The following is a 110,531-nucleotide window of genomic DNA, read 5'->3' on the forward strand; positions in this document are numbered from 1 at the left end:
CCAATCTTTAAAGTTTTTTATATAGACAAAAGCAGGAAAATAAAAAAACAGATAGAAATCTCTTTAATATTAAAAGCGTTATAACAAAAGTCTTTTATAGGATGAAACAGTTGCGCTTTTGCTAATTTTGCGTTTGTTTTTTATAACGGGTACAGATCTTATATTTTGTTTGGGGGAATGAAAAGTGGATAAATACATAGCTTTTGATGTTGGTGGCACCAATGTAAAACATGCCTTATTATTTGAAGACAGCAACATAATAAACAATGGAAAATATAAAACAGACTGTACGGATTTAGATGCATTTTTAGATGCAATGGTTTATACCATTCTAACGTATAAAAAACAGCACGATATTAAAGGAATCGCTATTAGTTTGCCAGGTTATATTAATCCAAAAACAGGTTATTCAGAAAGTGCCGGATCCATTGTGGCATTACATAATAAAAATATTAAAAAAATGCTAGAAGAGAAACTGGCTATTCCTGTGTCTGTAGAAAATGATGGGAATTGTGCAGCAATGGCGGAAAAGTGGAATGGAAATGCCGTTGAATGCAATAGTTTTATCTGTATGACTATTGGTACAGGAATTGGCGGTGGCATTATGATAAATGATTCTTTATTGCATGGTGCAAGCTTTAAAGGTGGAGAATTTGGGCATATGTATATTCAGACAAAGGACGGTTTAAAGGGAAATCTTCATAAAAGTGCTTCAACAAGTGCCTTAATTGCAGCATATAGGAAAGTAAAGCAATTAGATTTATCGACAAAAGTAGAGGGTGAAAAAATTTTTAAAGAGGCAGAAAGCAACAAAGAAGTTCAAAATATTATTCAGCAATGGTACAAAAATATTAGTTATGGTGTTTTTAATTTAGCGGTCACCTTTAATCCGGAAAAAATCCTGATTGGCGGTGGCATAAGTGAAAGAGAAGATTTGTCTTACCATATAAATAATCATTTACAAACAATTCCTTATTGGGAAGAATTAAAAGTGCCTATTGAGATTTGCAAACATAAAAATAATGCAGGCATAATTGGAGCACTCCATCACTTTTTGAAAGTTAATGAAACGATGATACGTTGATTTGCTTTGTCTAATGTAACTATTAATGATTAAGTTTTTTCAAACAGTAATGGGATAAGACCTCTTATAATATGATGGAAATATAGGAGGTAAGGCTATGGCGGTAGTAAGAGCATCGGAAGCAGATATTAATTTGTTGGCAAGACTTCTTCGAGCGGAAGCAGAAGGAGAAGGGTTGCAAGGGATGTTAATGGTTGGAAATGTAGGAATTAACCGAGTGAGAGCAAATTGTTCCGATTTTAAGGGACTAAGAACGGTTCCGGATATGGTTTATCAGCCCCATGCTTTTGAAGCAACAACAAAAGGTTATTTTTATCAGCGAGCACGAGAAAGCGAAAAAAGATTGGCAAGGCGCGCGATAAATGGGGAAAGAATATGGCCTTCTAAGTATAGTTTATGGTATTTTCGACCACCAGGCGACTGTCCGCCAACATGGTATAACCAGCCACATGTAGGAAGATTTAAGCTCCACTGTTTTTATGAACCAACTGCACAAGAATGTGAAAATGTGTATAATACTTTTTGAAGGCAGGGGAAAAAAGACGGATTATGTGATCTGTCTTTTTTTGTTTTGGCTATGTTAAAGTTAATGGCTGATTTTTGTACGTTGCTTATTGGAGTGTAAGGCGCTTGTCCACGGAAAGCAGACGCTATTCGCTGCAATCAAAAGCTAAAGTTTAACAGAGTCTATGTTTAAAGAGGAAAACTACTGTTTGAGATAAAGCGGTGCAAATGGTATATTGTTAAAAAAGTAAAAATATTTAGAGGAGTTAAATAGTATGGCAATCGAACAAGTAAAAACATATTTGGAAAAATGGAATAAAAAAATGAATGTTCAAGAATTTGAACAGTCTAGTGCAACCGTTTTAGAAGCTGCCAGTGCATTAGGAGTAAAACCGGAAAGGATTGCAAAAACACTTTCTTTTCGCAAAGGGGAGGATGCAGTTTTATTAGTAGCTGCGGGCGACGGAAAGGTGGATAATAAAAAATTTCGGGCAGTTTTTGGAGAAAAGCCACGTATGCTTACAGCAGAAGAAGTATTGGATAAAACTGGACATGCCGTTGGCGGAGTCTGTCCTTTCGGTTTAAAAGAAGATTTAGATGTATACTTAGATGAATCACTTAAGCGGTTTTCTACTGTTTTTCCTGCATGTGGAAGCAGCAATTCAGCGATTGAATTAACAAATGAAGAACTATATTTGCTTGGAAATGCTAAAGGCTGGGTGGATGTTTGTAAGGGCTGGGAAATGGAATGAAAATAGAGATGAAAAATCAGCTGGAAACAATAGAAAAAGAGCATAAAATAAAAATTCTTTATGCTTGTGAAGCGGGCAGTCATACATATGGTTTATCTTCATCTGATAGTGACTTTGATGTTCGGTTTCTTTATATGCATCCTAAAGAATGGTATTTATCACTAGATAAAAACAAGGATGTGATAGAATTGCCAATCACAGGAAATTTAGATATGAGTGGTTGGGAGCTAACAAAAGCATTAAGGCTTATCCGTAAATCTAATCCATCTTTATTAGAGTGGCTGCAAGCAGAAACTGTCTATTATCAAAATGATTACTTTTTCACTAAAATAAAAGAAATAAAAGAAAAAGCATTTAATCCTCGTGCTTGCTATTATCATTACATGCATATGGCAAAAAAAAATGAACAAAAAAGCCAAGGGATAAAGGAACGAAAAATAAAAGTCATTTTTCACATAATGCGCCCCCTTTTAGCTTGTCAATGGATTGAGCAGAAACAGACGTTTCCACCAAATCACTTTTTTTCATTAGTAAATGAGCTAGTAGATGATGTGGCATTAAAAAAAGAGATAACGGACTTAATAACAGCTAAAATCAATGGCAGCAGCATCTATCAGAAAGAGAACATACAAAGAATCAATGGTTTTATTCAACAGCGACTAGCAGGGATAGAACAAGCTGCAAGTTTCATTTCAAGCGGTTTAGAAGATGAAAAAGAACTAACTTTATCACTTGATAATTTATTTCGTGATATGCTGCATACAAATTGGACGAATTGAATTTTTATTCATTTCGTCCAATTGTTTATTTTTAGGAAATAAAACGGTTGTTTTAGTAAGTTTAAAGAGAATGATTGTTATTAAGTGTGATTTCAGAATAGATGTAAGTTCTTTTTTAATAACGGCATTCTTTTTTCACTTACACTAATTTTTTCATCTGCTCATATAATTGAATGATTAACAGGTTCTCCTATAGTTATGCAGTAACTGGAAGGCTAGTGTTTTTTTGAAAAAATTGTCTCTTCATCTGTAAGAATTTCTAATGAATCATTATGGTGTATTGCTAGTGTCTTCCTTGCTTCTTTTGGTCTGAAAATTCGTCCAAGTTCTAAAAATCCCCGTATTATGCATTATTTTCTTTTCTTTCTTTTTCCAAATAAAGCCTTTTTTAAAATTTATAGAAAGTGCATGTGATGGAAGTTTAACAGCAATAAAAGCAGTATTATAATAGTGAATATTTAAAGAAAAGGATATTGATAATACCTGTACATTCCTTTAGGAAGAAAAATGGATAGAGAGACCAATTCAAAAGACTAGTTAAGTAAGCCTTAAGGGATATCTTCTGAAATGTGAGTTGATGCCAATAAAAAACGACCAAAAATTGGCCGTTTAGATAGTAAATATTATTTTGCTGACATGTTAGTTTCAAAAAGAAGTCAGGAATAAGAAGTAGCTCTACATAGCCAATCATTGAGACTGGCTTCATGAAAAACATCACTGAATATGGCGATATACTCCTATTACTTTTCCTAGAATCGTTACATTCCGCAAAATAATGGGCTCCATGGTGCTGTTTTCAGGCTGTAAGCGAATAGAATCCTTTTCTTTGAAAAAACGTTTTACAGTTGCTTCATCTTCTTCTGTCATTGCGACGACAATATCGCCGTTGTTAGCTGAGTTTTGCTGGCGTACAATGACATAGTCTCCATCTAAAATTCCTGCTTCAATCATACTTTCTCCCATAATTTCAAGCATAAATACATGCTCATCCTTTGGAGCAAGCCTTTCTGGCAGCGGAAAGTATTCCTCAACGTTTTCAATAGCGGTAATAGGCATACCCGCTGTCACCTTTCCTACTACTGGAACATTAATAATATTATATTTTGGTATAGTGTTTTCTTCTAAGTCTAGTATTTCAATAGCACGAGGTTTGGTCGGATCTCTTCTGATTAGCCCTTTGCTTTCCAATCTTGCTAAATGGCCATGTACAGTGGAACTCGATGCAAGACCAACTGCTTCAGCGATTTCCCTAACAGAGGGTGGATATCCTTTTTGACGCACTTCATCTTTTATATAATCTAATATATCTAGCTGCCTTTTAGAAAGTTTTTGCATTATATGCACCTCTAGTCATTTTTCTTATGCCAATTATAGCATGTGTTGTTAATTGATACAAACATAAGTTCTGATTTTTTTGTTGACACAAAACATTTGTTCGTATTAAGATAGATATATAAACGAACGTATATTCTATAGAGGTGATTTGTTATGTGGCAAAAAATTTGGACCAATTATTCTTATTCGATTATTTTATTTATTTTCAGTGTATTAACATGTGCTATGATTGTGCTATATAATAATGCTACTCATGATAAACAATATGTAATGGTTAAGGTAGAACAAGGGGATTCATTATGGAGTATTTCTGAAAAATATAATGGGAAATATAGTATGTCGCAAAAACAATTTATTAAATGGGTGGAAACGAAAAATAGCTTGCCCGCTCACCAGCTTACAGCAGGAGAAGAAGTTATTATTCCAGTAAAAGCAGAAGAAGAAAATATACAATTAGCTTCCGATTAAAAAGAATAGAAAAGAATCAAGATACATATCTATTTGAAGAAATGACACGTAAACTTCTTGGGGGAAAACAGAAAAATAGAGATAGCGGTGATGCTTTAAATGAATGCAATTATTTATTGTCGAGTAAGTACGGATAAAAAAGAGCAAGAGACTTCACTTAAAAGGCAGGAAGAAGAACTGCTGCTACTTGCAAAAGAGCATAAATTCCATGTGGCGGATATAATAAAGGAACAAGCAAGTGGATTTGAATTAGACCGTGACGGCATTTTAGATTTGTTGACAAGAATTAAGGACAAAGATATTGGAGCTATCTTAATACAAGATGAAACAAGGCTTGGAAGAGGGAATGCAAAGATTGCCATTTTGCACTGTATTTTAAGAGAAAATGTAAAGCTTTATAGCATATCCTCCTCTGGAGAACTTGTACTTTCCGATGCTGACTCAATGGTACTGCAAATTGTTAGTTTAGTAGAAGAATATCAGCGTAAAATCCATAATATAAAAATTAAAAGAGGGATGAAAAGAGCAGTAGAAAATGGCTATAATCCAGCAGAAAATTTAAAAAATCAAGGCGATAATGCTGGCAGACTGCGCAAGGATGTTCCAATCGAAGAAATTGCCAAATTAAAAGAAAATGGCTTAACCTTTGCGGAAATTGCTGTAACCCTAAGAGGGTTTGGTTTTTCCGTCTCCAAAGCCACCGTACATAGAAGATACCAAGAATTCAAAGAGCAAGAACATAATGAGAGTTAATAACATGCTTAAAATTTTTTCCTATGGTATAATAATGTTTTAGCAAATAACGAAACATTCCTTCCATAAATGGTGTGGGGCTATAGGCAACTGTTTGATTAAGTTTAAAAAAAGAGTTTGCTTTTTCTGTTTGATTTTGAGGCTGCTCGTTTTTGGAGGAATAAATACTATAGGTTTTAAAGGAGTTTTGTATGATTTCCGATACTAAGTTAGCACGCATAAATGAACTAGCAAAGAAAAAAAAGGAAGTAGGATTAACAGAAGCTGAAGCAAAAGAGCAAACAGCGCTTAGAGCAGAATATTTAAAAGGCTTCCGTTCGACTATGTTAAATACTTTGGAAGGTGTTACAATTTATGATCCAAATGGTGACGATGTAACGCCACAAAAATTAAAAGATATGCAAAACAAAAAGAAATTGCATTAATGCAATTTCTTTTTGTTTTGCTAAAAAAAGGGGTAGAGATTAATTTTTGCTAAATAAATTCCGAAAAAATATTTTTTTATCTATAAAAAAATATAAAAATTTTTTTCTGCTCCAATTCCTTCATGTTAAGGGGTTTTTGCCACTTTTTTTTAAAAAAATAGAATAAATATAAAAATATTTTTAATATTTATTTATTCTATTAGTTGTTTTATGGGACAATCGCATTTAATATAATAGTGTAATGAATATTGTATGAGAGGATGTTTTACATGACAGCAAATATTGATAATTTATCGATTAATTCGATAAGAACTTTATCAATTGATAGTATCGAGAAAGCAAATTCTGGTCATCCTGGTATGCCAATGGGAGCAGCTCCAATGGCTTACACGTTATGGACTTCCTTTATGAACCATAATCCAAAAAATCCTAAATGGTTTAACCGTGATCGTTTTGTATTATCTGCAGGTCATGGATCTGCATTATTATATAGCTTGCTGCATTTATCAGGTTATGATTTATCTATTGAAGATTTAAAACAATTCCGCCAATGGGGAAGCAAAACTCCAGGACATCCAGAGTTTGGCCACACAGCTGGGATAGATGCAACTACTGGCCCACTTGGACAAGGGGTTGCGATGGCAGTTGGTATGGCATTAGCAGAACGCCATTTAGCAGAGACTTATAATAGAGATGCATATAATGTGGTAGACCATTATACATATAGCATTTGTGGAGATGGGGATTTAATGGAAGGGGTTTCAGCTGAAGCCGCTTCATTAGCTGGTCACTTAAAGCTTGGAAGACTAGTTGTTATGTACGATTCTAATGATATTTCATTAGATGGCGACTTAGATAAATCATTCTCTGAAAGCGTGGAACAAAGATTTAAATCGTATGGATGGCAATATATCCGTGTAGAAGACGGCAATGATATTGCTGCATTAACAAGTGCGTTAGAAGAAGCAAAACAAGATGAAAATCGTCCAACAATTATTGAAGTAAAAACAGTTATTGGTTATGGCTCACCAAATAAAGCTGGAAAATCAGCTTCACACGGTTCTCCACTTGGTGCAGATGAAATGAAATTAACAAAAGATGCTTATAAATGGACATTTGAAGAAGATTTTTATGTTCCAGAAGAAGTATATGCACATTTTAAAGAAAAAATTGCAGATGCAGGGGCAACAAAAGAACAACAATGGGAAGAAATGCTTGCTAAATATGCAGCAGAATTTCCTGAATTAGCAAAACAATTTAAAGTGGCAACTTCTGAAACACTTCCTGAAGGATGGGATCAAGATATTCCAGTTTATGAAGAAGGTTCAAGTCTAGCTAGCCGTGCTTCATCTGGAGAGGTTCTAAATGCTATTGCGAAAAACTTGCCATCTTTTATTGGTGGATCTGCTGACTTAGCTGGAAGCAACAATACAATGATTAAAGGAGATAAAGATTTAACTCCTGAACATTATGATGGCCGCAATATTTGGTTTGGTGTTCGTGAATTTGCAATGGGTGCTGCATTAAATGGTGCTGCATTACATGGCGGAGTGAAAATTTTTGGCGGAACGTTTTTTGTATTCTCTGATTATTTAAAACCTGCCATCCGTCTTGCAGCAATTATGGGACTGCCTGTAACATATGTGTTTACACATGACAGCATTGCCGTTGGAGAAGATGGTCCAACGCATGAGCCTATTGAACAATTAGCAGGATTGCGCGCCTTGCCAAATCTTTCTGTTATTCGTCCAGCTGATGGAAATGAAACTGCTGCTGCATGGAAAGTAGCTGTTGAATCAACAAATCAGCCGACTGCTCTTGTTTTAACAAGACAAAACTTGCCAACTATTAAAGATACTGATAAAAATGCATATGAAGGTGTATCAAAAGGAGCATATGTTATTTCTCCATCAGTACAAGAAACACCTGATGCTTTATTAGTTGCAGCAGGGTCTGAAGTTGGGTTAGCTGTTCAAGCACAAAAAGCATTAGAAGCTGAAGGCATTCATACTTCGGTTGTAAGCATGCCTTCATGGGATCGTTTTGAAAAGCAATCACAAGAATATAAAAACTCTGTACTGCCTAAAACAGTGAAAAAACGTCTTGCACTTGAGATGGGAAGTTCTCTAGGCTGGCATCGATATGCTGGAGATGAAGGCGATGTATTGGCTATTGATACATTTGGAGCATCTGCACCTGGAAATAAAATTTTAGAAGAGTATGGATTCACTGTAAATAATGTTGTAGCACGCGTAAAAGTATTATTAGATAAATAATTTTAGTAATAGATGTGAAAAAAGAGCGGCAGTATGCTGCTCTTTTTGTCTGGAGATAGTACATAATGGGTATTTCCTCTTTGGTGAAAAATCGAGAAAATAAGAAAAAATTCTCTATTCGACAAAACTAGTCTGTTTTTTTAACAGTTAAAGACACACCTTGTACTCGTTCCTTTTTATAATAATAAAAAGACGTTAAGGCAGGTGGAGAGTGAGTATGAGAAAATATGAATTGTATTTAATAGAAGAAAATGTGGCTCTACATTATAATGGAAAAGAAAAAATGATTTACAATCTATTTTTTGAGCATACTAATACAAAGGATTCTACTTTAAAAGCAATTCTAAAAAAACAGATTGACTACATAACTCGACCTATCCCAGAATGGAAAATACAGCAAGTCTTATTAATGGAATTACAGAAAAAGAGCTGGTTTCAGCATAATGTTGAAGGGTATTATATTAAAAACGATAATTTAAGCAGTGCAATGCTATCTATATTAAATAATTGTTTGCAAATTAAGGCGAATGGATATTATGATGCGGAGCTTGTGTTTTTTGAATTGCTTCATAAATATGAACCTAATTTTTTGGCAATTGATATAGAAAATGGCCGTTATGGCTGGCTAAAACCAATAAAACAAAGAAATTTTGTCTGAAAAAGAGAAAATGCCGAGCAGATATTGTATAATAATATCTGGTCTAGTACACTAAGTAGTAGACAACATGAAGGAGGAAAGAAGTATGTGGATTACGATTGTAGGCATCGTTGCATTACTTGCAGGGATTGCTATCGGATTTTTCATCGCCCGTAAATATATGATGAATTACCTTAAGAAAAATCCGCCAATTAACGAGCAAATGCTTAAAATGATGATGATGCAAATGGGAATGAAACCATCCCAAAAGAAAATCAATCAAATGATGTCAGCAATGAACAAACAACAAGGAAAATAAGGTTGTTTAACTTATTGCTGGGCTATCAAGGGTGATAGCTTAAATGGGCAACGTTTGTGACAGTAAATGATTCGCATGTATAGGACAAGTTAAAACTTCGTTTTCTTATAAACTGAAGTTTTCATTATAAAATTGTTTTACTTGCGCTTTATCTTTCATCAAAAAAATCCGAAACCACTTTTCTATTGGAAACTAAACCAATTAGAAGGGTGGTTTTTTATGTTATTTGAAGATGTTTTAGAAGAGTATATGTATCATTGTCGAGCTAGAGGATTTACTGATAAGACGATCAAGAACAAAAATCAAGAGTATAAGCAATTAAAACAGTTTCTAAAAGAAAAAAGAGCCATTACTGAATTAGAAAGTATCACGGTTCATGATTTAAAAGCTTATGTAAGAGTGAAGCAAAAGGATGGTTTACAGGCTCAATCAATAGTATCCATGTTTAAAATGATTAAAGCTTTCTTTTCCTGGTGCGAAAGAGAAGGCTACATAAAAGAGAATATTGCTAAAAAAGTAGAAACTCCAAAGCTGCCAAAAAAGGTATTAAAAGGATTCACTGTAGATGATGTTCAAGCAATGATTGACGCATTTAGCTATAAGAATTATTTGGAGGCAAGGAATAAGGCTATTATAGCTATGTTAAGTGATTGTGGTCTAAGGGCTATGGAAATCAGAGGGCTTTTGTCTGTAAATGTAAAAGAGACTAATATTCTTATAAATGGAAAAGGAAATAAGGAGAGAATAGGATTCATTTCTCCAGCATTAAAACGAATCTTAATTAAATACGAGCGTTTAAAAAAGCAATACTTTCAAGATAAGTTGACAACTGATCATTACTTTCTATCCTATACAGGAAACGACATATCGCATGTAGCATTGGATAATGTCATAAAAGAAGCTGGCAAAAGAGCAAATATTACAGGGAAACGAGTTTCTCCACACACATTTAGACATTTCTTTAGTGTTCAATGCATTCTAAATGGAATAGATATTTTTTCTCTCAGCAAACTGCTCGGACACTCAGAATTATCCACTACGCAGCGCTATTTACAATCATTAGAGGATTTTGAATTGATAGAGAAAGCTATGCCATCAAGTCCTTTAATGAATATGAGGAAATAAGGGATGATTTTAGATGAAGAATGGATATTGTTAATTAAAGAAGCTAAAACGATAGGATTATACGTTTAATCAAAGTGGTTATTATCGATTATTAATTAGGAAGAGCAGCGATGTTGAAATATTAGATACTGAGATTAGCACTATAAAAAATCTTTTTCATTCTTAAAAAAAGAGAATAGAAATATCGAAAAAAATACCGCATCCAATAACTTTGATTTATCAAAACTAACTTGGGAATTAGGAAAAATTGAACCAAATGGTTCAGATAGCGTTTCAACAATTAGACTTAGAACCAACTTAAATGATTTAATCTACTTAGAAATAAATGATGTCATTAAAATAGATAATGATTATCAAATTATTCCTATTAGATACAACAAAAATAGCACTTTTAACAGTTATCCTTTAGGATCTTCTTGGTTAAAGAAAAAACTTATCATTAATCAAAATGGTTTTTACAGGTTTTTAGTGAAAAAATACAATGATACAGATTTTTTGACTCAAGATATTGAACTGGCTAAATCTAAAATTAAACTCATTCGTAATAATCTTTCTTCGATTTTAACCAGTGAAAATTCAAGGCAGTTAAAGGTAACATTAGAAAATGCGCTAAAAACTTCTGCTATTATAAGTGATTGGCGGAATGAGAAAATGTCACATGGTAGTATGATTTTACCCGATGAGTATTCAAATGACGGAACTTTTTGGGCTACGTATATAGCTAATGATAACAGTACAGTGGAAGCTCCATGGGAAATGCAAGCATATATACCTTTGGTGAAGTTTAATATTGTTGACCCCAATGATATAAAAAAATGGAAAGTGCTAGAAGTTGGTAGCACATTTGGGGGATTTACTCAATCAGGTAGACCTCCTTACGAACCTAATTTAGTTGTCTTAGAAGATAAAGTCTTGATCATTTTTAATTCAAATGAACAGTCTGATGCTACTGATATAAAGTTGGCAACCATTGAATTTGATAAAAACACGGAAACCTTTGGCAATTATAATGTTTCGAAATTAACTTATACTTCTGGTGGTTCACAAAAGACAATTGATATGACAGCTACAAATGTTTCTACCGCATACAGAGAACTAGGTTATATATTGAGTTCTGATTTAATTGATGCGCTGGTAGTTAATCGAATAATTAAATACAACAATTATTATTATGGAGCTATCGCCAGTTTTAATACTGCCAATGGATTAGGGTTTAAAGGGATGGTTATTCGCTCATTAGATGTATGAATTGGGAATTTGTAACTATCCCTAACACTCTTAGCGGAGATGCTCTAGAGGTATTCATTGAGATTATTAACAATAAACTGTATTATGTGGCTAGAGGTAGTAATTCAATTGGTTGTTATGATTTGGTCAGTGGTACTTGGAGTTCTTTTGTGAGTATTCCTGAAATCATGACATCGAAACCTTCTTTAGTTGTGTACAATAGCAAGTTATACTTGTTACACAATACTAATAATAGTTTAACAACTAGTTGGGGAACGTTAGGAAGAAGTGCTACTGCTATTAGAGAAGTTAATTTAACCGATTTAAGTTTTAGTAATGTGGTTGAATTACAAAGTAGCACAGGTCTACATTATACCTGTCCAGTTGAGTATAAAGGTGATTTGTACATGTCTTTTTCAGAAGACAGAAGGAAACTTAATAAAGATCAATTGAGATCTAATATAGGTTTTTTTCCTATTGTTTTTAGTCAATAGGATACTACTGTGCAACAACTAAATATCAAATCAAGAGTCCTCCTAGGGGACTCTTTTATTTTTAACTTTTTTGACATTTCCTTCTTAATAGCTTTTGATGAAACTATCATTGGATGAGGAGGAAAAATTAATGTGTGAGAAACACCATCATACTGTTAGCATAATTGATTTTAATAGTATTAATTCTAAAAGTTTATTTGTGAAAGTTATTGGTTTTGATGCTGACTTAGGAAAAGAGTTTGAAGGGGAAGTGAAATTTGTAAATGGTATGCCATTCGGAGATTTAATACATCCCCAGAGATCAATTTTATCTCCTACATGTAGGTCTACTGTTCGAAGTTATTTGTTAAATAAGTATAATGAGGGAGAATTTATTTGATATTCAGAAGATATGAGCATAGCTAAGAGTCCTTTTTAGGGCTCTTTTTTACTGTCTATTTTAAGGAGGTGATTCCCTTGGAACATCGTGTTTCAAAGCTAGAAGATGAAATGAAGGATGTAAAAACTCGATTGGCAGTAGCCGAGTCTAATATCAAGGATATCAAAGAAGACATTTCTTCGATAAAAAGTAATACAACATGGCTATTAAGGATTGTAGTTGCAGCGATAATTGCAGCCATATTTGGATTGATTTTAAAAGGAGGGGTTTAGATGGATAAAGCCAGTGTTACACGTTTTGCATTGTTAATTGTAGCAGTAATAAACTCCGTATTAAATATGCTGGGTTATGAAACTATCCCTGAAGATTTAGTTAACGATTTAATTGCTGTTGGATCAGGTTTATACATATTGTACGCAGGATGAAAAAACAATTACTTAAGCAAAAAGGGATTAAAACAGAAAGAAGTACTTAAAGAAAATGATTTAGCAAAGTAAGAGTGATAACTAATCGTTATTGCTCTTTTTTATTTGTAAAAAATAATTAGGAGGAATTTAATATGTCATTCACACCTAAATACAATGAAAGAAATTTAAAAAACTTAGCTCAACTTGGTGACAATACAAAGAAGAAAGCTATCCAATGGTATGAATATTTAGTTGAAAATGAAATTGAAGTATTGATTTATGAAACTATTCGCTCTGTAGAAACACAAAGAGAAAACGTGGCAAAAGGCGCTTCTCAAACCATGAAATCCTATCATATTGTAGGTCAAGCATTAGACTTCGTAATGATTGATTCTAAAGGGAATGCGCTATGGAATGGATATGGTTCTGCTGATGCTAAAAAGGTTATTGCTAAAGCTAAAGCAGCAGGCTTTGAATGGGGTGGTGACTGGTCTGGATTTGTAGATAAGCCACACCTTGAATATCATCATAAAGGATACGGAACAGATATATTTAAGACTAAAGGTGACGCTATTGCTTTATCCGAAGTTAAAGAAGTGACTAAAACTACAACTAAAACAACTACATCAGTTAAGAACACTGAAACTAAAAAAGAAACTATTTCTCTTCCAACAGGTACATACAAAAAAGGTTCTAAAGGTAATGCTGTAAAACAAATCCAAGAAGCATTAAATAAATTATACTTCAAATGCGGAAATGCTGACGGTGTATTTGGTGCTAAAACAGTAGATGCCTTAGAAAGATTCCAAAGTGTTTATTGTAATCCTGTCGATGGTATTTATGGTAAGAATACGAGAGCAGTTATGTTGAAACAGTTAAATAAGTAATATAAAAAAAGGACAGTTACTTTAACTGTCCGTCCTTTCTTCGTTTAAAATGTGGCTTTCATGAGGTAAGAAAATAACCAACTCAATGAGTTGGTTATGCTATTTCTTCAACTTCTGACTTATCAAAAATAGGAAGCGAATATTTACTTATATCCATTTTTAATGCGTATCCACGCCCCGTTTCCTTTAAGAGTATACCTTCTTCCCCGAAGTAAATACTATTTGTATTTATTACTTTAAAATGTCTTTGCTGCATAATTAAATACTCCTTTATGTAATTTATTTAGTTTGTATTCAGTATGAACTAATGAGTGTGATAAAATACTTCATTCATTTTAAATAATATTTATTAATTTATCTTTATAACAGCCAGCACAATCTTTTTTTCTTTTATTGGTTAATCTTAAATAGATCATCTGTGTATATTTGAATAAAAATAAATAACTTAGGCAAATATATTGAAAAACTCTAAGGAATGAATTTGATGAAAAAGAGATATGTATTATTTGCTTTTCTTTGTTTATTTTTAATAATGTCAGCTATAACAAATCCTTCTGATAAAGATGAATATGCTGATTGGGTAGGAAATCAAATTAAGCAAGAAAAAGGTCCTTTATTAGGAATGCTTGGTGGATCTCTTATTAAATTAGGAACATCCAAAAAGGATTTTGTCTTGTTTACTATATATGAGACAAAATTTGATAAAAATGAGAAAAAGCCATTGATAGCATTAGGAATTTTTAATAATTTTATTTGGTTAGAAGAAGGGGAGTAGTTTGGAGCTACTCTTTATTTTTTTATCCATATTTTCCTAATATCTAAATCTAACTCTTCAGATATTCTATATACAACTTTAAAGGAAGGAAATGAATTATTATTTACAATGGAACTCAAAGCCCCTGTGCTAATTCCAATCACCTTTGCAAAATCTCCATGTTTTATTTCTCTCTCAGCTAAAATAACTTTCAATCTACATTTATAATCCATCATGAACACCTCAAGTTATTACATTCTACATTATTTTCTTTACTCCTTTTAAAAATATTTCAGTGGACAAGATATATTGGACAAACCAGACTTCATACCATTTACTATACCAAATGAATTACCACCCTAGTAGCTTGATCGAGCATATGCCAGATCTCTTTATATCAGTAGCTGAAGCTGTCTTTTTTGAATGCTAGATTGATGGGATAGATACTATGTATCTATAAAGAGTGGCGTAGGAAAGGAGGAATATCAATTGTTTTTTGAAGCAATCTCAACAGTAGTTATGGGAGGTTTAGCTTTACAAGCTCATCTCTCGAAAAATGGAAATGGGAACGACTCGAAAAAATTGAACAAAATATTTGCTCTGACAGGATTAAACGTAAAGGACGGAACACAAACACTTACTACTCAATTAGTAAAGAAACGTAATTATGAATGGGGGACGGAATATCGTTATCGAATACCTTTAGGAAGAAGTTTCGAGGATTATGTATCTAAGCAAAAATCGATTGAAGCAGGGATAAATACACGTACAGTTAAACTTCAATTAGGAGACCTAAAACAGATGAAATTAGATCGTAATATTATCCAGAGTATTAGAGGTCTCTATAAGAGAAAACTTACTGAGAGGAAGGAAATAGAACTTTCCTATGATGGAATGTTAATTATTCGAGTTTACGATGAACCGATGCCCACTTTGGTTGAAATGTTTGAAGGAAAAGGATGGTCTGTTCCAATTGGCATCATGAGAGAAAAAAACACAACTATATTTCATGATTTTGAAAGAATACCACACTTTGTATTAGGTGGAGCCACACGATATGGGAAATCAAATTTAATTAATGGCATTATCGCTTCTCTAATTAAACAGAAGCCAAACCATGTAAAATTACATCTTGTAGACTTAAAAGGAGGAGTGGAACTATGTGACTATGAAAATATTAAGCAGACTGTTTCTATCGCATATGAGCCAGAAGAAGCCAGGGAAGTACTAGAGAATGCTTATAACGAAATGAGAAAGATGCAGCAAAGGGTTAGGAATCTGGGGAAAAAGAATGTCCGAGAAGCTGGGATACCGGAACGGCATTTTATTATTATTGATGAAGTTGGAGAACTAAATCCTGAAGAAGCAGTAGATAAGAAGGATATAAAAAAGGATGGTATCGTCATTCAAAAAAGTGAAAAGACAATAAAAGAAGAATGTCAAAAGTACATGAGTCAGATATCTCGATTAGGTGCAGGTTTAGGTTTTCGCCTAATTCTAGCTACCCAATATGGAACAGGAGATATCATTCCTAGACAATGTAAACAAAACAGCGATGCAAAATTATGCTTCCGTGTACAGTCTTCCACAGCATCAAGAGTTGTGTTAGATGGGGAAGGAGCAGAAAAACTGCCAGAAATAAAAGGTCGTGCCATTTACCAAACAGCCGATAAAAAAATCATAGTCCAAACTCCACTAATAACTTCAGAAATTATCCATTCCATTATTGATCCACACATAAAAGAGGTGAAACCAGTTGAAACAACTAAACAAGCGCCAAGAAGCAATGCTATTATCATTAAAAAAACTGGACTTTCTTAATCGTGACCAACTACAAACTATCCACAAATTAGGAAAGGTTAGAAATGCCAATAGAATACTCAAGGAGCTATCACCTTACTTAGAATCCTATAGAGAAGAATATTCCACGATTTATTACTTAAATGCTGAAGGAAGAGCATATGTGAATTCTGAAAAGGTAAGAAGAAAGAATCCATTTGTAAATCACACAATTATGAGAAACTATTTTTACATTTTTGCAAAGTGTCCTGTTGAATGGAACAACGAAATAAGTGTCAATGATGGGATAACCACTTTAGTTACAGATACATGGTTCAAAGTAAATGGAAAGTATCACTTTCTAGAAGTGGATTCTTTACAAAAGATGAAAGAAAATCGAGCAAAAGTAAAGAATTATTTAGCGCTGTTTAATGCAGGACATCTAGCAAAACATTTTGGCTATTTCCCACCTTTAATATGGTTAACTACTACTGAATTGAGAAGAAAGCAATTAAAAGAGCTGTGTAAGGAATTGCCATGTGTTGTTTATACGATTGATGAAATCAGATAGAATTTTATCCTACGTGATATTACTGGATATTTTTCGATAGTCAACTATCTTTGTAGATATTTATTGATAAACATTTATAAGGGAGAGATTAATATGCAAACAATAGCATTTAATGAATTTATGAGTGGGAGTTATAAAGTAAAGGAGAAAGACTTTACACCAAAATTGGCGAAAAGTAATATAGGTAAACTGGCGAGAAGAGTCGGAACTTCAATTGCTATTCCACTAATATTAGCAAAACCTGTATTTGCAGCTAGTCCAATAAATGTAGTTCCAGTCGATGCAAAAGAGTGGATGGGAGAACAAACACTATCTATGATTGCCCATGCATTAGATCCATTAGTTGATGTATTAGTTGCTTTATCTTTTCCAGTGGCTTCAGTGATTATAGTTGGAGCATGTTTCTTCTTTATGTTTGATAAGTCGGATAAAGCATGGGGAATGATAACTAATGCTGGGTTAGGTTATGTGTTGATACAAATATCTCCATTGATATTGAATGTGTTGAAGCAAATAGGGAGTGCTGTTTGACTCCACGGTGTTGTTAGTTTGTCAAAGAGAAAAGAGAAGTTTATCGAACAATATCGTAAACTAAGCAGCAAGATATTGTTCGATAAACTTTTTATTGAATTCAAAGTAGTAGGATGTTTTCCACTAGGCTCATTTTCCAGTGTTGCATTCACAATGCCCTGAACTACATTTATAATACCGACAAATTGGACAATCTAAATGAGTCTTATAACTTAAAGGTTGACCACATTTATAACAATTGGTATCTCTATCTGGAATAATTTCATGTGCTAGATAATGATTACTAAATTCTTGTGCTCCAATTTTTTTAGTACATTCTATTATATCAAATTTATGATCAATAGGGCTTGGAGCTACAGCTTTTATTTCCCATCCAGTTTCCTGTAAAGTCTTAACATAAACTGTTGTTCCTTCAGTAAAATATTTAAGTGGACTTTTCTTATATAAAGTTATATCTTTTTCAATTACTTTAATATATTTTATTTCTTCATTTATATCTTGGTCACAATTTAATATTAATATCTCATTCCTGCTTATTACTTTAAAAATCCGAAATAAATGGTTTATATCTCCCTTATAATTAACATAATCCCCTTGTTTAAAATATACTACATTTGGTTTATTCAAAATGCTATCTTTTAACCGTATAGTAATCGCCATTTTAGTACCTCCAGATATCGATTTACATCAATATTATAGAGGATTATTTTGGGTAAGTGTACAAATATTTACAAAAGAAATATATTTAAAGAATTTTAGCAGGTATATGGTATGAATTATACGAAAGAGAGTTTTGTTTGAAATAGTATTATTTGTTTTGGTTGTCTTTCTCACTATCAAATATGTCATCAATTAGTTGATCTATTTTTTCCTTATTCTTAGCTTCTCTTGCACTATCTCTTATTTCATCTAACAATTCATCTTTATCTTCTTTATTCAAATAACTTTCTTTCAATTATTATCACTCCTTTGTTCATTGTATGAAGCATGTATGTGAATTATTGAGAATTAAAGGATATATATTCCAATATATAGAAGTAGTACTCATTAAGACTTCTGAGACGGATAGACACAAAATAAATTATTGAAAAAGGAGGTAATTGAATGAAATTGCCTAATAAAGAAGGGGTTAAATTATATAAGCAAATAGAAACTGAATACGGAATGCTATATATCTATATTAATTACAATGTAACAAAAGAAGAATCTGATATGAGATTAAAGAGGTATCTTATGACTAAGTATAAAGCAGAAGGAAAACTGTAATGTAATATTTAATTGATATATGTTCAAAAGAATATCAACAATCAAGATATGTATGTGAAAGAAAAGGGGTGAATGGAATGATTTATGAAGTTAAAGATAGGAATAAACCCGATTATAAATTAATTGCGGAGGCTTTAATTGAATTAGATATTAGATTAAAAGCAACAGAAATTATAGAGGAAAAAGAGCTTCCTTCTAATAATCAAGATAAAGGGAGGCTGTAAAATGGAAGTCGGAGTTAAATATGATGAGCCTGGAGTGGAGTTGTATAAAGAAATAAAGACAAAACATGGCATGGTATATATTTACATAGATCATAATGTACCTATAGAAGATACCAAGGAAAGAATAAAAAACTATTTAGTTCAAAGGTATGGAAGAGAAGGTAGAAATATTGAGTAATAAAGATAGAGAAAATAAAAAGAGAAATAAAAGTGAAATTTATGAAGTAACTAGTGTGAATGAGCCAGATTACAAATTGATTGTAGAAGCCTTGATTAATTTGGATCTTAGGTTGAGTAACAAAGAAAATAAAACTGATAGTTAAAAGAAACAGGTATGGAATAATTTCTATACCTGTTTTTATTATCCTAGTTTCTTCATTATTATATAGGATGAAAAATAAACTAGATAAATTAAAAGATTATAATATATTTGTGGACAGTCTATATTTATCATGATATATTTTTCTTAATAGAAAATTAGTTTCGGATTAGTCACAAACGTTGATGTATTAAGGGGCGCTTATTGGCAATCTTTAACCATCCCAAAAGAAAATCAATCAAATGATGTCAGCAATGAACAAACAACAAGGAAAATAAGGTTGTTTAACTTATTGCTGGGCTATCAAGGGTGATAGCTTAAATGGGAGTGCATATATAAGACAAGTTTACTTTAAACATTATTTTTTATGAAATAAATGTTTTATCATATATTTGGTTTATTTATGCGTTATTTTTCATTAAAAATGCAAAACCACTTATTCTATGGGGAAATTAGCCAGTTGAATAAGTGGTTTTTTATCATGCATTAACGGGTTTTGATGCCCATCTAAGGAATGATAAGAGAAAACAAGAAATCTAGTTAGGCAGAAACTTACTGAGTAAAAGTCTAAATATAAAAGTGAACAGACTAAGAAGCCACGTCCTTAGTCTGTGTGGCCTATATCTATAGGCCTCTACAATCAATGGGGGCGTGGAACCCCCTCACTGATTGTTAATTTCACTTTATATGAATAGTGAAGCTGGAATAGTATTTTTTAACGGGGAGATTGGGTAAAAGGATAGGGTAAATTAGCTGGTTTATTGTTTAGTAGCTGATTGTTTATTTTTAATTATCTTATATTTAGTGTTTATTAGTATATCTAAAAATTCAAAAAACAAAATAGGTATTTTTTGGAACAGAAGTTTAAAAAGAAGTTGATTAAAAGAATAATGGCATTAATTAGGAAGAAGACATACGTTTTTATTTTTTTTCGTGTGTGTTATATTTATTTAATAATTGATCTAATTCTTGGCTGCAAGCAATGGTTGCATGTGCAGAAAAACCATATTTTTTTGCAATATTTATTAATTCTTCTCTTTTAGATTCAATTAGATACAGTAAGTGTCCTTTTGACATCGCTGTTTGTCCTTTCCATTTTATAATAGGATGGGTTTGCATAAAAAGCATGGAAGTAATTAAATTGCTGCCACTGCTTACAAACAACTTGGAAAGTAGCAGAGTGGAAGTGTATCTGCTATTTGGAGCAATAGTTTAATGTGTATATATTTTAAATTTTCTGCTTATTTGTAAAAAAATGAAAAACCTTTATTAAGATAATTATAACGATACTTGGAATTAAATGCAAAAAAATTGATATCGACATATATTTTGACAGAGGACATATAAGTAAATAGAAAGGCAGGAAAAAAGGAGGGTCATTTTTGACGGATATTAATTTATTTTTAGCTTTAGGAGCGGGATTTTTAAGTTTTATATCTCCTTGTTGTTTGCCCCTTTATCCAGCATTTTTATCCTACATAACAGGAATGTCACTTGAAGAAATGAAACAAGAAAGTGTGTTGTTGCATAGAAAAAGTTTTCTGCATACCATCTTATTTCTTTTTGGGTTTTCTTTTATTTTTATTGCTATGGCTTATGGAACATCGTTTATCGGCAATTTTTTTTATATGTATCAAGATGAAATAAGAAGAGTAGGGGCCATCATTATTTTTATATTTGGTCTATTTATTTTAGGGGTGATAAGGCCATCCTTTTTAATAAAGGAACATCGTTATTCATTTAAAAATCGACCTTCTGGTTTTTTTGGCACTTTTCTTATTGGGATGAGCTTTGCTGCTGGCTGGACTCCTTGCAATGGACCTATTTTAGGTGCTGTCCTTACTCTTGCAGGGACAAACCCTGAATCTAGTTTTGTTTATATGGGGAGCTATATACTAGGATTCTCTATTCCTTTTTTGCTGCTTACCTTTTTTATTGGGAGTACAAAGAAGTTAAGAAAATATAATCACTTATGGATGAATATAGGTGGAGCGATGATGCTTGTGATGGGAGTAGTGCTATACTTTAATGGCATGGTATGGATTAATGGTATTTTAAGTCCTCTGTTTGGAGAGTTTACTGGTTTTTAAAAAATATGTGATTCATGTTCTCTTATTTGGATAAATAGGGGAGTTGTTTATAGAACAACTATATTTTTCACTTATTTGATAATGGGAGCTGAAATCTGTTCTTTAACAATCGAATCGATAAATATTTATATTGAAAAGAATGGGAATTTTAGATATAGTGAATATTGTACCATTGTAAATGGTACAATGGTATTAATTTTGAACTTCTGTTGCGTGTTAAGGAGGAAACAATATTGGCAAGAATATTAATTGTGGATGATGCAAAGTTTATGAGAATGACTCTTACTAATATTCTCACAAAAGCAAATCATGTGGTGGTTGGTGAAGGGGAGAATGGGAAAGAAGCTATTCGCTTGTTTCGCGAGTTGGATCCTGATATTGTCACAATGGATATTACGATGCCTGAAATGAGCGGATTAGATGCAGTCAAGGAAATACGAAATGAATTTTCTGATGCAAAAATTATTATGTGTTCTGCAATGGGACAGCAGAAGATGGTAGTAGAGGCGATTGAGGCAGGTGCAAAAGATTTTATTGTGAAACCTTTTGATGAAAATAGAGTAATAGATGCCATAAATAGAGTCCTCGGTTAATAAAAAGCATGTAAATTGGCAGAAATATTATGGCGTTAAAAAGTAAAAAAGAACTTTTGGCAATAAAAACTACATAGAAATTTTTGCATGGAAAGGATATGATAAAGTGGATCATATCCATTTTACTATGTTGGAATACATGGTATACTAAGTTTTTAGATTTAGTATAATAATAGGAAAACAATTATTAGATTAAAAAGGGGATATAATAAATGACATCGGTCATTATTTCATCTGTTATTGCTGTTTTTATGGGAATAGCTGTTACTTTTGCTCGTATGAAGGCGGCAAAAAAACCAGTTTCTGCAAAAAAAATTATTCTTCCTCCACTCTTTATGAGTACAGGTGCACTTATGTTTGTATCTCCGATTTTTGCTGTTACAGGAAAGGAAATAGTGGAAGCAGCAATCATTGGTATGTTATTTTCTATTCTTTTGATTAAAACATCTAAATTTGAAGTTCGTGAAAACGATATCTATTTAAAGCGTTCACGAGCATTTGTTTTTATATTATTTGGTTTATTAGCCATTCGAATTATTGCCAAGCTGATACTAAGCAGTACTATTGATGTAGGCCAATTAAGCGGCATGTTCTGGATATTGGCATTTAGCATGATTGTTCCATGGAGAATTGCCATGCTTTATTCTTACAGAAGACTAGCGAAACAATTAGATGCATCATTCAAATGATATATTTGCTCTATATAGAGAGGAAATGAGAGTAAGATGATGATGAGGCGATTATCAATTATGATTATTTTCCTACTATATAAGTGTGATGGTTTTTATCACGCATTAACAGGCTTTTGCTCCCCACCTAAGGGATGATAAGAGAAAACGAGACATTTTAGGTGGGGAGAAATCTGATTGAAGTTACACTTTATTGGAAATTAAAATATGTATGAGAAATGACATAAATAGGACGGAAAAATGAAAAAAAACCATGAGCTTAAATAAAGTGTACCCTTTGTAAAGGACATTTTAAAAAAGGCTAGGCGGATTTAAGAAGATGATTTCTGTATTGAACAGGGGTCATCTTTTTTAAATTCCATTGATATCTGTAGTGATTGTAATAAATCATATATTGCTTAATTTCATGTTTTAGTTCGTCTAGAGTTGTACATGATTTAATAGTGGATTTGTCTTTAAAATGACCAAAGAAGGATTCTTGAGGAGTGTTATCCCAACAGTTTCCAGATGGACGTAATCCAAGTTTCTTCACTAGTTTTTGGAAGTCAGGGTGTGTATAGTGGGTCCCTTGATCAGAGTGTACCAATGCATCTTCTGCTTTTCTAAAATTTCGATTCTTCTTTAACTTTAGAAAGGTGTCTGTAGCTAAATCCATCGTGATAGGGTCTGATACATGATAGGCCAAAATTTCATTGGTTGAACTATCTTAAATTGTCGACAAATAGGCTTTCTGACCCTTCCCATAAAACAAATAGGTGATATCGGTTAGGAGTACTTTCCCAGGGATATCTTGCTTAAATTGTCGGTTCAATAGGTTTGGTACAACTCTGTGTTCTTGTGTGGCTTTCATCATTCGTCTATAAGGATTTGCCTTTCGGATGGGGCAAATAATACCGTATTTCTTCCAATCCTTTTCAAATTGTAGACAACACTAAATTGACCCGCCAAAGTCATTTTAATTGGACGTGCCCCTTTTTTACAGCCCCTAAAACGGAATGCCTTTAATAGGTTTTCTTTTACTTCTTCATCCTCTTTATCCTTTTGTTTTCTTCGATCCTGTGACTCCAAAGAAAAGTAATGATAGTATCCACTTCTTGAAACCTCAGCTATCTCACAAAGGTAACTTACCCTGTTTGTTAATTGGTATTTTTCTATCACAGAACGAATAAGAATATATTTTCGGCTTGGAGGCCGTACTACTTTTTCATCCCCCTTTCCGCAAAACGAATCTTTTTTAAGAGCTCATTTTCTGCTTTCAATAGGTTGATTTGTGCTTCTAAGCGTAGATTCTTTTCCTCGAGGGAAAGCTCTCTTTCTAAAGAACGTCCAGAATTTCCAGCTCTAGTGTCGCTTAATCCGGTTACACCGTTCTTTTTGTATGCTGCTTGCCATCTTTTACTTGCTGCATTGATTCTTACCATTCCAATGATTTCTGTATCAAATCCACATTCTTCAAAGATATGTCTAGAAAATTTCCCTTTTTCCTTCTCCGCAATAAATATCCTCTTAAACTCATCGGTGTAGGTAATCCTTTTAGTGCTTACCGATTTTGTATAAGGGTTAGCTGATAATAGGTTGATCTCTTTATCTGTAAATGTCTTTTTACTCATAATTTCCCCCAGTCTCTACTATGTTGTCTATTTATAATTATACAAAAAAATACCCTATAGATAGACTTTTTTAATTGTCTATTCTATAGGGTACATTTTAAAATGCAACTCATGGTTTTTTTTCATTTTTTTGTTTAAAAGGATTTTGTTTATTCCACATTTGATGGCCTAGAACGGACACACCTGTTGCTAAAATACCGTTAGTTATCGCTTGAAAAGTAAACCCGTAAGCAAATATTGCAAGGAGGACAGATGAGGCAAGCAAAATCCAAATAATAAGCCAGTCTACAATTTTTGGTGTCTGTTTTAATGCATACCCTAGCACCCATAAAACAGGTATTAATATATAATAGTTTTCATTTAAATACTCTTTTAATAACTCCATTGTATTTTCCCCCATAAGTTCAGTTGCAATATAGTATGAAAAGGTGAGGATGTTCGTTTATTCAAATAACTAAATTTCCCTAAAAATAGAGAAAAGAAATAATCACCCTGTCTTTTTTTTTTGTATTTTTCTATATAAAGGGTGAAGGGAGGTGAGAAAATGGCACAAGCAAAATTTATGGAAACAGTGGTGAAAATGAATTTTCGAACAGGTATGAAGGAAAACGGTGAATCTATTTATAGCAGTAAATCATTACGAAATATTAAAGATGCCGCTACAGCAGAAGAAATTATGCAAGTGACACAGGCTTTGGCTTCGTTAGTAAGCTATCCCCTTGAATCGGTTGTGAAAAATGACAGTTTTGATTTATCTAAATAATGATAGTTTAGTAGATTAGGGGATTTCTGGTTCATTCATTGCAAAAGGATATTTTTATGAATGAACGAGAAATCAGTATAGTGCTTATTTTATATAAAATATAAAGGGAGGAAAAGGAAATGGCGAAAATGCTGGAATTAACATTTGGAAATGAAAATGGAAAAACGACAAAAATATCATTAGATGGTCCAATTGAGCCTGTTGATACACAAAAAATTTTAGCGGCTATGCAAAGCATTATTCAAGCGAATATTTTTGTGACAACAAATGGAGCGTTTGTTTCTGCACAAGGGATACGTCTTATTGAACGCAATGTTACTGATTATGAAGTTTAATTAAAAGGTTATTCTCTTAAAGTTTTATTATTTTTAACCGGAAAAGTGGAAGAAGTAGGTTTAAGTAGATGGAATACACGTAGACTCCTGAGGGAATGCGAGATAGGCGAGGGGCAGAGCGAAGTGCGCTTGAGTTTAAAAGCAATAATCTATACGAAAACAGCCAATTAAAAAGAAAAGTTGGGAACATGGAAATCCAATTATCCATGGTCTCAACTAGCAAAGGAGTGAAGATGACACATTGAATGAGATTATTTCTTTTATCAGCCAAGTTGGATTTCCGATTGTTGTAAGCTTCTACTTATTAAATCGGATTGAAGCAAAGTTAGATATTATGATTCAGTCTATTCAAAACTTATCTCGCTATAATATTGAGTAAGGAATAGAGTAGTAGAATACAAATAAATGAAGGATTTGCTTCTAAGAAATTAGTATTTTATGAGTAATTTTCTGAAAAATGAAAGGGTTTTCTATTGACGGAAATAGTTAAAGATGTTAAATTTACATTAACCGTTATGAAACGTATTTGGTATTTACGATTCAAATGATCGAATAATAATTGTTTGAGAGATTGAAAGTAGAAATGCTTTATGCGCTTTTTAAAATGGTAAATTTTACACAAAGCTTTTGTAAGCTTATAGGAGGATTTTTTCATATGAAAAACGGTAAAGTAAAATGGTTCAATGCAGAAAAAGGTTTTGGATTTATTGAAGCAGAAGACGGAAATGATGTATTCGTACATTATTCAGCAATCCAAGTAGAAGGATTCAAAGCATTAGAAGAAGGTCAAGAGGTTTCTTTTGAAGTGGTTGAAGGAGCTCGTGGACCACAAGCTGCTAATGTAACAAAAATATAATAATAAATTTAATAAATGAAAAGCTGTCATTCTTTTAGAATGACAGCTTTTTTGCATGTGTTTTACTTGCAGCTAAAGCTACCTTCTTTATCAATAGGGGGAATGGAATAGATTCACACCTTCTTGCTGGAGATTATTTGTTATAATAGGGAAAGTAGTTTAATAGATGGCAAAAGAAATGAAAAAAGAATAGGAGGACATTTGTGAAATTTATTCATACAGCTGACTGGCATTTAGGCAAACTTGTACATGGCCTATATATGACAGAAGATCAAAGGCATATATTAAATCAGTTTGTGGACCTTGTGAAAGAAGAGAAACCTGATGCAGTTGTTATAGCAGGAGATTTATATGATCGTTCAATTCCTCCCCTCGATGCAATCAATTTATTGGACGAGGTTTTGTATACAATTAATGTGGAGTTAAACACACCGATTATTGCGATATCCGGCAACCATGATAGTGCAGAGCGTTTATCATTTGGAAGCTCTTGGTATCAGCAAAATAAGTTTTATTTAAATGGGAAAATTGAAAATAGTGTTAAACCTGTTTCTCTTAAAGGGGTTCATTTTTATTTAGTTCCATATTGTGAGCCAGCAATTGTTCGACAGTATTTAGCAGATGAAAAAATTGTTTCCCATCATGATGCAATGGAAGCCATTGTGAATAAAATAGCTGAACAAATGGATTCATCTGTACCTAACATATTAGTGGGGCATAGTTTTGTACTTGGAGGGAAAACCACTGATTCAGAACGGGTTCTTTCTGTTGGCGGTACTGGCTGTGTTGGTGCAGAACTATTTTCCCCGTTTACATATACGGCATTAGGCCACTTGCACAGTCCAGATGCTTTGAACCATCCTTGTGTAAAATATTCTGGTTCGTTAATGAAATATTCCTTTTCAGAGGCAAAACAAAATAAATCTGTTTCTATTATCGAAATAACAGAGGATGGAAAGTTTACAGAAACCTATCATTCCTTTACCCCTAAAAGGGATATGCGGGAATTAGAAGGGTATTTAGAGGAATTATTGGATCCCAAATTTTTTGAAAAACAAAAGCTAGATGACTACTTAAAAATAACTCTTTTAGATGATGGAGCAATATTAGATCCAATTAATAAACTGCGCCAAGTGTATCCAAATGTGCTTCATTTAGAAAGAAAAAGGGATAATCTCGATCAAAAGCAAAAACAGTCGTTTGCGACAAAAAAAGAAAAACAAAAAACAGAACTAGATTTATTTGCTTCCTTTTATAAAGAAATGACAACTTCTCCTTTTACGGAAGATAAGCGTTTAATAATGGAAAAAGTAATAGATGAGTGTAGGGGAGAGGAGAAAAGAACGTGAGACCCTTAAAGTTAACGATGCAGGCCTTTGGTCCCTATGCTAATAAAGAAGTGATTGATTTCAATGTTCTTGGCAACCGGACAATGTTTGTGATCTCAGGGAAAACCGGATCTGGAAAAACAACGATATTTGATGGAATTAGCTATGCTATCTATGGAAAGGCAAGTGGCGAAGATCGAAATGGTCCAGAATTAAGAAGTCAGTTTGCAAAGGATTCTCTTCTGACAGAAGTGAAGCTTGAATTTAAACTTCGCAATAAACAATATTTAATTATTCGAACTCCCCAGCAAGAAAAAAAGAAAGAACGTGGAGATGGATATCGTACGATTGGTGCCACCGCAGAGTTGTATGCATTTGATGAGAATGGGGAAAAAAAACTTGTTGCCTCTTCTATTCGGGATGTAGATGAAAAGATAAAAGAAATCATACAAATTGACAGCAATCAATTTCGGCAAATTCTTATGATTCCTCAAGGGGAGTTTCGGAAGCTATTAACGTCAGATAGTAAGGATAAAGAAGCCATCTTACAAAAACTTTTTCATACAGAAATGTATAAACGAGTGGAAGAAAAATTAAAAGAACAGGCAACTGGGTTAAAAAAATCAGTAGAACAGCAGCTGGTTAAGCGTACAAATAGGCTTAGCCATATAAAAAGTGTCTATCATGAAGCCTTGCAGGAGGCCTTAAAAGAAAACCCGGAAAATGATATTATGTTGCTTCCATTATTAGAGAAAGAAATAGAGATCATGGAAAGTAAGCTGCAAAAAATGAAAGAAACGTTAAAAGAAAAAAGCAGCGATCGAGATAAATTAAAACAACAGCTTTTTGATGGGGAAAATATATTAAAGCAAATGGAACTTCGGGATGCACTTGGCCTAAAAAAAGAAGAATTAGTTGCCAAACAAGAGGAGTACAAAGAAAAAGAAAAAACAGTCCAGTTAGCGCAAAAAGCCAACTTGCTGACAAAGCAGGAAGAAATATGCCATCATTTAAAAAGGCAAATTGATAAAAATGAAGCAAGTCTTGCGGGCAGCAAACAAAAGTTAGCAGATGTGAAACGGGGCTGGGAGCTTTCTGAACAGAAATTTAAAGAAGAAGAACAAAAAGAGCCAGCAAGGAAACAATTAATCGAGCATCTCTCCTATTTAAAATCGATTCAGCAACATGTTCAGCTATTTGCAGAAAAAGAAAAAAATCTGTTTCTGCTATCCCAGGATTTAAAAGAAAGGGAAACAAAAAAATCTGCCCTTTTGGTGGAACAAAAAAAATTAGAAGACATGCTAGGGCTGTTCAAAAAAGAGAAACAGCAGCTAGATAAGGATCAACTAACATTTTTAGCCAATAAAGAACGCTTAATAAATGTACAATATCTAGTCGAAAAGATAGAGAAATACAAACTAGTGGCGCAAAAAATAGATAGCTTAGTTTTGATGTTAGATAAAAGGGAAAAAGAAAGGACAAATGTCCAGCTTCGTTATGAAGATAGTTTGAAACTTTTAGAGAAATTACAAAGAGATTCCCATGCTGCACAAGCCTATTTTTTGGCAGAATCATTGGAGAATGATGCTCCTTGCCCAGTTTGTGGAAGTACCACCCATCCTCAATTAGCGAGCAAAAATGCTGGAATTTTTGTAGGAGAAGAAGATATAAAGGCAGCAAAAGCAGATACACAGAAATTAGAACAAGAAAAGTTTAATGCAGAAAATGCTTTTATAAAGCTTTTAACAGAAAAAACATTTTTGGAAGAAGAAAAAAAGGGTTGGATAAAGGAAATACAACACAGTATAGATTATTTTTCAAGTGAAACAGCAGCTGAATGTTACGAACAAATAACAAAAGATGCTGCAAGAATGAAAAAAGAGCAACAACTATTAGAAGAATCGATTAAAAAATCGCAAAAGGCAGAGGAATCGTTAAGAAATATTGAAGGGCAGATTCAAAACGTAACACTAGACCAGGAAAAGACGAATGAAACGGTGCAAAAATTATCGATCTTGTTTGCGGAACAACAGGCAGAAATAGCAAATATTAAAAAAACAATCCCGGAAGAGCTTCGAGATGTCAATCGCTATCAAAAGGCCATCCACCGAGAGCAGCAGGAGTTAGCTAGACTAGAAAATGCTTTAAAAGAGGCGCAAAAGGCATTAGAAAAAGCGAAAGAATTATGGCAAATAGAAACAACGAAACAAGAAGAACTAAATATTCGCCTACTAGAATTAAAAGAACAGTTAAAACAAGAGCGGACTATTTTTCTTGAGAATATGAAACAACAAGGCTTTGAGACATATAGTTTATTTATGGCAGCGAAATTGCCGGAAGTGGAAATAGAAGGACTATTGAAAAAGATTCAAGCATACCGAGAAGAATATCGATCGGTCAGTGATAGATATCAAGATTTATATGAAATGCTCAAACATACAGAAAAACCGGATATAGAAGCAGTAAAGACAGAATTAGACAAGTTGGATGCATGCTTGCAAAACTTGCAGCAAGAGCAAACTAACTTGCTTATCAACATAAAAGAGAATAAACAGATAAACGACGAAGTGACAGAGCTTAATGAGGAAATCAAAGAGCTGGAAGAGCAATATAAACTAGTAGGGCATTTATATGATATTACAAGGGGGCAAAATACATATCGCATTACATTTGAACGATTTGTATTGGCAGCATTTTTAGATGATATTTTACAAGAAGCCAACAGCAGGCTTTTAAAAATGACAAGCGGCCGCTATCAGCTAGTAAGAAAGGCAGACCGCTCAAAAGGCAATGTGCAAAGCGGATTAGAACTGCTCGTATTTGACCAATACACAGGACAAGAAAGACATGTGAAAACATTATCTGGTGGAGAAAGTTTTAAAGCAGCACTATCATTGGCCCTTGGCTTAGCAGATGTTGTGCAAAACTATGCTGGGGGTGTTTCATTAGAAACGATGTTTATTGATGAAGGGTTTGGAACATTAGATCCTGAGTCGTTAGACCAAGCAATTGAAACATTAATGGACATTCAAAGTACTGGAAGATTAGTAGGAATCATTTCCCATGTACCAGAGATAAAAGAAAGAATGGAAGTCCGTCTAGAAGTGATCGCAGGACAAACAGGAAGCACAACAGAATTTCGTTTTCTTACCTAATGGCTACCTGTTAAAACGGGGTCTCCCTTTGACCATAAGCCTTAAACTAATAATAAAAGAGCAATCCAATAAGTTGATTTTATCATCTATTGGGCTGCTCTTTTTTGTTCATCCTCTAGTGGGGAGGAAAGGAGAAAGGGGAAAAAAGAGGCAACGGAGAATAAAAGAGAAGTTTGTTGATTGTTCTTTATAAAATGGTCAAATTATTTGTTGTAGGAATACGATTCAATCATTCAATAAAAGGTCCATGTTGTCATTACTTTTGGAAATAGATAATGATTATTAGCGGACTGCCCAATAAGGCAATTTTTCGGGAATTTAAGGAAATAGAAATATTGCTGTAATTATTGTCCTAATTTTGTTGAAAAAGGGCGAAGAAATGTATAGTTTAATAGGCACTTATACATATTTTTTACTAGTTTTTTATTCTTTTAATCCCTATAAATGTAAAAATATAATATTTTTACCATCTTACCCATTTTTTATAGATAGGAATGTAAACTTTTACTACTTAGAATAAATGATAGATAGACAGTCAGTAATTTATCGTGCATAAACGGGCAGTAAGATTCCCGCCTAAGGATTATAGGAGAGATTAGAAAAATCTAGTTGGGGGATAAACTTGCCCGTAAAAGCCCGATTGGTTCCACTCACATTCAGTGGGGAAATAGAAAACGCTCTCTACTGATGAAAGATTCACTTTACCAACAAAGGAGTTTATAGGAATGAAAAAGCAACTACTAACAATAGCGACCGCAACAGGATTATTATTTACTGCGTTTCAAGGAAATGCCAGTGCACATGAAAAGAACTATAAGGTAAAATCAGGAGATTCACTATCGAAAATCTCAAAAACTTATAATCTAACAGTAGCTAAAATAAAAGAATATAATGGACTGACAACAGATTTTATTAAAGTGGGCCAAAATTTATCGCTGTTGCCTATACATACTCATTATACTGTACGATCTGGAGATTCTTTATCCAAAATAGCAAAAGCAAAAAATACAACGGTGGCAAAACTAAAAGAGATCAATAACTTAAAGAGTGATGCTATTAAAATAGGGCAGTCTCTTATGATTCCAAGCACAAAAACTACTAGCAGTACAGGAAATACTACTAGCTCTGCCAGTTCCAATACAGCAAATACTCATTATACCGTACAATCTGGAGATTCTTTATCCAAAATAGCAAAAGCAAAAAATACAACGGTGGCAAAACTAAAAGAGATCAATAACTTAAAGAGTGATGTTATTAAAATAGGGCAGTCTCTTATAATTCCAAGTACAAAAACTACTAGCAGTACAGGGAGTATTTCTAGTTCTACTGGCTCTACTAGTTCCAGTACAGCAAAAGCAAGTGCTGTAGTGGCAGAAGCGAAAAAATATATCGGCGTTCCATATGTATGGGGAGGCAGTACACCATCTGGCTTTGATTGCAGCGGTTATGTAAATTATGTGTTTAATAAAGTCGGTATTTCCATTCCTAGAACGGTTGCAACCATATGGAATGCAACGAAAACGGTTTCTTCACCAAAGGTTGGCGATTTTGTATTTTATGAAACAGGTACAGGACCATCTCATTTAGGCATTTATATCGGCAATAATCAATTTATTCATTCAGGAAGTTCAACAGGTGTAACAATTACCAGCATGAGCAATAGTTATTGGAGCAGTCGCTATTTAGGTGCAAAAACAGCATTTTAAAAGCAAGTGAGAACTTCTTTCTATAGGTAGCAGTTATAATAGAAGAAAAGAGAATTTGTTATTAGAGAAAGAAGTTTTCTTTCATATATATCTTATAGGGGAAAACATTTGGTTAGAAGACCAAATGTTTTTTTATATAAAAAGATTTAATAATAGGAAGAAGATAATCAAAAAAATGAAAATGAAATATGTGTAGAAAGAATTTTTTTGTCGTTTTTTGTCACTTTAAGTAGAGTGTGTTTTATATTAATAACTATGTCTATTCACTTTAGCATAAGAAAACAGAAAAAGGGGGAAATCGTGTGAAAAAATATGGTTTAGCTATTCAAATATTAATCGCACTAGTTCTAGGCGTTGCGGTTGGAGCAATATTTCATGGAAGTGAATTGCTAATTAGCATATTAACTCCAATTGGAGATATTTTTCTACACTTAATAAAAATGATTGTTGTGCCAATTGTTGTGGCAGCATTAATCGTTTCTATTGCAGGAGTTGGAGATATTAAAAAGTTAGGAAGATTAGGCGGAAAGACTATTCTTTACTTTGAAATAATTACAACAATTGCCATTCTTTTTGGTATGCTTGTAGGGAATGTGTTCCAACCAGGTCTTGGAGTGAACCAAGAGGGATTGGAAAAGTCAGATATTTCTCAATATCAGCAATCTTCTGAAGCGACAAAAGACAGCCATGGGATTGGGGATATCATAACACACATTGTGCCAACAAATGTTATCTCAAGTATGGCAAATGCTGATTTATTGCCAATTATTTTCTTCTGTGTGCTATTTGGTTTAGGAGTAGCTGCAATTGGAGAAAAAGGAAAACCGGTTTTATCTGTCACCGAAGGGGTGCTAGACGCCATGTTCTGGGTGACAAACCAAGTGATGAAGTTTGCTCCATTTGGTGTATTTGCAATAATTGGTGTGACTATATCTAAATTTGGTGTCGGCACATTAATACCACTAGCAAAATTAGTTATACTAGTTTATATAACAATGATTTTCTTTGTTATAGTTGTGTTAGGAATTGTTGCAAAAATCGCGAAAGTAAATATTTTTACACTATTAAAAGTATTAAAAGATGAATTGATATTAGCTTATAGTACGGCAAGTTCTGAAGCTGTACTGCCGAGATTAATGGATAAAATGGAGAAATTTGGTTGCCCAAAATCGATTGCTTCTTTTGTTATTCCAACAGGATATACATTTAACTTAGATGGATCTACCATTTATCAAAGTATTGCTTGTTTATTTATCGCACAGATGGCAGGAATTGAACTTTCTATTGCTCAACAAATTATGCTTGTATTAGTATTAATGCTTACTTCTAAAGGTATTGCAGGCATTCCTGGTGCATCATTTGTTGTTATTGTTTCTACATTAAGTTCGATGAATATACCGGTAGAAGGCATTGCTGTAATACTAGGTGTCGACCGTATTATGGATATGCTTCGTACCGTTGTTAACGTAGTAGGAAATGCATTAGCAACCATTGTGATGAGCAAATGGGAAGGCGAGTTTGATGAAGAAAAATCAAAAAAGTATATTGCTGAAGTGAAAAAATCTGCCGAAGAAGCGAAAGCGGCATAAAAAAGGGTGATTACCATCACTCTTTTTTTCTTTTTTCTTTCTTAGATTAACTGTTCGTTCATGCTGTCACTATTTGGGGCATTGAATTGTATGCTGACAATAGATATACTAGTGGCAACAAAAGTGTGGGGGACCCAATGAAATTACATAAATTGCTTCAATCCAATACGATAATTATTATATTGATGGTTATTATGGTGCCGATTGCTGGAGAATTTAAATTTTTTCCTTTAAATGATCAGTTTCGGGTCAGCTTCGGACCAACTATTTTCTTTTTTTTATTGTTGTTTTTAAATCAAAACAAAATCCTTATTGCAGGAATAATGACAAGTCTTTCTATCGTTCTTTTTCGATTAATTCTAGATTGGTTCCAATGGAATCCCTATATTTTTACAGACTCTTTTTACGTCCGTTTACCGGCATGTTTTTATTATTTCACTTATGCATTGTTTTTTTATCTATTAAAGGTAAAAAAATTTCAGCATCAGGTTTTAATGATAGGATTATTCGGGATATGTTTGGAGCTGATAAGCCAAGTAGCAGAGCTGACTGTACAATATTATATTGTAGGAGCAAAAATAGAGGGAGGCTCTATTTTCCAAATTAGCATTATCGCAGTTTTTCGCAGTTTTTTTGTTGTCTCTTTTTATAGTATGTTTGTAATCTACGAAGCAAAAATTAGGGAAGAAGAAATAAAACGCAAAAATGATCATCTTTTATTATTGTTATCGAATTTATATGAAGAAAGTATTCATGTAAAAAAAACATTAAAGAATGTTGAAGTTATTACACAAGAATCATATGAATTGTATCGTTCCTTAAAAAAGGGAATGTTATCAGATCAAGAGGCGAAAAAATTAAGTTACACAGCTTTAAAAATTGCAGGAGATATTCACGATATAAAAAAAGATAATCAACGAATTTATGCAGGGATTTCCAAGTTAATTACAAGTGAAAAATTTTCTGAATATATGCATCTAAAAGATTTATTACATATAATCATCAAATCAAATGATAGGTATGCAGAGTCCTTAGGCAAACAAATAAATTTTTCTCTTGAACTAGATGTTTCTGATGACCTTTATGAAGCCTACTTTTTATTGTCAATTTTAAATAATTTAGTGGCTAATAGTATAGAAGCAATCGAACATACAGGAGAAATTACCATATCTGCATATGAAAAATCGGAAGAAAAGGAATGGATCCGTTTAGAAGTAATGGATACAGGCATGGGAATTGAAGATAAATACAATGAATTGATTTATAAACCTGGATTTTCTCTTAAATTTAATGGGGAAGGTATTTCATCTACTGGGATAGGATTATCCTACAGTAAAGAAATGATTGTAGGTTATGGAGGGAAAATAGCACATGCTGTGATTCCGAATGAAGGAACAAAATTTATGATAGAATTACCGAAAGAATGTTTAATAAAGGAGTAACTATTTATGAAGTTTTTTTTAGTGGATGATGACGAAGTAATTCGTTCTTTGTTGCGGCATATTATTGAAGATGAAGATTTAGGCGAAGTCGTCGGGGAAGCTGATAATGGAGAAGCTGTTACTAGTCAAGTGTTGAACTTTAAAAATGTTGATATTGTTATCATCGATTTATTAATGCCGGTGCGTGATGGTATTGAAACTATCCGTTCCTGGAATGGAGCATTTAAAGGAAAAACAATTATGCTTTCACAAGTGGAATCAAAAGAGCTGATTGGAGAAGCATACACACTTGGCATTGAATATTATGTTACCAAACCTATTAATAAAACGGAATTTTTAACGATAGCAAAAAAGGTGAGTCAAATTATATCTTTAGAAAAAACAGTGGAAACTATTAGACGCTCACTAAATGGTGTTTTCGAAAAATCTATTGGAGAAAGAGCCGTAGAATCTCTTAGCAAACAGTACAGTATAATAGAAGCGGTAGAATTTTTATTGTCAGAGTTAGGGATTATTGGAGAAAACGGCAGCAAGGATTTAATCGATATTATTCAACACCTATATAATCATGAAGCAAATGATACGTTTGAAATGAATTTTCCTTCTATGAAAGAAATTTTTGAAGGCATTTCCAAATACCGAGTGGGCGAAACTGCTTCCCCTATTGAAGTTCTTCGAGAAACAAAAGCGAGTGAGCAGAGGGTAAGAAGAGCGATTAATCAATCGATTACCCACTTGGCAAGCATTGGGCTAACAGATTTTACAAACCCTAAATTCGAAAATTACGCCTTGAAATTTTTTGATTTTTCGATTGTCCGAAATAAAATGACGGAATTAAAAAACGAGAAATCCAATCATAATAAACAAGTGAAAATTCATACGAAAAAGTTTATTCAAGTATTATATTTTGAAGCGAAAAAGCTTGTTCATACAAGCAGGCATGATCAGAATTAGGAAATAAAGAAAAACGAACAATCAGTCGAGCGTTTAAGGGCACGTCTCCCTAAATGGCTCCTTTTTTCTGTTAAGACTCTACTACCTATTCATGCAGGATAAAAAAATTCAAGGAAAAATAAAATAGTGACCGCACTTTTATAGATTTACAAAAAGTGCGGCTTTTTGTTTGCAACAAAGGGAAATATCTCTTACGATTAATAAATATTTAAATGCTTTTTAAAAAACATATTAAGCTTTTCTGAAAAAAAGGAGTTTTATTGTTGAAAAAGAAAAGAAAACGTCATGGATCAACAAGGATGATGCTTATTATAATTGGTGTTTTGCTTGTAGTATTTTGGAAACAGCATAAGGAAAAAGAGCTCAGTAAAACACCTCTTCCGACATCGCTTCATGAAATAATTGTCGGAAAAAGAGATTTGTTGGTGAGTCAAGCTTTAGATAAAGGGATTCAGGTGGTCATTATAGAGGGATTTCGCAGTGTAGAAGAACAAGATGCTCTCTACAATAAAGGCCGGACCGAAGAAGGAGCCATCGTTACACATGCAAAAGGTGGCGAATCTTATCATAACTACGGTTTGGCGATTGATTTTGCCCTTTTAAACAATAGTGGCACAACTATTTGGGATATGGAATATGATGGAAATGAGAATGGCAGAAGCGACTGGATGGAAGTGGTGGACATAGCCAAATCGTTAGGATTTGAATGGGGAGGAGATTGGGCTAATTTTAAAGACTATCCTCATTTGCAAATGGATTTTGGTTTATCGATTGCCGAGCTGCAAAAGGGAAAAAGACCTTAAAAGAGATCGAAGGATATAGCAATCTTTGAAAGGTAAAGGGATATCCAATAGCGCTAAAAATGGGCTTAATGGCAATCCCTTAATCAGAAGTTTTCTTTTACATATCAGATAATAGATAATGATAAATAAGTTTGGCAGTTGCTTCAATGGAAGAAACATGTGTGCGTTCATAAGCATGGGATGAATCAATGCCAGGGCCGATTAAACCATGGACAATGTCAAAGCCAGCACGAATGGCGCTAGAGGCATCAGAACCGTAATATGGATAAATGTCCAATTGGTAGTCTATTTTGTTTGCTTGGGCTAATTGCACTAATTTTTTGCGCAAGCCGTAATGATAGGGACCGCTTGCGTCTTTTACACAAATAGACACAGTATATTCGTCTGTTGATTGCCCATCTCCCATTGCGCCCATATCAACTGCTAAATACTCGACTGTTTCTTTGGGGATATTGGAGTTTCCGCCATAGCCAATTTCTTCATTGTTAGAAATTAAAAAATTTGTCGTATATGGCAAGTTGATATTTTGTTTTTTCATTTGTTTTAAAAGCAATAAAAGGATAGCAACGCTTGCTTTGTCATCAAGATGGCGAGATTTGACGAACCCGGATTTTGTAATCTCTAGTCTTGGATAAAAAGAGACAAAATCCCCGACATTAATTCCTAATTTTTTTACATCCTCTCGATTTTTAACTACTTCATCGATGCGAACTTCCATATTTGTTTGGCTGCGTTCCATTTTGCCAGCATCTTTATAAACATGAACGCTCGCCTGATGGAGAAGAATGGTACCTGTATAAACTTTACCAGAGGCCGTTTCAATCGTACAATTTTCTCCTTCGATGCTGTTGTATGTAAATCCGCCGATTAAATCAAGACGAAGGCGCCCATTTTCCTTTATTTCCTTTACCATGGCTCCAAGTGTATCTACATGGGCAGTAAGCATTCGCTGTTTTTCTTTTTCAGTACCTTCAATGGTAGCAATTAATCCTCCTTTATTATTTTTTATTGTGGGAATAGATTGTTCTTTTAAAAAACTATCAATAAAACGGATGACTTTTTCTGTATTGCCAGATGGACTATTTATTGATACTAATTTTTCTAAAATATCGATATATTCTTCCTGATTCCAATTAATCAAAAGGAAAACCTCCTGTTTTTATTGAAAATATGCATTTAGTGAAACATATTTTCAGTATAAGCCTATCTTTAGACAATTGCCTGTTTTTTAACCCTTGTTTAATTGCCTGAATATTAATATTAATGCTATTAATAGGTTTTTACTAGATATTTATAATAAATTAATGTAAGATGATTTTAATTTGGTTTATATGAAGAAATGGTAAAGGAGCAAAAAACAACAGAACAAATGAACAGTCTCCTCTAAAAAAGTGGAATGTATTGGTATGGGATAAAATTGGAAAAAAAGGGTTAATTTTATGTTTTTCTTTTTTTATGCATATGATATAATGTTCTACGTTGATTTGTAAAAAACATGTAAATAAAAAATGAAGAGAAAACACACAAAAAAATGATTTTTTCAAAAAAAAGAAACAACGCATAAACGCATGATAGAAGATTCTTTTTTGCTATTAATTGAACTGAGGTGAAAATGATTGAAAGGTACAGTAAAATTATGGAAGAAATTCATTGCACAACATTCTTCTTTCTTTTTAATCGCCATTATTTTATTTTGGATTAAAACATATGCAGCTTATAAAATTGAATTTAGTCTAGGGGTAGAAGGAGCATTTCAACAGTTTCTTTTATTTATTAACCCAATAAGCTCCGCATTGTTTTTTATCGGACTTGCATTATTTATAAAAGGCAAAGCACAGCCTGTAATGATTACTGTTATTACTGGTATCATGTCCTTTTTGCTTTATGCAAACATTGTGTATTACCGTTTCTTTACAGACTTCATTACCGTTCCAGTTTTGATGCAAGTAAAAGTAAATGGCGGCCAGCTAAGCGACAGTATTTTGTCATTGGTGACACCATTTGATATTTTATACTTTTTAGATGTTATTGTACTTGTAGTATTGCTCGCTACAAAGGTTTATAAACCTGTTATACAAACAAATAGAAGAAAAGCAAAATCCGTTTTTGCTCTTGCTATTTTAACATTTATTATTAATCTTGGCCTTGCTGAGATAGATCGTCCAGAATTATTAAGCCGTTCATTTGACCGCAATTATTTAGTAAAATATTTAGGGGCATATAACTTTACGGTTTATGATCTTGTGCAAAATGCCCGTTCTGAGTCCCAAAGAGCTCTTGCAGACAGCAGTGATATAACAGAGGTGCAAAACTATATCAATGCTAATTTTTCTGATCCAAATGCAGTATATTTTGGAAAAGCAGAAGGCAAAAACGTTATTTATATTTCTTTAGAGTCACTTCAATCTTTTATTATCAACTATAAGTTGGAGGGTAAAGAAGTAACACCGTTTTTAAATAAGTTGACGCAGGATAAAAATACGTTCTATTTTGAGAATTTTTTCCATCAAACAGGCCAAGGGAAAACATCTGATGCAGAATTTATGATGGATAATTCCCTGTATGGCATGTCGCAAGGTTCTGTATTTGTGAATAAAGCGCAAAATACATTCCAATCAGCTCCTGCCATTTTAAAAGGAAAAGGCTATACAACAGCTGCATTCCATGGAAACTATAAAACATTCTGGAACAGAAATGAAATGTATAAATCTTTAGGCTATGATTATTTCTTTGATGCAGAGTATTACGATATGTCAGAAGAAAATACAAAAAACTACGGAATGAAAGATATTCCATTTTTTCAAGAAAGTATGCCGATGCTTGAAAGTCTAGAAAAACCATTTTATACAAAATTTATTACCTTATCTAACCACCATCCATTTGCAATGGATGAGGGGGATACTGATTTTCCAGCAGGGACAACAGAGGATAGTGTAGTAAATAATTATTTCCAATCAGCGCATTATTTAGATGAATCTATTAAACAATTCTTCCAGTATTTAAAAGATGCAGGACTTTATGATAATACGATGATTGTTATGTACGGAGACCATTATGGTATTTCTGAGAATCATAATAAAGCAATGGCACAAGTACTGAATGTTGATGAAATTACACCATTAATGAATGCACAATTACAGCGTGTACCATTGTTTATTCACGCGCCTGGAGTGGAAGGTAAAGTTGTAACTGAATATGGCGGCGATGTGGATGTAATGCCAACTGTTCTCCATCTACTTGGAGTGAATACAAAAGATTACTTGCAAGTAGGATCTGACTTGTTATCGAATAAACATCGTGAAACGATTCCTTTCCGAAATGGTGATTTTGTGTCTCCAACTTTAACGAAACTAGGGGATAATTGTTATAACACTAACACAGGTGAATTGGTTGCAGGAGAAGATTGTAAAAAGCAAGCGGAAAGTACAGCTGCTGAATTAAAAGCTTCAGACAGCATTGTCAGCAAAGATTTGCTTCGTTTTTACACACCGGAAGGTTTTACACCAATTAATCGTGAAGACTATAATTATATAAAAGATACTGCAACAAACGAAATAAAAGATACAAAAACAAAAGAGGAAAACACCAATCAATAATAAAAAAATCCTATTCCATTTTATGGAGTGGGATTTTTTTATCCCCATTTAACAGGCAATAAGACCTCGTTGAATGAAGCTGAAAGTGTGAGGCTCCTGCGCCAAAAGCGAGAGAGGAGAGACCTTGCATGTGTAAAGCAACGAAGAAACGGTAGGGTGCTTGCTTTATGGAAAGCGAATGCTCTTAGCTAGAATCAACAGCTGATTTTAACAGAGCCTTTTATATGGATCCGCTTTTTTGCAGTCGCCAATTTCTATTGGGCAAGTAATCAGCTATAAATGGTGGGCGAAAATGGCTGATAAACATTCCCATGCAAAAATGCTTATTCTAGTCTCCATTAGCATGGCGAGTGCGCCGTTCATGACAAACCTGTCTACTAATCTATGCTATATTGTTATTATTAATTTATTTGCAGAATTATCTGTTTCTGGAACGGTTTTATTATTATTTAATACTTTATTAAAAAGTACAGAAGAAAACATTAGAAGCCTATGTATATATCCAACTATAATATTTTATTGCTTTTATAGCTCCACAGTTTGGTGTATATTTATTAGAAAAAACGTCCATAGCAGCTGCAATGAATATATCTTCTATAATTAGATTGGCAAGTGGAGTATTTTTCTACTTTTTCTACGTATACTTAAAAAGAAGATATACACTTATTGTTGGAAAAAAGCAGCAAAAGCATAAAAGGATATGTTTTTCATTTCCTTGTTGTCTGTATGTGAACTAAAAGTTTGGTCTTGTAGTGGGGAGGTTTTAGGGACAAAAAAATCCCATACTCTTTTAAAAGAGTATGGGATTTAATCGCTTTATTTTAAGTGAATATGTTATAATTATAAGGATATTATAGTATTAATCTAAAAAAGTGTCTTAATATCTATAATAATATTATCATAAATGCATTTGCTTGTCAAATTGCAAGTTAGAAGGAGTGCAGAAAATGACAGAAAATAAAAGTGATGAAGTATTGCAAGAACAAAAGCGAATTAATCATGTCATTAGCGAAATTGGCGAAAAAATAAATAAAATCAAAAAGAATAGTCAATTGATTAGCGGAGATGTGGGTCAATTGCGAAAAACATTTTGGGAAGATGTTACCGTCAACTTTGATGAAGCTGATGATGTTTTAGAAACTTTTACAAGCATTAAGCAGCAAGCAGAACTTTTAGGGGAAAGAGAAAGAAGTTATGGGCAAATACATAAACAATTAAATACTTTAAATAAGTTAAAATACTCTCCTTATTTTGGCCGCATTGATTTTAAAGAAAATGGAGAAGAAACAGAAGCAATTTATATAGGAATAGCGTCATTTATGGACAAAGAAGAACAAAATTTTTATATTTATGATTGGCGTGCCCCCATTTCGAGCATTTATTATGACTATTCGAAAGGACCTGCCAAATATGAAATCCCAGAAGGAGCAGTGGAGGGAGAGCTTGTTTTAAAAAGGCAATTCATCATTCGAAACGGCAAAGTCATTAGTTTATTTGATACAGGGGTAACAATTGGAGATGAATTATTATTAGAAGTGCTTGGCAATCAAGCAAGTACAATGATGAAAAGTATTGTTGCAACGATTCAAAAGGAACAAAATAAAATAATCCGCAATGATTCTAAAAAAATTTTAGTCGTTCAAGGGGTAGCAGGAAGTGGGAAAACATCGGCTGCCTTGCAGCGAGTTGCTTATTTATTGTATCGGCATAGAAAAACATTAACAGCAGATAATATTATGCTATTCTCGCCAAATCCACTTTTTAATAGTTATGTTTCAACCGTATTGCCAGAGCTTGGGGAAGAGAATATGCAGCAATCTACTTTTTTAGAGTATTTAGTTAATCGAGTTGGCAAAGGATTAGAAGTAGAGGATCCTTTTTCTCAATTAGAAATTTTGTTAGATGCCGAGCAGCAAGAGAAAGCATCCTTCCGGCTAAAAAGTATTGAATATAAAAGCAGTTTAGCATTTAAAGAAAAAATAGAGGAAGAAATTCATAGATTTTCAACAAATGGAATTATTTTTAAGACAATTGCTTTTGGCGGCAAAGTGTTTTTTTCTAAAGAGGAATTAGCGAGGAAGTTTTATGAGTTCGATGCCACAAGCTCTATTCCTAATCGTATGGAACTGTTAAAAGAATGGATCCAAAAGGAAATGAAAAAACATGCGAAACAAGAAAGAAAGCAAGTTTGGGTAGACGAAGAAATGGATTTATTAGATAAAGAAGATTATCTAAAAGCTTATAAATTAACACAAAAAAAATCAAATAAAAAAATCGGCGAATTCGCGCAATATGAGGAAGAAGAAAAAATATTGCGGAGATTTATTGTAAATAGACGTTTTAAAGGCATTTATAAATTTATTAAAAATTTGGAATTTATTAATTATATTGCCATGTATAAAGGCATTTTTATGGAAGAACGTCCAAAAGAACTACCAATTGATGCATGGGAAACAATCTGTGTAAAAACAATGGAGCATCTTAAGCATAAAAAAATATGGAATGAAGATGCAACACCTTTTGCCTATTTTAAAGATAGACTGGAAGGCAAAAAATCAAATACAGGCATTAAACAGGTTTTTATTGATGAAGCACAAGATTATTCTCCTTTTCAAATGGCCTATATTAAGGAATTATATCCATATAGCAGAATGACTTTATTAGGGGATGTGAATCAAGCGATCTATGCCCATGCTAACAATGAATTAAAAGAAGAGGACCATAAAGAGATAGAACGGATTGTACTAACGAAAAGTTATCGTTCTACACAAGAAATTGTCGAGTTTACGAAAGAAATTGCGGCGAATGGAGATATTATTGAACCATTTAACCGGCATGGAGAAAAGCCGGTTATTGTAGAAGTAGAAGATCTTAATCTTCTTCCAGGAGTTGCGTTGAACAGAATTTGTACATTAAAAAAGAAGAAGTATCAAACAATCGCCCTTATTTGTAAAACAAAAAAAGAAAGTGAGCAAGTTTATCAATATTTAAAAAAACATATCGAAGTGCGTTTGATTGAAAAAGGAACGATTTCCTATGAAAAAGGAATTTCGGTCATTCCTGCTTATTTGGCGAAAGGAATTGAATTTGATGCGGTTATTTTGTATAACAGTTCTATTTATAATACAGAATTAGAAAGAGAACTGTTTTACACGGCATGTACGCGAGCCATGCATGAGCTGATTCTTTTAACGAAAAAAAATCAATTAAACATGTTTATTAAAGGCATAAATCCACAAACTTACATGCTGCAAATAGAAGAAGTAAAAATTGAAAAGTAATAGATGGAGGGAAAAGGATTGTTTCTTATGGAAACGGTCTTTTTAGGGATAACAAAAAATATTGTATCCTTTAACATTATAGTGTAATATTACACTATAATGTTAAAGGAGGAAATTACATAAATGGTAAAAAATAGAAATTTATATAAATCTATCTTTCTCCATGAACTAAAGGAGCTGCAAATAAATGGCTATATAACCAATGCGGAATATAACCATATTTTCTCTAGCTATGAAAAGTATAGAACAGACAGTTTTGTAAAAGAAAAAACTATTTCGAAAGCAACAAAAAAAGAGAAAACAAAAGAAATAACAGAAGCAAATATCTCCCCAAAAAAACATCGGACACCAGAGCAGCTGAAAGAGCGGAATATGGGTCTAATATTATATATTGGCGTTATGCTATTGTTAATTGGCGGTCTATTTGTAGCAACAAGCAATTGGCATAGCATGAATGATTGGATGAAAGCAAGTTCCATATTTTTTGTTTCCTTTTTATTTTATTGTTTTGCCATATTTGCTAAAAAAATAGTGAAAATTAAAAAAACGGCATTTGCTTTTTTTATTTTAGGCAGTTTGTTTTTGCCAATAGGCAGTTTGTCGATTAGCTGGTTTGAGTTGTTTGGAACCTATTTTTCTTATCATGGCAAAGGTAATTTTTTATTTGGAGCCATTAGTGCATTGCTGTTTATGCCATTTTATTATTGGTTGTCCGTTCGTTTAACATCTTCTTTTTTTCGGATTCTTACATTAACAGCATTTTCTATTGCAGGAATTTTTATTTTATTGGCATTTCATCCTTCAGAAGCTTTATTTTTCCTGTTGTTTACAATTTTTACTAGTTTGTTTTTCTTTTTTTTATCATACAGCAAGAAAAAAAGTTTGTTTTTTGCTTTTCAAAAAGAATTGCCAATTTTTATACAAATACATGTTCTTGCTACAATGACGGGGGTGCTTTTTTGGAGCAGCCAACCTGTTTTGCAAGGAATTAATTTGCTTTTATTAAGTGGTCTATTTATAGGGATTATTTATGGTACGAAAATTATTTATTATCATTTTTTAGCTAGCGCTATGATGTTGCTAGCAATGGTCCGTATTTTTACAATGGATAGTTTATCGTTTCTTAGTCCGATCCTTTTTGTTTGCGCAAGTATGGTTGTTATGATGTTTGGGTCTGTTTTAAAAGGCACAGTAAAATGGGGAAGAATATGGGAGTATACTAGCATTGTTTTTGTCGCAATGATGATGATTTACCAATTAGTCGTAGACTATCAAGGAATGATGCAAGGTTCTGTTATTTATGCATGTGCTTATTTATTGATCGCTTGTCAATTTATTTATTTAGCCAATTTGTTCTCCTATCCAATATATCGCTTTTTTCCAGCACTATTTACTGGCATGGCGCTATGGCAGGTCATATTAACAGCAGAATTCATTCAGTCCGTGCAAACTTTGTTCATCGCACTATTTAGCATTGGCTTTCTCCTATTTATTATATTAGGCTGCAATCCATTAAAACAAATAAAAGCAATCAAAAAAAGTTCTCAAATTTTTGCATTTATTGTCATGGCAACATTGCTTTTTCTATCTACCTACATATATATAGGAGAGAGCTTTGTTTTTATTGAAGCACTTTTATTTACTTTTTGTTTGACCATTGCCTTTATAAAAAGGTGGTTCCGTAAGAAAAAACGTGTTGTATCGGTCTCTCTTGCATTAAGTGTGGCCACAAGCTTTTTTGCATTTTTACATACAATCCATTTTATTCATAATAAAGGATTAGCTCTGTCGATAAGTTTAGCTGGCCTACTCATATGGCTGACTAGAAAACTTGTTTTTTATAAAAGTAAAAATCTGCAGGAAATTGCTTTTAGAACGGGGCAAGGAATTTATCTTTTTGCCATATTTGTATCTATTTCCTATCCAGTTCCTATTGTTTGGGTGCGTGCTTTTATTTATAGCGCAGCAGTTGTGATGTTTCTTTTTTGCTATCGCAGGAAACAAGAAGAATGGGTTGTTTGGATTATTAGCATTTTATCTGTTATGACGTATTTGGCGGCATTGCCTGTCTTTTTTGTTGATGCAAACATTATTCCCTATGGATATGAATATGGCTGGATTTTGTTTTTTCTTTTAAGCATGTTTGGCAGTGGTAAAAGGTTTAAAGATGCCTACTTTGCAATGTTTCATCTTTATTTAGTGTGTTCTATCCTCTGGCTAGTTGTTTTTTGGGAAAATAAAGATAATTTTCCATTTTTGCTTGGCTGTGCTGCTTATCTTTATAGCAGTATAAAACTGCGAATATCTTGGCAAAAAATAGTTTGTCAGTATACTAGCTTTATCTGTCTATTTGTGTTTTTATTACGAACTTTTCAATATATTGATATAGTGGGAAATAAAACGTTTCTTGCGTTTTTTCTGACAAGTATGTTTATATTTGTGTGCATTTTTTGCTATGGAAAAGATAAAAGAAACACAGCAGTATGGTTCTTTTTCCCTTTTTCATTCGCAGGAATGACTTATGGGCTGTTTTTGCTAGAACATGCTGAATTTATATATTTGCTGATGAGTGTGTATATTTTTCTCTATTTGGCTTTAGCTTATTTTACTGCTTATCATTATTGGAATATCGGCGGGCTGCTGCTTGTCGCAACAGCAGAGCTTTGGATAAAAAATATGGAAATAGGAGAAATGACTATTTTTTATCTATATAGCGGTCTTGGAATAGTATTGATTATTATAGGAAGTCTTCTTTATGAATATATTGTAAAATTAAAGGATAAAAAAGGAGCTTATATCGATTTTTATAGTTTATTTGGCGTTATTTTCCTTCTGTTTTTATACAGGCTGGATCTTAGCATCCTTTTTGCTGAAATATTGCCAGGTCTGTTGATTTCTGCTGCTTTATTTATGCAGAAAAAGAGGGTGTCTCCTAAATTTTCGCCTTTAGCTGTATTATTTGCCCTTGTTTATTTATTGCAGCCATATACTGGATTTATTCAAATGCTCGCAATACCGTCTCTATTTGTAAGGGAACTTATATTAGTACCAGTTATTTTAATTGTTATTTTGAGCAAAAGAATCTTTAAAGGGCACTATCAAATCCTTATTAATCGAGTGGAATGGGGCATCCTGATTATTTTCTTTGGGCTGTTATTGTTTGATATTTTCACTTCACCTCAAATTCTGGATGTACTGATGCTAGGCAGTTTAGCGTTAGCAGCTGTTATAGGAGGTTTTTACTTTAAGTATAAATCCTATTTTCTTGTGGGTGTTATTGTATTGCTCTTTAATGTCTTTCTGCAGGCAAGACCATATTGGGGAAATCTTCCTTGGTGGGCCTATCTATTAATTGCAGGAACGGCCTTAATTGCCGTTGCGAGCGGTTATGAATTAAGAAAGCAGCAGAAAGGTGAGAAGGTAATAAAAAAACTAATGATTTGGAAGAATGGTCTTGCTGATAGATGGAATAAATGGCGATAAAGTGCCATGGATGTCTAGTTAAGTACCGAATAAAGGGTTCATGGAAAATACTCCATGAACCCTTAGTTATTCAGTAAATCTGCGGTAATAATATACCGTTTTGGCGCATCTCCAATATAGTAAAAGGGATAGCAGGTAGTTAATGTTAAGATTCCCCGTGATTTTGGTGTGAAAACTCGTTGATCATCGGCAGAGACGATTTCCATTTTTCTTACTTTATAATAAAATTTTCCTGTTTCTGTTTGAATGTAAAGAAGGTCCTTTGTTTGCAAATCTTTTAATACACGAAAATAAGTATCTCGATGTCCAGAAAGAATACTGTTATTTTTTTCTCCAGGAAAAAAACTAGACGAAAAATGACCAGCTCCTTTTTTTAAAATAGCATTTGACGTTCCTTCGAAAATAGGAATTGATTTTTTGACTGTTGGCAAATAAAGAGTGCCGATTTTCTCTCCTTCTTGATAGCTTGTTTGTTTGGACAATGGTTTTTGTTCCACTATTTTGGTAGGAGAGGTTAAGTGTTTGGCTGATTGGAGATGGCTTTTATAAAAAATGCTGCCATTATAGCAAATAAAAAAACATCCACATACAATCAATAAGATTGCCACCCAATCCCAAATAGTCAGATGCTTATTGATCATTTGACACTTTTTTCTTTTTCCAAATAAGCAGAAAAATTCCGATTAATACAAGCAAATAGCCGGTAAATAAAAACAGCGGCGCCAAAGAAGCAGTATTAGGCAATTGGGATTGATAAAGAGTCGTTAATTCTTCGCTAAGTTCTGTAAGACTAACAACCTTCTCTGCTGCATCTACAGCAAAGCTTGCTGTCAGTATTTCCGGTGATAAAATAAGATTTAGTACAAGGTTGTTTTTGTTATCGTAAAGTTCCATTGTAACCGTATCTAAAAGTTTTGTTGTAGAAAGGTCACTAAGGGAGAGATTTGTTTGTTTGCCGTTATCATCGACTTTAAAAAATTTCGGATGGAGCCCAAGTGTTTTTGATATATCTTCCCATAAAGCGGTTAATTCATTTTGTTGGGCTTGAGTTAATTCGCTTTCTGGATCAATGGTGCTTAAAGAGTTAGCTTTTACTTTCCACTGGCCTATTTTAGTATTGATCGCTTCTTCATTCAATGTTTTAAAATGTGTATACAGATTATTTTTTTCTTGATCTGTAATGCCGACATTTAGAAAAAACTCTTCTAAATTTACCATTAAGTTCTCATGATTTTGGTAAAAGTCAATGGCTACATCTAGATCTTCTATATTCCAATAGTCTTGGACCTTCTCATTAAAACCAGCTAATAATATATCCAATTCTTCTCTTGTCATATTATAGGTATGCAAAAGCTCTTCTAAAGAATCAGGCGTAATAGGTGTTCCAATCACTTCTTTTAACTCTTTTGTATTCTGGAAATGATTTAACTCTAGTTCTTTTGTTGATAAAAACTCTTCCAAATCTTGTTTAGTCCATCCAATTGATTGAATAAGCTTGGAAACTTCCTTATCAGTTGGCGCAGCAAAAACAGGTGAAGCGGCACCAATATAGACAATAAAAAATAGAAATAACATTATTACTGTTTTATACATATAAATAACCCCCTATTTGACATATATTATTGGTATTGTTTGTAAAAAAATGAAATTAATACGGATAATTGGAAAAATAGTGAAAAAATCTAAGAGGTGAAGACGAATAAAAGAAGAAGGATGGCGAATAAAAGGGGAAGAAACTTAGTGAAATGAAGGGAGACTGATAATAATATAGATTTAAATGAAATTTCTGCAAGAATTCAACGAATATATAAAAAGCAGCTGCCAAAACTTTAGCAGCTGCTTTCCATAAAAATTATGCTTGGTTATTAGACCATGCTTCTACATCCCAAACCTTTGTTACCCAGTCTTCATAAAAGTCTGGTTCATGGCATACAAGGACAACCGTTCCTTTATATGCTTTTAATGCTCGTTTTAATTCTTCTTTTGCAACTACATCTAAATGGTTGGTCGGCTCATCGAATAGAATCCAGTTACTTTCTTCCATTAACAGTTTGCATAGGCGGACTTTTGCTTGCTCTCCACCGCTTAATTGATTAAGAGGTCTTGAAATATGCTCATTTTTTAAGCCGCATCGTGCAAGGGCCGCACGAACTTGATGCTGATCCATAATTGGGAAAGCATTCCATAAATCTTCAATCGGTGTAATATTGCCTGCTTTTACCTCTTGTTCAAAGTAGGAAGGATAAAGGAAATCTCCGCGCTCCATTTTTCCGCTGATTGGTTCAATTTTGCCTAGCATCGTTTTTAATAGCGTGGATTTCCCGACACCATTACAGCCGACAATGGCAATTTTTTCTCCCCTCTCAATGGAAATAGACATTTTTGGCAAAAGGGGCTGATCATAGCCGATTTCAAAATCTTCGCCAATAAATACATAGCGGCTGCTTCCGCGAGATTCTTTAAATTCAAATGTTGGTTTCACAGCTGTTTCAGGTCGGTCGATTCTTTCCATTCTATCCAGCTGTTTTTGCCGGCTTTTTGCTCGACCTGTTGTCGAATAGCGCGCTTTGTTTTTGCTGATAAAATCTTCTTGTTTTTTAATGAATTCTTTCTGTTTTTCATATGCATGCAAATGCTGGTTTTTATTGATTTCGGCAAGTTCTAAAAACTTATCATAGCTTGCTGTATATCTTGTTAATTTAGAGAATTCCAAATGGAAAATAACATTAGATACTTGGTTCATAAATTCTGTATCATGGGAAATCAATAAAAAGGCATTTGGATATTCTCTTAAATAAGATGCCAGCCATTTAATATGCTCCACATCTAAATAGTTGGTAGGCTCATCCAATAATAAAACTTGCGGCTGCTCAAGCAAAAGTTTTGCAAGCAATACTTTTGTTCTTTGTCCACCACTTAGCGCAGATACATCACGGTCAAGGCCGATAGCATCCAAACCTAAACCTCGCGCTGCTTCTTCAATTTTCATATCAAGTGTATAAAAACCGCCAGCATCTAATGTATCTTGGATTTTGCCCATTTCCTCCAGTAGTTCTTCTAACTCTTCTGGTGTGGCATCACCCATTTTCGCTGTTACTTCATTTAATTTTTCTTCTTCTTTAAAAAGAGGAAGAAAGGCGTCTTTAAGGACGTCGCGAATTGTTTTTCCTGGAGTTAAAACCGTATGCTGGTCTAAATAGCCATATTGTACACTTGGAATCCATTCCACTTTTCCTGTATCATGGATAAGTTGTCCGGTAATAATATTCATAAGTGTTGATTTTCCAACACCATTTGCTCCTACTAGACCAATATGATCTTCTGCCAACAGTCGAAAAGATACGTCTTTAAATAAGGTACGATCTCCAAATGTATGGCTTAAATTTTCTACATTCAATAAACTCATATATCATTATCCTCGCTTTATTAAAAAAGTAATTCTAAAACTCATCATACTAGAATAGCAAGGAGAAAACTAGACTTCTAGCTAACTTTCTATTATTTTCATAAAGCTATAGGTCCATATCTATCGTGCGGCCAGAAGTAAACTTCATTTTTTCGTCTAATTTATTTTCCTTGCCTGTTATTTTTTGTGCGGCTAATTTAAATACAGCTGTTTTGCTTCCTAAAGAAGATTGATATTTTTCAAGATGGGCCGAAGCTAACGGGTTATTAAAATAGCCAGGTACATATTTATCGAGCATTGTTTGCATGGCAGCTAACCTTTCTTCCTTGTTAGTCACTTGTTCAACTAATCCAAAAACTATAACACTAAAATAAGCGGTATCTGTGTTAGCTGGAATCGGACTTGCTATTGTTCCGAAGTCTTCACATACAGTAAAACAAGCCTGGTTATTTTTCGCTAGTATGCGAACCTTTCTTCCCTCATTTGCACCATGGAAATAGATGCTGTCATTTTGCCAAACAAAATTTAATGGAACCACATAGGGAGCTGATTCATCCGATAAGCCCAGATAGCCTATTTTACTTTGCTTTAGAAACTCGCAGATAGATTCCCTCTCTTTTACTTCTCTTTTTTCCATTCTTATTTTTTCCATTTTTTCCATCCTCTCCTGATATGATAAGATGATTGTATAAAAAAAATGTCCTATATAAAAGAGACAGAAATTGATAATAATACTGGTACAGTTTGGAGGGGAGCATATGAATATTTTTTTGCAAAAAGAGAATAAAATAGCTATTCATAAACAGATTTATGATTATTTTCGCACAGAAATACTAACGGGAAATATAAAAGAAGGGACAAAGCTGCCATCGATCAGGCAGCTTGCAAGCGATTTGCAGATTAGTAAAAATACAGTAAATGAAGCATTTCAGCAGCTTATGGCAGAGGGGTATATTGAAAGTAAACAAAAAAAAGGATATTGGGCAGTGAAAATAGAAGGATATGTACAGGAAGAGCAGAAAGCAGCCCTCATTCAGAGAGGCGAGAATAGGGAAGAGGAAAAATGCAGCATCGATTTCCAATATGGTGATATTGATTTAAGGCATTTTCCAACAAAGGTTTGGAAAAAACATCTTGCTGATAGCGTGGATGCATTAGAGAAGGAAGTTATGATGTATGGAGAGAAACAAGGCTATCGTCCTTTGCGAAAAGAAATTGCTCGTTATTTATACCAATCAAGAGGGATACACTGCCATCCTGATCAGATTGTTATAGCAGCAGGCACACAAAATATAATTAGACTCCTTGTTTCCCTTTTTCAAGAACGGCCGCATATCGCGATGGAGAATCCAGGTTATGACGGAGTAAAAAATATTTTTAAAAAAGAAGGATGCAAGTTGACGCCCATTTCAGTCAATCGGATGGAGGGCTATTGTATGGAAAACTTAGAAAATAGCAGCTGTAATCTCGCTTATGTTACGCCGTCTCATCAATTTCCATTAGGAATGATTATGCCCATAACAAAACGGCTCTCTTTATTAAAGTGGGCAAAGAAACAGAATGCTTTTATTATAGAAGATGATTATGATAGTGAATTTCGTTATGAAGGAGCGCCAATTCCTAGTTTAAAGGGGTTGGATAGAGTGGATAGAGTGATTTATATTGGCACTTTTTCAAAATCTTTTTTACCAGCTGCAAGAGTAAGTTATATGGTGCTCCCAGCAAATTTATTGGAAATCTATCATGCTAGTCAGAAAGAATCCCAGCAAGTTTCTCCTATCATTCAAAGTGCACTTGCGAGATTTTTAGAAAATGGCGATTTTTTTAGACATCTGCGAAAGATGCGGAAAGTATATGAAGAGAAAAGAAGGATAGTAGTAGAAAGTATCTATAAATATATGGGAAAACAGGTGAAAATCATTGGAGAAAAAGCCGGTTTGCATCTATTGCTTTTTATAGAAGGAAAAAATCCCGATGCATTAAGGGAACAAGCAAAAGCGAATAAAATTAAGGTATACACTGGAGTCCATTATTATTGGGCAGACAATCAAGAGGAGAAAGAACGGCCTATAGTGCTTGGTTTTGGAGGGTTAGAAAAAGGGGAATTAGAAAGTGGAATTAGTCTGCTTGCACAAACTTGGTTTGGAAACAAAAATGAATAGATCAATATAATAGGAGGATAAGAAATTTTGGGAATATTTTTATTTGCTGTGTTGCTGGCAATTATGGCACATTTTTTATTAGAAATAGCTTTTGACTTACACCCATTTGTACACTATTTGTTTTTATATGTGATCTGTTTTGCTGTATTGTTAATGAATATCCTCATTAAACATTATTTAACCAAAAATATGTCAAGAATTGAAAAATTTTTGTTGAAAAAGCAAAAAAATCCTTATTATCGTTTTTTATATGGACTTGCTAATAAGGATGATAAAAAAGTCATTCATTCCTACCGAAAGCTAGTAACGCAAAAAAAATACCAGCAGCATTATCCAGTATTAACAGTTGCTTTTTCCTTGTATTTTGAACAAATAGATGGATTGGAAGACGAGATAAAAAAAATTAAATCGCAGAAACTCAGGACATACTATGAGTTATGGCTTAAAATAAAAAGTAAAAAAAAAGTAAGCAGCAAAGAACTGTCAAAAGTAAAAATAAAATGGATGAAAGAAGCCCTTTTAGCGGAATTAGAAGAAATTAATGGACAAACCGAACAGGCGAAAATACATAGGGGAAATGCGCTAAAACAGGCAAAAGGCCTTGCCTTTTATCAATTGAAAAAACATTATGAGAGAAAATACACAAATTAATGCCTTTATTTAATGATAATACTTTTTTTTCCTTTCGATTTAGCAACAGCTTGTTTACTAATGAGAATTTCTAAGATTTCCCTATTTAAGACAGCTTGAATTTCTTTTGTGTCGATGGAAAATGGAAAAGAAACAGTTCGCTGTTTTTTTTCTATATTGCGATTGATTAAGCAGTTTACCATGATTGTTAATGCATCATTTTCTGCTGAAATGTTTAAATCCTCTTTTTTGCAAGGTGGCAATAGTGCTTCAATTATATAATAATTTTCTGTTTCAAATACATCAATTCTAAATTCAGCTTCGTCTAAAAAGGTTGTGAGGGGATCGAGAAAAAAATCCTTCAGCCAATCTTCCATATTGCCATTCCAGTTTTGCTTATCCTTCTTATTATTCATGCTAAAATCCTCCTTATTATTACACAGCATATTCGATTCATTCGAAAGATGTGAAAAATAAAGGGTCTAGAGCAGAAAGTTCAAAGTGTCCAAATAGTTTCAAAGTAATAAGATTCGACGGAGCTAAAGGAGAAAAAGGTGTTCTCCTTTAGCTGATTAACAATTATTTACATATCGTGATGGCTGTTATGTTTTTGACGACTATGATTTCTATTTTTAACTTTTTTGCTGCCGCTAAGTGGTTCTGGCTGTCCTGTTGGCTGACCTTTTGGGGAGTTTTTACGCATATCTTTGCTGTCGTTTTTATTCATAGTTTATCTCTCCTTTTGGCTCGTTAATAATATGGCTAACCATTAGTATGTGTGTTTAAATAAACTAATTGGTTGTATTTTTCATCCTGAAAAAAACCTCTAAATAGAAGTTTCACTCATTAGAATGGGCAAATAATGTTCCTTTATACTGAATAATTTTATCTTTGGTTACGCAAAGTATTACTAGAGTTTTTTATTGGAACATATCTATCCATTTTTATTTAATTGGAGGTTTAATTAGATGATCTATGATAAAGATAAACAGCAAGCATTTCAGGCAGCACAGCGAGGATTAATTGAAACACAGAATTTATATCAGGATATTGTAAAAGATTCTGCAAGCTATGGGCATCAATTAAAGCATTTAAAAGAAGAAATTAATGAAACCTATCAGCAGATCGAGAATGCATTAGAAGTAGCATCTGAACATCAAAGACATCAATTAGAAACATTTCAGCAAGATTTAAAAAGTATTGTCAGTGAAGTAAACGAATTTTAGGAGAGTCGTGCTTAGATCAGACATTTATGGATGTTTTGAAAAAAATCTCATAAATATCTGATCTTTTTTTGTTTTTTGAAAATATATCACTTAAAATGATTGATAAAGGGGTATAATAAAGCTCTTTCATAAGTTAATCTTATTATAAATGATAACTTTCTTATCATTTACTTATGAATGAAAGTATATTAAAATGAAAGACGGTAAATAGGGAATAGAAGAGTTCATAATAGTACATATTGTTCGACTATTTTTCTATTTTTGGTATATGATTACATAGAGGGGGTAATACATATGGCAAAAGATATTTTTAATGCGCGCAAATCCTTTGAATTAGGTGGAAAGCGTTATCATTATTATCAATTGGCAGCTTTAGAAAACAAAGGGATTGGAAAGGTTTCCAATCTGCCGTATTCTATTAAAGTTTTATTAGAATCGGTTTTACGACAAATGGATGGTTTTGTAATTGATGAAAAACATGTGGAAAATCTAGCAAAATGGGGAACAGATAAAGTACAGGAAATCGATGTTCCATTTAAGCCTTCTCGTGTTATCTTACAAGATTTCACAGGCGTTCCAGCAGTAGTAGATTTGGCATCTCTAAGAAAAGCGATGGCAGATCTTGGCGGAGACCCAAATAAAATCAACCCGGAAAAACCAGTTGATTTAGTTATCGACCACAGTGTTCAAGTAGATAAATTTGGCACACCTGATGCATTAAAAGCAAATATGGATTTAGAATTTGAACGAAATGCAGAGCGTTATCAATTTTTAAGCTGGGCGCAAAAATCATTTGATAACTATCGTGCTGTTCCTCCTGCAACAGGAATTGTCCATCAAGTAAATTTAGAATATTTAGCAAATGTGGTCCATGTTGTAGAAAATGAGGACGGCGAATACGAAACATTCCCTGATACATTGGTTGGAACAGATTCCCATACAACAATGATCAATGGAATCGGTGTACTTGGATGGGGTGTCGGCGGTATTGAAGCAGAAGCTGGCATGCTTGGACAGCCTTCTTATTTCCCAGTGCCAGAAGTAGTTGGGGTAAAGCTTGTTGGGGATATGCCAAACGGTTCTACTGCAACAGATCTTGCGTTAAAGGTAACACAAGTGCTAAGAACAAAAGGGGTAGTCGGCAAATTTGTTGAGTTCTTTGGTCCTGGTGTGCCACAGCTACCACTAGCAGACCGTGCGACGATTGCCAATATGGCACCAGAATATGGAGCAACTTGCGGATTTTTTCCTGTAGATGAGGAATCTCTTACTTATATGCGCTTAACAGGACGTTCCGAAGAGCAAATTAAAGTGGTAGAAACTTACTGCAAAGAAAATGGGTTATTCTTTGATCCAACTCTTGAGCCTGTTTACACAGATATAGTAGAAATTAATCTTTCTGAAATTGAGGCAAATCTTTCAGGACCTAAACGCCCGCAAGATTTGATTCCATTATCTAACATGCAAGAAGCATTTGTAGATTCTGTAACGGCCAAAGAAGGAAACCAAGGATTTGGCTTGAAAAAGTCTGAATTTGATAAAGAAGTAACGGTGGACTTTTCAAACGGCGACTCTACAACCATGAAAACTGGTTCTGTTGCGATTGCAGCGATTACTAGCTGTACAAATACATCCAATCCTTATGTATTAGTAGGAGCTGGTCTTGTTGCGAAAAAGGCAGTAGAACTAGGAATGGAAGTACCTAAATTTGTGAAAACATCTTTGGCTCCTGGTTCAAAAGTAGTAACAGGCTATTTAAGAGACTCTGGTCTTCTACCATATTTAGAGCAAATTGGCTTTAACTTAGTAGGTTATGGCTGTACAACATGTATTGGTAACTCTGGTCCATTACGTGAAGAAATCGAAATGGCGGTTGCTGATTCTGATTTGCTTGTTACATCTGTGCTTTCAGGTAACCGTAACTTTGAAGGACGTATTCATCCGCTAGTGAAAGCAAACTATTTAGCATCACCGCCGCTAGTAGTTGCCTATGCACTTGCTGGTACAGTTAATATTGATTTGCAAAAAGAAGCAATCGGTAAAGACAAAGATGGTAATGACGTCTTCTTTAAGGATATTTGGCCATCAACAGAAGAAGTAAATGAATTAGTTCATCGTACTGTAACGCCTGAACTATTTAACAGAGAATATGAGCGTGTATTTGATGATAACGAGCGTTGGAATGAAATTCAAACAAATAGTGATTCACTATACACATTTGATGAAACGTCCACGTATATTCAAAACCCTCCATTCTTTGAAGGGCTAAAGCCAGATCCAGAAAAAGTTCTGCCATTAAAAGATTTAAAAATTGTCGGCAAGTTTGGCGACTCTGTGACAACAGACCATATTTCTCCAGCTGGAGCAATTGGCATCAATACACCTGCTGGAAAATACTTAAAAGATAATGGAGTAGAACCACGCGACTTTAACTCTTACGGTTCTCGTCGTGGTAACCATGAAGTAATGATGAGAGGTACGTTTGCCAATATTCGTATCAGAAACCAAATCGCACCAGGCACAGAAGGTGGTTATACTACTTACTGGCCAACTGGTGAAGTGACATCTATTTATGATGCATGTATGCAATATAAACAAGATGGAACAGGTTTAATGGTTATCGCCGGCAAGGATTACGGAATGGGTTCATCTCGTGACTGGGCTGCTAAAGGTACAAACCTACTAGGAATTAAAACAGTTATTGCTGAAAGTTTTGAGCGTATTCACCGTTCTAACCTAGTGTTAATGGGGGTATTGCCTCTTCAATTTAAAGATGGGGAAAGTGCCGAAACTTTAGGGTTGACTGGAAAAGAAACATTTAATGTCTATGTAGACGAAACAGTTAAACCACGTGATTATATCGAAGTGACTGCTACAGATGAAGCTGGCAATAAAACTACATTTGAAGCATTAGTTCGTTTTGATTCAGAAGTAGAAATTGATTATTACCGTCATGGCGGAATTTTGCCAATGGTATTAAGAGATAAATTAAAAAATTAATCGATGATAACAATGGTGCAAGACAAATAGCGCATCTAGTATGGGGATAAGGCCATATACTGGATGACTATTATGGTCTTGCGCCATTTTTTATATGCAGTCTTTTGAAAAAACTTTTCGGCGAGTAAGTTGTAATAAAGTGGAATTTTGATCAGTGGGGAGAGAAGTGTTTAGAGAAGGGCCTAAGTGTTTTAAATGTTTAAAGATGAGAAGGTTGTTTATGTGGAAATGCGTTATCCAAAACATAAAGGGATGACGGAAATAAAAGCGTATTTAAAAAATGAAGGGAGTTTTATATGGGAAGATTATTTTAATAAAAAGTCGAGCAGTTTAATAGGAAAATAACCGGCCATTTGTTACTATAGAGTAGTATGGACAAACATTAGGAGGAATAAAGATGGCATTAACATTTGGGAAATTAGTAGAAGAAGCTAAAAATAATGTATCAGGCATTTCATCTGCAGAGGCAAAAAAGAAGATTGCAGAAAATTCAAATACATATGTAATTGATGTTCAAGATGCAGCTGATGCAGGTGCTTGTGGTTTAATTCCAAGCAGTGTCAATATTTCATTAGGTATGCTTCCCATTCGAGCAGATTTAGAATTGCCGGAAAATTTCCGCAATCCGGAATTGGCGGATAGAAATCGTCCAGTTCTTGTTACATGCGGTGCAGGTGGACAAGCGGCATTAGGAGCTTATCTATTAAAGCAAATGGGCTTTACAGATGTGGCGTTTATTGAAGGCGGAACAACTGCATGGAAAGAAGCAGGATTTGAAACAGTTTAATTAAGTGAAAAAGAGGGCTTCCTATCTAAGACCAGTTAGAGGAAGCCCTTTATCACGCATTAACGGGCTTTTGCCCCCCCACCTAAGGGATGGTAAGAGAAAACGAGAAATCTAGGCGGGGGTTTTCTTCATCCCCCACTGATTAAAGTTTCACTTTATTAATAGCCTAATTTTTTATCTACTACATTTAAAAGAGGAAGCCCTTTTTTAAAACGAATAATATTTTTTAAAAATATATCCATATAACGTTCTATTGTTTTAGGAGAATAGTAGGCAGCATGTGGAGAAATCAGACAATTATCAAGAGTCCAAAATGGGTGGTCTGCCGGAAGAGGCTCTATTTCGAATACATCGAGTGCCGCTCCTCTAATTTTTTTCGTTTTTAAAGCGTGAATTAAGTCTGTTTCGGCTATTGTGTTCCCTCTGCCAACATTTATTAAATAGCTGCTAGGTTTCATTTTATTTATTTTTTCTTTGTTTATTAGATGAAAGGTTTCTTCTGTGGATGGAAGGGCAAGCACAAGAAAATCTGCTTCCATCAGAACTCTATCCATTTCTTCTAAACTTACTACCTCATCTGCAGGATCATTTTGCTCAAGTGTCTTAGCTCGTTTTCGGCAGCCAATTACTTTCATCTCCAGCCCTTTTATACGTTTCGCAATTTCTTTGCCAATTTCCCCGTAGCCAATAACGCCAACCGTTGCCCCAGTTAACTCAGTGACCTCTGCTTCTTCCCATCTTTTTGCCTGTTGATTGTGAATCATGTTTGGGATTCCTCTTGCAAAACTTGTGATCATTGCAATCGTGTGCTCTGCAATAGGAATAGACGTACAGCCTTTCGTATTCGTGATTATTAAATCATGCTGAATCGTTTTTTGATGAAGAAGTTGGTCCATGCCTACACTTAAAGATTGCACCCATTGAATATTTGGTGCAGCGTCTAAGATTGTAAGGGAATCGTGAAGGCCTAATGTTAAGACGACATTGCATAAAGTGAGGTCGTGGTTGACAACTGGTTCTTTTTCACCATATATCCACGGTTCCATTAATAATGTCGCCCCAAGTTGATTTATTTTTTGTACATATTTTTCTGGTATAGCATTTCGTGCATAGATAACAAGTTTTTCAGTAGAACTATTCATTCATAACCGCCCCTCCATAAAAATGAATATATACTCATAACGGCATATATTCATTTTTTCTTTTTATAAAAAATTTCCCTTTCACTCTAAATAAAATTCAATCAAAATATAGCCTTCTTTCTATATAGTAGAAAAGAAAAGGTGTTTGGTTTATTTTCGGAGATCACGCTCTTTTGTTTTTATTGAGTAATAACTTAAAGGAAACTCTGAACCTGTTTTTTATAAAAAAGCGGTGCTTTATATCTTCCTGCAATTAAATGGATGCTGGAGAAGGTAAGGAATATCTTATTGATGGGGGGATAAATACTTGCCTCCGTTTTAATCAGAGAAAGTAAAAAAGAGGTAGCATGGTATCGTGTAGTCTCCACAGAACATTATAGTCAAGAAATAAAGCAACTTGCATTCGGTTATCTAAATGCCAAGTGTATGGCTAATGGTAAGAAGGGGATAACCGAGTAAAAAAAGGCAGAAGAATTTTGGAACAAGTTGTCGAAAAAAATATTTTTAAAAGATTTATAGACAATATATGCTGTTTAAATGGAATTAGGAAGCTGGAAATTGCGGTTAAATAGTATATGATTGAGACAAAATTCGAGCTTTTTTTCACATGATTTTAAACTTTCTAACTTTTTTATAAAAAAAATAAAAATTATGAAAATGCATTAAATCAACATTGTAAACGCTATCTAGTTAAATATTTAAAAAATACGAAAAACTTTTCTAAAAAAAAGCATTGTATAAAAATAAAAGATTACTTATAATAAAGTCAAGTTAGTTAAATGAACATGAATTGTGAGGTAAATTGACATGACAGAGATTACATTAGGACAAATTCAATCAATTATTAAAGAGAAAAGTGTAGAATTATTACATCTACAATTTGTTGACATCGAAGGGATTTTAAAAAATATCACAATTACTTCAGCACAATTAGATGACGCTGCTGAAGGAAAAATTATGATGGATGGATCTTCTATTAAAGGTTTTTCACCTATTAATAAATCAGACTCTTACCTTGCTCCAGATTTAAATACATTTGTAGTACTACCTTGGACTGAAACAGAAGGGTATTCAGAAGCTCGTTTCCTTTGTTCTGTAACAAATCCAGATGGAACATTATTTGAAGGAGATACTCGTAATGTTCTTAAGAAAACAGTAGCACGTGCAGCTGAACAAGGATATTCCATTTCTGTAGGTCCTGAATTAGAGTTTTTCTTATTCAAAACAGACGAAAATGGTTATCCAACAACTGAACTTGGCGATTTAGGCGGATACTTTGAGCCATCACCAAAAGATTTAGGCGAAAAAGTTCGTGTGGAAATTTTCAAAGCATTAAAAGCAATGGGCTTCACAATTGAAGCACTTCACCATGAAGTAGCAGAAGGTCAACATGAAATAAACTTCAAATATGCTGACGCTTTAACTGCAGCAGACCTTTCAACTACTTATAAATGGGTTGTAAAAACAATTGCAGCACAATACGGTTTACATGCTACATTTATGCCTAAACCAGTATTCGGAATCAACGGTTCTGGAATGCATGTTAACATGTCATTCTTCAAAGATGGCCAAAACATATTCTTTGATGAGTCTGACGAATTGCAGCTTTCAAGTACAGCTTATTCATTTATCGCAGGTCTTCTAGAAAATGTTAAGAGTTTTGTAGCGGTAACAAATCCTCTAGTAAACTCTTACAAACGTCTAGTTCCTGGATATGAAGCACCTTGCTATTTAGCTTGGTCTGCATCTAACCGTTCTGCTTTAATCCGTATTCCTGCGAAAAAAGGAATGGCAACTCGTGTAGAACTTCGTTGTCCAGATCCATCTGCTAACCCATACTTAACATTTGCAGTAATCGCTTCTGCTGGTTTAGATGGAGTAGAAAAAGGCTTAAAAGCTCCAGCTCCAGTAAACGAAGATATCTTCCATATGTCAGAAGAGCGTCGTGAAGAGCTTGGAATTGATAGCTTGCCTGGTGGATTAGAAGCAGCTGTTGCTGAATTAGAAGCTGGTGAAATCGGTCTTAAAACACTTGGAGAGCATGTATTTAATGAATATGTAGCTGCTAAAAGAGCTGAGTGGGATAGCTATCGTACAGCAGTTCATGCTTGGGAAATTAACAACTATCAATTTAAGTTCTAATAACAGGCATATAAAAGGAGGAAGGCAAATGCCTTCCTCCTTTTATTGTAAGGTTAATAGAAAACTATTTTAGTAGTACATGATTAATACAATCTAAAGTACTAGGAATAGTAGTTTTTTTTTATGCAGTTCTTTTAATTTGTGACGGATATGTTAAAATAACTATAGATGGCTTAAAAGGTAATGTATACCTATTAACGATTCAATTATTAATTGTTGCAAGGAGAATTTAATTTATGGAAAAAGTATTAATATTTGGTCATAAGAATCCTGATACGGATACTATTTGTTCTGCAATTGCATATGCAGAATTAAAAAAGGACTTAGGTGTAGACGCTGAACCAGTTCGTTTAGGAGAAGTAAACGGCGAAACACAATATGCTCTTGATTATTTTAAAACAGAAGCGCCTAGATTTATTGAAAAAGCAGCTTCTGAAGCAAAATCGGTTATCCTAGTGGATCATAATGAATTCCAACAAAGTGTGGAAGATATTAAAGAAGTGTCTATCCTAGAAGTAATCGACCACCACCGTATTGCTAATTTTGAAACAAGCGATCCTTTGTACTATCGTGCAGAACCAGTTGGATGTACAGCAACTATTTTAAATAAAATGTACAAAGAAAATGGCGTAGAAGTCAAAAAAGAAGTAGCAGGATTAATGCTTTCTGCCATTATTTCTGACTCTTTATTATTTAAATCGCCAACATGCACAGAACAAGATATTCAAGCGGCAAAAGAACTTGCTGAAATTGCAGGCGTTAATGCTGAAGAATATGGTTTAGAAATGCTAAAAGCTGGTGCTGATTTAAGCGATAAGACAGTAGAACAATTGATTTCACTTGATGCAAAAGAATTCCCAATGGGTACATATAAAGTGGAAGTAGCTCAAGTAAATGCTGTTGATACAAACGATGTATTAGCTAAACAAGCAGAGTTGGAAGAAGCATTAAATAAAACAATTGCTGCTAAAAACTTAGATCTATTTTTGCTTGTTGTAACAGATATCTTAAACAATGATTCTGTTGCATTAGCAGTAGGAAGCAAAACTGAAGCAGTGGAAAAAGCATTTAATGTAACATTAGAAAACAATACAGTATTATTAAAAGGTGTTGTATCCCGTAAAAAACAAATTGTTCCTGTATTAACAGAAACATTTAACGCACTATAAATTAATAGGCTGCACAAAAAACACTCTAAAGAAAATCTTTAGAGTGTTTTTTGTGAGAAAATAAAGCTAATAAAAATAGGCATCTATAATGGGGTCTATTCTGTTAAGCTACATGTAATTGCGATAAAATAATAATATAGAAAGTCTTTTAAAAGGCGGTGAATGCAGTGACAAAAGAAAAAATACTTATTATTGAAGATGAACAAAAAATTGCTAGAGTGCTGTCAATGGAATTAGAATTTGAGGGATATGCTACGGAAAGTGTGTATACAGGAACAGAAGGATTAAACAAGGTGATGGAATCTCCCTGGAGTCTTGTTTTACTTGATGTAATGCTTCCTGAAATAAGTGGTTTGGAGGTACTGCGAAGAATAAGAAATGCAGGGAATAATGTACCTGTTATTTTGTTGACTGCAAGAGATTCTATTCCAGATAAAGTGGCAGGATTAGATGTAGGTGCAAACGATTATGTGACAAAACCATTTCAGATTGAAGAATTGCTTGCAAGAATTCGTGCGAGTCTTAGAGTGCAGCAGCAAATATTGAAACAAGAGCAGGAAAAAATTCTTCAGGTGGAGGATTTGCAAGTTTTTGTAAAATCATATGCGGTCATGCGGGCAAATAAGAAAATTGATTTAACACCACGCGAATTTGAATTATTGGTTTATTTGCTTGAAAATAAAAATATTGTGCTATCTAGGGAGCAAATTTTAAACAATGTGTGGGGATATGATTATATTGGCGATACCAATGTAGTGGATGTGTATATTCGTTATGTGCGCAAAAAAATGGATTATCCTTTCCAAAAAGCGCTTATCCAAACAGTTCGTGGTGTCGGTTATCTTATAAAGGAAGGCGGATCATGAAAATAAGGACACGTATCCAGCTTTTTTCGACGATTTTTCTTTTTATTATTATGCTTGTTGTAAATATGTCCATTTATATTATTTTCCAAACGTTATTATATAATGATGTGCTCAATAAAACGATGGCAAATGTAGAACAAGCAACAACTAGCATCCAAACATTAAAAACAGAGGCATCGATAGAAAACATGATACGGGCCTATGTCCCAGCTGACGGTATGATCCAGATTATTGGTGCAAATGAGACCATTTTAACTTCCACTAAAAATGCTGATTATGCCAAAGTTTCAAGCGGGTTTGAAACAAGGCAAATAGAAGAGATTGTGGAACAAAATAACCACATTTTCGCTGTAGTAAATATGCCAATTATTTGGGAGGATGGCACTATTGTTACATTAGTAATGACTGAAAATATTGAAAGTACACGGCATATATTAGGAATACTTGGCATTATTTTAATTGCTGCTTCCATTATCATTATTATCCCTACATACTTTGCAGGCAGATTATTGTCTAATTTGCTTCTTTCTCCTATTCAATCCATGATTAAAACGATGGAAGAAATTCAAAGCAGCGGTGATTTTAAACAACTCTCTTTTGATTTGCGCAAAAAAGACGAATTATATCAACTTGGAGAAACATTTAACAAGATGATTATACTGTTAAAAAAACAGTTTGAACGACAGCAGCAATTTGTTTCAGATGCTTCCCATGAGTTAAAAACCCCATTAACTGTTATTGAAAGTTATGCAAATATGCTAAAAAGATGGGGAAAAAAAAGGGAAGATATATTAGACGAAGCTGTGGAGGCGATTCATTCTGAGTCCATTCGCATGAAAGAAATGACTAATCAAATGCTTGAATTAGCAAGTGGGAATGGTCAGATGAATCTTGAATTAGAAACAATAGATTTAGCTGCTATTGCTACGGAAACTGCTAAAAAGATGGAGATTGCCCATCAAAGAAGCATTATTGTCAATGGTGCATTAGATGATGCCTTCATAAAAGGGGATAAACAAAAAATAAAACAGCTGTTGTTTATATTATTAGATAATGCCATAAAGTATAGCAGCAATAGTATTACAATTAAAATAACAAAAAGCGATAATATTAGATGTGAAATCATAGACAACGGAACAGGAATTGCAAAAGAGGATTTAGAGCACATATTTGAGCGCTTTTATCGTGTAGATAAAGCCAGAAGCAGGGAATCTGGGGGAAGTGGTTTAGGATTAGCGATTGCCCAAAAAATAGTCAGAGCCCATAATGGTGAAATTCAAGTGGAAAGCATGGTAGGAGAAGGCACAAAAGTGATTTGTATCTTTTCATTTTATCAATAAAAGTGCTTATAATGTCAGGAGCATGTATATGAAAAGGATAGGGAAAATTGGTGTATTTGTTATTATTGGTGTTATTCTCCTTATTGTCAGCTATTTTTTTATGAAAAAACAAGATAGAATTACTTTAAAAGAGGCAGAAACAATCATAATAAAAAAGTATGACGGAGAAATAGTCAGTATAGAAGAAATAAAAAAAGAAAGACAATTACGATATGATGCTGTCCTGCAAAATGAGAAAGGAATATATAACATTTCTGTAGATGCACAAACTGGTGCTATTGCTGATCTACAAGCAGCAAAAATCAGTCAGCAAAAAGAAGATAAGGAGCTGACGAAAGAAGAAGCAGTTAAACTTGTGACAGCAACCTATAAAGGAACATTAAAGTCAACCACAGCACAAACAGAAAATGGCATAGCTTATTTTGTTGTCATTTTAGAAGCCGATAATAAAGAAATGACTTATAAAATAAATCGGCAAACAGGAAGCATTAAACAAGAATCAAAAAATAGTATAGAAGAAACAGCAATTATCAAAAAAAATAAAGCGAAAGAAATTGCCCAAGCAGAAGTGCAAGGTAGCGTAAAAGAAGTAGAGTTGGAAGAAGAAGCAAATCAGCTAGTGTATGAAGTGGAAATGGAAACGGCTGAAAAAACAGAAGTAAAGATTTATATTAATGCATATAGCGGCACCGTTTTATCGATCAATTGGGAAGATGACTAACTTGTGGCACTATAATTATAATAAAAGGCTGTTTTCGTACACTTTGTTGTTTTTAAAGGAGTAGGTTGATTTCCATTTCAGGATGCCCGCTTTCCGTGGGGCGGGCAGTGAGCATCCTCGGCGTATGTGTAGTGGGGTCTCACCTGTCCCTCCAATCCACCTGTTTTAGCCATGGATTTTATCCGAAAAACAACAATCTTTTAGAAAACAGCCTAATAAAACAACTTCAAACCAAGGTAGTTTTATTAAAAAATAATAAATTTCTCTTTTATTTCTCATTGTTTTCTCATTTTACTTCTTTTTTCTTCTCATTTTCTAAGGATAAGATAATGGTATAGAATTTAAGGAGGAATAAATGATGAGAAATAAATGGACGAAAATTTCAATTGGTTTGGCTACAGTACTTGGGTTAGCTTCAGCTGGCTATTATATAGGAAGTGAGCAAAAAGGATTTGCAGCGGAAAATCCAATTTCTGTTATGACAGCTCAAACAAATGTATCGAAAGAAGAGGCAGCAAAAATTGCTTCGGAAAAAACAAACAAAACGGTAGAAGAAATGGAGATAGAAGTAAATTCAAAGGGGGAAAAGTTATATCAAGTGGAATTTTTAGAAGAAACTGAACATGACGATGATGAAATATATATCAACGCAGATACTGGTGATGTTCTTACAAAAGAAACGATGCAAAAAAACATTAAAGTAACAGAAGAACAAGCAAAAGAAGCAGCATTAAAAAAAGCGCCAGGAACGGTAATGGAAATAGAATTAGATGAAGAGGCAGGACAGTATTATTATGATATAGAAATTGTCCAAAAAAATGGGCAAGATGTAGATGTAGAAATATCTGCTGAAACGGGCAAAGTTCTTCATTTGGATAATGATTAAGTAAAAAAGTAAATAACGGCCTAAAGCTGCTGTTATTTACTTTTTTGGAAACAATTAATTAATTTTACGCATCCAAAAGAAAAAATAATTGCAAAATATGTAATTTAAAAGGTTTTGGACATTCTACAAAGAGGATATGTATAAAAGGGATGTGAAATGATGGTTAAGAAAATTATTTTATTGATAGGTTTATGTTTTTTGTATGCAGCTAGTTTGGAGCATACTGCAATTGCGGCAAAAACAAAACCATTAGAGATTGGTGCAAAAGCTCCTGATTTTTCTTTAAGAAATTTAAAGGGAGAAACGCTTAAGCTTTCTGATTTTAAAGGAAAAAAAGTAATGCTTAATTTCTGGGCAACATGGTGTCCTCCATGCAAACAAGAAATGCCAGCAATTCAACAGTTTTTTGAAGAAAAAGGAAAAGATGTTGTAATACTTGCAGTTAATATTGATGGGTCAGAGGATGTGATTGAATTTGTTCAATCTAAAAAGATTACCTTTCCGATATTGTTGGATGAAAATAATCGGGTCAATGAGCAATATAAAGTTGTCACTATTCCTACTACCTTTTTTATAGATGAAAAGGGAATTATTCAACACAAGTTTTATTCAGCAATGCCGATTGAGATCATGAGAGAATTTTCAAAATAATTAATGAAAGCGTTTTACATTCGTATTAAAATACGATATAATAAATATAGGAGGAGCACGGAGACAAGCTCCTTTTATAAATGATTTAAATATTCAGAATAAAAATTATTTTAAAAATATTTTTTAGGGAAGAAATTTTCTAAAATTTGTAATAATAATAGAGAGATTTGGAAAAAATAAAAATAAATAAAAAAAGGAGTTTTTAATTATGAGAAAACCACGAAAACGTTCATTCCAAGAATTGGTAGCAGAAAATAAACTACAATTATTAAAAGATAGGGAAGCAATTGAAAAAATTGAAGAACGCCTGGAAAATAAACATCTTAAAAAAGCAAGATAAGAACTCGGCCATCTACAGGTGGTTGCTTTCGCTTAGATTTTTCCTATCCTTACATAAAAACAAACTTAAAAGATAGGTTATATGTTATAACAGGATAAACAACAATTACCATCTATCATCTTCTTCTTACTGGTGCACAATATAATAGGAAGGAGATGATAGCATGGGTAATCCAAAAAAGGACAGCAAACATTTTGTTCCAAGTCATATCGGTACAAAGTCAAGAAGTGCTGGAGGCAATAAAGGAAAACAAATGCAGGATACATCTGGACAGCATCCTCAAGTGATTCAAACTAAAGGGGAATAAAAAAATGAAGCTCTCGCAACGTTGGTTGTGGGAGCTTATTTTTATGGGGAAAAAAGAAAGATAATGTGCATTGTCCATAAATAAATGCTGTATCAATTAACGAATTTGTTTGAATATGATAGTATAAAAGGATGAACTAGAATAATGGATAGAGTGAAGTGAATAAAATGAATGTAGAAAAGATAAAACACGACGATAAAATGCTGTTTGCAGCAATAAAAAAAGAATTTGATGATAATGGCTTTATTATTGACGAAGAAAAAATCCTTCATCTAATTGGCAGGATGAATGAAACGGAAAAGGCAAAAGAATTGTCTGAGCTGCTAACAATGGCAGCTATTTCTCGTATTCGTAAGGATGAAAAAAATACGATTGCGTTAGCCTGGCTCAATAAAGCGGTTGAATTAGATGCCGCAAATAAAAAAGCAGCTAATTTTTTATCCCAGCATGATTGGCAAAATTACCGTCATCTATTAAAGGATTTAGTTTTTCCATCTATTAGGGAAACAGATAATCGAACAGCTAAAAGAAAAGTAGCGGAACAATATATAAATCTTTGCAGAAAGTTTCTCGATGAAGTAGAAGAAGAACAAGATAAACTTGCAGCAAATAAAAAATCTGCTGTTGAGACGCAAAATAGTCAGGCTATTTCCAAATACAGCGAAATCACGGAACAATTGAAACAAGTTGTTTTAAAAACATCAGAATTATTAAAAGCAGCGGAAGAATATGAAGAATCCATTAGCGGCGTGTTCCATACTGCCATTTATTATGAAACTGTAAAAAAAGACATAGAAAAGCTGAATGAATTAATTGCTGGCTGGAATCAATTATTTATGGAAGAAGAACAAAGAAACGAACAAAAAGAATCTTCGTTAGAAGTTTTAGGACAGATGATTGGTTTAGAAACTGTAAAAAAACGTGTAGAAGATTATTATCGATTTTTAAAATATCAGCATTCCCGAAAAAAGTTAGGCTTTACAATCCAAGATGAATTAAGTCTTAATATGATTTTCACTGGAAATCCAGGAACAGGAAAAACAACATTAGCACGTTTATTAGCGCACATTTATCATGAATTAGGTGTTCTGCCAAGTGAAGAGGTAGTGGAAGTAGACCGCTCTCAATTAATTGGTGGTTTTATGGGGCAAACAGAAGAAAATGTCCGTTCCATTGTCAAGCAAGCATTAGGGGGCGTACTTTTTATTGATGAAGCATATAGCTTAAAAAGAGAAGGGCAGTCAGGGAATGATTATGGACAAGCTGCTATTGATACACTTGTATCCCTAATGACAGGAGATGAATTTGGCGGCAAATTTGCGGTGATTCTTGCGGGATACCCAGAGGAAATGCGCCAGTTTCTAGAAAGTAATCATGGATTGCGCAGTCGTTTTCCATCATCTAATTTTATGCATCTTCCTAACTATTCTAAAGAGGAACTTTTAGTAATCGGCGAAAAAATTGCCAGTGATAACGATTATGTTATAACAAAGGGTGGAAAAAAAGAGCTTCTCCATCGGTTAGAAAGGGAAGAAGTGGATGAATCATTTGGCAATGCACGTGCTGTCAAAAATATTGTGTTAGATGCGATTTTTAAAAAAGGAGCCAAGCCTGCAAATAATAAACATATATTAACTTATACCCTTTTAGAGGAAGAAGACTTTTCCAATAAAGAGAAAAGTGATATGGAAGATCCTGCAAAAGAATTGGAACAATTAATTGGACTGAATGGAGTAAAGGCGGAAATAAAAAAAATTATTGCTTTTGTGAAAATGCAGCAATTGCGAAGAGAAAAAGGGCAAAGAATTCTGCCTATCCAGCTTCATGCTGTATTTACAGGAAATCCAGGGACAGGAAAAACAACGGTTGCAAAGCTTTATGCCCAGTTTCTTAAAGATTGCGGGATTTTAAAAAGGGGTCATTTAATTGTCACTTCAAGAGCGGATTTTGTTGCTGGATATGTTGGACAATCTGCGATTAAAACAAAAAAGAAAATCCGCGAAGCATTAGGCGGCGTGCTTTTTATTGATGAGGCATATTCCTTGTTGAGTGGTTCTAATCAAGATTTCGGAAAAGAAGTGGTAGACACACTTGTGATGGAAATGACGAACCATAATGAAAATTTAGTGGTTGTTTTAGCCGGATATCCAAAGGAAACAGAACAATTATTGGCAAGCAATCCAGGGCTGCAATCAAGATTTAAAAAATATATTCCTTTTGACGATTACAATGCTAAAGAATTGATAGAGATTATGAAACTTTATGCAGCAAAATTCGACTATCTATTATCTGATGAGGCAATCAGCTATCTGCTTGAAGCATTAGCAACTATTCCAACCCAAGGAAATGGACGGTTTGCAACGAATATTATTGATGAATCGGTACAAATGCAGGCATTAAGGATAATGGAAGAAGAGATGGATAAAGAGAAAGAGCATAGTATTATTACAGAGGCAGATCTGCAAAAGGCGCTCAGAGGATACTCTAAAAATCAAAATTTAGGCCAGTCTAACAGCTGAGAATAAATATCTATAATGATTATTTCCAATTAGTATGCAGATTACAAAGTCTAATTTATATTTAGGCTATGTGATCTGCATTTTTATTGCATATAGTTAAGTGAGAGATTATGAAGGAGGGGCTTAGAAGGGAAATTGGATGATTTAATAGACTTTACATCATCCAATAATAATCAACTTTGAGTAAAATACGAAATGCATCTTATTTAGATCGATATATATCTTTTTAGCTTCTTTTTTAACAATATTCCAAATGAGTTGAGTTTTGGTTTTCTTGATTTTTTCATTTAGTTAGAAAGAAAAGATTAAATAGAAAGTGATAAACGCTTACTGGATGATTATGGATTGATTATTCTCTTCATAGGAGTTTTGTGCTATATTTTATAGGTGAAATAAAGACTAAAGAACTAAATGGTTTAGAGGAGAATTAGGGGGAGCAGCATGGGGGAAACAAATCGAAAAAGAATGTTCCATTTTGTATGGACGATGAAAAAGAAGTTATGGGTATCTTATCTAGCATTTTTAATTATTCCTGCTTTACTCATTGGTATATTTGCATATAACTCATCGAAACAAAGGGTCGAAGAGGATATAATGCAATCTGCGAAAATGTCGGTAGATTCTCTGAATGAAATTATTGACCAATTTATCGAACCAAAAATAAGAGATGTCGATGTACTAGCAGAATCATTAAATGCTTCCGCTATTAAAAAACAAAAAAACTCTAATATTGGAGTGAGCAAAGAAGTTTCAAAAGAACTGGATACCTTTAAAAAGATACATAGTGAATTAGAATTGGCCTATATTGGCACAGAAGAGGGGGTATACATAAATTCACCTTCTTCCTTAAAAAACCCGCCAGAATATAATCCGACGGAAAGAGAATGGTATAAACAGGCGATGCAAAACAAAGGGGAAGTAGTTGTTACAGCTCCTTATATATCCAAAGCAACAGGAAATTTAGTTGTAGGAATTGCCAGAACTACGAAAGATGGCAATGGAGTAGTGGCAGTGAATGTAAATTTAAAAGAGATAGCAAATATAGCCAAGAAAATAAAAGTCGGTAATGAAGGATATGTATATATACTTGATTCCCAACACAAGTTTGTTTATCATCCTAAAAAGGAATTAGGCTCTACCGCGCCAGCAAGTGTTCAAAATGATAACCTTTACAAAAAGGAATCTGGTACATTTGAATATTTGTATAATGGTCAAGATAAAAAGAAGATGTTTTTTACAACGAATGATTTAACAGGATGGAAACTAGCTGGAACTTTATATTCGAATGAAGTAAATAAAGAAGCATTTCCTATCTTACAAAAAACGGCCATTGTCATTATAATAAGTATGGTCATAAGCGCAATCTTCGTGGTGTTTATTATTAAGTCTATTACAAAACCGATGGAAAGGTTAATACAATCCGCTAATAGAGTAGCAAATGGTGATTTCACGGAAGAGATTATAGTAAAACAAGATGATGAAATAGGGAAGCTAGGAAATAGTTTCAAAATAATGACTGACACTTTGCGGGGAATCATTACAAATCTAAGTGATACAGTAGAACATTTGGCCTCTTCATCTGAGCAGCTATCTGCTAGTTCTGAACAGACAAAAGCTGCAACGGAGCATGTTTCTGCTGCAGTTCAAGATATCTCAAGTGCTGTAGAAACAGCAACAGAAAAACTGGATGAAAATGAAGCCGCTTTAAGTGGGATTCTTCAAGATACATTTTATATCGTAAAACGAATAACAGATGTTGCCAATGTAGCAACAAACACTTCTAAAGAGGCAGAAGAGGGAAGTAAATCAGTGGAAAGAACTGTAGAACAAATGCGAAATATTCATGATTCCGTCAGCAGTTCTAATGAAGTTATTTTTTCTCTTTCTCATCGTTCACATGAAATTGAAAAAATACTTGAAGTAATTAGTGTAATTGCAAACCAAACAAACTTGCTGGCATTAAATGCTGCAATTGAGGCAGCTCGAGCTGGAGAGGCAGGGAAAGGCTTTGCTGTTGTAGCAGAAGAGGTAAGGAAATTAGCAGAAGAATCACAAACATCTACTAAACTGATTGCTGATATCATAAGAAGTATTCAACAGGATACAAAGAACTCTGTAAATAGGATGAGTGAAGTAATGAAGAATGTGGAACAAGGTCTAGTGGTATCTACAGAAACATCTGGGAAATTTGCAAGCATTTTAGAAAGCACTAGAAACGTAGCTCCTGAGGTAGGCGAAATTACGGAAACAATGAAACTGATGTCACAAAACATAGAAAAAACATTAACATCAGCTAAACAAATTGCAAATGCTGCACAAGATAATGCAGCAAGTGCAGAAGAAGTAGCTGCATCTACAGAAGAGCAGTTAGCTTCTATGGAGGAAATTAGCAGTTCCACTAAATCACTTACTAATTTGGCAGAAGAGTTAAAAGTACTTGTACAACAATTTAAAATCTAGTTTATATTACCTCCTTTGTTCATTCGCAAAGGAGGTATGTTATAGTGATAATAGTAATTAATTGTTAAAACTAATAAAAACTTTTATTTAGCATTATCTAGTTATGCAGTTGATCCATATCTTATCGATGCAGCAAACAATATGGAAGAAGATGACTTTAGAAGTGCGGATAAAAAAGAAAAAGGAAGTGCTGAAAGCTTTGGAATATGTTAGTTCAAGAGAAATTCAGCTGTATTATGCAGACACTGATATGATGGGTGTTATTTATCATGCTAATTATTTAAAGTTTTTTGAGTTAGGAAGAGGCGGATTTTTGGAGGATTTAGGATATAGTTATGTGGAGATGGAAAACAAAGGATATTTTGCTCCTGTTTATGATATTCAAGCAACCTATAAAAAACCTCTGAGATATGGAGATAAAGCATTTGTGAAAACATGGGTTGAACTAAATGATGGTCTGAAAACAACATATGGCTATACAGTTGAAAATGGTGAGGGAGATGTATGTGCACAAGGAACTTCCACCCATATTATCGTAAGCAAGGATACCTTTAAACCGAAATCATTTAAGAAGACTTTTCCAGAATGGTTTCAAAAATATGAAGAAATTAAAAAACAAGATTAACAAGGAAAAACAAACCACAGCTATTTTTTGTATGGTTGGTGTTTTTTCTCCTAGTTTTGATAATAGGAGGGATTTATATGGCTTTTGGCATAAATAGAAGGGAACTCTCCCGATGGAAGCATCAAATTGATCAGGGCGAAATTGCCTTTTTGACTCATTATTGGCTCGATGATCGGTTTCCCGAAAGCAAAAGTGTCACAAAAGTAGGCTGTTCTGACTTAGCGAAACTTGCAGCATGGGGTAATAAATACGGTCTGCAAAAAGAATGGATTCATGTAAGAAAAGATGGCTATTCTCATTTTGATTTAATAGGCAAAAGACAAATAGAAATACTTCAAAGCGAAAACATCCCCTATATGTTGAAGTGAAAAAACAAACAAGCTTCCTTCTTAAAAAGAAGGAAGCTTGTTTGTTTAATAAAATTAAGCTTGTGTTTGTGTAAAATGATACTCTGGTTCATTTGCTTCCGCATTAAATTCAGCAGCAAAATCACTATCATCAAAATACCATACATCTTTTTCTTCAATATAATAGGTAATGCCAAATTTTTCTGTAGATATGCCGACATTAATTGGCTCTTCTTTTGAAATTCCTAAAGAAAATCCTTGTTGGACAGTGCTGCATCCCCCGTAGCGAGCAAAAAATCGTACATAATCTCCATCATTTAAATTCATTTCTTCCTTATACCAAGAAGCAGCTTGGTCGCTAATAAAAATTTTCACTTGATACACTCCCTTTTTTTTCATTAACCTTCTATAGTTCTGTCAAAATAGATACAACAACGAAGCGTTATCCCTATTATAAAACAAACTATTTATTTATGCGACTAAAGTAATTCTTTATATATCTGCTTATATCGACAAAAACTTGTACGACTTTTTTATCACGTCTTAACGGGCTTTTGACCCTCACTGATTGAAGTTTCACTTTAGTGCAATTCCTGCATCATATGATCCATTATTTCCTTATAGGAATGTTTTAGATTTTTATCATTTGCTTCTTTTAATGGCCGCAGTTCATAGTCTTTTTCTTTATTGCTATAATTATAAGTAGGGAAAAAGCTTGGATTTTCTAATTGTATTTCTGCCTGGTTATTTTTTATGGTTTTTTTTATGGTAACAGAAGCAAGTCCACCAATATTTCGATAATCCTCGTCCTGGCCTGATAGGAAATTGCCTAATGAATAAACAACAAGCGCCTTCTTTCCTTGTTTATTTGTTAGCCACTCCATATGCTGTAACACATGGGGATGGCCTCCAAAAATGATGTTTGCCCCTTCATTTACTAAAAATTGTGCCAATTCCTTTTGTTCTGTGTTCGGAAAACGTTCATATTCATTTCCCCAATGAATTCCCATCACAATAATATCCGCTTGTTTTTTTGCCCTTGCTAATTCCTTTTTCATATTATTTTTATCGATTATATTCACAATATATGGTTGCTTATTTGGGATGGGAATGCCATTTGTCCCATATGTGTAAGAAAGAAATGCCACTTTTATGCCGTTTTTCTCCATTATACGGATTGTTTGCTGATCTTTAGCACTTGTAAATGTTCCAACATAAGGCATTTTTATCTTTTTTAAATAAGCTAAAGACTTCATTTGGCCGTCTGGTCCCCTGTCAAGAGCATGATTATTGGCGGTTGTAACGATATCTACTCCCGCCTCTTTTAAGGCATCTGCAATTTCATGTGGGCTGTTGAAAGCAGGGTATCCTGAAAGTCCAATGTTTGTTCCTGCCACAATCGTTTCTTGGTTCGCAAGAAGAATATCTGGTTTTAAAAGTTCAGGTTTGATCTTTTCTAGCATCGGTTTAAAATTATATGTTTTTTTACTTGTTTGTGCATCATTATATACACGATCATGAATAAGAATATCGCCAACTGCTCCAATTGTAATACTTTTTTCTAATTTTTTGTCTCCAGTCGGTGCAGTGCGTATAGGCTGCATCCCTATTTTCTCTTGTTGTTGTCCTTTATTACTCATTATTAATATTACTGAAACTACGGTAATAATAATAAAAGCGATAATTGCTAATATAACCTTTTTCATCATTTTGCTATTTCTCCTTCTGGCATCGATATAAATGAAGTTTTATTTTAGAATAGTTTATTATGTCCGTTCCTTTAGGATAACAAACTTAGCAGCAGGATTCGACTAATTTTGCCGATTTTAATGGTTTTGTTTGTTTAGGGAAAAGAAAGGAAATGAATAGAGCTAGTATCGTGGATTTTTTGATATAGGAATAATTAATAAAGGAGAGAAACTGTTTATAATATACATCTGATATATTTAAGGAAGGAGGTTATTTATTTTATTACGCATTAACGGGCTTTTAATCTCCACCTCAATTAAGAGTGTAAGAGAAAACGAAAAATCTAAGTGGGGGAACTGGTCGTAAAAGCCTGATTGGTTCAACGAACAATCAGTGAGGGATGTGGAAAACCCTTACTGATTTGAAGTTTCGATTTATAAAAAAAGTTTAAATAGCGCGGCTTGAATAGAGGGGGAAATAAAAGATTTGGTAGAGATAATTGCTAATACGGAGGCAAGAAATGTTAGCAAACGGTGCTAATTAAATGAAATAAAAAAGCCCAATTACTTCAAGCAACAATCAGTAGGATATGGAGAATCCCCACTGATTGAAGTTTCACTCAAACAGGGCAACTTATTCTTTAAAGGGAATTTCAACGTAAAAAATAGTCCCATTGTTTAATTCGCTTTCTGCATATAAATTACCACCAGCATCTTCCATTATTTTTTTGCAGACACTTAAGCCAATTCCTGTACCTTTTCCTTTTGTTGTGTAAAAGGGATTAAATAATTCTTTTATTCCAGACTCGCTGATGCCACAACCGTTATCTTTAAGAGCAATGCAAAAAAACGAATTTTTTATAGATGTCGTTACATGAATATATTTATTTCCTTTTTTTTCATGACATTCTTCAATTGCTTCGAATGCATTTTTTATAATATTTACGAGTACTTGCTTTAATTGTTTTTCATTAAAAAATACATAGGGAGATGGTTCGCAAAGATCCATTTGAATCATAACATTTTTCATAATAGATTCACTTTCAAATAGTGTACAAATATCTGTTATTAATCTATTTATGGAGATATGCTCCCAATTGTCATCTTTTGGTTTAGATGCATTTAAGAAGTCAAAAATAATATCATTAGCCCGGTCAATTTCTTCCAAAGCGATATCGGCATAACGCTCTTTTTTAATTTCTTTTAAATGAGGTTTGATTAATTGAATAAATCCTTTTACAGTTGTTAGTGGATTGCGTATTTCATGTGCAATTCCTGCAGCTAATTTTCCAATATTATTACTGTAATCGTTAGAAAGGGCTACATCGCGAAATAAATGAATGGTTTTTGTAAAAAAGTTTTTTTGTTCCCTCATATGCTGATGAAAATCATAGAGTTGTTTATTGATTTGTTTGGATAGTTTTTGTACATGCTCTTCTTGTTTTGTTAATGGTATGCAATACAAATGATATAATGAATCTTCTTCCACTTTGTACAGTCTGTAGAAGGATTCATAATGAAAATGAGGCAATTGAATCGTCATTTCCACTTCTGCATCTTCACCTTTTAAAAAGCCTGTAAATTCATCTTCATCTATAAGCAAATAATCTGCAAAGGATGATGATTTAATAGAAGGACTATTGGGTATAGAAGAGTGAAGAATCTCTAGATGATTGTTTATTACAAAATAAGGAAAAGGAAGTTTGCTTATATTCTTTGATAAAGTGTTCATAAATGATACCATCCTTTAATAGAATAAGAAATTGCTGTTTCCACTTAATTTTTCGGAAATTAATTAATACATTCTATGACGAAAAAAATCAGGATATGTCATTTTTTTAGAAGGTTTTTCAAAAAAGTAGCTGATTATGTAAAAATATAATAGTTATGTACATTAATAGATTTATCATACAAAATTTTTCGGCATTATTTCAATGCTTTCAGGAAATTAATCCTAATTTGCTTATTTAATCTAATGTTTGTGTTAAATTTGGTTATTGATTGCAGCGAGAGGCATTCGCTTTTCACTCCAATTAATCTATCCTGCCAAAATCAACATTTAGCTTTAGAAAAGCCAATCTAATAAAAAAACCCTCGTTTATTCGAGGGCTTATGTTGATTAAATCCATTTCACCTTGGGTTCTGTTTTATTAGCAATTCTTTTAATATTTGCCCGGTGCCTATAGACAACAAAAATCGTAAGCAGTGCTAATATAGCGATCAATAATTTATCATCCCATAATACAAGAGAATAAATTAACCCGGCAAATCCGGCTGCCATGGAAGATAGGGACACATACTTTGAAAAATATAAAGTAATGAAAAATATTAAAATGATAAATAAAAACAGCAAAGGTTCGTGACCTAACAGAATACCTGCAGAAGTTGCAACTGCTTTTCCACCTTTAAATCCTGCGAAGATAGGATACATATGGCCAATAACGGCAAAAACTCCAAAAATTAATGGATTTACATCAAGATCTAAAGCAAACAGCATTGGCAAAAGTGTTGCTACTGTACCTTTTAAAATATCAGAAATTGTCACTGCGAAACCTGCTTTTTTGCCTAATGTGCGAAAAGTGTTTGTCCCTCCAAGATTTCCGCTTCCATGCTGCCTAATATCTACACCGTAGAATGTTTTTCCTATTATAAGCCCGGAAGGAATGGAACCAATTAAATAGGATACGACAATTAAAATAGCTATAATCAAAACAAACTCTCCTTACATTTATGTATCATGCCACTATTATTGTACCATGTTATCCTAAAAACTCATCATTTTTTAAAAAAATATAATCAATATATTTGATAATCGTAATCATTACGTTTATAATGAAGATGAGGTGATAGAAATGAAGGAAAATATCCATCCTAACTACCATAAAGTAATCTTTACAGATACTGTCAGCGGTTTTTCTTTTTTAAGCAGTTCTACTAAAATTTCTAATGAAAAAATGCTATGGAAAGATGGCAAGGAGTATCCGGTAATAAAAGTAGATATTAGTTCAGACACCCATCCTTTTTATACGGGACGACAAAAGTTTGCAGAAGCAGGCGGCCGTGTAGATAAATTTAAGAAAAAATATAATATGTAATTTTTTTGATTAATGGACAGTAAAAAACCATTGTTTGAAGAGTTGAGAAGTCCGTTCTATTTATAGAGCTGGCTTCTTATTTTTTTTGCTTATTGTGCACAATAAAAAAGAAGGCTGTTTTCGTAAACTTTGTTGCTTTTAAAGAAGTAGGTGGATTTCCGTTCCAGGATGCTCGCTTTCCGTGGGGCGGGCGGTGAGTCTCCTTAGGCTGTGCCTGCTGGATCTCACCTGTCCCGCTAATCCCACAGGAGTCTCGCACCTTTCACTCCAATCCACCTGATTTAACCATGGATTTACTCCTAGAAACTATCCGAAAAATAACGATCTTTTAGAAAACAGCCAAAAGGAAAAGTGCTAGTTTGCAAAAATTTGCAAAAGGGTATGGTTATAAACGGTTTATGTTTACTGTGTGGGGGAGTCTAAAGTGAAACAAAAGAGGATAAAAAAGAAAAACATATTTTTTGCGGGCATGATTGTATTTATTTCAATCTATATAAGCGTTATTTTTTATCATAGTTTAAAACCATTGCCACTAGGTTTATCGATGGAAGGGGAAGTTCACTATTCCAATCATGTACAATTTCTAAAAGATACTACCTATAAGGATAAAAATGGAAAAAGGGTATTAAAACAGGAGATATTGACTAGCATCTTAAAGCAAATAGAAGAAGCAAATAAATTTATTGTAATCGATATGTTTTTATTTAATAAAGACAGTGATAAAGATCAAGTTTATCCTAACATGACGGAAACTGTTGTTCATGCATTAATTAAAAAGAAACAAGATTATCCTGCTATTAGCATCATTTTTATTACAGATAGGGTAAATACAGCTTATAGTTCTTATCCTTCGAAGGAGTTAACAAAAATGAAGGAGAATGGAATAGAAGTGATTATGACCAACTTGCATGTATTGCGAGATTCAAATCCTCTTTATTCAGGAATATGGCGAATGTTTTTTCAATGGTTTGGCGAAAAAGGGAATGGACAATTGCCAAATTTGCTCGCAAATAGTGCACCGAAAGTAAATATATGGTCTTATTTAGATCTTTTAAATGTGAAAGCAAATCATCGCAAAGTAGTGATAACAGAAAAAGCGGCACTTATTTCATCTGGTAATATTCATGATGCTAGCGGCTATCATTCTAATACTGCTTTTCTTATAAAAGGCAATATAGTGGGAGATGCTTTAAAAAGTGAAAATAGTGTGAGTAATTTTTCAAAAGATATTGATTTTCCAACATATAAAGAAAAACAAGAAGTGTATTCTGACCTCCAAGTACAGCTTTTAACAGAAGGGAAAATAGCAAAACATGTTTTATCCAGTATTAAAGCCACTAAAAAAGGCGATATTATTTGGATTGGAATGCTCTACCTTGCTGATCGGAAAATTGTTGACGCATTAAAACAAGCTGCAAGCAGTGATGTGATGATACATATTATTCTTGATCCTAATCAGAATTCTTTTGGCAATAAAAAAGCTGGTTTGCCGAATATACCAGTGGCAGCTGAGTTAGTCAATGCTACTCCTGCTAATTTGCAAATTAAATGGTATAACACAGGGAAAGAACAATACCATACAAAAATGATGTTTATAGAAGGAAAACAAGGAGACACCATTATAAGCGGCTCCGCAAATTATACGCGAAGAAATTTAGCAGATCTTAATTTAGAAACCAATGTAAAAATAATTGGCGCTAAAGAAGCCAAAGTGATGAAGGATATAAAAAGTTATTTTGAAAAATTATGGAATAATCAAGGAGCAGAATATACAAAAGATTATCATAAAGAAGACAGCGTTCCTGTTTTTCGTTATATTCTCTACCGGTTGCAGCGATTGTTTTGGTTTACTACTTACTGAGTGCTACTTTCTACATGAAAATAGTTATTTTTAGTAATGCTAATGATAAATATTTAATGTTGGAGGAAAATAGCATGAGCAAAAAAGATTCTCTTACTTCTTCGGAATTCGCAAATTTTTGGATGTCTTATCAAAAAAAAACTATGGTTCTTCGACTTTTAGAGCATTTTATTGCTTTTTCAGAATCACCACAAGAAATAGGGATATAGATATATAAGAAAGTGTATATGAAAATTAATGGTTTCGTGAAAAAATAGAAAAGTTATTTGAAAAGGAAGGTGCGGTCATTCCATATGGTTTTACAGCACAAGATATGAATGAAAAAATAGAAGCGTTGTTCTAGCAAAACTTTATGCCCCAGTGTATGCGGCTTATTGCAGAAATCAGCATGGGACTGCATACTTTGCATTTAAGCCAATCTTACCGGAGTGATATTATTGATCTATATCAAGATATGTTGATAACAAATTCATCAATTTTATGGAGAAATTACAGATTTTCTTGTTGCTCAAGGAGAAACTTCTAAGCCCCCATTAGTATCTATGCCAAAACAAGTAGAGTTTGTAGAAGGGGAAATTCACTTAAAAGCAACAGGTTGTTTGGGGGAAAAAGAAGTTTAAATACAGTTGAAGTTTCTTCTTTATATTATATTATGCAATTGAAACAAATACGATTGGCATGCAGCTTATTGTGAAAGGAAAAGAATTGTCCAAGTCCATTATTGAGTCTTTATCAAATATCTTTCATAAAGATGATATTCTAATTCCAAGAGCACGGGTTGGGAGTCTCACTGTTTCACAGTTATCTCCTTCTTCTGATAAAATGATGATGTATTGCATAAATTTATTTTACAGCTTTGGTTTAGGAAACAATGCAATTGACACAACCTTTAGTCTGAGGAAAGATCTCCCTCCGAAACTTACTATTATTATTAGCAATATTTTTAAATTCGGCAGTGATGTTGCGAATTTATGACGACAAAAGGATGGATGGAACAGCAGCCGCAAATGGAAGACCGCAAAAAATTATTGAAAAATTAACAAAAACAACCCCGTTTTCCTAGAAAGAATGGAAATAGGGGTTGTTATTTTTCCGTTGATTCCCAATAAAAGCTTATAATGAAATAAATATATGCAAAGGAGAAGCATATGGTTATTTTTGAAAGAGTAAGGACTAAAAATAGAGACACTTTTTTGCCCATTCTGTTAATGGCAGATGAAAGTGAGGAAATAGTGAAGGGGTATATGGAGGAAGGAACTTTATTTGCAATAAAAAATGAAGAAAATGATACAATTGGATGTATGCTGATCATCGATTTCTGCGAAAATGCATGGGAAATAAAAAATATTGCGATTATTCCTGAGTTTCGAGGCAAAGGACATGGAAAAGCATGTATTCAGCATATTCTTCAATTAGCAAAAAAAATGGAAAAAGAACGAGTAGTCGTGGGCACTGCAAATTCTAGCATAGAAAATATTGCTTTTTATCAAAAATGTGGTTTTCGTTTTTTTGAAATAAAGAAAAACTTCTTTGTAGACTATCCAGAGACAATCGTTGAAAATGGCATTTATGCAATAGATATGATTTACTTTGAATATAAGTTATAGACAATGCTAAAAAAATCAAAATAAAATACATAGATTAGAAGAGATAGATAAAAGAAAGGAAGATGAACGAAAACATGAGCAAAAATTTAGCGGATTTGAATTCTCTTGAGGAAAGAATAAGTGCATTAGAAAAGATTGCGGAAAACTTTAAAAAACGGGCGGCTGAGATAGATGAAAAAGGGGAGTTTGTGTATGAGAATATTGCTGATTTAAAAAATTGTGGCTATACGGTATTAACCATTCCAAAAGTTTTTGGGGGAAAAGAAACTTCTCTTTATGACTATATAAGGCTGCAAGAGGTAATTGCCCAAGGAGATGGGGCGACTGCGCTGTCGATTGGTTGGCATATGGGGGTTGTCCGCAATATGTATGAAAATAAATGGAATCCGAAAGTTTTAGCAGCTGTTTATGAAGATTTGCACGCAGGGGCATTAATTAACGCAGCAGCAACGGAACCTCAAACAGGCAGTCCGACAAGGGGAGGGAAGCCGCAGACAAAGGCGGAAAAAATCGGTGATAAATGGGTCATCAATGGACATAAATCGTTTACAACGATGTCTGTAGTATTGGATTATTTTGTCGTTTCTGCTTCTATTAAAGATTCAGAGGAAATAGGGAATTTTTTAATCCGCAAAGAAAAGAAAGGGATTCGCATAGAAGAAACATGGGATAGCATTGCTTTAAAAGGCACAGGAAGCCATGATGTGTATTTTGAGAATGTGGAAGTAGAGCAGGAGGATTATGTTGAAACATTAGGAGGTGCAAAGCGGGTAAATCCATGGCTATTGCATATTCCGGCTTGTTATCTTGGCATTGCCGGAGCTGCACAAAAAGAAGCGGTTCTATTTGCCAAAAACTATGCTCCAAACAGCATTACAGGAACCATTAGTGAACTGCCAAGCGTGCGCACCAAAATTGGTGAACTGGAATTAAAAATGCTTCAAGCCAAATATTTTCTTTATTCTGTCAGCAAAAAATGGGATGAAACAAAAGAAGAGGAAAGAGAGCTTTTATTGCCACAATTAAGTGCCGCAAAATTAGTGGTAACTAATACGGCAATCGAAGTGGTCGACTTGGCAATGAGAATTGTGGGAGCAAGAAGCCTTTCTGCCAAAAGTCCTCTGCAGCGCTACTATCGTGATGTTCGAGCAGGCCTTCATAATCCCCCGATGGATGATATGACAATAGGACAGCTTGCTAATTTTTCCCTAAATAAATACTAATAAAAAAATCAGCGCCATAATGATCAGAGTTAGGCGCTGATTTTTAAATTATTGAAAGGAAAATATGTTAATCGTAGCGTTTCTTTTTCTATTCGAATAGAATATTTGGTAAGGGAAATCATGCAGTATTTTCCCTGTTTTTCCATTTATTTCGATAAATGATCCAATGTTTTTTTATCCCAATTTCAAGGTGGGCAGGGCCATTTATGATCCTTTTTACAATGAGCACCGTCAATTCTTCTATTGCCAATAAACATAACAGACCATATAAAAAAATCATTTTCTATTCCGCCTTTCGATAAAATAAAATGAATATTCTTTTATACCACTTTGTTCTGTTTTTAAGCGTTCATTGCATTGTAATATATGAATAAAATAAAAAAAGAGAACAATTTTCTTATATATTATTCGCCAAAAAACTGGAAATACCTATTGAAATAATAGAAAAAATGTTTCATAATAGCTTAAAGAATTTATCTTAACTAAAAATGATTTGCTAAAGGGAGATGGAAAATGAAAATAAGAGTTTCTGCCGTGCAGTATAAACTGCAAAATATTAAGTCCTTTGAAGAATTTTCCAAACAATGTGAACACTATATTCGCAATGCGGAAGAATATGGAGCAGAATTTGTATTATTTCCGGAGTTTTTTACGACACAATTATTATCAATGGGCGATGGACAAAATCCGTTAACAATAAATGAACTGCCTGGATTTACGGAACAATATCGAGATCTGTTCAGGACATTTGCTGTTCAAACTGGTATGCATATAATCGGCGGAACTCATGTTATTCGCAAGGAAGATAAATTATATAATGTGGCCCATCTTTTTTATCCTGATGGCAGGGTGGAAGAGCAGGCAAAACTTCATATAACTCCTACAGAAGTACAGGAATGGAACATGGATAAAGGAGAATCATTCCGTATTTTTGATACAGATAAAGGAAAAATAGCCATTTTAACTTGTTATGATATCGAATTTCCTGAAATTGTCCGCATGGCAAAAGCACAAGGAGCAGATGTCATCTTTTGTCCTTCTTGTACAGACGATCGTCACGGTTTTCATCGTGTTCGCTATACTTGTCATGCTCGCGCTATTGAAAATCAAGTATATGTGGTTGTTACAGGAACAGTTGGTTCGTTGACAAATGTTGATTTTATGCGGGCTAATTTTGGTCAGGCAGCTGTTATTACGCCAAATGATATTCCATTTCCGCCAAAAGGTCTGATGGCAGAAGGGGAATTAAATGATGATATGCTTATTACAGCAGACCTGGATTTATCTCTTTTATATGAGGTAAGAGAAAGAGGGTCTGTCACAACATGGAGAGACAGACGAACAGATATTTATCCTGACTGGAATTCTACTGTGGAAGGATAAATACTGATGTATCATTCCACATTTTATTTATACAAGGAACAAAAACCAGCAGTATGTATTGTGCGTAATTATACAGAAAAAGATTTTGACGAGTTGGTTACGATTCAGTCGGAATGTTTTCCTCCGCCATTTCCATCTGAGCTATGGTGGAATAAAGAGCAGTTATCCAATCATATAACTTTATTTCCCGAAGGTGCTCTTTGTGTGGAAATAGATGGGGAACTTGCAGGATCGTTAACAAGTTTATGCATAAACTATGATCCGCTAAACAGTCAGCATACATGGGAAGAGATAACTGATAATGGTTATATAAAAAATCATACTGATCATGGCAATGCATTATATATTGTCGATATTAGTGTTCGTCCAAAATTTCGTACATTTGGTCTTGGCAAAATAATGATGGAAAGCATGTATCATCTTGTTATCGAAAAAAAGCTATCGCGGCTATTAGGCGGGGGCAGGATGCCTGGATATAAACAGTATGACGGTAAAGAAACACCACAAAGCTATCTGCAAAAAGTGCTTGCAGGAGAATTAAAAGATCCGGTTATTTCTTTTTTGCTAAAATGCGGAAGAACTCCTGTTTGTATATTGGATAATTATTTGGAAGATGAAGATTCTTTAAATTACGCTGTTTTGATGGAGTGGAAAAATCCCTTTAAACAGGAATTTAATAAATAAAAATGAAATTTTTGGTAGTCTGGTTCTTTTTAAAAAGAGCCAGATTTTTTGTATATTAGCTTGCTTTAGGCTCCTCTGTCATTGGTTGTGAAAAGCCTTTACTGATTATGAGTTTTACTTTATTTATCAGTAAATTAATTCGCAAAGCAAAATACTTTTCCAAAAGAAAACAATATGAGAAAATACTAGTAGAACTGGAGGGATAATAGATGAATTTACAATCAACTGTTACATTACATAATGGCGTCAAAATGCCTTGGTTTGGTATTGGGGTATTTAAAGTGGAAGAAGGGCAGGAAGTAATCGATTCTGTAAAAGCAGCTATAAAAAACAGCTATATTTCCATTGATACAGCAGCTGTTTATGGCAATGAAGAAGGAGTTGGACAGGCTATTAAAGAGTCTGGAGCACCTAGGGAGAATCTTTTTATTACAACAAAAGTCTGGAATGCAGACCAAGGTTATGATTCTACTTTAGCTGCTTTTGAAACAAGCTTGCAAAAACTAGGATTAGATTATATTGATCTATATTTAATCCATTGGCCTGTTAAAGGGAAATACAAAGAAACATGGAAGGCACTAGAAAAGCTTTATAAAGATGGAAAAGTAAAAGCAATTGGAGTTAGCAATTTCCATGTCCATCATTTAGAAGATTTACTGGAGGATGCCGAAGTTGTTCCAATGGTGAACCAAATTGAACTTCATCCACTTTTAAGCCAAGTAGAGATTAGAAACTATTGCAAAGAAAAAAATATTGTCGTGGAAGCATGGTCTCCATTAGCACAAGGTCAATTATTGGATAACAAAGTACTGAAAGAAATTGCTGCGGCACATCAAAAGTCTGTTGCTCAAATTATTCTTCGCTGGGATATTCAAAGTGAAGTGGTTACTATTCCTAAATCAATTAAAGAAAGCCGAATTATTGAAAATGCCTCTATCTTTGAGTTTGAATTAAGTGTTGATGAGATGGAAAAAATTAATGCACTAAATAAAAATGAACGTGTTGGTCCAGATCCAGATAATTTTGATTTCTAGACTAAATGGAGTATAAAAAAGCAGTTGGGAATATTATTTCCCAGCTGCTTTTTTGCATGGATCTGATCATCTGGAAATTTAGTGAAGATAGATGGGAAAAACACTATTTTACTGTTTTTATTGCTATTGCTTTTTAAATTATATATAATCATCACATATTAATTGTTGGGAAATAATGCGTTTGAGGTGATTTTGTGAAAGAAGCAAAAGTAAAAAAAGAAAAGTCTGCTTCTGATTTATGCCCTAAATTCGAGTTTGCAATGAATTTATTGGGGAAAAGATGGATAGGATTAATTGTGACTCAATTATTATCTGGCAAAAAAAGATTTTCAGATATTGAAAATTCACTGCCAATAAGTGGTCGACTGCTTTCTGAAAGATTAAAAGAGTTGGAGGAACTAGGGGTTGTAGACCGAAAAGTTTTCCCAGAAGTTCCAGTAAGAATTGAATATTTATTAACAGACAAAGGAAAAGAATTAGAAATGGTGATTAACTCTATTGCTGCTTGGGCAACTAAATGGGGGGAAGCAGCAGAAAAGAAGGAGTAGCTATTTTTATGGGCGATAAAACAGAAATGAAGGTGAAGCTGTTTCCAGCCAAAGTTGCTAATAAAGGGATTCATTCTAATATAGAAACTGTCCATCCAGACGACAGGTTTGCAGTCAGCCAGCTGTTTTATAACGGCTATAAGAGCACAACACATGACTATGGACATACGTTAAAAAACTATCAGTTAGAAGCAAAAGCATTGCTAAAGGGGCTATATGGTCCTTTTTTATTTGACAGCTCCTATATTTACAAAGATGGAAATCAGATATTATCAGGTGCGTTTGTCACTTTATTTAAAGGGATTCCATTATTAATTTATGGGGTAACCTTGCCAGAGCACACAAATAAAGGACTATTTACACAAGTTCTTGCCCAGAGCATGCAAACTCTTTCTAAAAAAGGATATAAAGAATTGCATTTAGTTGTAGCGAAAGGAAACGAGAGAGCCAAAAGAGTATATGAAAAAATCGGCTTTCGAGAAATTAATTAGCTGGCTTTTTAGTAATTCGGAAGAGAAAATTGTCACGAATTTTTCTTTTGAAAAAAGCAATGCATTTTTTGTCGACAACAAAACCTGTTATAATCAAATTAGGATAAACATTTTGCAAAAATCGACATATACTAAAACATGTCGATTCTAAAAAATAGCAAAAACAGGTGGGGAAAGTGATGAAAATTGTTTGCTTTGGGGACAGTTTAACAAGAGGCGTTTCCTATTTAAAGGGAAGAGTCCGTATTATAAAAGATAATTATCCAACCTTTTTGCAAAGTTTTTTTAATATTAATGAAGAAGAAACAATTGTAGTAAATAAAGGGGTATTTAATGACAATTCTGGGTTACTGATAAATCGACTCGAAAAGGATGTCATCTTAGAGAATCCAAACTATGTGTTGATAAATATCGGCGGAAATGACTGCAACTTTAAGTGGGACGAGGTTGCTAAATTTCCTGAAGAGGTGCATGAACCAATTGTTCCAGTTGCGGATTATGTAAATAATATCAAAAATATTATCAATCAAGTAAAAAAATATAATATTACTCCCATTATTTTAACTTTACCGCCATTAGACCCTGTTCGCTATTATGAATTTATTGCAAGTAAATATGGACATGCAGTGAGTCATTGGATTTCAAGATGCGGAGGCATTGAGCATTGGCATGGAATTTATAATCGACAGCTTCATAAATTAATAGAGCAGCTTAATGTTCCCTTTATTGATGTGCGAACAAATCTCAAAAAAAGTGGAGATTTGACTCAGTTTATTAGTGATGATGGAATTCATTTAAATGCAGCTGGATACCAAGAAATGAGCAAAATCATTTATCAAAATTTGTCCCGCGTTAACGGGCAGCAAGCACCCCTCCTCGAAGATTAGGAGAGGAAATAAAAAATTCAGGTAGGATAACTGTCTGTAAAAAGTCTGATTTTAGTTTCGCTTTATCGGATTTAAAAGGACTAGCCTATTAAATTTTTTGATAGAATGAGGGACGTGATTTGACTTTTAGTAGTCTAATCGCTTTTTTGCGATTATTTTTCTATTGAGAATAGGGAGAATTTGCTATACTAATAGGGAATAGAAAAAGGTGGAAATAAAGTGAATGAAGTAAATAAAGTACGGAGGCTTATAGAATGGGCAGCATGTATGAAAAGATACTGGATGTATTGGAAAGAAGGGGACCAGCAACTATTTATTCCATCTATGATGAAATAAAAAATAGTTCCTTAGAAGAGGATAAACCTGTCCAGTTGTCCTCGATTAAATCAGCAATCATTAGAAAAAAGGATTTATTTCAACTAGAAGACAATATTGTTTCCATTCTTCCTGAAAAAGAAATTAATAGTATTTCAATAGAATTTGAGGAATATAGGAGCAGTTGGTACAAATTAACGATTGATTTTATACTCGAAAACTATTTTATGCAGGAGTGGCATCTGTTAAAAAATCAGCAGAAGATGGATATTCCTCAAATGGCTGCAGAATTTGATTATTTAGCTTTAAAAAAAGAATTGTATCGCCTAAAAATATGGGACTGGGAAAAAAGCCTCGATCAAGGGGAACATACGTGGACAATTGTTTTAAAAACAACAAATAAAGAATATCGATTGATGGGCTGCAGTTTAAAAGCGAAAGAATGGAAAAAAATCAACAAAAAAATAGAAGATTTTATTCCAATGATGTCCTTTTTCCCTCATTAATAAATAAAAGGAGCTATTAAAAAAATTTGATAGCTTTTTTGTTTTTTTGTTTTTTGCAGAAAAAAAGAATAAATGGATAATGTAACCATTATTATTGTGTATATAGTGTTTTTATTTTATAATAAAACATGTAAAAATATTGAAATGAGGGGGATGTATTAATGAATATGGAAGCGTTTCCACCTGTTAAAGGGAATTATAACCTGAAAAACTATGAAGAAATGTACCAACATTTCAATTGGAAAGAAGCGGAAGAGAATTTTTCTTGGCATCAAACAGGAAAAATAAATGCAGCATATGAAGTAATTGACCGCCACGCTGAAAGTTCACGAAAACATAAAGTTGCCCTCTACTATTTAAGTCAAACTAGAAATGAGAAATATACATTTAATGATATGAAAAAACAAACAAATAAAGCGGGGAATGTTTTAAAGGAAAAAGGTGCTGTCCAAAAAGGAGACCGGGTATTTATTTTTATGCCACGCTCACCAGAATTATATTTTGCTCTTCTTGGCGCCATTAAATTAGGAGCGATTATTGGTCCATTATTTGAGGCGTTTATGGAAGATGCTGTAAAGGATAGACTGCAAGACAGTGCTGCAAAAGTGTTGATTACAACACCAGAATTGGTCGACCGTGTTCCAATTGATGAATTGGAAGCATTGGAGACGATTTTTCTTGTTGGCGAAGATATTAAAGAGGAAGGCAAATTTGTTGATTTTCTAAAGTATTTTCAAACAGCTTCCAATGAGTTAGAAGTGGAATGGGTGGAAAGAAACGATGGGTTAATTCTTCACTATACATCTGGTTCTACGGGCAAACCCAAAGGTGTTCTTCATGTTCATCATGCGATGGTTCAGCATTATCAGACTGCTAAATGGGTGCTTGATTTACAAGAAGATGACATTTATTGGTGCACCGCAGATCCAGGCTGGGTGACAGGAACTTCTTATGGGATTTTTGGTCCATGGCTGATTGGAGCTACTAATATTGTAGTGGGTGGGCGTTTTAGTCCTGATGCATGGTATAAAACAATTGAGACTTTTGGGGTGACGGTTTGGTATAGTGCGCCGACTTCTTTTAGAATGTTAATGAGTGCAGGCGAAGAAGTAGTCGACAAATATAGTTTATCTTCCTTGCGCCATATCTTAAGTGTGGGGGAGCCATTAAATCCAGAAGTAATTCGCTGGGGATATGAGGTGTTTGGTCATCGTATTCATGATACATGGTGGATGACAGAAACTGGAGCACAGCTTATTTGCAATTATCCATCCATGGAAATAAAACCTGGTTCGATGGGAAAACCAATTCCAGGGGTAGAGGCTGCAATTGTTGATGATACGGGAAATGTTCTGCCGCCAAATCAGATGGGGAATTTAGCGATAAAAAAAGGCTGGCCATCTATGATGAATACGATTTGGAATAATCAAAAAAAATATGAGAGTTATTTTCTTCTAAATGAATGGTATGTTTCTGGAGACTCTGCTTATATGGATGAAGATGGATATTTCTGGTTCCAAGGTCGAGTAGATGATGTTATTATGACGGCTGGAGAGCGAGTAGGGCCATTTGAAGTAGAAAATAAGCTTATTGAATTTCCAGCTGTTGCAGAAGCGGGAGTTATCGGGAAGCCAGATGCGATTAGAGGAGAAATTATTAAAGCATTTGTTGCCCTTAGAGATGGTTATCAAGAGTCAGATCAATTAAAAGAAGAAATACGCCAGTTTGTAAAAAATGGTCTCGCTGCACATGCTGCACCGAGAGAAATTGAGTTTATTGCAAAATTGCCGAAAACAAGAAGCGGCAAAATTATGCGACGGGTGCTAAAAGCATGGGAACTTGGACTTCCAACAGGTGATTTATCGACAATGGAAGATTAATCGCCTAGTACCTAGTATTTCTAGAATTATTTTTCCACAAAATCATATCTCTAACGTTGTATGTAACATGCTTTTACCTTTAAGATTGATAGTGAATTCCTTTTTGATAAAGCTTAATCGAGTAATGATTCCCATTTGTTTATAGATGGACGAAGTTTTAAATACATATTCGATTTTGTTTGGCATATGTAAAAAAGGAAGTGCAGCAAAGATTTATTTTAAAGATTCTATTTAGCTTTTAATATGACTTTGTTTAAATTGATTCATAGGATTTATGGTGGCTTTGATTATAATTGCTTAAATCTTTTGTGAAAACAAACAGTTTAAGTTTATATTATTACCTTTTCTAATCGCTTTTTTATCACGCAGTAATGGGCTTTTAATCCTCGCTTAAGGGATGATAAGAGAAGACGAGAAATTTAGATGGGGAGAAACTAGCCCGTAGAAGCTAGATTAGTTCCACTTTATTATACCTCCCAGCATAAGCATAAAAAAAGGAACAAATTCTCCTATTTTGGCTGGAGAATTTGTTCCTTTATCATTATAGGGAACTTGTTAATACATTAAAATATCTTGCATCAGGATGGGCAAAAATCATGGCCGATACAGATGCTTCTGGCTCCATCATGCATTCTTCTGTTAAGTTAATGCCGATATTTGCTGGAGCAATTAATTCAAATAATTTTTTTTGATCTTCCAATTCAGGACAAGCAGGATAGCCGAAAGAATATCGCTGACCTTGATATTTTGCCGTAAAGCGGTCTTTCATTGTAAAATCAATTGGATCAGGGAAACCCCAGCGATCTCTTATTTGGCGATGAATCAATTCTGCAAATCCTTCTGCCATCTCAAGCGCAAGTGATTGAAGGGCATGGGATTCTAAAAATTTCCCAGCTTTTTTTAAAGATTCTGAAGCTTCTCTGATGCCATTTCCAGACGTTACTGCAAAAAACGCTACATAATCCATGATGCCGCTGTCGACAGATTTTACATAATCGGCAAGACATAAAAAAGGCGCTTTGTCTTGTCTTGGGAAATCAAAGACTTGAATAACTTCTTGTTTGTTTTCCGGATGATAAATGAGCACTTTATTGCCATCTGATTGTGCAGGGAAAAACTGATAAACGCCTTGTGGTTTAATCCAGCTATTTTTTTCTGATTCAACAATCAGATTTTCGACTATTTCATTAATTTTTACTGTTTTTTCATCATTTGCCGCAAGTAGGTTTTCGATTTTTCCTTTTACGCCTAAATGATGCCCTAACAGCATTTGTTTATTTACATATGGTTTAATATGTGAAATAGAGTAGTTCGTTAGTATATGTCGTTTTGTATCTTGTGGCACAAAAACAGGGACATTTTGATTAACCGTTTTGGTTATTTTTACTGGAGCTTTGGCAGGTTTAACTGCCACATTTGCAGCAGAGGCTGCAAGTTTTGCTCTTTTTTCTTCTTGTTCCTTTTTAAGTTGTGTTATTTCCAAAGGATTTGACAGCTGATTTGCAATGGAAAGACCATTCATCGCATCTTTTGCATAAAGCACTAAGCCATCATATTCTTGGGAAATTTTTGTGTCGGTGAATTTCCTTGAAAGGGCGGCACCGCCAACTAAAATAGGGATATCAATTCCAGCTTGTTTCATATCCGATGCTGTTAATACCATCTGTTGTGCGGATTTTACCAAAAGACCGGAAAGGCCGACCATATCAGGCTTTTCCTTTTTAACGGCTGCAACAAGTTCAGAAGGAGGCACTTTAATGCCTAAATCAATTACTTTAAAGCCATTATTGCTTAAAATAATATCTACTAAGTTTTTGCCGATATCATGGACATCACCTTTAACGGTTGCCAAAATAATTTTCCCTTTTGTTGCACTTGTTTCATTTTTTTCCATATGTGGTTCTAGATGGGAAACGGCTGCTTTCATTACTTCTGCACTTTGCAAAACTTCTGCAACAATCAGCTGATTGTCATTAAATAGGCGGCCGACTTCTTTCATGCCATCCATTAATGGTCCATTAATAATATCAAGTGGAGCGCTATAGTTGATTAATGCTTGATCTAAATCTTTATGCAAGCCTTCTTTTGTTCCTTCCACGACATAATAGGCTAATCTTTCATCCAATGTCATATCAGGCAATGTGCTTTTTTGTTCTTTTTTCTTGCCACGGTAGAAGTTTGTAAATGTAGCAAGTGATTCATCAGTTGTATCAAACAATAATTTTTCAGCTAATGCTACTTCCTCTTTGGAGATGGAAGCAAATCGCTCTAACTTTTCGGTATTGACTATCGCATAATCTAATCCAGCTTGTGTACAGTGATATAAGAACACACTATTAAGCACTTCGCGGCCAACAGGAGGCAGACCGAAGGAAACATTGCTTATCCCTAAAATGGTTTGCACATCTGGACATGCTTCTTTAATTAGTCTAATGCCGTCGACAGTAGCTTTTGCAGAGCCGATATATTGTTCATCGCCTGTTCCAACAGGGAAGACAAGTGGATCAAAAATAATATCTTGTCCATTTAGCTTGTATTTTTTCGTTAATAGTTCATAGGATCTTTTGGCAATTTCAAGTTTCTTCTCAGCAGTAACTCCCATTCCTTTTTCATCAATTGTTCCAACAACAACAGCTGCTCCGTATTTATGGACGATTGGAAGAATAGCCTCAAATCTTTCTTCGCCATCTTCTAAGTTAATGCTATTGATAATTACTTTACCTTGAGAGTAAGAAAGAGCTTTTTCAATTACTTTTTCATCCGTTGAGTCGATTACAAGAGGCACTTTGATTTTTTTGCCAACCTCTTCCATAAATTTTTGCATATCTTCTATTTCGTCCCGATCAGGGTCTGCTAAACAAATATCGATAACATGTGCTCCGCCTTTTACTTGTGCTCTGGCGACTTCTGATGCTTCTTCATATTTGCCTTCACTAATTAATCGTTTAAATTTGCGGGAGCCAATAACATTTGTTCTTTCGCCGACCATAATAGGGCGGAGTGTTGGATCATCATAAATAAATGGTTCAATCCCTGATACCATATGGGTATTATGATTTTTTGCTTGTCTGGGCTGAAGATCCTTCATTTTATCCGCAATTGCTTTAATATGCTCAGGCGTTGTCCCACAGCAGCCGCCGACAACATTCAGCCAGCCTTCACTTGCAAATCCAGCAAGCTTTTCTGCAAGTGAAAGGGGAGTTTCATGATATTGACCTTCTTCATCTGGCAAACCTGCATTTGGATAACAGCTGACTGCAAATTGAGACAAATTAGAAAGGGAGCGGATATGGTCTTGCATAAACTCCGGTCCTGTTGCACAGTTTAGACCGATAGCAATTGGGTTCATATGCTCAATAGAGATATAAAATGCCTCAATAGATTGACCCGCTAAAGTGGTGCCCATTGGTTCGATTGTGCCAGAAATCATTAATGGCAGTTCAATGCCAGTTTTTTCAAAAGCTTGTTGGATGCCAATAAATCCTGCTTTTACATTCAGCATATCTTGGCTTGTTTCCAACAGTAGAAGATCAACGCCGCCATCAATTAAACCACGTGTTTGTTCCTCATAGGAAGAAATAAGTTCATCGAATGTTGTACCGCCTGTTACACTTAATGTTTTTGTTGTTGGACCCATTGCTCCAGCTACATATCTTGGCCAATCAGTCGTTGAAAATTTTTCTGCAGCTGCTTTCGCCAATTTTGCAGCAGTAATATTATTTTCATATGCAACATGCGCAAGATTGTATTCATCTAAAACAATGCTTGTTGAACCAAACGTGTTTGTCTCAATAATATCTGCGCCAGCTTCAAGATAAGCTTCATGGATTTTTGAAATAACATCAGGGCGAGTGAAGTTTAAATTCTCATTACAGCCTTCCAAATCTTCTCCGCCAAAATCATCTGCTGTAAGATTTTCCTGCTGCAGCATCGTTCCCATTGCGCCATCCATGATGAGAATTCGATTTTTTAGTTCATCCTTTAATGTTGCTGTTTGATTCATGTAGTAATCCTCCTTAAAGGGCCAGTTATTTCATGCGTATATAATGCAAGTTCAACCGAGAGTTCATATCGCAAAAATGGTGTGATTAGATAGATTCCATTAAAATATTGGGAAGCAACATCAATAAGAGATTTGGTAATCTTAATACCTTCTCTCGCTGCTTGCACAGGGTTATCTTTATACTGTGCCATTGTATTGCGAATCGAATCAGCAATTTTGATGCCAGGAACTTCATTATGAAGAAACTCTGCATTATTGCTGCTAGTCAAAGGCATCAGTCCAATATAAATCGGCGTTTTAATATGTTTTGTTGCTTCATATAATTCTATGATTTTTTCTTCGGAATAAACAGGCTGTGTAATAAAATAATCGGCGCCTGCTTCGATTTTCTTTTCTAGTCTTTTTACTGCTTTATCCACTTGGCGAACATTTGGATTAAAAGCAGCTGCAACGGAAAAATTAGTTTTTTCCCCTAAATCTTTTCCAGAAAGAGATAAGCCCTCATTTAATTGCTTAATCATTGATATTAAATCTAAGCTTGTCATATCATAAACAGAGGAGGCTCCTGGAAAATCGCCAACTCTTGCAGGATCGCCTGTAATGGCTAGTATATCGTTTAATCCTAAAGTATGAAGCCCCATTAAGTGGGATTGCAAACCGATCATATTGCGATCACGGCAAGCAATATGAATTAGTGGACGAATGCCAATTTGATTTTTTGTCATCGAACCAAGAGCAGAGTTGCATATTCTAGGAGAAGCAAGGCTGTTATCTGCAAGAGTAATAGCATCGATTCCAGCTTCTTTTAATTTTTGTGCTCCTTCAAAAAAACGTTTTGTATCTAGTTTTCTTGGCGGATCGAGTTCTACAATGACAGATGGTCTTTCCTTTACAATATTCTCTAAAGGCTCTTTGTCTCTTCTTTGTTTTTTTGCAATAGTTATACTGTCTGCCTGTTTTGCAGCAATTGTTTTTTCTGTTATAGGTTCACAGTCTTTTAAGCTTTCAGCAAAGTTTTTAATATGTTCTGGTGTTGTTCCACAGCATCCACCTAAAAGGCGAACACCTTGGTTGCGGAATTCAACTGCTGATTGCCTAAAGTATTCTGCATTATCTTTATATTCAAAAACACCATCATTATAGCTTGGCAAGCTTGCATTAGGATAGGCAGATAAGTAAGCATTTTTAAGTAATGGCACCTCTTTTAAGGAGGCAATCATATGATGTGGACCAAGTCGGCAGTTTAGTCCAACTACATCAGCGCCTATTTGTTCTAGTTCTTTGAATGCTTCTATAATAGGAATACGGTTTTGCAAATAACCGATTTCATGTGCAGAAACTTGGGCAATAATCGGGATATTTGTTTCTTTTTTGGCAATGGAAAGTACGGTCTTTAATTCCTCAAGATCATAAAATGTTTCTAAAAGAATTCCGTCTACACCTTCTAAAAGGAGGCAGTAGAGCTGTTCACGGAAGCTTCTTTTTATTTCTTCTAAGGTAATTGCTTGTGGTTTAATTCCTCTGTTACCACCGATTGTCCCTAAAATATGGGCGTTGCTATTTTTTGCTGCTTGTTTGGCGATGCGGACAGCCGCGCTATTTATTTCTTTTACTGAATCTTCTAATCCATATCTTTGCAATTTTAAATAGTTTGCAGCATACGTATTTGTTTGAATTAAATCGGCGCCGGCTTCAATATAGGCACGGTGAATTTTTTCAATTTGGCTGCTGTGTGAAAGGTTTAGCTCTTCTAAACAGCTATCCTTGCCGTAGGAGTAGAGCAGGGTGCCCATTGCTCCATCGGCTATTAATATTTGGTTTTTCATTTTTGTTAAAAAGGACATGTGGACACCTCAAGTTTTAAATGATTTGCAGTTCAGCTGTTTTTTTTAGCGCTTGATCAAAATCTTTAATCAAGTCTTCGGGATTTTCTAAACCGACTGATAAACGAAGGAGAGCGTCTGTTATTCCTCGTTCTTGTCTCGCAATAGGACCCATTGCAGCATGGGACATTTTAGCAGGATAAGAAAGAATGGATTCCACAGCGCCTAAACTAACCGCAAATACAGGCAGCTCTACATTAGAAACGAATGTGCGCATTGCTTCTTCAGTATGCAGCTCAAAGGAGAATACAGCACCAGGTGATGATGCTTGTTCTTTTTGAATCTTATATTGAGGATGATCCTCAAATCCTGGATAATAAACTTTTTTTATTTGCGGATGATTATTTAAATAGTTTGCGATTGTAAAAGCTGACCCGCTAGAATGTTTCATGCGAACATGAAGTGTTTTTATGCCTCGAAGTAAAAGCCAGCAATCTTGCACTCCAAGAACAGCACCAAATGAGTTTTGCAAATATCCTAATTGTTCTGCCAATTCAGCATCCTTGACAACTGCAAGACCTGCAACAACATCACTATGTCCTGATAGAAACTTTGTGGCACTATGCAAGACAATATCTGCACCTAAATTAAGGGGCTTTTGCAAAGCAGGTGTTAAAAAGGTATTGTCGACAAACGTCCATGCATGATGTTTTTTTGCTAAGGCACTAACTGCTTGAATATCTGTTACTTTTAAAGTAGGATTTGATGGTGTTTCCACATATAATACTTTTGTATTTGGCTGAATGGCTTTTTCTACTGCTTCCAAATCTGTCATATCAACAAATGTATGTTCAATTCCAAATCGATTTAACACCGTAGTTACCATCCGGTATGTACCACCATAAACATCTTCCGTAATAACAACATGATCTCCTTGGGAAAGAAGAAGGAAGGCAGTAGAAATCGCCGCCATTCCTGATGCAAAAGCGAATCCTTTTGTTCCGTCTTCGAGTTCTGCAATCACTTCCTCCACTGCTTCTCTTGTAGGGTTTAAGCTTCTGCTGTAATCATATTTTCCAAATGAGTCGATATTTTCTTGATGGTAGGTGGATGCATGTTGAATTGGCACACTAACCGCACCTGTTGCTGGGTCGTATTTATGTTTGTTATGCAAAAGTTTTGTTTCAAAGGTGTAGTGGTCGCTCATGATCTTACCCCCTTAGCAATCGCAAAAGCTTTATCCAAATCTTTAATTAAATCTTCTACATTTTCAATTCCGACTGAAAAGCGTAATAATCGATTGCATACACCTGTTTCAATGCGCACCTCTTCTGGAATATCCGCATGTGTTTGTGTAGCAGGGTAGGTAATAAAACTTTCTACTCCTCCTAAGCTTTCGGCAAAAGAAATAAGAGTTAAGTTTTGCAAAAACGGATTTACCCATGATTCATCATAAACACGGAAAGAAATCATGCCGCCTCTGCCAGGATATAAAACATCAATAACACTTTCATGTTCTTCTAAATAAGATGCAAGTGCTTTTGCATTTTCCTCATGTTTTGCGATTCTTAATGCCAATGTTTTCATGCCTCTCATTAATAGCCAAGAATCAAAAGGACTAAGAACAGCTCCTATTGCATTATGGTGCATTGCAAGTTCATTGCAAAGATCTTCACCTTTTGCGACAATTGCTCCTGCAAGAACATCATTATGCCCACCTAAATATTTTGTAGCACTGTGGATGACAATATCAGCTCCAAGTGTAATTGGCTGTTGAATAATTGGTGTGTAGAAAGTATTGTCAACAATCAGCAATATATCGTTTGCTTTTGCTACTTTGCTAACTGCTTCAATATCTGTTACTTCCATTAATGGGTTTGTTGGTGTTTCAAGGAAGATAGCTTTTGTATTTTTATTAATTTTTTCAGCAATTTCTTCTATATTAGATGTGTTGACATAGTGACATCGAAGGCCCCACTTTTTAAAGCCTTGTTCTAGAAGTCGATAAGTCCCTCCATATAAATCTTTGGAAATAATCCACTCATCGCCTGATTGAAAAAGGGAAAGGATAGTTTGGATCGCTGCCATTCCCGAACTGCAAGCATATCCGCGATCTCCTTCTTCTAAATCAGCAATTGCTTTTTCCAGCACTTCTCTTGTCGGATTTCCAGTGCGAGTATAATCATATCCTGTTGATTCGCCAATTCCTGTATGTCGATATGCTGTTGAAAAATAGACAGGAGTATTTACTGTTCCCGTTGCATTTTCGCTTCTGTTTCCAATTTGTGCCAATCTTGTTTCTAAACCATACATATAAAAACACTCCTTCGATATTTCTTATGCTGTTATTATTTTTTTTTGATAATGGTAATTACAATAATAATTCCTATTAGAAAGGAAAAGACATATGAAACATGTTAATTAATGGATGTTTAACAATTTGCATAAAAAAATCTTCTTCTTAAAAGTAAGAAGAAGACTGGCTGTTGTATAGGTCATTCTCCTTATCTCTCAAGTTAATCACTTGATGGACTTAGCACCTTTTCAGTTTAGGCTAACTGAAGGTTGCTGAGGTGTCTTCGGGCCATTCCCTCAACCTCTCTGGATAAGAAATCATTTATGTAATTTTATCTAAATTTACTATATATTTAGAAGAATAGCAATATGTTTTTTTAGTTAAATGACATTTTTATCATTATTTTACATAATCAATGATAAAAATGGAGAGGAGAACGGTGGGGAAATTACTAATACTGCAGGTTCGTCGATTATCTTTAGTGCCTAGGTAGAAGAACCTTGAGAAGTTTAGTAAATCTGCCGAAACAGCAACCTTTATGCAAAATTTCGGCTTTTGCTAATTGTTTATTAATAGTGTGAAGTAAATAAAGGAAGTTAAATGGCTCTAACCTTATTGTTCTTCAATTAGATGGTATACTTCTACATCGATTTCTTTATCAGGATTTGTTTTTGTATAAATTCTTGCTGTTTTTTCTTTTTCATCAACGGTTTGAATAATAACACTTTCTCCTTGATAACTTACATCAATTATATCTCCTGCCTGCATAATTTCTATTGCTCTGCCTATATTCATTTTATTCCTCCTATCTATTTAAAGACACCGATCATAAAAGGTATATAACTCTTTTTTATGATTGGTGGATTTTTATTATTTTATCCGTTTTTTTTGTTTCTCATCAAAATTTAATATTTTTTTCATCTAACTTTCTCCTTGCAGGTGTACCTTACATATAAGCAAGATAATTTATTTTTACTATTAGCACTACCTCTACTGTGATAATGAAGGTAGTTTAGTCATCTCCAATATATTTTTAAAGGGGTACGTAATAGGGAGACATTTTTAAAAAAATAAACAAAGGGAGATGTTAACAGTATGATGATTTTTTTACGATATGCCATTATTAGTTTTTTTTCCATTACAGCAGTTTCTTTATTAGGTTTTCAACTTGTGGAGTTTACACATGCTATAATAGATGCATACTTTAATAAAAAAGCGTAAGCAGTTGTTTTTCGTTTTTTTTAAAATTAGATGGTTTTAATAAGCCATCTAATTTTTATGTAAAATTTAATTGGTGAGTGTGATTATGAAAAAGATCTTAATTATTGAAGATGAAAAAAACTTAGCCAGATTTATAGAATTAGAATTAACTTATGAAGGGTATGCAACAGAAGTTTGTTCAGACGGCAGAAGTGGTTTGAATAAAGCGTTGACAGAAAATTGGGATGTTATTTTGCTTGATCTTATGCTGCCTGAATTAAATGGAATGGAAGTATGCCGTAGAATTCGCCAAGTCAAAAATACACCTGTTTTAATGATTACAGCAAGAGACAGTGTGTTGGACCGGGTGTCAGGATTAGACAGCGGTGCAGATGACTATTTAATAAAACCATTTGCAATTGAGGAGCTTTTGGCAAGGCTTCGGGCATTGTTTAGAAGATTAGATGCTATTGAGACGCCTGGCTCGCAAAAAATGACAGTTCTTACCTACAAAGATTTAATATTGGAAGTAGAATCCCACATCGTAAAAAAGGGAGAAGAAATTCTTGGGCTAACGAAACGGGAGTACGACTTATTAAGTATGTTTATGAGCAATATAAATATTGTGTTGACAAGAGATGTTTTGCTTAATAAAATTTGGGGCTATGAATCAGAAGTAGAAACAAATGTGATTGATGTATATGTAAGATATTTGCGCAATAAATTAGATCCTTCTGGAAGTGACGTATATATTGAAACAGTGCGTGGAATAGGATATGTGATGAGATGAGAATTTGGAAAAAACTAACTCTTTTGCCGTGGAAATGGAAATTGGCAGTATGGCTTGCTGCCAGCATTTTTTTCACTTTTTCGATATTTACTTTTTTTGAATATCATACTGTTTCCACCTGGCTCTTAAAACAGGAGGAAACGGCGGTCAAACAAACGATGAAGGAAGTTTTGCAAAGTTTAGAAGGCAATTCAAATTCGATTACGGAAGAGAATATTCAAGCAAGTTTGCCTTTTATTAAAAAAATCAATACAGATAACCAGTTGATTCGAATTTCCGATCAAAAAGGAAAAGTGATTGTCTCCCATTTGAATGGGGATTTTCCCGTTTTGGAACCGAATGAATTGCTGGAAAACAAGGAAATAAGCTATTTAACTGTAGGAAATCATCAATCATTAGTTTATAGTCAAACGTTTAAAAGCAGTGGTTTTTCTGGAAAAGTCGAAATTATTCGGCAATTGGATTCTTATCATCAATTAATGAAGCATTTAGCTTTTGCGATGATTTTATTTGCTGTTATGACGATTCTTATTAGTGTTGCAATCGGTTATATTTTGTCCTGGCAAGCATTAAAGCCAATAAAAATGCTTGCAAATACAATGAATAAAATAAAAAGTGCTGGTTTTAAAGAAAGAATGCCAGTTTATAACAATAAAGATGAAATTGCGGAGCTGTCAACGATATTTAATGAAATGATGGATGTAATTGAGCAGTCTTTTCAGCAGCAAAAACAATTTGTTGAAGATGCCTCCCATGAATTAAGAACACCGATTTCGATTTTAGAAGGACATCTATCATTACTAAATCGTTGGGGAAAAAGAAATCCCGACATATTAGAAGAATCGCTGCAAGCGTCAGTAGAAGAAACAGCCAAATTGAAAAAACTAGTACTTTCTCTACTAAACTTAACAAAGTTGGATCAGTATAGAAATGGAAATCCTGTTTCTCCTGAAAAAGTGAACGAAATAATTCAGCATACAATTAGAGATTTTCATATGCTTCATAAAGAATTTCATTTTGAGCAAAATATTCAATCTACAAAACTTTATGGCATAACGGAAGAACATTTTCAGCAAATTCTTAACATTTTAATTGATAATGCGATTAAATATTCTAGCATAAAAAAAGAAATATCTATTGCAACAGCCCACACAGCCGGCCAGTTTATTTTGCAGATTGAAGACAAAGGCATAGGCATTCCAAAAGAAGATCTCCAAAATGTGTTTTACCGCTTTTATCGTGTGGATAAAGCAAGAACAAGAGAACAAGGTGGAACAGGACTTGGGCTTTCTATTGCAAAAAAACTAGTCGACTTATATAAAGGGGAAATTAGCATTAAAAGTAAGGAAGGAATCGGGACAAAGGTAATGGTAAAGTTTCCAGTTTAAATAGTAAATCAAGGATGTTATTGTTTTAGAAAGGAATACTTACTATTAAAGAAGCCGAAAATTTGGCTTCTTCTTTTTTCTTCTCAGGTTATGATGTCTACTACTATAATAGCTTTAGAATTAATAAAAACGATTAAGAGATATGCTGATTCTGATTTTTATCGTGCTATCAGGTAAATCAACGGTTTAGTGATAAAAAATATACTATTATCTAGGCTGAAATAAGATTCGGGGTTGGAAATAGAGTTTTCTCTTTTAAAAACGAGTTTGCGACAATTATGGTTAACAATTGAGGAAGTGCTGGCTATATTTACAAAGGATGAACAGAAGCAGGAAAAAAATTTTTTTTTATTTCCTATTTATGTTCATTCATTTTCTATTAGAAGCATAGTATTCTAGAGAGGTTTATCCTTTGTTGAAGAATTTTTTTTCATCTTTTCCAAAAAAAACAATATTTTTACCATTATTAAGTGTAAAACTTTTGTAGTCGGTAAATAACCGTGTTAAAATATAAATGTAAACGTTTTATTTACTAGTATTACTATCGATAGTGTAAAAAAGTATAATTTAGGGAATATAAAAGGGAATCTAACTAGGTGGAGGTTTTTGTTATGGGAAAACCATATGATGGTGTTGCTGCATGCCAACCAAAATTTTACGGACCAAACCTTGGGCTTGCAATGGAGTTATATGAGCAGTATTTAGAAGATCCAAACTCAGTCGATGAAGAAATGAGAAACCATTTTGAACATTGGGGATCACCCTTGGATTCACAAGAGGAGCCCTCTAAGTCAAACATTCCTATTAATCAAGTGCAAGTTGAAAAAATTATTGCTGCTGTCACACTAGTAAACAAAATAAGAGGATATGGACATTTAGCAGCAGATATCTATCCGTTAAAAGACCATAAACGAGAAGAAGATCTTTTTGATTTATCACGGTTTCAATTAACAAAAGCAGATTTAGAAAATATTCCTGCAGCGTTAATTTGTCCAGATGTTCCAAAACATATCAAAAACGGCTATGAAGCTATTAAATATTTAAAAAGAATTTATATGAAAACAATTGCTTTTGAATTTTATCATGTCAATGATATAAAAGAAAAAAATTGGCTTCAGCAAAAAGTAGAATCAGGGAGCCTTCAGCCAGAATGCCGCATCGAATTAAAGAGAAAACTATTGAACAGGCTGATAGAAGTAGAAGAATTTGAACATTTTTTACATAAAACATATGTGGGACAAAAGCGATTTTCCATTGAAGGATTAGAAGCAATGGTTCCTCTATTAGATGAAATTATATCTCAATCTGTCATAAATGGTGCAACAAGCATTAATATTGGCATGGCTCATAGAGGTAGATTAAATGTGTTGGCCCATGTGCTGGAAAAACCATATGAAACGATTTTTTCTGAGTTTCAGCATGCTCCAAATAAAAAACTTGTGCCGTCAGAAGGCTCTATTGGCATTAGCTTTGGCTGGACAGGTGATGTGAAATATCATCTAGGATCGGATAGACAAATTAAAAAGACGAGCACTCAAAAAGTAAGGCTATCTCTTGCCAATAATCCTAGTCATTTAGAATTTGTTGGTTCTGTTGTCGAAGGGTTTACACGGGCATCACAAGATACTAGAACAAGTGCTGGATTCCCCCTTGAGAACTTAGAGACAGCTCAGGCGATTTTAATCCATGGAGATGCAGCATTCCCAGGACAAGGAATTGTTGCAGAAACATTAAATTTAACAGGCTTAAAAGGATACAGAACTGGCGGAACCATTCATATTATCGCAAATAATACAATTGGCTTTACAACAGAGTCAGAGGATTCCCGTTCCACTCGCTATGCCAGCGATTTGGCAAAAGGGTTTGAAATTCCTATTATCCATGTGAATGCAGATGATCCTGAAGCATGCTATAAAGCGGCGTTGCTTGCAGCAGAGTACCGGGCAACATTCCATAAAGACTTTTTAATTGATTTAGTCGGATATAGAAGATTTGGCCATAATGAAATGGATGAACCACTTACAACAAATCCAGTTTTATACAAAATGATCCAAAGTCATCCAACTATTACATCATATTATGGGGGGAAATTAGTAAAAGAAGGATTAGTGACAGAGGAAGAAGTAAAGGAAATCAAAGAAGCTGTCCTTGCCAGATTAAAAGCAGCACATGAATTGGTGCCAAAGAAAAAAGAAGAGCCAATTATTACAAGTCCCCCTAACTCTGTGGAGAGAGAGCTGCCAAATATAAAAACAGGCGTTTCATTTGAAGAGCTAAAAGAAATGAATCAAGCTCTGCTAGAAGTGCCAGAAAGATTCCAAGTATTTGAAAAGCTTTCAAAAATTCTGCAAAGAAGACAAGATGCTTTTTCAGGAAGCGGAAAAATTGATTGGGGCCATGCCGAAACATTAGCGTTTGCGAGTATTCTTCAGGACGGTACACCAATTCGCTTATCTGGACAGGATTCAGAGCGTGGGACATTCGCTCAAAGAAATATTATGCTTCATGATTATGCTACAGGAGAAGCCTATTCACCACTGCATCGGCTTTCGAGTGCGAAAGCATCTTTTGCAGTACATAATAGTCCACTGTCTGAAGGTAGTGTACTTGGTTTTGAGTATGGATACAATGTGTTTGCGCCAGAAACATTGGTGTTATGGGAAGCTCAATTTGGAGATTTTGCCAATGCTGCCCAAGTTATTTTTGATCAGTTTATTGCAGCGGGAAGAGCAAAATGGGGACAAAAGTCAGGGCTTGTTATGCTGCTTCCACATGGATATGAAGGGCAAGGACCAGAACATTCTAGTGGAAGGCTGGAAAGATTTTTAATACTTGCTGCTGAAAATAACTGGACAGTTGCAAATCTATCATCTGCTGCTCAATATTTTCATATATTAAGACGTCAGGCAGCTATTTTAAATAAAGAGGAAGTAAGGCCATTAATTATTATGACGCCAAAAAGCTTGCTTAGAAACCAAGAAGTAGCCTCAACTGGTTTAGAACTAAGCGAAGGATCTTTCCAATCGGTGCTAGAGGAAAACGGTCTTGGCGAAAATAAAGACAAAGTGAAACGAATTATCCTTGCAACAGGAAAAATGGCGATTGATCTTCATACAGGGCTAAAAGATGTCGAAAATCAAGATGCATTGCATATTGTAAGAGTAGAGGAAATTTATCCATTTCCGGAGAATAAGTTAAAAGAGATTCTCTTTCGCTACAGCAATCTAGAAGAAGTTGTATGGGTGCAAGAAGAGCCGATGAATATGGGTGCTTGGAGCTTTATGGAACCGAGAATCAAAAAAATATTACCTGATGCAGCATCTCTATTGTATATTGGCAGAAGAAGAAGATCCTCTCCAGCAGAGGGAGATCCGAATGTACATCGTAAAGACCAATCAAGAATTATTAAAGAAGCATTATCTTGGAACGCGTAGAGGGGGATTTTAAAATGGCTGAAATTAAAGTACCAGAACTTGCTGAATCTATTACTGAAGGAACTGTCGCACAATGGTTGAAAAAAACTGGAGAGTATGTAGAAAAAGGGGAATATATTGTTGAACTAGAAACAGATAAAGTAAATGTCGAAATTATTGCAGAAGAAAGTGGAATTGTCCAAGAATTAAAAGCACAAGAAGGGGATACCGTGCTTGTTGGAGAAACGATTGCAATTGTTTCAGACAATGGGGAAGCCTCACCTAACGAAGTACCTGAGCCTAAATCTATTTCCGTTAAACAGCCAGAACAAGAAGTGAAAGAAGCTTCTATTCATCAAACGGAAACGCATAAAGCAAGCACCCAAGATAAACAAAAGCCGATTGCTTCACCTGCTGCAAGAAAAATCGCCAGAACAAAAGGCATTGATTTAAACAGCATTCAAACAACTGATCCACTTGGGAGAGTTCGAGCACATGATGTTGTCGCATATGAGCAACAAGAAGAACCAAAAGTGCAAACGCCAAAACCAGAACAACGCACAGCATCTATTGTCAGCGAAGTGAAAGAAGAAAAACCAGTCGAAAGAATTCGAATGTCAAGAAGAAGACAAACCATCGCTTCGAGATTATTGGATGTACAGCAAAATACAGCGATGCTGACGACTTTTAATGAAGTGGATATGACAAATATTATGAGATTAAGAAGTCGCAGAAAAGATCAATTCCAAAAAGAAAATGATATCAAACTTGGCTTTATGTCCTTCTTTACAAAAGCGGTTGTCGCTTGTCTGAAAAAATCCCCACTATTAAATGCCGAGATACAAGGGGACCAAATCATTTTGAAAAAATACTATGATATCGGCATTGCTGTATCTACTGATGACGGGCTTGTTGTTCCCGTATTAAGAGATGCGGACCGGAAAAACTTTGCTGAAATTGAAAGTGACATTAGCGAATTTGCAGTAAAAGCAAGAAATAATAAATTAGCATTAAGTGACTTACAAGGAGGCACATTTACGATAACAAATGGAGGGGTATTTGGTTCCCTTTTATCAACACCTATCTTAAATGGTCCACAAGTCGGGATTTTAGGGATGCATAAAATTCAGCTTCGTCCAGTGGCAATCGATGAGACAACAATGGAAAATCGTCCGATGATGTATTTGGCATTATCGTATGACCACCGCATTATCGATGGAAAAGAAGCAGTAACATTCCTCGCAAGAATCAAGGCACTGTTAGAAGACCCAGAATCGTTGTTGTTTGAAGCGTAAAAATAAAAAAAGGGGCTTATCTTAAAGTTGTGAATTCAACTAAGATTAGCCTCCTCTTATTTTTGACGACATAACTGCAACAGCCTGAATATTTGCTTTTTACTAGCGAATTTGTTGTTTTTTAGAAACGTGGAGTCTGCTCATGGCTCCCTATTTATCAACTTTCATCCCACGACGGACGAGTTCATCTTTCAGAATAGAAACCCACTCCTTTTCATTTCCGGCCTTTAACGCATCTCGATAAGAGAAAATCAACTGTTCATTGCTCATAATTTTCACGTTATTACCCTCCTAAATAAAATGGATTGAATTTTCTAACAACTACATCGTACTCTATTTTCTTCTCTATTAAAAGCTAAAAGGGAAGGCGTAAAGAAAATGTAAAATATGTAAAGAATCTATTTAGAAGGGAGGTTTTTTTTGGTGAAGCAAGAAATATACTAACAGAATGACAGGAGAGGAGAAACTTAGATGATCTACAAAGAATCGCTAAACACAAAAAGTCATGATATGTTTATCGAGATAACTAATAAAGTGGCAGAAGCAGTCGTAAAGGAAAGGGTAGAAGAAGGGATGGCAATCGTTTATTGCCCTCATACGACTGCCGGGATTACGATCAATGAAAATGCTGACCCAGATGTGGTTAAAGATATGCTGAGACGTTTTGATGAAGTGCATCCATGGGAAATGGAGAAAGATTTCCATATGGAAGGAAATACAGCAGCACATATGAAAGCAAGCACGGTAGGATCTTCGCAAACCATTCTAATTGCAGAAAGAAAATTGCTTTTAGGAACATGGCAAGGAATTTATTTTTGTGAATTTGATGGACCAAGAAATCGAAACTATTATATTAAAATAATCAATGCATAAAGGATGTAGAAGATGCAGAATGTATTTGTTTATGGCTCATTAAAAAAACAGGAAAAAAATCATTATATGATGGAAAATTATTTTTGTTTATCAATGGATGCTTGGATAAATGGAAAATTATATGATGGATTTGTCGGCTATCCATTTTTAGTCCTTGACCAAAAAAGCAAAGTGTATGGAGAAATCTATCAAGTACCTGAAAAGGATTTAGACATACTAGATGAATTTGAAGATTATTTTCCGGATGGCGACAATAATTTATATGAGAGAGTAGAAATAGATGCATTTACTAAGACAAGCTGTTTAAAGGCATATGTTTATGTTTGTGTCCAAACAGAAATGCTTAAAGAAGAAATTGTTTTTGGAAATTGGTCATTAGTAGAGGGAGAACGAAAAAAAGATAGGGAATAGCTAGCGGTAATTTCGGAAGGGAAATCGATAATTGATATATTAATATAACGTGATTTTATGACAAGAGGTTTCATTTTTTCAAAACAGTGGTAGATAATATTAGAACATCTTCTAAAGAAAGAGGGTCATAAGATGAACATCCAAACAGAAGATTATATGTATGAAATCACTTATGAAGATAATCATTATATAGATATGCAATTTAAACGATTAGATTGGATTAATGGTGTTTGCTATGTTACTTTTCAACAAATGATTACAAGAAAATGGTTTACATTTGAACAAAATAAACTTCATCTTGCGTTAGCCATGGAGAGGAAATTAGTTTCTTAATAAAGAAGTAGGTTGCGGGTTGCATCCATTCCCTTTATACTATTGTAGTAATAATGAGGAAAGGGGCGAAAAAATTGATACATCAAACTTGGGAACAAAAACAAACAGTAAAAACAGTGGCATGTGTACATACAGATGCAAATAAATATATTGTTAATAGAGTGCTGACTGTTGGAAAAACATATGAAGTTAAAAACGAAACAGAAGAGTTTTACTTCATTATTGATAATTCTGGAAAAGTTGGCGGTTTTTATAAAGATTATTTTAAAGAAGCATAATGTAGAGAGAGGGAGGAAACTAGGTGTTTCCTCCCTTTTCTGTATGCAAAAATGCATCTTTTTATTCATAAAACACTACAAAGCAGTGACATGAATGAAGAGGAGAAAGAGCAAATGATTTATCTTTATGTTGGAATAGGTAGAATTTTAGGGAGTTTAGCAAGGTTTTTAGTCAGCGTTATTCCAATTTATTCTGTCTATCCTGTTCAAACTTTTGCGATCAACATAATTGCTTCTTTCTTTTTGGGTTTTATTACCATTTTTTAAGAAAAAGAACATTCGGCAAGAGATAAGTGCAGCGCTCGGAACAGGTTTGGTTGGTTCCTTTATGACATTATCTACCTTTAGTGTGATACGCTCCATTTATTGCAAAAAGGTGCGTATATAAAAGCAGTACTTTATATTTCATTAAGTATGGAAATTGGTTTATTAGTTGCCATGTTCGGCATGTATACAGCAAATAAACTATATAAAATAGAGGGATAGGAGAGCAGCAAGTATGATGATATCTATCGCTTTTGTTGCAATAGGTGGTTTTTTAGGAAGAATTTCTCGATTTGTACTTATTAATGTATTAAAAAACATTATCAATTTCTATTCCTGTACCGACCATTATCGTGAATTTGCTTGGCCTTTTAGTGGGCTTACATGCAGCATCCACAGTTTATATGTTGTTTGGCATTGGTTTTTTAGGAGCTTTTACGACATTTACGACATTGGCCGTTGAAGGAGTGCAGCTTATGTTAGCAGGCAAAAGCAAAGGTTTTCTGCTTTATCCTTTATAGGTGGTATTCTTTTTGCTTTTTTTGACAGGGAATTATATATATTAGCTATTTTTTAGATGTCTAGCGATCGAGAACAAAAAAACTGTTGAATTTTGATCTGACCCAAAAAAGTTAGACAAATAATTCAAGCGGCTTCCAAGATCTGAG

Annotated in this window: 113 protein-coding genes, 1 pseudogene and 1 riboswitch; of the genes and pseudogenes, 87 read left to right on the plus strand and 27 right to left on the minus strand. The window is 34.1% G+C overall.

What is annotated here, in order from left to right; translation table 11 throughout:
- Positions 1–184 precede the first annotated feature (184 nt).
- The 4 genes from CWS01_RS17175 (at position 185) to CWS01_RS17190 (ending at position 3,119) form a co-directional block, all read left to right on the plus strand.
- Positions 185–1,084 carry an ROK family protein gene (locus tag CWS01_RS17175; RefSeq protein ID WP_101178406.1) on the plus strand — a complete coding sequence of 300 codons (900 nt, stop codon included), beginning with the start codon at positions 185–187 and terminating at the stop codon, positions 1,082–1,084.
- Positions 1,085–1,181: 97 nt separating this feature from the next.
- Positions 1,182–1,610, plus strand: a complete 429-nt coding sequence (locus CWS01_RS17180; RefSeq protein ID WP_101178407.1) for a cell wall hydrolase — start codon at positions 1,182–1,184, stop codon at positions 1,608–1,610.
- A 253-nt stretch (positions 1,611–1,863) separates the two neighbouring features.
- Entirely contained in the window at positions 1,864–2,340 is a 477-nt protein-coding gene (locus CWS01_RS17185; protein ID WP_101178408.1) for a YbaK/EbsC family protein, read from the plus strand.
- The gene (locus CWS01_RS17190; RefSeq protein ID WP_101178409.1) at positions 2,337–3,119 is read left to right on the plus strand and encodes a nucleotidyltransferase domain-containing protein; all 783 of its coding nucleotides are present in this window, start codon (positions 2,337–2,339) and stop codon (positions 3,117–3,119) included. The genes CWS01_RS17185 and CWS01_RS17190 overlap by 4 nt, the downstream gene beginning before the upstream one ends.
- 714 nt (positions 3,120–3,833) lie before the next feature.
- Here CWS01_RS17190 and lexA read toward each other — a convergent pair.
- A complete protein-coding gene (gene lexA, locus CWS01_RS17195; protein WP_101178410.1) occupies positions 3,834–4,454 on the minus strand; it encodes a transcriptional repressor LexA in 621 nt (206 codons plus the stop codon).
- 153 nt (positions 4,455–4,607) lie between these two features.
- Between lexA and yneA the strand changes: the two genes are divergently transcribed.
- The 13 genes from yneA (at position 4,608) to CWS01_RS17260 (ending at position 13,851) form a co-directional block, all read left to right on the plus strand.
- Positions 4,608–4,922 carry a cell division suppressor protein YneA gene (gene yneA, locus CWS01_RS17200; RefSeq protein ID WP_101178411.1) on the plus strand — a complete coding sequence of 105 codons (315 nt, stop codon included), beginning with the start codon at positions 4,608–4,610 and terminating at the stop codon, positions 4,920–4,922.
- Positions 4,923–5,021: 99 nt separating this feature from the next.
- Complete coding sequence (locus CWS01_RS17205; RefSeq protein ID WP_101178412.1) at positions 5,022–5,675, plus strand: YneB family resolvase-like protein; 654 nt, start codon at positions 5,022–5,024, stop codon at positions 5,673–5,675.
- A gap of 191 nt (positions 5,676–5,866) precedes the next feature.
- A complete protein-coding gene (locus CWS01_RS17210; RefSeq protein ID WP_101178413.1) occupies positions 5,867–6,100 on the plus strand; it encodes a DUF896 domain-containing protein in 234 nt (77 codons plus the stop codon).
- A 269-nt stretch (positions 6,101–6,369) separates the two neighbouring features.
- Positions 6,370–8,376: a transketolase gene (gene tkt, locus CWS01_RS17215; protein ID WP_101178414.1), complete on the plus strand. Its 2,007-nt coding sequence runs from the start codon at positions 6,370–6,372 to the stop codon at positions 8,374–8,376.
- A gap of 217 nt (positions 8,377–8,593) precedes the next feature.
- On the plus strand, positions 8,594–9,034 hold the full coding sequence (gene sirA, locus CWS01_RS17220; RefSeq protein WP_101178415.1) for a sporulation inhibitor of replication protein SirA: 441 nt from the start codon (positions 8,594–8,596) through the stop codon (positions 9,032–9,034).
- Between the two features lie 85 nt (positions 9,035–9,119).
- Positions 9,120–9,332, plus strand: a complete 213-nt coding sequence (locus CWS01_RS17225) for a YneF family protein (RefSeq protein WP_101178416.1) — start codon at positions 9,120–9,122, stop codon at positions 9,330–9,332.
- A gap of 219 nt (positions 9,333–9,551) precedes the next feature.
- Complete coding sequence (locus CWS01_RS17230) at positions 9,552–10,457, plus strand: tyrosine-type recombinase/integrase (protein ID WP_101178417.1); 906 nt, start codon at positions 9,552–9,554, stop codon at positions 10,455–10,457.
- Between the two features lie 468 nt (positions 10,458–10,925).
- Positions 10,926–11,705, plus strand: a complete 780-nt coding sequence (locus CWS01_RS17235; RefSeq protein ID WP_101178418.1) for a hypothetical protein — start codon at positions 10,926–10,928, stop codon at positions 11,703–11,705.
- 149 nt (positions 11,706–11,854) lie between these two features.
- Positions 11,855–12,178: a hypothetical protein gene (locus tag CWS01_RS17240; RefSeq protein WP_168714418.1), complete on the plus strand. Its 324-nt coding sequence runs from the start codon at positions 11,855–11,857 to the stop codon at positions 12,176–12,178.
- A 130-nt stretch (positions 12,179–12,308) separates the two neighbouring features.
- On the plus strand, positions 12,309–12,557 hold the full coding sequence (locus tag CWS01_RS17245; protein ID WP_101178420.1) for a hypothetical protein: 249 nt from the start codon (positions 12,309–12,311) through the stop codon (positions 12,555–12,557).
- Between the two features lie 68 nt (positions 12,558–12,625).
- Positions 12,626–12,829, plus strand: a complete 204-nt coding sequence (locus tag CWS01_RS17250; protein ID WP_328588929.1) for a hemolysin XhlA family protein — start codon at positions 12,626–12,628, stop codon at positions 12,827–12,829.
- Positions 12,830–12,982, plus strand: coding sequence for a hypothetical protein (locus CWS01_RS17255; RefSeq protein WP_268877084.1), 153 nt, complete (start codon positions 12,830–12,832; stop codon positions 12,980–12,982). It begins immediately after the preceding gene.
- Between the two features lie 134 nt (positions 12,983–13,116).
- Positions 13,117–13,851 (plus strand): peptidoglycan-binding protein, encoded by a 735-nt coding sequence (locus CWS01_RS17260; protein WP_101178422.1) that lies wholly within the window; start codon positions 13,117–13,119, stop codon positions 13,849–13,851.
- Between the two features lie 94 nt (positions 13,852–13,945).
- Here CWS01_RS17260 and CWS01_RS22480 read toward each other — a convergent pair whose 3' ends face one another.
- Positions 13,946–14,107 carry a hypothetical protein gene (locus CWS01_RS22480; RefSeq protein ID WP_157827687.1) on the minus strand — a complete coding sequence of 54 codons (162 nt, stop codon included), beginning with the start codon at positions 14,105–14,107 and terminating at the stop codon, positions 13,946–13,948.
- A 228-nt stretch (positions 14,108–14,335) separates the two neighbouring features.
- Between CWS01_RS22480 and CWS01_RS17265 the strand changes: the two genes are divergently transcribed.
- Positions 14,336–14,626 carry a hypothetical protein gene (locus CWS01_RS17265; protein WP_101178423.1) on the plus strand — a complete coding sequence of 97 codons (291 nt, stop codon included), beginning with the start codon at positions 14,336–14,338 and terminating at the stop codon, positions 14,624–14,626.
- A gap of 14 nt (positions 14,627–14,640) precedes the next feature.
- On the opposite strand, the gene CWS01_RS17270 is transcribed toward CWS01_RS17265, so the two are convergent.
- Complete coding sequence (locus CWS01_RS17270; protein ID WP_407938580.1) at positions 14,641–14,841, minus strand: helix-turn-helix transcriptional regulator; 201 nt, start codon at positions 14,839–14,841, stop codon at positions 14,641–14,643.
- A 253-nt stretch (positions 14,842–15,094) separates the two neighbouring features.
- Here CWS01_RS17270 and CWS01_RS17275 point away from each other — a divergent pair, with 253 nt between their 5' ends.
- The 3 genes from CWS01_RS17275 to CWS01_RS17285 all read left to right on the plus strand — a co-directional run bounded on the left by CWS01_RS17275 (position 15,095) and on the right by CWS01_RS17285 (position 17,486).
- Positions 15,095–16,426 carry an FtsK/SpoIIIE domain-containing protein gene (locus CWS01_RS17275; RefSeq protein ID WP_235852102.1) on the plus strand — a complete coding sequence of 444 codons (1,332 nt, stop codon included), beginning with the start codon at positions 15,095–15,097 and terminating at the stop codon, positions 16,424–16,426.
- Positions 16,362–16,955, plus strand: a complete 594-nt coding sequence (locus CWS01_RS17280) for a replication-relaxation family protein (RefSeq protein ID WP_235852103.1) — start codon at positions 16,362–16,364, stop codon at positions 16,953–16,955. Before CWS01_RS17275 ends, CWS01_RS17280 begins: the two co-directional genes overlap by 65 nt.
- A gap of 93 nt (positions 16,956–17,048) precedes the next feature.
- Positions 17,049–17,486, plus strand: coding sequence for a hypothetical protein (locus CWS01_RS17285; RefSeq protein ID WP_205161161.1), 438 nt, complete (start codon positions 17,049–17,051; stop codon positions 17,484–17,486).
- Positions 17,487–17,615: 129 nt separating this feature from the next.
- Here the strand turns inward: CWS01_RS17285 and CWS01_RS17290 are convergent, their stop codons facing one another.
- Both CWS01_RS17290 and CWS01_RS22485 read right to left on the minus strand, forming a co-directional pair.
- Complete coding sequence (locus tag CWS01_RS17290; RefSeq protein ID WP_101178425.1) at positions 17,616–18,146, minus strand: hypothetical protein; 531 nt, start codon at positions 18,144–18,146, stop codon at positions 17,616–17,618.
- A 148-nt stretch (positions 18,147–18,294) separates the two neighbouring features.
- Positions 18,295–18,441 carry a hypothetical protein gene (locus tag CWS01_RS22485; RefSeq protein ID WP_157827688.1) on the minus strand — a complete coding sequence of 49 codons (147 nt, stop codon included), beginning with the start codon at positions 18,439–18,441 and terminating at the stop codon, positions 18,295–18,297.
- A 149-nt stretch (positions 18,442–18,590) separates the two neighbouring features.
- Here CWS01_RS22485 and CWS01_RS22490 point away from each other — a divergent pair, with 149 nt between their 5' ends.
- From CWS01_RS22490 to CWS01_RS22505, 4 genes are all read left to right on the plus strand, one after another.
- A complete protein-coding gene (locus CWS01_RS22490; RefSeq protein ID WP_157827689.1) occupies positions 18,591–18,752 on the plus strand; it encodes a hypothetical protein in 162 nt (53 codons plus the stop codon).
- Between the two features lie 77 nt (positions 18,753–18,829).
- The gene (locus CWS01_RS22495) at positions 18,830–18,976 is read left to right on the plus strand and encodes a hypothetical protein (protein WP_157827690.1); all 147 of its coding nucleotides are present in this window, start codon (positions 18,830–18,832) and stop codon (positions 18,974–18,976) included.
- Between the two features lies 1 nt (position 18,977).
- Positions 18,978–19,154, plus strand: coding sequence for a hypothetical protein (locus CWS01_RS22500; protein ID WP_157827691.1), 177 nt, complete (start codon positions 18,978–18,980; stop codon positions 19,152–19,154).
- Entirely contained in the window at positions 19,147–19,299 is a 153-nt protein-coding gene (locus CWS01_RS22505) for a hypothetical protein (RefSeq protein WP_157827692.1), read from the plus strand. The genes CWS01_RS22500 and CWS01_RS22505 overlap by 8 nt, the downstream gene beginning before the upstream one ends.
- Positions 19,300–20,216: 917 nt before the next feature.
- Here the strand turns inward: CWS01_RS22505 and CWS01_RS17295 are convergent.
- Positions 20,217–20,372, minus strand: a complete 156-nt coding sequence (locus CWS01_RS17295) for an aspartyl-phosphate phosphatase Spo0E family protein (protein WP_101178500.1) — start codon at positions 20,370–20,372, stop codon at positions 20,217–20,219.
- Positions 20,373–20,677: 305 nt separating this feature from the next.
- On the opposite strand from CWS01_RS17295, the gene CWS01_RS17300 reads away from it, so the two are divergent.
- From CWS01_RS17300 to CWS01_RS17310, 3 genes are all read left to right on the plus strand, one after another.
- Positions 20,678–21,385: a cytochrome c biogenesis CcdA family protein gene (locus CWS01_RS17300; RefSeq protein ID WP_101178426.1), complete on the plus strand. Its 708-nt coding sequence runs from the start codon at positions 20,678–20,680 to the stop codon at positions 21,383–21,385.
- A gap of 233 nt (positions 21,386–21,618) precedes the next feature.
- Positions 21,619–21,978: a response regulator gene (locus CWS01_RS17305; protein ID WP_101178427.1), complete on the plus strand. Its 360-nt coding sequence runs from the start codon at positions 21,619–21,621 to the stop codon at positions 21,976–21,978.
- A 212-nt stretch (positions 21,979–22,190) separates the two neighbouring features.
- The gene (locus CWS01_RS17310) at positions 22,191–22,667 is read left to right on the plus strand and encodes a CcdC family protein (protein WP_101178428.1); all 477 of its coding nucleotides are present in this window, start codon (positions 22,191–22,193) and stop codon (positions 22,665–22,667) included.
- 301 nt (positions 22,668–22,968) lie between these two features.
- Here CWS01_RS17310 and CWS01_RS17315 read toward each other — a convergent pair.
- Positions 22,969–24,277: pseudogene (locus tag CWS01_RS17315) on the minus strand (IS3 family transposase).
- A 109-nt stretch (positions 24,278–24,386) separates the two neighbouring features.
- On the minus strand, positions 24,387–24,662 hold the full coding sequence (locus CWS01_RS17320) for a phage holin family protein (protein WP_101178429.1): 276 nt from the start codon (positions 24,660–24,662) through the stop codon (positions 24,387–24,389).
- Positions 24,663–24,821: 159 nt separating this feature from the next.
- On the opposite strand from CWS01_RS17320, the gene CWS01_RS17325 reads away from it, so the two are divergent.
- The 11 genes from CWS01_RS17325 (at position 24,822) to CWS01_RS17375 (ending at position 37,208) form a co-directional block, all read left to right on the plus strand.
- Positions 24,822–25,040, plus strand: coding sequence for a DUF1659 domain-containing protein (locus CWS01_RS17325; protein WP_101178430.1), 219 nt, complete (start codon positions 24,822–24,824; stop codon positions 25,038–25,040).
- 119 nt (positions 25,041–25,159) lie between these two features.
- The gene (locus CWS01_RS17330) at positions 25,160–25,375 is read left to right on the plus strand and encodes a DUF2922 domain-containing protein (protein WP_101178431.1); all 216 of its coding nucleotides are present in this window, start codon (positions 25,160–25,162) and stop codon (positions 25,373–25,375) included.
- Between the two features lie 241 nt (positions 25,376–25,616).
- The gene (locus CWS01_RS17335; protein ID WP_101178432.1) at positions 25,617–25,754 is read left to right on the plus strand and encodes a YvrJ family protein; all 138 of its coding nucleotides are present in this window, start codon (positions 25,617–25,619) and stop codon (positions 25,752–25,754) included.
- 276 nt (positions 25,755–26,030) lie between these two features.
- On the plus strand, positions 26,031–26,231 hold the full coding sequence (locus tag CWS01_RS17340; RefSeq protein ID WP_101178433.1) for a cold-shock protein: 201 nt from the start codon (positions 26,031–26,033) through the stop codon (positions 26,229–26,231).
- Between the two features lie 203 nt (positions 26,232–26,434).
- Positions 26,435–27,580, plus strand: a complete 1,146-nt coding sequence (locus CWS01_RS17345) for an exonuclease SbcCD subunit D (protein WP_101178434.1) — start codon at positions 26,435–26,437, stop codon at positions 27,578–27,580.
- Positions 27,577–30,714: an AAA family ATPase gene (locus tag CWS01_RS17350; RefSeq protein WP_101178435.1), complete on the plus strand. Its 3,138-nt coding sequence runs from the start codon at positions 27,577–27,579 to the stop codon at positions 30,712–30,714. Before CWS01_RS17345 ends, CWS01_RS17350 begins: the two co-directional genes overlap by 4 nt.
- 725 nt (positions 30,715–31,439) lie before the next feature.
- Complete coding sequence (locus tag CWS01_RS17355; protein WP_101178436.1) at positions 31,440–32,420, plus strand: C40 family peptidase; 981 nt, start codon at positions 31,440–31,442, stop codon at positions 32,418–32,420.
- A 302-nt stretch (positions 32,421–32,722) separates the two neighbouring features.
- Complete coding sequence (locus CWS01_RS17360; protein ID WP_101178437.1) at positions 32,723–34,009, plus strand: cation:dicarboxylate symporter family transporter; 1,287 nt, start codon at positions 32,723–32,725, stop codon at positions 34,007–34,009.
- A gap of 137 nt (positions 34,010–34,146) precedes the next feature.
- Entirely contained in the window at positions 34,147–35,451 is a 1,305-nt protein-coding gene (locus CWS01_RS17365) for an ATP-binding protein (RefSeq protein ID WP_101178438.1), read from the plus strand.
- A 6-nt stretch (positions 35,452–35,457) separates the two neighbouring features.
- Positions 35,458–36,405 (plus strand): response regulator, encoded by a 948-nt coding sequence (locus tag CWS01_RS17370; protein ID WP_101178439.1) that lies wholly within the window; start codon positions 35,458–35,460, stop codon positions 36,403–36,405.
- 299 nt (positions 36,406–36,704) lie between these two features.
- Positions 36,705–37,208 carry a M15 family metallopeptidase gene (locus CWS01_RS17375; protein WP_101178501.1) on the plus strand — a complete coding sequence of 168 codons (504 nt, stop codon included), beginning with the start codon at positions 36,705–36,707 and terminating at the stop codon, positions 37,206–37,208.
- A 97-nt stretch (positions 37,209–37,305) separates the two neighbouring features.
- Here CWS01_RS17375 and CWS01_RS17380 read toward each other — a convergent pair whose 3' ends face one another.
- The gene (locus CWS01_RS17380; RefSeq protein WP_407938581.1) at positions 37,306–38,346 is read right to left on the minus strand and encodes a M42 family metallopeptidase; all 1,041 of its coding nucleotides are present in this window, start codon (positions 38,344–38,346) and stop codon (positions 37,306–37,308) included.
- Between the two features lie 478 nt (positions 38,347–38,824).
- Between CWS01_RS17380 and CWS01_RS17385 the strand changes: the two genes are divergently transcribed.
- The 4 genes from CWS01_RS17385 to CWS01_RS17400 all read left to right on the plus strand — a co-directional run bounded on the left by CWS01_RS17385 (position 38,825) and on the right by CWS01_RS17400 (position 47,568).
- Positions 38,825–40,804: an LTA synthase family protein gene (locus CWS01_RS17385; protein ID WP_101178441.1), complete on the plus strand. Its 1,980-nt coding sequence runs from the start codon at positions 38,825–38,827 to the stop codon at positions 40,802–40,804.
- Between the two features lie 292 nt (positions 40,805–41,096).
- Positions 41,097–41,408, plus strand: a complete 312-nt coding sequence (locus tag CWS01_RS17390; RefSeq protein ID WP_101178442.1) for a hypothetical protein — start codon at positions 41,097–41,099, stop codon at positions 41,406–41,408.
- A gap of 343 nt (positions 41,409–41,751) precedes the next feature.
- Entirely contained in the window at positions 41,752–44,085 is a 2,334-nt protein-coding gene (gene helD / locus CWS01_RS17395) for an RNA polymerase recycling motor HelD (protein ID WP_101178443.1), read from the plus strand.
- A 123-nt stretch (positions 44,086–44,208) separates the two neighbouring features.
- Complete coding sequence (locus CWS01_RS17400) at positions 44,209–47,568, plus strand: SCO7613 C-terminal domain-containing membrane protein (RefSeq protein WP_101178444.1); 3,360 nt, start codon at positions 44,209–44,211, stop codon at positions 47,566–47,568.
- A gap of 62 nt (positions 47,569–47,630) precedes the next feature.
- Here CWS01_RS17400 and CWS01_RS17405 read toward each other — a convergent pair whose 3' ends face one another.
- From CWS01_RS17405 to CWS01_RS17420, 4 genes are all read right to left on the minus strand, one after another.
- Positions 47,631–48,209, minus strand: a complete 579-nt coding sequence (locus CWS01_RS17405) for a class D sortase (RefSeq protein ID WP_101178445.1) — start codon at positions 48,207–48,209, stop codon at positions 47,631–47,633.
- On the minus strand, positions 48,199–49,161 hold the full coding sequence (locus CWS01_RS17410) for a processed acidic surface protein (RefSeq protein ID WP_101178446.1): 963 nt from the start codon (positions 49,159–49,161) through the stop codon (positions 48,199–48,201). Before CWS01_RS17410 ends, CWS01_RS17405 begins: the two co-directional genes overlap by 11 nt.
- A 259-nt stretch (positions 49,162–49,420) precedes the next feature.
- On the minus strand, positions 49,421–50,974 hold the full coding sequence (locus tag CWS01_RS17415) for an ABC-F family ATP-binding cassette domain-containing protein (RefSeq protein WP_101178447.1): 1,554 nt from the start codon (positions 50,972–50,974) through the stop codon (positions 49,421–49,423).
- A 106-nt stretch (positions 50,975–51,080) separates the two neighbouring features.
- The gene (locus tag CWS01_RS17420; RefSeq protein ID WP_101178502.1) at positions 51,081–51,626 is read right to left on the minus strand and encodes a pyridoxamine 5'-phosphate oxidase family protein; all 546 of its coding nucleotides are present in this window, start codon (positions 51,624–51,626) and stop codon (positions 51,081–51,083) included.
- Positions 51,627–51,732: 106 nt separating this feature from the next.
- Between CWS01_RS17420 and pdxR the strand changes: the two genes are divergently transcribed.
- Positions 51,733–53,136: a MocR-like pyridoxine biosynthesis transcription factor PdxR gene (pdxR, locus tag CWS01_RS17425; RefSeq protein WP_101178448.1), complete on the plus strand. Its 1,404-nt coding sequence runs from the start codon at positions 51,733–51,735 to the stop codon at positions 53,134–53,136.
- Positions 53,137–53,163: 27 nt separating this feature from the next.
- Positions 53,164–53,787: a 14-3-3 family protein gene (locus tag CWS01_RS17430; protein ID WP_101178449.1), complete on the plus strand. Its 624-nt coding sequence runs from the start codon at positions 53,164–53,166 to the stop codon at positions 53,785–53,787.
- A 5-nt stretch (positions 53,788–53,792) separates the two neighbouring features.
- On the opposite strand, the gene CWS01_RS17435 is transcribed toward CWS01_RS17430, so the two are convergent.
- Complete coding sequence (locus tag CWS01_RS17435; RefSeq protein WP_101178450.1) at positions 53,793–54,182, minus strand: Hsp20/alpha crystallin family protein; 390 nt, start codon at positions 54,180–54,182, stop codon at positions 53,793–53,795.
- Positions 54,183–54,349: 167 nt separating this feature from the next.
- Positions 54,350–54,493: a small acid-soluble spore protein P gene (locus CWS01_RS17440; RefSeq protein ID WP_101178451.1), complete on the minus strand. Its 144-nt coding sequence runs from the start codon at positions 54,491–54,493 to the stop codon at positions 54,350–54,352.
- 241 nt (positions 54,494–54,734) lie between these two features.
- On the opposite strand from CWS01_RS17440, the gene CWS01_RS17445 reads away from it, so the two are divergent.
- From CWS01_RS17445 to CWS01_RS17460, 4 genes are all read left to right on the plus strand, one after another.
- Positions 54,735–54,992: a hypothetical protein gene (locus CWS01_RS17445; RefSeq protein WP_101178452.1), complete on the plus strand. Its 258-nt coding sequence runs from the start codon at positions 54,735–54,737 to the stop codon at positions 54,990–54,992.
- 294 nt (positions 54,993–55,286) lie between these two features.
- Complete coding sequence (gene acnA, locus CWS01_RS17450; protein ID WP_101178453.1) at positions 55,287–57,992, plus strand: aconitate hydratase AcnA; 2,706 nt, start codon at positions 55,287–55,289, stop codon at positions 57,990–57,992.
- Positions 57,993–58,187: 195 nt separating this feature from the next.
- The gene (locus CWS01_RS17455) at positions 58,188–58,337 is read left to right on the plus strand and encodes a Fe3+ hydroxamate ABC transporter substrate-binding protein (RefSeq protein WP_193603792.1); all 150 of its coding nucleotides are present in this window, start codon (positions 58,188–58,190) and stop codon (positions 58,335–58,337) included.
- 52 nt (positions 58,338–58,389) lie between these two features.
- A complete protein-coding gene (locus CWS01_RS17460; RefSeq protein ID WP_101178454.1) occupies positions 58,390–58,779 on the plus strand; it encodes a rhodanese-like domain-containing protein in 390 nt (129 codons plus the stop codon).
- A gap of 158 nt (positions 58,780–58,937) precedes the next feature.
- Here CWS01_RS17460 and CWS01_RS17465 read toward each other — a convergent pair whose 3' ends face one another.
- A complete protein-coding gene (locus CWS01_RS17465) occupies positions 58,938–59,921 on the minus strand; it encodes a D-2-hydroxyacid dehydrogenase (RefSeq protein WP_101178455.1) in 984 nt (327 codons plus the stop codon).
- Positions 59,922–60,728: 807 nt separating this feature from the next.
- Between CWS01_RS17465 and glnA the strand changes: the two genes are divergently transcribed.
- From glnA to CWS01_RS17530, 13 genes are all read left to right on the plus strand, one after another.
- Positions 60,729–62,063, plus strand: a complete 1,335-nt coding sequence (glnA, locus tag CWS01_RS17470; RefSeq protein ID WP_101178456.1) for a type I glutamate--ammonia ligase — start codon at positions 60,729–60,731, stop codon at positions 62,061–62,063.
- A gap of 236 nt (positions 62,064–62,299) precedes the next feature.
- On the plus strand, positions 62,300–63,232 hold the full coding sequence (locus CWS01_RS17475) for a manganese-dependent inorganic pyrophosphatase (protein ID WP_101178457.1): 933 nt from the start codon (positions 62,300–62,302) through the stop codon (positions 63,230–63,232).
- A 167-nt stretch (positions 63,233–63,399) separates the two neighbouring features.
- Positions 63,400–64,098, plus strand: a complete 699-nt coding sequence (locus tag CWS01_RS17480) for a response regulator transcription factor (RefSeq protein ID WP_101178458.1) — start codon at positions 63,400–63,402, stop codon at positions 64,096–64,098.
- Positions 64,095–65,438, plus strand: coding sequence for a sensor histidine kinase (locus CWS01_RS17485; RefSeq protein WP_101178459.1), 1,344 nt, complete (start codon positions 64,095–64,097; stop codon positions 65,436–65,438). The genes CWS01_RS17480 and CWS01_RS17485 overlap by 4 nt, the downstream gene beginning before the upstream one ends.
- A gap of 28 nt (positions 65,439–65,466) precedes the next feature.
- Positions 65,467–66,159, plus strand: coding sequence for a PepSY domain-containing protein (locus tag CWS01_RS17490; protein WP_168714419.1), 693 nt, complete (start codon positions 65,467–65,469; stop codon positions 66,157–66,159).
- Between the two features lie 358 nt (positions 66,160–66,517).
- A complete protein-coding gene (locus CWS01_RS17495; RefSeq protein WP_168714420.1) occupies positions 66,518–67,045 on the plus strand; it encodes a PepSY domain-containing protein in 528 nt (175 codons plus the stop codon).
- Positions 67,046–67,204: 159 nt separating this feature from the next.
- Entirely contained in the window at positions 67,205–67,696 is a 492-nt protein-coding gene (locus CWS01_RS17500; RefSeq protein WP_101178462.1) for a peroxiredoxin family protein, read from the plus strand.
- Positions 67,697–67,904: 208 nt separating this feature from the next.
- Complete coding sequence (locus tag CWS01_RS17505) at positions 67,905–68,036, plus strand: FbpB family small basic protein (RefSeq protein WP_101178463.1); 132 nt, start codon at positions 67,905–67,907, stop codon at positions 68,034–68,036.
- Positions 68,037–68,199: 163 nt separating this feature from the next.
- Positions 68,200–68,343: an acid-soluble spore protein N gene (locus tag CWS01_RS17510; protein ID WP_101178464.1), complete on the plus strand. Its 144-nt coding sequence runs from the start codon at positions 68,200–68,202 to the stop codon at positions 68,341–68,343.
- Between the two features lie 167 nt (positions 68,344–68,510).
- Positions 68,511–70,862: an AAA family ATPase gene (locus CWS01_RS17515; protein ID WP_101178465.1), complete on the plus strand. Its 2,352-nt coding sequence runs from the start codon at positions 68,511–68,513 to the stop codon at positions 70,860–70,862.
- A 441-nt stretch (positions 70,863–71,303) separates the two neighbouring features.
- The gene (locus CWS01_RS17520; RefSeq protein WP_101178466.1) at positions 71,304–73,322 is read left to right on the plus strand and encodes a methyl-accepting chemotaxis protein; all 2,019 of its coding nucleotides are present in this window, start codon (positions 71,304–71,306) and stop codon (positions 73,320–73,322) included.
- 151 nt (positions 73,323–73,473) lie between these two features.
- Positions 73,474–73,947: an acyl-CoA thioesterase gene (locus tag CWS01_RS17525; protein ID WP_168714422.1), complete on the plus strand. Its 474-nt coding sequence runs from the start codon at positions 73,474–73,476 to the stop codon at positions 73,945–73,947.
- A 77-nt stretch (positions 73,948–74,024) separates the two neighbouring features.
- Positions 74,025–74,315, plus strand: a complete 291-nt coding sequence (locus tag CWS01_RS17530) for a hypothetical protein (RefSeq protein WP_101178467.1) — start codon at positions 74,025–74,027, stop codon at positions 74,313–74,315.
- A 54-nt stretch (positions 74,316–74,369) separates the two neighbouring features.
- Here CWS01_RS17530 and CWS01_RS17535 read toward each other — a convergent pair whose 3' ends face one another.
- The 4 genes from CWS01_RS17535 to plsY form a co-directional block, all read right to left on the minus strand.
- Positions 74,370–74,669, minus strand: coding sequence for a HesB/YadR/YfhF family protein (locus CWS01_RS17535; protein WP_101178504.1), 300 nt, complete (start codon positions 74,667–74,669; stop codon positions 74,370–74,372).
- A 206-nt stretch (positions 74,670–74,875) separates the two neighbouring features.
- Complete coding sequence (locus CWS01_RS17540) at positions 74,876–76,003, minus strand: CapA family protein (RefSeq protein ID WP_101178468.1); 1,128 nt, start codon at positions 76,001–76,003, stop codon at positions 74,876–74,878.
- Between the two features lie 613 nt (positions 76,004–76,616).
- Entirely contained in the window at positions 76,617–77,714 is a 1,098-nt protein-coding gene (locus tag CWS01_RS17545) for an ATP-binding protein (protein WP_168714421.1), read from the minus strand.
- Positions 77,715–78,101: 387 nt separating this feature from the next.
- The gene (plsY, locus tag CWS01_RS17550) at positions 78,102–78,692 is read right to left on the minus strand and encodes a glycerol-3-phosphate 1-O-acyltransferase PlsY (protein WP_101178470.1); all 591 of its coding nucleotides are present in this window, start codon (positions 78,690–78,692) and stop codon (positions 78,102–78,104) included.
- A gap of 142 nt (positions 78,693–78,834) precedes the next feature.
- Between plsY and CWS01_RS17555 the strand changes: the two genes are divergently transcribed.
- The 6 genes from CWS01_RS17555 to CWS01_RS17580 all read left to right on the plus strand — a co-directional run bounded on the left by CWS01_RS17555 (position 78,835) and on the right by CWS01_RS17580 (position 83,768).
- Positions 78,835–79,077 carry a type B 50S ribosomal protein L31 gene (locus CWS01_RS17555; protein WP_101178471.1) on the plus strand — a complete coding sequence of 81 codons (243 nt, stop codon included), beginning with the start codon at positions 78,835–78,837 and terminating at the stop codon, positions 79,075–79,077.
- Positions 79,078–79,501: 424 nt separating this feature from the next.
- Positions 79,502–80,938: a phospholipase D family protein gene (locus CWS01_RS17565; RefSeq protein WP_235852105.1), complete on the plus strand. Its 1,437-nt coding sequence runs from the start codon at positions 79,502–79,504 to the stop codon at positions 80,936–80,938.
- A gap of 74 nt (positions 80,939–81,012) precedes the next feature.
- Positions 81,013–81,147, plus strand: coding sequence for a hypothetical protein (locus CWS01_RS23230; RefSeq protein ID WP_268877085.1), 135 nt, complete (start codon positions 81,013–81,015; stop codon positions 81,145–81,147).
- Between the two features lie 469 nt (positions 81,148–81,616).
- Entirely contained in the window at positions 81,617–81,913 is a 297-nt protein-coding gene (locus CWS01_RS23530; protein WP_101178473.1) for a DUF3231 family protein, read from the plus strand.
- A gap of 173 nt (positions 81,914–82,086) precedes the next feature.
- Positions 82,087–82,545, plus strand: a complete 459-nt coding sequence (locus CWS01_RS17575; protein ID WP_205161162.1) for a GNAT family N-acetyltransferase — start codon at positions 82,087–82,089, stop codon at positions 82,543–82,545.
- Positions 82,546–82,619: 74 nt separating this feature from the next.
- A complete protein-coding gene (locus tag CWS01_RS17580) occupies positions 82,620–83,768 on the plus strand; it encodes an acyl-CoA dehydrogenase family protein (protein ID WP_101178474.1) in 1,149 nt (382 codons plus the stop codon).
- Positions 83,769–83,886: 118 nt separating this feature from the next.
- Here CWS01_RS17580 and CWS01_RS22510 read toward each other — a convergent pair whose 3' ends face one another.
- Entirely contained in the window at positions 83,887–84,048 is a 162-nt protein-coding gene (locus tag CWS01_RS22510) for a hypothetical protein (protein WP_157827696.1), read from the minus strand.
- Positions 84,049–84,281: 233 nt separating this feature from the next.
- Here CWS01_RS22510 and CWS01_RS17585 point away from each other — a divergent pair, with 233 nt between their 5' ends.
- The 8 genes from CWS01_RS17585 (at position 84,282) to acsA (ending at position 91,496) form a co-directional block, all read left to right on the plus strand.
- Entirely contained in the window at positions 84,282–85,151 is an 870-nt protein-coding gene (locus tag CWS01_RS17585) for a carbon-nitrogen hydrolase family protein (RefSeq protein WP_101178475.1), read from the plus strand.
- Between the two features lie 6 nt (positions 85,152–85,157).
- Positions 85,158–85,835, plus strand: a complete 678-nt coding sequence (locus CWS01_RS17590; protein ID WP_101178476.1) for a GNAT family N-acetyltransferase — start codon at positions 85,158–85,160, stop codon at positions 85,833–85,835.
- A gap of 209 nt (positions 85,836–86,044) precedes the next feature.
- Positions 86,045–86,869, plus strand: a complete 825-nt coding sequence (locus CWS01_RS17595; protein ID WP_101178477.1) for an aldo/keto reductase — start codon at positions 86,045–86,047, stop codon at positions 86,867–86,869.
- Positions 86,870–87,129: 260 nt separating this feature from the next.
- Positions 87,130–87,417: a winged helix-turn-helix transcriptional regulator gene (locus CWS01_RS17600; protein WP_101178507.1), complete on the plus strand. Its 288-nt coding sequence runs from the start codon at positions 87,130–87,132 to the stop codon at positions 87,415–87,417.
- A gap of 8 nt (positions 87,418–87,425) precedes the next feature.
- A complete protein-coding gene (locus CWS01_RS17605; RefSeq protein WP_157827697.1) occupies positions 87,426–87,908 on the plus strand; it encodes a GNAT family N-acetyltransferase in 483 nt (160 codons plus the stop codon).
- A gap of 179 nt (positions 87,909–88,087) precedes the next feature.
- The gene (locus CWS01_RS17610) at positions 88,088–88,795 is read left to right on the plus strand and encodes an SGNH/GDSL hydrolase family protein (protein WP_101178479.1); all 708 of its coding nucleotides are present in this window, start codon (positions 88,088–88,090) and stop codon (positions 88,793–88,795) included.
- A gap of 254 nt (positions 88,796–89,049) precedes the next feature.
- Positions 89,050–89,616, plus strand: a complete 567-nt coding sequence (locus CWS01_RS17615; protein ID WP_101178480.1) for a hypothetical protein — start codon at positions 89,050–89,052, stop codon at positions 89,614–89,616.
- Positions 89,617–89,777: 161 nt separating this feature from the next.
- Positions 89,778–91,496, plus strand: a complete 1,719-nt coding sequence (acsA, locus tag CWS01_RS17620; RefSeq protein ID WP_101178481.1) for an acetate--CoA ligase — start codon at positions 89,778–89,780, stop codon at positions 91,494–91,496.
- 541 nt (positions 91,497–92,037) lie between these two features.
- Here acsA and metH read toward each other — a convergent pair.
- The 5 genes from metH to CWS01_RS17645 all read right to left on the minus strand — a co-directional run bounded on the left by metH (position 92,038) and on the right by CWS01_RS17645 (position 100,413).
- Positions 92,038–95,499, minus strand: a complete 3,462-nt coding sequence (gene metH / locus CWS01_RS17625) for a methionine synthase (RefSeq protein ID WP_101178482.1) — start codon at positions 95,497–95,499, stop codon at positions 92,038–92,040.
- On the minus strand, positions 95,496–97,343 hold the full coding sequence (locus CWS01_RS17630) for a bifunctional homocysteine S-methyltransferase/methylenetetrahydrofolate reductase (RefSeq protein ID WP_101178483.1): 1,848 nt from the start codon (positions 97,341–97,343) through the stop codon (positions 95,496–95,498). The genes metH and CWS01_RS17630 overlap by 4 nt, the downstream gene beginning before the upstream one ends.
- Before the next feature lie 16 nt (positions 97,344–97,359).
- Positions 97,360–98,529, minus strand: coding sequence for a cystathionine beta-lyase (gene metC, locus CWS01_RS17635; protein WP_101178484.1), 1,170 nt, complete (start codon positions 98,527–98,529; stop codon positions 97,360–97,362).
- Entirely contained in the window at positions 98,526–99,635 is a 1,110-nt protein-coding gene (locus tag CWS01_RS17640) for a methionine biosynthesis PLP-dependent protein (protein WP_101178485.1), read from the minus strand. Before CWS01_RS17640 ends, metC begins: the two co-directional genes overlap by 4 nt.
- Before the next feature lie 188 nt (positions 99,636–99,823).
- A riboswitch (SAM riboswitch) is annotated at positions 99,824–99,934 on the minus strand.
- Between the two features lie 296 nt (positions 99,935–100,230).
- Positions 100,231–100,413: an H-type small acid-soluble spore protein gene (locus tag CWS01_RS17645; RefSeq protein ID WP_101178486.1), complete on the minus strand. Its 183-nt coding sequence runs from the start codon at positions 100,411–100,413 to the stop codon at positions 100,231–100,233.
- A gap of 300 nt (positions 100,414–100,713) precedes the next feature.
- Here CWS01_RS17645 and CWS01_RS23235 point away from each other — a divergent pair, with 300 nt between their 5' ends.
- From CWS01_RS23235 to odhB, 5 genes are all read left to right on the plus strand, one after another.
- A complete protein-coding gene (locus CWS01_RS23235; protein WP_268877086.1) occupies positions 100,714–100,839 on the plus strand; it encodes a hypothetical protein in 126 nt (41 codons plus the stop codon).
- Between the two features lie 85 nt (positions 100,840–100,924).
- Positions 100,925–101,608 carry a response regulator transcription factor gene (locus CWS01_RS17650; RefSeq protein WP_101178487.1) on the plus strand — a complete coding sequence of 228 codons (684 nt, stop codon included), beginning with the start codon at positions 100,925–100,927 and terminating at the stop codon, positions 101,606–101,608.
- Positions 101,605–102,996, plus strand: a complete 1,392-nt coding sequence (locus CWS01_RS17655; protein ID WP_101178488.1) for a HAMP domain-containing sensor histidine kinase — start codon at positions 101,605–101,607, stop codon at positions 102,994–102,996. Before CWS01_RS17650 ends, CWS01_RS17655 begins: the two co-directional genes overlap by 4 nt.
- Before the next feature lie 611 nt (positions 102,997–103,607).
- The gene (locus CWS01_RS17660) at positions 103,608–106,430 is read left to right on the plus strand and encodes a 2-oxoglutarate dehydrogenase E1 component (RefSeq protein WP_101178489.1); all 2,823 of its coding nucleotides are present in this window, start codon (positions 103,608–103,610) and stop codon (positions 106,428–106,430) included.
- Positions 106,431–106,444: 14 nt separating this feature from the next.
- Positions 106,445–107,704, plus strand: a complete 1,260-nt coding sequence (gene odhB / locus CWS01_RS17665) for a 2-oxoglutarate dehydrogenase complex dihydrolipoyllysine-residue succinyltransferase (RefSeq protein ID WP_101178490.1) — start codon at positions 106,445–106,447, stop codon at positions 107,702–107,704.
- Positions 107,705–107,854: 150 nt separating this feature from the next.
- Here odhB and sda read toward each other — a convergent pair whose 3' ends face one another.
- Positions 107,855–107,974 (minus strand): sporulation histidine kinase inhibitor Sda, encoded by a 120-nt coding sequence (gene sda / locus CWS01_RS17670; RefSeq protein ID WP_309296626.1) that lies wholly within the window; start codon positions 107,972–107,974, stop codon positions 107,855–107,857.
- Positions 107,975–108,175: 201 nt separating this feature from the next.
- Between sda and CWS01_RS17675 the strand changes: the two genes are divergently transcribed.
- The 6 genes from CWS01_RS17675 to CWS01_RS22515 all read left to right on the plus strand — a co-directional run bounded on the left by CWS01_RS17675 (position 108,176) and on the right by CWS01_RS22515 (position 110,384).
- Positions 108,176–108,577, plus strand: coding sequence for a secondary thiamine-phosphate synthase enzyme YjbQ (locus CWS01_RS17675; RefSeq protein ID WP_101178492.1), 402 nt, complete (start codon positions 108,176–108,178; stop codon positions 108,575–108,577).
- A 12-nt stretch (positions 108,578–108,589) separates the two neighbouring features.
- Positions 108,590–108,988: a gamma-glutamylcyclotransferase family protein gene (locus tag CWS01_RS17680; protein WP_101178493.1), complete on the plus strand. Its 399-nt coding sequence runs from the start codon at positions 108,590–108,592 to the stop codon at positions 108,986–108,988.
- 132 nt (positions 108,989–109,120) lie between these two features.
- A complete protein-coding gene (locus tag CWS01_RS17685) occupies positions 109,121–109,321 on the plus strand; it encodes a hypothetical protein (RefSeq protein ID WP_101178494.1) in 201 nt (66 codons plus the stop codon).
- 74 nt (positions 109,322–109,395) lie between these two features.
- Positions 109,396–109,599: a DUF6501 family protein gene (locus CWS01_RS17690; RefSeq protein WP_101178495.1), complete on the plus strand. Its 204-nt coding sequence runs from the start codon at positions 109,396–109,398 to the stop codon at positions 109,597–109,599.
- A gap of 114 nt (positions 109,600–109,713) precedes the next feature.
- The gene (locus tag CWS01_RS17695; protein ID WP_157827698.1) at positions 109,714–109,866 is read left to right on the plus strand and encodes a CrcB family protein; all 153 of its coding nucleotides are present in this window, start codon (positions 109,714–109,716) and stop codon (positions 109,864–109,866) included.
- Between the two features lie 344 nt (positions 109,867–110,210).
- The gene (locus tag CWS01_RS22515; protein ID WP_328588930.1) at positions 110,211–110,384 is read left to right on the plus strand and encodes a CrcB family protein; all 174 of its coding nucleotides are present in this window, start codon (positions 110,211–110,213) and stop codon (positions 110,382–110,384) included.
- The last annotated feature ends 147 nt before the right edge of the window (positions 110,385–110,531 follow it).

This window comes from Niallia nealsonii (assembly GCF_002835805.1).
Classification (GTDB): domain Bacteria; phylum Bacillota; class Bacilli; order Bacillales; family Cytobacillaceae; genus Niallia; species Niallia nealsonii.

Coding starts and splice junctions, on each gene's coding strand:
- CWS01_RS17180 (WP_101178407.1), top strand. CDS start 1,182: ATGGCGGTAGTAAGAGCATCGGAAGCAGATATTAATTTGTTGGCAAGA.
- CWS01_RS17185 (WP_101178408.1), top strand. CDS start 1,864: ATGGCAATCGAACAAGTAAAAACATATTTGGAAAAATGGAATAAAAAA.
- CWS01_RS17190 (WP_101178409.1), top strand. CDS start 2,337: ATGAAAATAGAGATGAAAAATCAGCTGGAAACAATAGAAAAAGAGCAT.
- lexA (WP_101178410.1), bottom strand. CDS start 4,454: ATGCAAAAACTTTCTAAAAGGCAGCTAGATATATTAGATTATATAAAA.
- yneA (WP_101178411.1), top strand. CDS start 4,608: ATGTGGCAAAAAATTTGGACCAATTATTCTTATTCGATTATTTTATTT.
- CWS01_RS17205 (WP_101178412.1), top strand. CDS start 5,022: ATGAATGCAATTATTTATTGTCGAGTAAGTACGGATAAAAAAGAGCAA.
- CWS01_RS17210 (WP_101178413.1), top strand. CDS start 5,867: ATGATTTCCGATACTAAGTTAGCACGCATAAATGAACTAGCAAAGAAA.
- tkt (WP_101178414.1), top strand. CDS start 6,370: ATGACAGCAAATATTGATAATTTATCGATTAATTCGATAAGAACTTTA.
- sirA (WP_101178415.1), top strand. CDS start 8,594: ATGAGAAAATATGAATTGTATTTAATAGAAGAAAATGTGGCTCTACAT.
- CWS01_RS17225 (WP_101178416.1), top strand. CDS start 9,120: ATGTGGATTACGATTGTAGGCATCGTTGCATTACTTGCAGGGATTGCT.
- CWS01_RS17230 (WP_101178417.1), top strand. CDS start 9,552: ATGTTATTTGAAGATGTTTTAGAAGAGTATATGTATCATTGTCGAGCT.
- CWS01_RS17245 (WP_101178420.1), top strand. CDS start 12,309: ATGTGTGAGAAACACCATCATACTGTTAGCATAATTGATTTTAATAGT.
- CWS01_RS17255 (WP_268877084.1), top strand. CDS start 12,830: ATGGATAAAGCCAGTGTTACACGTTTTGCATTGTTAATTGTAGCAGTA.
- CWS01_RS17260 (WP_101178422.1), top strand. CDS start 13,117: ATGTCATTCACACCTAAATACAATGAAAGAAATTTAAAAAACTTAGCT.
- CWS01_RS22480 (WP_157827687.1), bottom strand. CDS start 14,107: ATGCAGCAAAGACATTTTAAAGTAATAAATACAAATAGTATTTACTTC.
- CWS01_RS17265 (WP_101178423.1), top strand. CDS start 14,336: ATGAAAAAGAGATATGTATTATTTGCTTTTCTTTGTTTATTTTTAATA.
- CWS01_RS17270 (WP_407938580.1), bottom strand. CDS start 14,841: ATGATGGATTATAAATGTAGATTGAAAGTTATTTTAGCTGAGAGAGAA.
- CWS01_RS17285 (WP_205161161.1), top strand. CDS start 17,049: ATGCAAACAATAGCATTTAATGAATTTATGAGTGGGAGTTATAAAGTA.
- CWS01_RS17290 (WP_101178425.1), bottom strand. CDS start 18,146: ATGGCGATTACTATACGGTTAAAAGATAGCATTTTGAATAAACCAAAT.
- CWS01_RS22490 (WP_157827689.1), top strand. CDS start 18,591: ATGAAATTGCCTAATAAAGAAGGGGTTAAATTATATAAGCAAATAGAA.
- CWS01_RS22495 (WP_157827690.1), top strand. CDS start 18,830: ATGATTTATGAAGTTAAAGATAGGAATAAACCCGATTATAAATTAATT.
- CWS01_RS22500 (WP_157827691.1), top strand. CDS start 18,978: ATGGAAGTCGGAGTTAAATATGATGAGCCTGGAGTGGAGTTGTATAAA.
- CWS01_RS17295 (WP_101178500.1), bottom strand. CDS start 20,372: ATGTCAAAAGGACACTTACTGTATCTAATTGAATCTAAAAGAGAAGAA.
- CWS01_RS17310 (WP_101178428.1), top strand. CDS start 22,191: ATGACATCGGTCATTATTTCATCTGTTATTGCTGTTTTTATGGGAATA.
- CWS01_RS17320 (WP_101178429.1), bottom strand. CDS start 24,662: ATGGAGTTATTAAAAGAGTATTTAAATGAAAACTATTATATATTAATA.
- CWS01_RS17325 (WP_101178430.1), top strand. CDS start 24,822: ATGGCACAAGCAAAATTTATGGAAACAGTGGTGAAAATGAATTTTCGA.
- CWS01_RS17330 (WP_101178431.1), top strand. CDS start 25,160: ATGGCGAAAATGCTGGAATTAACATTTGGAAATGAAAATGGAAAAACG.
- CWS01_RS17340 (WP_101178433.1), top strand. CDS start 26,031: ATGAAAAACGGTAAAGTAAAATGGTTCAATGCAGAAAAAGGTTTTGGA.
- CWS01_RS17355 (WP_101178436.1), top strand. CDS start 31,440: ATGAAAAAGCAACTACTAACAATAGCGACCGCAACAGGATTATTATTT.
- CWS01_RS17365 (WP_101178438.1), top strand. CDS start 34,147: ATGAAATTACATAAATTGCTTCAATCCAATACGATAATTATTATATTG.
- CWS01_RS17370 (WP_101178439.1), top strand. CDS start 35,458: ATGAAGTTTTTTTTAGTGGATGATGACGAAGTAATTCGTTCTTTGTTG.
- CWS01_RS17375 (WP_101178501.1), top strand. CDS start 36,705: ATGATGCTTATTATAATTGGTGTTTTGCTTGTAGTATTTTGGAAACAG.
- CWS01_RS17390 (WP_101178442.1), top strand. CDS start 41,097: ATGGCTGATAAACATTCCCATGCAAAAATGCTTATTCTAGTCTCCATT.
- helD (WP_101178443.1), top strand. CDS start 41,752: ATGACAGAAAATAAAAGTGATGAAGTATTGCAAGAACAAAAGCGAATT.
- CWS01_RS17400 (WP_101178444.1), top strand. CDS start 44,209: ATGGTAAAAAATAGAAATTTATATAAATCTATCTTTCTCCATGAACTA.
- CWS01_RS17405 (WP_101178445.1), bottom strand. CDS start 48,209: ATGATCAATAAGCATCTGACTATTTGGGATTGGGTGGCAATCTTATTG.
- CWS01_RS17410 (WP_101178446.1), bottom strand. CDS start 49,161: ATGTATAAAACAGTAATAATGTTATTTCTATTTTTTATTGTCTATATT.
- CWS01_RS17415 (WP_101178447.1), bottom strand. CDS start 50,974: ATGAGTTTATTGAATGTAGAAAATTTAAGCCATACATTTGGAGATCGT.
- CWS01_RS17420 (WP_101178502.1), bottom strand. CDS start 51,626: ATGGAAAAAATAAGAATGGAAAAAAGAGAAGTAAAAGAGAGGGAATCT.
- pdxR (WP_101178448.1), top strand. CDS start 51,733: ATGAATATTTTTTTGCAAAAAGAGAATAAAATAGCTATTCATAAACAG.
- CWS01_RS17435 (WP_101178450.1), bottom strand. CDS start 54,182: ATGAATAATAAGAAGGATAAGCAAAACTGGAATGGCAATATGGAAGAT.
- CWS01_RS17440 (WP_101178451.1), bottom strand. CDS start 54,493: ATGAATAAAAACGACAGCAAAGATATGCGTAAAAACTCCCCAAAAGGT.
- CWS01_RS17445 (WP_101178452.1), top strand. CDS start 54,735: ATGATCTATGATAAAGATAAACAGCAAGCATTTCAGGCAGCACAGCGA.
- acnA (WP_101178453.1), top strand. CDS start 55,287: ATGGCAAAAGATATTTTTAATGCGCGCAAATCCTTTGAATTAGGTGGA.
- CWS01_RS17455 (WP_193603792.1), top strand. CDS start 58,188: ATGTTTAAAGATGAGAAGGTTGTTTATGTGGAAATGCGTTATCCAAAA.
- CWS01_RS17460 (WP_101178454.1), top strand. CDS start 58,390: ATGGCATTAACATTTGGGAAATTAGTAGAAGAAGCTAAAAATAATGTA.
- CWS01_RS17465 (WP_101178455.1), bottom strand. CDS start 59,921: ATGAATAGTTCTACTGAAAAACTTGTTATCTATGCACGAAATGCTATA.
- glnA (WP_101178456.1), top strand. CDS start 60,729: ATGACAGAGATTACATTAGGACAAATTCAATCAATTATTAAAGAGAAA.
- CWS01_RS17475 (WP_101178457.1), top strand. CDS start 62,300: ATGGAAAAAGTATTAATATTTGGTCATAAGAATCCTGATACGGATACT.
- CWS01_RS17485 (WP_101178459.1), top strand. CDS start 64,095: ATGAAAATAAGGACACGTATCCAGCTTTTTTCGACGATTTTTCTTTTT.
- CWS01_RS17490 (WP_168714419.1), top strand. CDS start 65,467: ATGAAAAGGATAGGGAAAATTGGTGTATTTGTTATTATTGGTGTTATT.
- CWS01_RS17495 (WP_168714420.1), top strand. CDS start 66,518: ATGAGAAATAAATGGACGAAAATTTCAATTGGTTTGGCTACAGTACTT.
- CWS01_RS17500 (WP_101178462.1), top strand. CDS start 67,205: ATGGTTAAGAAAATTATTTTATTGATAGGTTTATGTTTTTTGTATGCA.
- CWS01_RS17505 (WP_101178463.1), top strand. CDS start 67,905: ATGAGAAAACCACGAAAACGTTCATTCCAAGAATTGGTAGCAGAAAAT.
- CWS01_RS17510 (WP_101178464.1), top strand. CDS start 68,200: ATGGGTAATCCAAAAAAGGACAGCAAACATTTTGTTCCAAGTCATATC.
- CWS01_RS17515 (WP_101178465.1), top strand. CDS start 68,511: ATGAATGTAGAAAAGATAAAACACGACGATAAAATGCTGTTTGCAGCA.
- CWS01_RS17520 (WP_101178466.1), top strand. CDS start 71,304: ATGGGGGAAACAAATCGAAAAAGAATGTTCCATTTTGTATGGACGATG.
- CWS01_RS17525 (WP_168714422.1), top strand. CDS start 73,474: ATGACTTTAGAAGTGCGGATAAAAAAGAAAAAGGAAGTGCTGAAAGCT.
- CWS01_RS17530 (WP_101178467.1), top strand. CDS start 74,025: ATGGCTTTTGGCATAAATAGAAGGGAACTCTCCCGATGGAAGCATCAA.
- CWS01_RS17540 (WP_101178468.1), bottom strand. CDS start 76,003: ATGATGAAAAAGGTTATATTAGCAATTATCGCTTTTATTATTATTACC.
- CWS01_RS17545 (WP_168714421.1), bottom strand. CDS start 77,714: ATGAACACTTTATCAAAGAATATAAGCAAACTTCCTTTTCCTTATTTT.
- CWS01_RS17555 (WP_101178471.1), top strand. CDS start 78,835: ATGAAGGAAAATATCCATCCTAACTACCATAAAGTAATCTTTACAGAT.
- CWS01_RS23230 (WP_268877085.1), top strand. CDS start 81,013: ATGAGCAAAAAAGATTCTCTTACTTCTTCGGAATTCGCAAATTTTTGG.
- CWS01_RS23530 (WP_101178473.1), top strand. CDS start 81,617: ATGCAGCTTATTGTGAAAGGAAAAGAATTGTCCAAGTCCATTATTGAG.
- CWS01_RS17575 (WP_205161162.1), top strand. CDS start 82,087: ATGGTTATTTTTGAAAGAGTAAGGACTAAAAATAGAGACACTTTTTTG.
- CWS01_RS17580 (WP_101178474.1), top strand. CDS start 82,620: ATGAGCAAAAATTTAGCGGATTTGAATTCTCTTGAGGAAAGAATAAGT.
- CWS01_RS22510 (WP_157827696.1), bottom strand. CDS start 84,048: ATGATTTTTTTATATGGTCTGTTATGTTTATTGGCAATAGAAGAATTG.
- CWS01_RS17585 (WP_101178475.1), top strand. CDS start 84,282: ATGAAAATAAGAGTTTCTGCCGTGCAGTATAAACTGCAAAATATTAAG.
- CWS01_RS17590 (WP_101178476.1), top strand. CDS start 85,158: ATGTATCATTCCACATTTTATTTATACAAGGAACAAAAACCAGCAGTA.
- CWS01_RS17595 (WP_101178477.1), top strand. CDS start 86,045: ATGAATTTACAATCAACTGTTACATTACATAATGGCGTCAAAATGCCT.
- CWS01_RS17600 (WP_101178507.1), top strand. CDS start 87,130: ATGAATTTATTGGGGAAAAGATGGATAGGATTAATTGTGACTCAATTA.
- CWS01_RS17605 (WP_157827697.1), top strand. CDS start 87,426: ATGGGCGATAAAACAGAAATGAAGGTGAAGCTGTTTCCAGCCAAAGTT.
- CWS01_RS17610 (WP_101178479.1), top strand. CDS start 88,088: ATGAAAATTGTTTGCTTTGGGGACAGTTTAACAAGAGGCGTTTCCTAT.
- CWS01_RS17615 (WP_101178480.1), top strand. CDS start 89,050: ATGGGCAGCATGTATGAAAAGATACTGGATGTATTGGAAAGAAGGGGA.
- acsA (WP_101178481.1), top strand. CDS start 89,778: ATGAATATGGAAGCGTTTCCACCTGTTAAAGGGAATTATAACCTGAAA.
- metH (WP_101178482.1), bottom strand. CDS start 95,499: ATGAATCAAACAGCAACATTAAAGGATGAACTAAAAAATCGAATTCTC.
- CWS01_RS17630 (WP_101178483.1), bottom strand. CDS start 97,343: ATGTCCTTTTTAACAAAAATGAAAAACCAAATATTAATAGCCGATGGA.
- metC (WP_101178484.1), bottom strand. CDS start 98,529: ATGAGCGACCACTACACCTTTGAAACAAAACTTTTGCATAACAAACAT.
- CWS01_RS17640 (WP_101178485.1), bottom strand. CDS start 99,635: ATGTATGGTTTAGAAACAAGATTGGCACAAATTGGAAACAGAAGCGAA.
- CWS01_RS17645 (WP_101178486.1), bottom strand. CDS start 100,413: ATGAATATAGGCAGAGCAATAGAAATTATGCAGGCAGGAGATATAATT.
- CWS01_RS23235 (WP_268877086.1), top strand. CDS start 100,714: ATGATGATTTTTTTACGATATGCCATTATTAGTTTTTTTTCCATTACA.
- CWS01_RS17650 (WP_101178487.1), top strand. CDS start 100,925: ATGAAAAAGATCTTAATTATTGAAGATGAAAAAAACTTAGCCAGATTT.
- CWS01_RS17655 (WP_101178488.1), top strand. CDS start 101,605: ATGAGAATTTGGAAAAAACTAACTCTTTTGCCGTGGAAATGGAAATTG.
- CWS01_RS17660 (WP_101178489.1), top strand. CDS start 103,608: ATGGGAAAACCATATGATGGTGTTGCTGCATGCCAACCAAAATTTTAC.
- odhB (WP_101178490.1), top strand. CDS start 106,445: ATGGCTGAAATTAAAGTACCAGAACTTGCTGAATCTATTACTGAAGGA.
- sda (WP_309296626.1), bottom strand. CDS start 107,974: ATGAGCAATGAACAGTTGATTTTCTCTTATCGAGATGCGTTAAAGGCC.
- CWS01_RS17675 (WP_101178492.1), top strand. CDS start 108,176: ATGATCTACAAAGAATCGCTAAACACAAAAAGTCATGATATGTTTATC.
- CWS01_RS17680 (WP_101178493.1), top strand. CDS start 108,590: ATGCAGAATGTATTTGTTTATGGCTCATTAAAAAAACAGGAAAAAAAT.
- CWS01_RS17685 (WP_101178494.1), top strand. CDS start 109,121: ATGAACATCCAAACAGAAGATTATATGTATGAAATCACTTATGAAGAT.
- CWS01_RS17695 (WP_157827698.1), top strand. CDS start 109,714: ATGATTTATCTTTATGTTGGAATAGGTAGAATTTTAGGGAGTTTAGCA.